The 115,343-nt window shown below is 63.1% G+C and carries 91 protein-coding genes and 2 pseudogenes (2 of these 93 cut by a window edge); 32 read left to right on the top strand and 61 right to left on the bottom strand.

Translation table 11 applies throughout. The annotated features are described in order from the left end of the window. From arfB to NA29_RS12475, 5 genes are all read left to right on the top strand, one after another. On the top strand, positions 1-289 hold the 3' portion of the coding sequence (gene arfB / locus NA29_RS12455; RefSeq protein ID WP_039398518.1) for an alternative ribosome rescue aminoacyl-tRNA hydrolase ArfB. The gene continues 128 nt to the left of window position 1, outside the view; the window shows 289 of its 417 coding nt (coding positions 129-417); its start codon lies beyond the left edge, outside the window; the stop codon is at positions 287-289. Positions 290-412: 123 nt separating this feature from the next. After that, positions 413-700, top strand: coding sequence for a helix-turn-helix transcriptional regulator (locus NA29_RS12460; RefSeq protein WP_224786784.1), 288 nt, complete (start codon positions 413-415; stop codon positions 698-700). Positions 701-769: 69 nt separating this feature from the next. Next, positions 770-2,065 (top strand): type II toxin-antitoxin system HipA family toxin, encoded by a 1,296-nt coding sequence (locus NA29_RS12465; protein WP_039398522.1) that lies wholly within the window; start codon positions 770-772, stop codon positions 2,063-2,065. 113 nt (positions 2,066-2,178) lie between these two features. Then, a complete protein-coding gene (locus NA29_RS12470) occupies positions 2,179-2,799 on the top strand; it encodes a DUF2239 family protein (RefSeq protein ID WP_039398524.1) in 621 nt (206 codons plus the stop codon). A gap of 223 nt (positions 2,800-3,022) precedes the next feature. Beyond that, positions 3,023-4,453, top strand: a complete 1,431-nt coding sequence (locus tag NA29_RS12475; RefSeq protein WP_197701877.1) for an MATE family efflux transporter — start codon at positions 3,023-3,025, stop codon at positions 4,451-4,453. On the opposite strand, the gene NA29_RS12480 is transcribed toward NA29_RS12475, so the two are convergent. From NA29_RS12480 to NA29_RS12520, 9 genes are all read right to left on the bottom strand, one after another. Then, entirely contained in the window at positions 4,351-5,565 is a 1,215-nt protein-coding gene (locus tag NA29_RS12480) for an MFS transporter (RefSeq protein ID WP_039398526.1), read from the bottom strand. The genes NA29_RS12475 and NA29_RS12480 overlap by 103 nt on opposite strands. A gap of 372 nt (positions 5,566-5,937) precedes the next feature. Beyond that, positions 5,938-6,174, bottom strand: a complete 237-nt coding sequence (locus NA29_RS12485) for a ChaB family protein (RefSeq protein WP_039398528.1) — start codon at positions 6,172-6,174, stop codon at positions 5,938-5,940. A 29-nt stretch (positions 6,175-6,203) separates the two neighbouring features. Then, positions 6,204-6,359 (bottom strand): DUF3309 family protein, encoded by a 156-nt coding sequence (locus NA29_RS12490; protein WP_072633275.1) that lies wholly within the window; start codon positions 6,357-6,359, stop codon positions 6,204-6,206. 345 nt (positions 6,360-6,704) lie between these two features. Next, on the bottom strand, positions 6,705-7,145 hold the full coding sequence (locus NA29_RS12495) for a PRC-barrel domain-containing protein (protein WP_039398530.1): 441 nt from the start codon (positions 7,143-7,145) through the stop codon (positions 6,705-6,707). 159 nt (positions 7,146-7,304) lie between these two features. Continuing rightward, positions 7,305-7,667 (bottom strand): BON domain-containing protein, encoded by a 363-nt coding sequence (locus NA29_RS12500; RefSeq protein ID WP_039398532.1) that lies wholly within the window; start codon positions 7,665-7,667, stop codon positions 7,305-7,307. A gap of 224 nt (positions 7,668-7,891) precedes the next feature. Next, positions 7,892-8,842, bottom strand: coding sequence for a BON domain-containing protein (locus NA29_RS12505; RefSeq protein ID WP_084103698.1), 951 nt, complete (start codon positions 8,840-8,842; stop codon positions 7,892-7,894). Between the two features lie 332 nt (positions 8,843-9,174). Continuing rightward, positions 9,175-10,725, bottom strand: coding sequence for a sensor domain-containing diguanylate cyclase (locus NA29_RS12510; protein ID WP_052252887.1), 1,551 nt, complete (start codon positions 10,723-10,725; stop codon positions 9,175-9,177). A 19-nt stretch (positions 10,726-10,744) separates the two neighbouring features. Further along, on the bottom strand, positions 10,745-12,049 hold the full coding sequence (locus NA29_RS12515; RefSeq protein ID WP_371328966.1) for a DUF2252 domain-containing protein: 1,305 nt from the start codon (positions 12,047-12,049) through the stop codon (positions 10,745-10,747). 217 nt (positions 12,050-12,266) lie between these two features. Beyond that, complete coding sequence (locus NA29_RS12520; protein ID WP_072633276.1) at positions 12,267-13,982, bottom strand: mechanosensitive ion channel family protein; 1,716 nt, start codon at positions 13,980-13,982, stop codon at positions 12,267-12,269. Between the two features lie 295 nt (positions 13,983-14,277). Between NA29_RS12520 and NA29_RS12525 the strand changes: the two genes are divergently transcribed. Further along, positions 14,278-16,398: a putative bifunctional diguanylate cyclase/phosphodiesterase gene (locus NA29_RS12525; RefSeq protein WP_039398538.1), complete on the top strand. Its 2,121-nt coding sequence runs from the start codon at positions 14,278-14,280 to the stop codon at positions 16,396-16,398. Between the two features lie 25 nt (positions 16,399-16,423). Here NA29_RS12525 and NA29_RS12530 read toward each other — a convergent pair whose 3' ends face one another. From NA29_RS12530 to NA29_RS12540, 3 genes are all read right to left on the bottom strand, one after another. After that, positions 16,424-16,990: a winged helix-turn-helix transcriptional regulator gene (locus NA29_RS12530; RefSeq protein WP_039398540.1), complete on the bottom strand. Its 567-nt coding sequence runs from the start codon at positions 16,988-16,990 to the stop codon at positions 16,424-16,426. A gap of 221 nt (positions 16,991-17,211) precedes the next feature. Then, positions 17,212-18,756 (bottom strand): DHA2 family efflux MFS transporter permease subunit, encoded by a 1,545-nt coding sequence (locus tag NA29_RS12535; RefSeq protein ID WP_052253259.1) that lies wholly within the window; start codon positions 18,754-18,756, stop codon positions 17,212-17,214. 140 nt (positions 18,757-18,896) lie between these two features. Continuing rightward, positions 18,897-20,042, bottom strand: coding sequence for an HlyD family secretion protein (locus NA29_RS12540; RefSeq protein WP_052252888.1), 1,146 nt, complete (start codon positions 20,040-20,042; stop codon positions 18,897-18,899). 142 nt (positions 20,043-20,184) lie between these two features. Here NA29_RS12540 and NA29_RS12545 point away from each other — a divergent pair, with 142 nt between their 5' ends. Next, a complete protein-coding gene (locus NA29_RS12545) occupies positions 20,185-21,726 on the top strand; it encodes an efflux transporter outer membrane subunit (RefSeq protein WP_052252889.1) in 1,542 nt (513 codons plus the stop codon). Between the two features lie 22 nt (positions 21,727-21,748). Here NA29_RS12545 and NA29_RS12550 read toward each other — a convergent pair whose 3' ends face one another. Beyond that, positions 21,749-22,795 (bottom strand): DNA-binding protein, encoded by a 1,047-nt coding sequence (locus NA29_RS12550; RefSeq protein ID WP_052252890.1) that lies wholly within the window; start codon positions 22,793-22,795, stop codon positions 21,749-21,751. A 149-nt stretch (positions 22,796-22,944) separates the two neighbouring features. Between NA29_RS12550 and NA29_RS12555 the strand changes: the two genes are divergently transcribed. From NA29_RS12555 to NA29_RS12575, 5 genes are all read left to right on the top strand, one after another. Beyond that, positions 22,945-24,057, top strand: a complete 1,113-nt coding sequence (locus NA29_RS12555; protein WP_052252891.1) for a site-specific integrase — start codon at positions 22,945-22,947, stop codon at positions 24,055-24,057. A gap of 196 nt (positions 24,058-24,253) precedes the next feature. Beyond that, complete coding sequence (locus NA29_RS12560) at positions 24,254-25,387, top strand: NAD(P)H-dependent flavin oxidoreductase (RefSeq protein WP_039398542.1); 1,134 nt, start codon at positions 24,254-24,256, stop codon at positions 25,385-25,387. Positions 25,388-25,401: 14 nt separating this feature from the next. After that, positions 25,402-26,514 carry an NAD(P)H-dependent flavin oxidoreductase gene (locus NA29_RS12565; protein ID WP_039398544.1) on the top strand — a complete coding sequence of 371 codons (1,113 nt, stop codon included), beginning with the start codon at positions 25,402-25,404 and terminating at the stop codon, positions 26,512-26,514. Positions 26,515-26,607: 93 nt separating this feature from the next. After that, complete coding sequence (gene acuI, locus NA29_RS12570) at positions 26,608-27,594, top strand: acrylyl-CoA reductase (NADPH) (RefSeq protein WP_039398546.1); 987 nt, start codon at positions 26,608-26,610, stop codon at positions 27,592-27,594. A gap of 321 nt (positions 27,595-27,915) precedes the next feature. After that, a complete protein-coding gene (locus NA29_RS12575; protein ID WP_039403316.1) occupies positions 27,916-29,268 on the top strand; it encodes an epoxide hydrolase family protein in 1,353 nt (450 codons plus the stop codon). A gap of 124 nt (positions 29,269-29,392) precedes the next feature. Here the strand turns inward: NA29_RS12575 and NA29_RS12580 are convergent, their stop codons facing one another. From NA29_RS12580 to NA29_RS12620, 9 genes are all read right to left on the bottom strand, one after another. Next, positions 29,393-29,920: a winged helix-turn-helix transcriptional regulator gene (locus tag NA29_RS12580; protein WP_039403319.1), complete on the bottom strand. Its 528-nt coding sequence runs from the start codon at positions 29,918-29,920 to the stop codon at positions 29,393-29,395. 306 nt (positions 29,921-30,226) lie between these two features. Continuing rightward, positions 30,227-30,949 (bottom strand): ABC transporter ATP-binding protein, encoded by a 723-nt coding sequence (locus NA29_RS12585; RefSeq protein ID WP_039398548.1) that lies wholly within the window; start codon positions 30,947-30,949, stop codon positions 30,227-30,229. Positions 30,950-30,977: 28 nt separating this feature from the next. After that, a complete protein-coding gene (locus tag NA29_RS12590) occupies positions 30,978-32,966 on the bottom strand; it encodes a branched-chain amino acid ABC transporter ATP-binding protein/permease (protein WP_224786785.1) in 1,989 nt (662 codons plus the stop codon). Positions 32,967-32,968: 2 nt separating this feature from the next. Then, a complete protein-coding gene (locus tag NA29_RS12595; RefSeq protein ID WP_039398550.1) occupies positions 32,969-33,847 on the bottom strand; it encodes a branched-chain amino acid ABC transporter permease in 879 nt (292 codons plus the stop codon). 230 nt (positions 33,848-34,077) lie between these two features. Further along, on the bottom strand, positions 34,078-35,304 hold the full coding sequence (locus NA29_RS12600) for an ABC transporter substrate-binding protein (RefSeq protein WP_039398552.1): 1,227 nt from the start codon (positions 35,302-35,304) through the stop codon (positions 34,078-34,080). Positions 35,305-35,753: 449 nt separating this feature from the next. Beyond that, on the bottom strand, positions 35,754-39,548 hold the full coding sequence (locus NA29_RS26165) for a DNA translocase FtsK (protein ID WP_039398554.1): 3,795 nt from the start codon (positions 39,546-39,548) through the stop codon (positions 35,754-35,756). A 140-nt stretch (positions 39,549-39,688) separates the two neighbouring features. Then, entirely contained in the window at positions 39,689-40,711 is a 1,023-nt protein-coding gene (locus NA29_RS12610; protein ID WP_052252892.1) for a WaaZ-like lipopolysaccharide core biosynthesis protein, read from the bottom strand. A gap of 508 nt (positions 40,712-41,219) precedes the next feature. Then, complete coding sequence (locus NA29_RS12615) at positions 41,220-44,234, bottom strand: putative bifunctional diguanylate cyclase/phosphodiesterase (RefSeq protein ID WP_052252893.1); 3,015 nt, start codon at positions 44,232-44,234, stop codon at positions 41,220-41,222. Positions 44,235-44,451: 217 nt separating this feature from the next. Next, a complete protein-coding gene (locus tag NA29_RS12620) occupies positions 44,452-45,324 on the bottom strand; it encodes an N-acyl amino acid synthase FeeM domain-containing protein (protein ID WP_052252894.1) in 873 nt (290 codons plus the stop codon). Between the two features lie 390 nt (positions 45,325-45,714). On the opposite strand from NA29_RS12620, the gene NA29_RS12625 reads away from it, so the two are divergent. Further along, positions 45,715-46,203 carry a MarR family winged helix-turn-helix transcriptional regulator gene (locus NA29_RS12625; protein ID WP_072633277.1) on the top strand — a complete coding sequence of 163 codons (489 nt, stop codon included), beginning with the start codon at positions 45,715-45,717 and terminating at the stop codon, positions 46,201-46,203. A gap of 210 nt (positions 46,204-46,413) precedes the next feature. After that, positions 46,414-47,889: an MDR family MFS transporter gene (locus NA29_RS12630; RefSeq protein WP_231965180.1), complete on the top strand. Its 1,476-nt coding sequence runs from the start codon at positions 46,414-46,416 to the stop codon at positions 47,887-47,889. 45 nt (positions 47,890-47,934) lie between these two features. Here NA29_RS12630 and NA29_RS12635 read toward each other — a convergent pair whose 3' ends face one another. Beyond that, complete coding sequence (locus NA29_RS12635) at positions 47,935-48,324, bottom strand: hypothetical protein (RefSeq protein WP_072633278.1); 390 nt, start codon at positions 48,322-48,324, stop codon at positions 47,935-47,937. Between the two features lie 168 nt (positions 48,325-48,492). Here NA29_RS12635 and NA29_RS12640 point away from each other — a divergent pair, with 168 nt between their 5' ends. Beyond that, positions 48,493-51,198, top strand: a complete 2,706-nt coding sequence (locus NA29_RS12640) for an autotransporter family protein (protein ID WP_084103706.1) — start codon at positions 48,493-48,495, stop codon at positions 51,196-51,198. Between the two features lie 75 nt (positions 51,199-51,273). On the opposite strand, the gene NA29_RS12645 is transcribed toward NA29_RS12640, so the two are convergent. From NA29_RS12645 to NA29_RS12695, 11 genes are all read right to left on the bottom strand, one after another. Further along, complete coding sequence (locus tag NA29_RS12645; RefSeq protein ID WP_039398558.1) at positions 51,274-52,557, bottom strand: GGDEF domain-containing protein; 1,284 nt, start codon at positions 52,555-52,557, stop codon at positions 51,274-51,276. A gap of 409 nt (positions 52,558-52,966) precedes the next feature. Beyond that, positions 52,967-53,698 (bottom strand): IclR family transcriptional regulator, encoded by a 732-nt coding sequence (locus NA29_RS12650; RefSeq protein ID WP_095178540.1) that lies wholly within the window; start codon positions 53,696-53,698, stop codon positions 52,967-52,969. A gap of 237 nt (positions 53,699-53,935) precedes the next feature. After that, entirely contained in the window at positions 53,936-55,525 is a 1,590-nt protein-coding gene (locus tag NA29_RS12655; RefSeq protein ID WP_039398562.1) for an AMP-binding protein, read from the bottom strand. Positions 55,526-55,623: 98 nt separating this feature from the next. Further along, positions 55,624-57,375: an ABC transporter permease subunit gene (locus NA29_RS12660; protein WP_039398564.1), complete on the bottom strand. Its 1,752-nt coding sequence runs from the start codon at positions 57,373-57,375 to the stop codon at positions 55,624-55,626. Between the two features lie 41 nt (positions 57,376-57,416). Then, positions 57,417-58,505: an ABC transporter ATP-binding protein gene (locus NA29_RS12665; RefSeq protein ID WP_039403337.1), complete on the bottom strand. Its 1,089-nt coding sequence runs from the start codon at positions 58,503-58,505 to the stop codon at positions 57,417-57,419. 46 nt (positions 58,506-58,551) lie between these two features. Then, a complete protein-coding gene (locus tag NA29_RS12670; RefSeq protein ID WP_039403340.1) occupies positions 58,552-59,634 on the bottom strand; it encodes an ABC transporter substrate-binding protein in 1,083 nt (360 codons plus the stop codon). 154 nt (positions 59,635-59,788) lie between these two features. Further along, positions 59,789-60,589 (bottom strand): enoyl-CoA hydratase/isomerase family protein, encoded by an 801-nt coding sequence (locus NA29_RS12675; protein ID WP_039398566.1) that lies wholly within the window; start codon positions 60,587-60,589, stop codon positions 59,789-59,791. A 404-nt stretch (positions 60,590-60,993) separates the two neighbouring features. Then, the gene (locus NA29_RS12680) at positions 60,994-61,428 is read right to left on the bottom strand and encodes a F0F1 ATP synthase subunit epsilon (RefSeq protein WP_039403343.1); all 435 of its coding nucleotides are present in this window, start codon (positions 61,426-61,428) and stop codon (positions 60,994-60,996) included. 132 nt (positions 61,429-61,560) lie between these two features. Further along, complete coding sequence (locus NA29_RS12685) at positions 61,561-62,613, bottom strand: Ldh family oxidoreductase (protein WP_039398568.1); 1,053 nt, start codon at positions 62,611-62,613, stop codon at positions 61,561-61,563. A gap of 36 nt (positions 62,614-62,649) precedes the next feature. Further along, positions 62,650-64,140 carry a DASS family sodium-coupled anion symporter gene (locus NA29_RS12690; protein ID WP_039398570.1) on the bottom strand — a complete coding sequence of 497 codons (1,491 nt, stop codon included), beginning with the start codon at positions 64,138-64,140 and terminating at the stop codon, positions 62,650-62,652. A gap of 400 nt (positions 64,141-64,540) precedes the next feature. Further along, the gene (locus NA29_RS12695; RefSeq protein WP_039398572.1) at positions 64,541-65,065 is read right to left on the bottom strand and encodes a hypothetical protein; all 525 of its coding nucleotides are present in this window, start codon (positions 65,063-65,065) and stop codon (positions 64,541-64,543) included. A gap of 534 nt (positions 65,066-65,599) precedes the next feature. Here NA29_RS12695 and gor point away from each other — a divergent pair. Further along, entirely contained in the window at positions 65,600-66,961 is a 1,362-nt protein-coding gene (gene gor / locus NA29_RS12700; RefSeq protein ID WP_039398575.1) for a glutathione-disulfide reductase, read from the top strand. Positions 66,962-67,051: 90 nt separating this feature from the next. Here the strand turns inward: gor and NA29_RS12705 are convergent, their stop codons facing one another. The 11 genes and pseudogenes from NA29_RS12705 to NA29_RS12750 all read right to left on the bottom strand — a co-directional run bounded on the left by NA29_RS12705 (position 67,052) and on the right by NA29_RS12750 (position 78,097). Continuing rightward, positions 67,052-68,440: a sodium-dependent transporter gene (locus NA29_RS12705; RefSeq protein WP_084103710.1), complete on the bottom strand. Its 1,389-nt coding sequence runs from the start codon at positions 68,438-68,440 to the stop codon at positions 67,052-67,054. A 231-nt stretch (positions 68,441-68,671) separates the two neighbouring features. Further along, entirely contained in the window at positions 68,672-69,433 is a 762-nt protein-coding gene (locus NA29_RS12710) for a phytanoyl-CoA dioxygenase family protein (RefSeq protein WP_039403349.1), read from the bottom strand. A gap of 150 nt (positions 69,434-69,583) precedes the next feature. Next, a complete protein-coding gene (locus NA29_RS12715) occupies positions 69,584-69,952 on the bottom strand; it encodes a hypothetical protein (protein ID WP_039398577.1) in 369 nt (122 codons plus the stop codon). A gap of 183 nt (positions 69,953-70,135) precedes the next feature. After that, positions 70,136-70,387, bottom strand: coding sequence for a hypothetical protein (locus tag NA29_RS12720; RefSeq protein WP_039398579.1), 252 nt, complete (start codon positions 70,385-70,387; stop codon positions 70,136-70,138). A gap of 82 nt (positions 70,388-70,469) precedes the next feature. Beyond that, positions 70,470-70,703: a formate dehydrogenase subunit delta gene (locus NA29_RS12725; RefSeq protein ID WP_039398581.1), complete on the bottom strand. Its 234-nt coding sequence runs from the start codon at positions 70,701-70,703 to the stop codon at positions 70,470-70,472. A gap of 33 nt (positions 70,704-70,736) precedes the next feature. After that, the gene (gene fdhD, locus NA29_RS12730) at positions 70,737-71,669 is read right to left on the bottom strand and encodes a formate dehydrogenase accessory sulfurtransferase FdhD (protein ID WP_224786786.1); all 933 of its coding nucleotides are present in this window, start codon (positions 71,667-71,669) and stop codon (positions 70,737-70,739) included. A 40-nt stretch (positions 71,670-71,709) separates the two neighbouring features. Beyond that, entirely contained in the window at positions 71,710-74,595 is a 2,886-nt protein-coding gene (fdhF, locus tag NA29_RS12735) for a formate dehydrogenase subunit alpha (protein ID WP_039398585.1), read from the bottom strand. Positions 74,596-74,655: 60 nt separating this feature from the next. After that, positions 74,656-75,960: pseudogene (locus tag NA29_RS12740) on the bottom strand (complex I 51 kDa subunit family protein); the annotation flags it as partial. Positions 75,961-76,029: 69 nt separating this feature from the next. Beyond that, a pseudogene (locus NA29_RS26565) lies at positions 76,030-76,290 on the bottom strand (formate dehydrogenase); the annotation flags it as partial. Beyond that, positions 76,283-76,765, bottom strand: a complete 483-nt coding sequence (locus NA29_RS12745) for an NAD(P)H-dependent oxidoreductase subunit E (protein WP_039398589.1) — start codon at positions 76,763-76,765, stop codon at positions 76,283-76,285. The gene NA29_RS12745 and the pseudogene NA29_RS26565, both read right to left, overlap by 8 nt. Before the next feature lie 258 nt (positions 76,766-77,023). Beyond that, entirely contained in the window at positions 77,024-78,097 is a 1,074-nt protein-coding gene (locus NA29_RS12750) for a substrate-binding domain-containing protein (RefSeq protein ID WP_039398591.1), read from the bottom strand. Between the two features lie 241 nt (positions 78,098-78,338). Here NA29_RS12750 and NA29_RS12755 point away from each other — a divergent pair, with 241 nt between their 5' ends. From NA29_RS12755 to NA29_RS12785, 7 genes are all read left to right on the top strand, one after another. Continuing rightward, positions 78,339-80,651 carry an FdhF/YdeP family oxidoreductase gene (locus NA29_RS12755; protein ID WP_039398593.1) on the top strand — a complete coding sequence of 771 codons (2,313 nt, stop codon included), beginning with the start codon at positions 78,339-78,341 and terminating at the stop codon, positions 80,649-80,651. Further along, complete coding sequence (locus NA29_RS25765; protein ID WP_039398595.1) at positions 80,644-80,931, top strand: helix-turn-helix domain-containing protein; 288 nt, start codon at positions 80,644-80,646, stop codon at positions 80,929-80,931. The genes NA29_RS12755 and NA29_RS25765 overlap by 8 nt, the downstream gene beginning before the upstream one ends. A 230-nt stretch (positions 80,932-81,161) precedes the next feature. Beyond that, positions 81,162-82,214, top strand: coding sequence for a fatty acid desaturase (locus NA29_RS12765; protein ID WP_052252899.1), 1,053 nt, complete (start codon positions 81,162-81,164; stop codon positions 82,212-82,214). A 284-nt stretch (positions 82,215-82,498) separates the two neighbouring features. Beyond that, positions 82,499-82,828, top strand: coding sequence for a hypothetical protein (locus NA29_RS12770; RefSeq protein WP_157127394.1), 330 nt, complete (start codon positions 82,499-82,501; stop codon positions 82,826-82,828). Continuing rightward, the gene (locus tag NA29_RS12775) at positions 82,818-83,072 is read left to right on the top strand and encodes a hypothetical protein (RefSeq protein WP_039398599.1); all 255 of its coding nucleotides are present in this window, start codon (positions 82,818-82,820) and stop codon (positions 83,070-83,072) included. The genes NA29_RS12770 and NA29_RS12775 overlap by 11 nt, the downstream gene beginning before the upstream one ends. A 10-nt stretch (positions 83,073-83,082) precedes the next feature. Further along, positions 83,083-84,663, top strand: a complete 1,581-nt coding sequence (locus tag NA29_RS12780; protein ID WP_039398601.1) for a PepSY-associated TM helix domain-containing protein — start codon at positions 83,083-83,085, stop codon at positions 84,661-84,663. Positions 84,664-84,723: 60 nt separating this feature from the next. Further along, on the top strand, positions 84,724-86,967 hold the full coding sequence (locus tag NA29_RS12785; RefSeq protein ID WP_095178450.1) for a TonB-dependent siderophore receptor: 2,244 nt from the start codon (positions 84,724-84,726) through the stop codon (positions 86,965-86,967). A gap of 128 nt (positions 86,968-87,095) precedes the next feature. Here the strand turns inward: NA29_RS12785 and NA29_RS12790 are convergent, their stop codons facing one another. From NA29_RS12790 to NA29_RS12820, 7 genes are all read right to left on the bottom strand, one after another. Continuing rightward, entirely contained in the window at positions 87,096-87,866 is a 771-nt protein-coding gene (locus tag NA29_RS12790; RefSeq protein WP_039398602.1) for a ferredoxin--NADP reductase, read from the bottom strand. 276 nt (positions 87,867-88,142) lie between these two features. Beyond that, positions 88,143-89,165 carry a UDP-glucose 4-epimerase GalE gene (gene galE / locus NA29_RS12795; RefSeq protein WP_039398605.1) on the bottom strand — a complete coding sequence of 341 codons (1,023 nt, stop codon included), beginning with the start codon at positions 89,163-89,165 and terminating at the stop codon, positions 88,143-88,145. Positions 89,166-89,304: 139 nt separating this feature from the next. Next, a complete protein-coding gene (gene pelG, locus NA29_RS12800; protein ID WP_039398607.1) occupies positions 89,305-90,681 on the bottom strand; it encodes an exopolysaccharide Pel transporter PelG in 1,377 nt (458 codons plus the stop codon). After that, positions 90,681-92,411: a GT4 family glycosyltransferase PelF gene (gene pelF / locus NA29_RS12805; RefSeq protein WP_174555906.1), complete on the bottom strand. Its 1,731-nt coding sequence runs from the start codon at positions 92,409-92,411 to the stop codon at positions 90,681-90,683. Before pelF ends, pelG begins: the two co-directional genes overlap by 1 nt. 5 nt (positions 92,412-92,416) lie before the next feature. Further along, the gene (locus NA29_RS12810) at positions 92,417-93,493 is read right to left on the bottom strand and encodes a tetratricopeptide repeat protein (RefSeq protein ID WP_052252901.1); all 1,077 of its coding nucleotides are present in this window, start codon (positions 93,491-93,493) and stop codon (positions 92,417-92,419) included. A 67-nt stretch (positions 93,494-93,560) separates the two neighbouring features. After that, the gene (locus tag NA29_RS12815; protein ID WP_231965068.1) at positions 93,561-94,859 is read right to left on the bottom strand and encodes a PelD GGDEF domain-containing protein; all 1,299 of its coding nucleotides are present in this window, start codon (positions 94,857-94,859) and stop codon (positions 93,561-93,563) included. Positions 94,860-95,292: 433 nt separating this feature from the next. Further along, the gene (locus tag NA29_RS12820; RefSeq protein WP_039398611.1) at positions 95,293-96,117 is read right to left on the bottom strand and encodes a phosphodiesterase; all 825 of its coding nucleotides are present in this window, start codon (positions 96,115-96,117) and stop codon (positions 95,293-95,295) included. A gap of 473 nt (positions 96,118-96,590) precedes the next feature. On the opposite strand from NA29_RS12820, the gene NA29_RS12825 reads away from it, so the two are divergent. Both NA29_RS12825 and NA29_RS12830 read left to right on the top strand, forming a co-directional pair. After that, on the top strand, positions 96,591-96,869 hold the full coding sequence (locus tag NA29_RS12825) for an HU family DNA-binding protein (protein ID WP_039398613.1): 279 nt from the start codon (positions 96,591-96,593) through the stop codon (positions 96,867-96,869). Between the two features lie 398 nt (positions 96,870-97,267). After that, a complete protein-coding gene (locus NA29_RS12830) occupies positions 97,268-98,182 on the top strand; it encodes a CHAD domain-containing protein (protein ID WP_039398615.1) in 915 nt (304 codons plus the stop codon). A 44-nt stretch (positions 98,183-98,226) separates the two neighbouring features. On the opposite strand, the gene NA29_RS12835 is transcribed toward NA29_RS12830, so the two are convergent. Both NA29_RS12835 and NA29_RS26335 read right to left on the bottom strand, forming a co-directional pair. Continuing rightward, positions 98,227-100,341, bottom strand: a complete 2,115-nt coding sequence (locus tag NA29_RS12835; RefSeq protein ID WP_052252902.1) for a heavy metal translocating P-type ATPase — start codon at positions 100,339-100,341, stop codon at positions 98,227-98,229. 113 nt (positions 100,342-100,454) lie between these two features. Further along, entirely contained in the window at positions 100,455-100,610 is a 156-nt protein-coding gene (locus tag NA29_RS26335; protein WP_263596826.1) for a hypothetical protein, read from the bottom strand. A gap of 144 nt (positions 100,611-100,754) precedes the next feature. On the opposite strand from NA29_RS26335, the gene NA29_RS12840 reads away from it, so the two are divergent. From NA29_RS12840 to NA29_RS12860, 6 genes are all read left to right on the top strand, one after another. Beyond that, positions 100,755-101,237: a Cd(II)/Pb(II)-responsive transcriptional regulator gene (locus NA29_RS12840; protein WP_039398617.1), complete on the top strand. Its 483-nt coding sequence runs from the start codon at positions 100,755-100,757 to the stop codon at positions 101,235-101,237. A gap of 420 nt (positions 101,238-101,657) precedes the next feature. Next, positions 101,658-102,893 carry an NAD(P)/FAD-dependent oxidoreductase gene (locus NA29_RS12845; RefSeq protein WP_039398619.1) on the top strand — a complete coding sequence of 412 codons (1,236 nt, stop codon included), beginning with the start codon at positions 101,658-101,660 and terminating at the stop codon, positions 102,891-102,893. A 199-nt stretch (positions 102,894-103,092) separates the two neighbouring features. Beyond that, complete coding sequence (locus NA29_RS25770) at positions 103,093-103,236, top strand: hypothetical protein (protein WP_157127396.1); 144 nt, start codon at positions 103,093-103,095, stop codon at positions 103,234-103,236. Beyond that, positions 103,233-104,567 carry a putative bifunctional diguanylate cyclase/phosphodiesterase gene (locus NA29_RS12850; RefSeq protein WP_052252903.1) on the top strand — a complete coding sequence of 445 codons (1,335 nt, stop codon included), beginning with the start codon at positions 103,233-103,235 and terminating at the stop codon, positions 104,565-104,567. The genes NA29_RS25770 and NA29_RS12850 overlap by 4 nt, the downstream gene beginning before the upstream one ends. 24 nt (positions 104,568-104,591) lie before the next feature. Beyond that, positions 104,592-106,268, top strand: coding sequence for a sensor domain-containing diguanylate cyclase (locus tag NA29_RS12855; protein ID WP_072633280.1), 1,677 nt, complete (start codon positions 104,592-104,594; stop codon positions 106,266-106,268). 47 nt (positions 106,269-106,315) lie between these two features. After that, a complete protein-coding gene (locus NA29_RS12860; protein ID WP_039398623.1) occupies positions 106,316-107,614 on the top strand; it encodes a phospholipase A in 1,299 nt (432 codons plus the stop codon). 4 nt (positions 107,615-107,618) lie between these two features. Here NA29_RS12860 and NA29_RS12865 read toward each other — a convergent pair whose 3' ends face one another. Further along, the gene (locus NA29_RS12865; RefSeq protein WP_197701893.1) at positions 107,619-108,041 is read right to left on the bottom strand and encodes an EamA family transporter; all 423 of its coding nucleotides are present in this window, start codon (positions 108,039-108,041) and stop codon (positions 107,619-107,621) included. A gap of 160 nt (positions 108,042-108,201) precedes the next feature. On the opposite strand from NA29_RS12865, the gene NA29_RS12870 reads away from it, so the two are divergent. After that, on the top strand, positions 108,202-108,417 hold the full coding sequence (locus NA29_RS12870) for a DUF1289 domain-containing protein (protein ID WP_039398628.1): 216 nt from the start codon (positions 108,202-108,204) through the stop codon (positions 108,415-108,417). Here the strand turns inward: NA29_RS12870 and NA29_RS12875 are convergent. The 6 genes from NA29_RS12875 to NA29_RS12900 form a co-directional block, all read right to left on the bottom strand. Then, positions 108,398-109,831 (bottom strand): aldehyde dehydrogenase family protein, encoded by a 1,434-nt coding sequence (locus NA29_RS12875; RefSeq protein ID WP_039398630.1) that lies wholly within the window; start codon positions 109,829-109,831, stop codon positions 108,398-108,400. The genes NA29_RS12870 and NA29_RS12875 overlap by 20 nt on opposite strands. A gap of 144 nt (positions 109,832-109,975) precedes the next feature. Then, entirely contained in the window at positions 109,976-111,571 is a 1,596-nt protein-coding gene (locus NA29_RS12880; protein WP_039398632.1) for an ABC-F family ATPase, read from the bottom strand. A 259-nt stretch (positions 111,572-111,830) separates the two neighbouring features. Beyond that, positions 111,831-112,979, bottom strand: a complete 1,149-nt coding sequence (locus NA29_RS12885) for a BMP family ABC transporter substrate-binding protein (RefSeq protein WP_039398634.1) — start codon at positions 112,977-112,979, stop codon at positions 111,831-111,833. Positions 112,980-113,068: 89 nt separating this feature from the next. Further along, on the bottom strand, positions 113,069-113,998 hold the full coding sequence (locus NA29_RS12890) for an ABC transporter permease (RefSeq protein ID WP_039398637.1): 930 nt from the start codon (positions 113,996-113,998) through the stop codon (positions 113,069-113,071). A gap of 10 nt (positions 113,999-114,008) precedes the next feature. After that, positions 114,009-115,115 carry an ABC transporter permease gene (locus tag NA29_RS12895; protein WP_039398640.1) on the bottom strand — a complete coding sequence of 369 codons (1,107 nt, stop codon included), beginning with the start codon at positions 115,113-115,115 and terminating at the stop codon, positions 114,009-114,011. Positions 115,116-115,238: 123 nt separating this feature from the next. Further along, positions 115,239-115,343 carry the final stretch of an ABC transporter ATP-binding protein gene (locus NA29_RS12900; protein ID WP_084103722.1) on the bottom strand. It continues 1,443 nt past the right edge of the window, so 105 of the gene's 1,548 nt are visible here — the last part of the coding sequence; its start codon lies off the right edge, out of view; its stop codon occupies positions 115,239-115,241.

Genomic DNA, 115,343 nt, shown 5'->3' on the forward strand with positions numbered 1-115,343 from the left:
GTCGCTGCCCGACGAAGTGAAAGCGCGCCTGCTCGCCCGGCTCGATCACCGCATTACGCAAGACGGTGTCATCATCATCAAGGCACAACAACATCGCTCGCAGGAACTCAACCGCGCCGACGCGCTGGCGCGTCTTCAGGCGCTGGTTGACGCGGCCGCCATCGCACCCCGCCGCCGCGTGCCCACGCGCCCCACGCTCGCGAGTCAGGTACGCCGCCGCGATGCCAAACAGGGGCGCTCTCGCGTCAAAGCATCGAGAGGCAAGGTACATTCCGGACACGAAGGTTAATGCTAACTTTCATTAGCATTAACAATGAAAAGCCAATCTAAATTAGCTTATTTTCACAAACCACCCAGAAAAATGCTAAGATAAATCATCATTTATCCTGAAAAGCACATGATGATGAGCTTCATGGAACCGCTAATTTCTGCCCGCAAGGACGCCGGACTGACCCAGGCCGAGCTAGCGGATCAGGCTGGGCTCTCGCGCATGACCGTGCAAAAAATGGAGTCGGGCGCACTCGATCCACGTATGTCGACCTTGCTGGAGACGGCGCGCGCGCTCGGTCTGGAACCGATGTTCGTGCCCGCCGCACTGCGTCAGGAAGTCGAAGCGTTTCTGCGCTCCGGCGGCAAATATCTCGCGCAGCCGAGCGGCGTGTCGGCCCCGCCGTCCATCGTGGAAACGCTTCGGGGCTAACCGACCCGACAAGCGCCCGCAGCATCAGCGGCACCATCGACGCATGACTGCCCGAACGAGACTCTCGCCATGAATATCAAGTACTTGCGCGCCTATCTGCACCAGCCGGACGGTAGCCGTCGCGCCATCGGCTATCTTTCGCAGTACGGGGACATCCTGCGCATGTCGTTCGACGAGGACTACATTGCGGACGCACGGCGCCCCGTCCTCTCGCTTGCCTATCGCGGGGCCAACGAGACAGCGACCCGCGAAATTCTCGCTTCGCCGCAGGACGTCCGCCTCGTGCGCACCGATGGTCGCTGGCCTGTGTATTTCGAAAATCTGCTCCCCGAAGGCCACAACCGCGAACGCCTCGCCGCCGAGCGTCATTGCAGCCCCGACGACGAGTTCGAACTGCTCGCCGCCGCCGGTCATGACCTGATGGGCGCATTGGAAGTCGAGCCGGTACCACCGCGCGAAGGCGTGCCGGACGTCGTGCACCGCTGGCACACCGCACTCGGACTCGAAATGATCGAGCCCGGCTTCGTCGACACGCCCGTGGAAGATGCAGCGTCGCTGCCCGGCGTCGTGACGAAGTTCTCCGCCATTCGCGACGGGCGCCGCTACATCGTGAAGCGTCAGGGGCGCGCGGGATCGGTCATTCTCAAGCTGCCGACCACGCGCCACCCCGATCTCGTCGAAAACGAATTCACTGGCTATCGGCTGTGCGAAGCCCTCGATCTCGACTGCGCAAAGGCAGAAATCATCTCGCGACACGATGCCGATCTGCCTGAGCAAGTGCCCTTCGAGCACATCCTCGCGGTGCCGCGCTTCGACCGGCTGCCCGATGGTCGGCGCGTCCATATGGAAGAGTTCGCACAGGTGCTGCAATACCCGCCGCGCAGCAAATACGGTCGCGGCCTCGACGTCGACTACACCACGATGCTGCGCGTGCTCGATCAGCTCTCCGGCCAGCCCGTGCGGGACGTGCGCGAGTTCATGCGACGTCTGATCGCGTTCATCCTGCTCGGCAACACGGACGCGCATCTCAAGAACTGGGCGTTGATCTATCCCGACGCGCAAACACCTCAACTCGCCCCCGTCTACGATCCGGTGTGCGTCGCAGCCTTCTTCCACAATGTACCGCTCTCGCACTACGGCGTGAACCGGGCCATCGACAAAACGCTACGCGCCTTCGACTGGCCCGCCCTCGAAGCGCTACTCAAAGGCGCCGGACTGCTGCGCGTGGGACGGCTGATGACGATTGCCCGCGAGACAGTTCATGAAGCGCAGGCCGTCTGGCCCACCTTGCTCGACGATGCACCGGGTGCCGTGAAGGCCACCGTGCTGGAGCGACTAAACGGTGGCGTGGCGCTGACCGCCTGAAACCACGCCTCTGCCGCTGCGCCAATAATATTACCCGGGTGATATTGCAATCCAAATAACATCCGGGTAATATTCGCCACATCGACCATCCGTCATCGTTATCGGAGTCCGTTGTGGCTACTCAATCTCTTGGCTATACCGTCTTTCGCGACAAGCGTCGCATCGCCTCCGGCTCACTTGCCGACGCCGCCATCGCCTATCAGCAGGCGATGCTCGCCGACCCGCACGCGTCGGTCCTCATCTTCGACAACCTGACGGGCGACACGCGCGACGTCGACACACGGGGGAGCGCCGCCGACATCCGTGCGCGCTACCCCGATGCCGCGACCGAGAGCCCCGCCAGTGCCAGCAGCGCATCCGAACCGGACGACGCCCCCAAAGGCCGTGGCCGCCCGAAGCTCGGTGTCGTGGCGCGCGAAGTCACGCTGCTGCCCCGTCATTGGGACTGGCTCTCCGAGCAGCGCGGCGGCGCGTCCGTCGCGCTGCGCAAGCTGATCGACGAAGCTCGCCGCGCGAATGCCGAGCACGATATGCAACGTCGCGCGCAGGAACGTTCGTATAGCTTCATGTCGACGATGGCAGGCGACCTGGCGCACTTCGAAGAGGCGTCCCGCGCGCTCTTCGCCAACGATCTCGACGCACTGGCCCAGCGCATCGTCGAATGGCCCGAAGACGTGCGCACGCATCTGATGCGCCTCACATCCACCGACGATCTGGTCGACGCGTTGGCCTGATCACGCCGTAGTCCTTCGGCGCGAGGGGACCGTCGCACCCCGATACCCCTCGCAGCCCCTCACAGATTTCGCTGATTTCACTGCTCACCGGGCGGACCGCCGTCCCGGATAGGCCTCGCTTTGCCTGTCGCTTTTGCGACATCCCGTTCGACGTCCGCTTTAACGACGTCCTTGTCTGACGTGTCCCGTCCGACGTTTGCGCTCTCATCAAGGAAAACGAACCATGACGCAACAACCCTCCAGACCACCGCAGCCGCCCAGGCCGCTCTGGAAAACCTGGCTCCTCATCGCCGTGCCGATGATGCTGACCAACGCGCTCCAGTCCGTGTCGGGCACCGCCGACGGCATCTATCTCGGGCACCTGATCGGCACCGATGCGATTGCGGCCGTCTCCGCCTTCTTTCCCGTCTTCTTCTTTTTGCTGGCCATCGTGATCGGTCTGTCTGCCGGCGCAACCGTCATGATCGGCCGGGCGTGGGGCGCGCAGGATCGTGCGCTCGTGCGCAACATTGCGGGCACGGCGCTCGTAATGATGTTCGGTGCGGGCCTCGTGATCAGCGTGCTGGGTGGCCTGTTTGCGACGCCGCTGATGCGCGTGTTCGGCACCCCCGCGCCCGTGTTCGATGCCGCGACGCTATACGCCCGCTGGATGCTCATCGGCATGCCCGTCATCTTTATGCTGTGGCTGACAACGTCGATGAGTCGGGGCACTGGCGACGCCGTCTCGCCCCTCATCGCGCTACTGATCGCGACGCTGCTGTCGCTGGGGCTGACACCGGCGTTCATCGACGGCTGGGGACCCTTCCCGGCATTGGGCGTGGCAAGTGCCGTGGCATCGACGATGCTCGCGTTCACCGTCGCCCTGCTCTGGATGGCCGTCCACTGGCGACGCAAGGGACATCCGCTGGCACCGAACGCAGATCTTTGGCGCGCGATTCGATGGAACCCGGCATTGGCGCGGGGCATCCTTCACATCGGCGTGCCGGCAGCGATTCAGATGCTGACGATGGCGATTGCCGAAATGGTGCTGCTGAGCATGGTCAATCGACACGGTGCGAATGCTACCGCCGCTTACGGCGCGGTCACACAGGTGATGAGCTGGTTGCAGATGCCGGTGATGACGCTGGGCATTACGGCGTCGATCCTGTGCGCCCATGCCATCGGCGCAGGACGCAGTGAGCGCATCGGCGCAATCGTGCGTACCGGTCTGTTGTGCAATCTCGGGCTGACCGGCAGCCTGATCATGGTGATCTATCTGATCGCGCCGACGATCCTTCGCGGCTTCCTGACCGATCCCGACGTGCTGTCGCTCGCGACGCACCTGCTCTACATCGTCGCCTGGAGCGTGCTGGTGATGGGAACCACCGCGGTGATGACCGGCGCCATGCGCGCGAGTGGCAAGGTGTGGGTGCCGACGCTACTCGGCATGATCGGGCTGCTGGGCATCGAAGTGCCTGCCGCGTGGATGTTCGAGCGGATCGCCGGACTCACCGGCATCTGGTGGGCGTATCCGCTCGCGTTCATCGCCATGCTGACGATGCAGGGCTTGTGTTACCGGGCTTTCCGGCGGGCATCGTGCCGCGCCCAGAAGAACATCACCATGCCGGCGCAGGAAAGCAAAGCGCCGACCCATCCGGTCGACGTCCAGCCGTAACCCGCAGTGATCGCAACGCCGCCGAGCCATGCGCCGGCGGCGTTGGCCATATTGAAGGCCGAATGATTCAGCGCCGCCGCGAGCGTTTGCGCCTCGCCTGCCACATCCATCAGACGAATCTGCAATGCGGGGCCGATGATGATGATCGTGCCGATCGCCAGCACGTTCACCCCAGCCAGCCAGGGGCTCGACGATGTGAACGTGAAGGCCACGAGCAACAACGCCGACCAGATCAGCGTGCCGCCGATGGCGCGCATCAACGTGGCCGCCGCCACCAGACGCGGGCCGATGATCGTGCCACCGACCATCCCTACGCCGAACAGCGCGAGATAGAACGGCACCCACGACTCAGGCACACCGGCGACTTGCATGAGCGTCGGCTTGATATAGCTGAAGACAGCAAACATGCCGCCGAAGCCAATGGCCCCGATTCCGAGCGTCAGCCAGACCTGCGAGTTGCGCAGCGCACTCAGTTCACGCAGCGGACTTGCACCATGCGGTGCGGGCGCGTCCGGCACCCAACGCCACACGAGCAAGGCCGTCAGTGCGCCGATCACCCCCACCATCACGAACGCCGCACGCCAGCCCAACCATTGGCCGAGGCCTGCGGCAATCGGCACACCGAAGAGTGTCGCGAGGGTGAGTCCGAGCATGACTTGTCCGACGGCATGCACGCGGCGATGCGGCGGCACAAGCGATGCACCGACCAGCGCCGCCACACCGAAATAGGTGCCATGCGGCAGACCACTCAGGAAACGCAACACGATCAGCGAGAGATAGCCCGGAGCGAGCGCACTTGCGAAATTGCCAATAGCGAACATCGCCATCAGGGCGATGAGAAACGCACGACGCGGCAGTCGCACGCCAAGCACCGCAAGCAATGGCGCGCCAATCACGACACCCAGCGCATAGGTGCTGATTGCGTGACCCGCCTGAGGAATGGTGATGTCCAGACCTTGGGCGACGTCGGGCAACAGGCCCATGATCACGAACTCGCCGGTCCCGATACCGAAGCCTCCCATGGCGAGCGCCACGAACGAAAGCCAGACGGGAATGGACGACGGAGGCAACGTTTCAGTCGCCTCGACGGGGAGAATTTGGGGGGAACTCATTGGGATTCGGAGATGACAGCAAGCGTGGATTTTACGCGAAGCTGCCGAAGTCTGCAGACTCACTGCGGCGTTGCAACATCATCAAAACGTCATAAATACGGCCAGATAACCTCTTTTTTGCATGCATCTACCGCATTGCAATATGACGAGCGACAACCATTACTCCAGAGCATCTCGCCACGCTTGCACACGCGTGCAAGGCACAAAAAAAAAGCCGGCCCAGTGGGTGGGCCGGCAAGCTACGAATGCGCTCCGATTGCGGGAATCGGATGCAATCGTATTGGGGGTCAACGGTGAGTGACACGTTGTGCGCGCCGCATGGATTTCGCTGCGCAGCGCTTCAGCTCACTCCCCGGAACAACTGGTCAGTGGTCAGTGATGCTTCGAATGCCACTTCCCGGACTTGTCATCCTTTTCATAAGTCTGTTTCACGGCGCTCCATGCCACTTTGTGCGCCGTCTCTTCACGCGATTCATGACCGCGCCGCTCGCCAGGATCCTTGTACTCATCCCAGGCCGAATTGAACGCCTTGAGATAGATCTCCTGAGCATGTGTCGGCAAGTTGTCTTTCACGCTCGCCGGTAAATCGTGAGTCTGTCGATACGGCATGACGAGTCCTCCTTGAATCGGGCCAATCGTCAGATATGCCCCATCACCACGAGCAACACCACGATCAGAACAATCAGTCCAAGACCGCCGGACGGGTAGTAACCCCATCCCCGGCTATGTGGCCACGCGGGTAATGCACCGACCAACAACAAAATCAGAACAATCAACAAAATAGTGCCAAGCATGACTTTCCTCCCTTGCCGATCTGACGACGACCGTCACCTACCGGTCATCCGGACGATCAGCACGCCGCCCTGTTCACTCCGCGCGATCGCTCGACATACTTGCCGGGCGGGCGCAGCGGGGGTTCTTCTACCGGCGGATCGAGCGGCCGGTCGGGCGGAGGCATCGGCGTCGGCTCGTCCTCGTCAGGGGGCGACTTCGGCGGCGGTGTCCCCGGCGGCGTCCTCGGCGGTTTACCCGGCGGGTTGCCCGGGTCGTACGGCTCAGGCAAATGCCCGTCCAGTCGGGGGGCCTGCGTCAGCCAGCGAATATGATTTAGGCTCGGCATGAGCAAGGACGCGTACGGCTCAATGCCAGTACGGGTCGACGGTGTAATAGGTATGCACCTGCTCGGCCCAATGCATGTCGGCCATACTCGGCCAGTGATCCTTGTCGAACCCCGGTGCCTTCTTGAGGGCCTCTTTGTCGATGTTCAGGATGAAACGCTTGTTCTCCACGTCGAGCTGCAAGGCATGCCACGGAATGGCGAACAGCTTGTCGCCCATGCCGAGGAAGCCGCCAAAGGACAACACGGCGTAAGCGACGGTGCCGCGCTGGACGTCGAGCATAATGTGCTTGACCTTCCCCAGGCTCTCGCCTGCGGTGTTCACGACGTCTTCGGCGTCGAGCGTGTCGGCCGCCATTACGGACGGGCCGGGCCCGTCGGGCAGCTTGTGCGATGCGCCCACGATGCGAGCGCCTGTTTGACTGGTTTGGGGCGTTTGACCCCGGCCGGATTGCATAGTCATGATTCCTCCTTCGCTAATGAAGTCGAGGCGCGCATTTCAGAACAACGGCGAACAAATCAACAGCGTCATCCCCAAAAAGCGTCCTCGACAGGGCGAGAGTGCGGTCTCTTGTACGTTGCGGCAACGCGTGTCGCCGCAACGTCCTGTAATGACTGACGCTTACTTGGCGGATACCTTGATGTCGTTCTTGACATCGACCACGCCGTCTACGCCCTTGACCGTATCCTCGACGAGGGTCTTCTGTGCCGACTCAGGCACCGAACCCGTCAGATGCACCACGCCGTGGCGCGTCGTGACGTGGACCTTGGTCGACGGCACATCCTTCTTGGCGAGCAACTCGGCCTTGACCTTGGCGGTCAGCGCCGAATCGTCGATCTTGCGGCCGGTATCGCTCATCACGCCGCTGGCGCTCGCGTTATCGGCAATCTTGATGATCCCGCCCTGATCGAGCGCGTGGGCTGCGATGCCCGTGGTAGCAAGTGCACCCGCCATGACGAGTTTGAGCAGATTGGCTTGTTTCATTGTGTTGACCTCCCGAAATTGGCCGTCGCAACCTTGGCATTGCTTTGCCTTTGGGCGTCACCTCCTGCACGTCACGCGTGCGGCGCCCATACGACGACCGAGTCTTAGGTGATACATCCCCTCGCCCGGAGATGCCCGGTCTTGCCTCTTGACCGGCGTCTTCGGTGCTTTGCCTGTATCGCTGCACCTCGGATGCCGGTTTGTCCTTTGTTCGTTTGTCTGCGCTAAATCTTGTGGCCTTCCTGGCTCTCGCCCGGGCGGCTCATCGATTTCATACGTCGCTCGTGCAACCGGTTGTCGACGCCCTTTACGCCGTCGACCTTCTCCACTTCCGTCTGCACGACGTGTTGCATCCAGCGTTCGGGCACATACCCAGTCAGCAGTACAAGGCCCGACGTCACGGTCACTTCGACGTGGGAGACGTCGAGGTCGACGGCACCGGACAGCGACTTTCGAATCGCGTCGTGTACCGCGCTATCGGCCCCCACGTCTGCCCTTTCATCACCACGCCCACCGCTACGGCCCCGACTCCCTGCTGCCTGTCCGGCTTCGCCCTCGATATCCTCGACGTTGCTGGCCTTCGCATTACGCTTGAATGCATCCGCGGCATCCATCGGATCGACGCCGACCGTGCCTTCCGGCCAGTCGACCCGTTGCGACTGCGACGGACTTCTTACCTGGGGCACCGATCCGGAGGCATCCCGTCCGGTCCCGGCATAGTCGTCGTGCGGGCCATAGGCGCTTTGCCGTCCGAATCGCGGATGCGCACCCGGCGCTGCATCCGCCGGGCCGTAACCGCTCTCCTCGCCGTGAGCGATCTCCGGGGCATACCCGTGACCGCCCGCCCCACTCGTCGATGTCTGCGCTTCACCTTTGGACGTCGTACGCTTCGGCGACGACGCGCCCAGCCATTCCGGCTCGCTTTGCTTGCCCGCTTGCGCCGTTTGTTCGTCACGCGCTGCGGACTGCCGGGCTTCATGCGGCTGCGGCGTATCCGCGTCGTCCAACGCCTCCATCGGCGCGCCATGCGTCTCGGCATCACCGTCTTCATGCGTCAGGGCGTGTTGCTCGTGCTCCGACGGGTACTTCGTGCCGTCCTGCGTTCCTTCGTTCGCCAACCCACGCTTGTCAGTCTTGCTGGGCGGTGTTGGTGATGGGGGGTTACGCTTCGCCATGACTGGCTCCTTGACTGCCGTCCGTGCTATTGAAGCTCGCACCGGACTTGTTGAAATCGATTGTAGAGAGCGAGTGTCATTCAGCGAATCGGCGGAATCTGAAAGACGTGTAGGCGGGCGCTGGCAAAACGGTTATGGAGGGCGCATCAATACTTCTGGACGTAAATAGTCGCCAAAAGATCAATGGCTTACAGCCGTCTTCTGATCCTCTTGAAGAACGAGAGATTCGGGAGAAAATTTGGACTGTGAAGCGCCGATCCGCACCCGTTTCGGGCGCGGAATCAGACAATTCCTACGAGGAGACGGGGGGACCCTGTCCGAAATCGATAGACCTACGATTCCGATGCCGCCATCGCATCGTCTTCCGACGCGACGATGACGCGATTGCGGCCGGTGGCTTTGGCACGATAAAGCGCCCGGTCGGCCGCCTTGACGAGCATATCGACCGACTCCCCGGCCTGCGGCTGTCGGCAAGCCACACCGATGCTCACTGTCACGTGACCGAAGTCGCTCGACGCGTGGTCGAGATTGAGCCGGTCGACCGCCAGCCGGATACCCTCCGCTACCCGTTGAGCGCCCAGCGCATCGGTGTCCGGCAGAACGGCAATGAATTCCTCCCCGCCGTAACGCCCGGCTGCATCCGACGGGCGTTGCAGCGCCGCACCGATGGCGCTGGCGACCGCCGCAAGTGCAGCGTCACCTGCCTGATGCCCGTGCGTATCGTTGTAGCGCTTGAACCAGTCGATATCGATGAAGGCGACGGCCAGCGAATGTCCGGCGCGACGCATGCGCCGCCACTCCTGGGCAAGGATCTTGTCGAGCGAGCGGCGGTTCGAGAGGCCGGTCAGCCCGTCCGTGCGGGCCAGAAGTCGCAATTCCCGCTCTGCCTTCAGACGTCGCCGCAATTGGGCTGCGAGGAGAAACGACGTCAGCACGAACCCTGCGTTGAGCAGCAGAAACAGTCCACCGAACTCGATGACACGCTTGTGCCACGGGGCCAGCGTTTCGTCGCTGGACGTCACGACGATCAGCGTCAGGGGGGCATTGCTCAGAAACCGTCGCGACATCAGGCTGTCACGCCCCATGAAGCGGATTGGAAAAATGCGGTATTCGTCACGCCCCGGGGGCATCGATTCGTAGCGACCGGTCTGCGCCATCGTCAACCCGATGACGTTTTCGTCGTACGGTTTGCGCATGAGAATTACGCCGTCCTTGCCGAGCAGGAGGATCACCCCCTGACGTCCGACTTCGATGTGATCGAACAAGTGACGGAAATATTCGATGTCCACCGCGAGCGATACGACGCCGCCGAATGAGCCGTCGGCGCGGGCGATGCGTCGGCTCATGACCATGGTCGGCACGTTGTTGCGAAGGCGCGAATGGATAAAGCCGCTCACGTACAGTCCGGCGTCCGGGTTAGCGCGATGAACGCTGAAATAGTCCCGGTCGGCGAAGTTGAACGGTCGCGGCACATCGCTCTCCGCGTCGATGGCGATGTTTCCCTCGGGGTCGAGCACGACGAGCGACCCGATGTAGCGCGATGCACCCGCCCGCTCGAAGATCAGCTCACGGCGAAGTGCGGGCGCCATGGCCTCGACGTCGGGACGCGCCAGCAACTTCACGACCGCATCGAGCGACGCCTCGTACAGTTGGAAGTTGAGCTCGAGATCCCGCTCCATGACTTCCGCGATGTTGCGCTGGTTGTCGGCCGCGCGCGCGAGCACGAGCAACCGCCCCTCGTAGAGCAACGCCACGGCCACCGCCATGACCAGGATGGATATCCCCACACCGCTCCAGACGATGAGCGTTGGCGTGCGCGCGACCCAGCGCACCGCCGTTTCCAACGCGACGACAATGCGTGCCTGTAACCGATGCAGCGGCATACTTCAATGCGCTCCTTGTTCAGGCCATAAAGTCGGCGGCCATATCCGCGTCGGTGCGGGCTTCGAGCCGCCCGTCCCGACACGCCTTGCGGAACACTTCGTAGTCCCGCTCGACCTGATCGGCGTAGTCCGTCGCGTAATGAATCATCGCCTCGCCCAGACGAATCCCCTTGCCGACGTAGCCCACGAGTTCGGGCGCGCATCCTCCCGCTTTGGCATGCGCACGGGCCAGCACCCAGCCGCACAGGCCAGCGTACTCGCGGAAGCCGTCGGCACGGAACAACTCGAATTGCGCGGAGATCTTCATGTCGCGCAACTGGCGGCCGTAGATGGAACGGCCGAACGGCCCTGCCCCCCAGCCGAGGAAGGCGTCAGAGGCCGCCTGCATGAGGCGCTGCCCTTCGACCACACGACGCCCGTCATGCTTGGGCGTGACATTGCGGAAAAAGCGCGAGACGACCGAGCGCGACGCCTCCTTGAACTGAAGAAAAAGGGGCTGGTCGTGGGTATCCATCATCAGCAACACCAAGCAACGCGTACCGACGCTGCCGACGCCCACCACTTTGAAGGCCATGTCCTGCTGCGTATAGCTATCGAGCATTCGGGCACGATCGGGCGGGAGCGAATTGGCGTAACTCTTATAGACGGGGGCAAACAAGGTGCGCCAGTCGCCCAGACCCAGCCAGTCGTCTTCCGGACCGAAGAGCGTGGTCGCACCGTGGACGTGGAACACCGTGGGCGGCGTGTCGCGAATCTGCCAGTGATCGCCGACCTGCTGCGCGAACTTCGGCAGGACGTTCTCATGGGTGCGGCCGGACGCCCGTGCGATGCCACGCTTGACACCCTCGCGCACCCGATCGGTTCTGGCCAGATTGAGCATGCGCTCGAAGGTGATCTGTTCGTGCCAGAGTTCGATGGTCGGCATGTGGGCATACTCGTCCAGCCGCCGGGCGTAGCTGTCCACGGCGGCGCGCACCATCTCGACACCCAGCGTGTCGCCGAAGCCGAACTGCCTTGCGGCGAGCACCAGACTCGCACACAGTCGCTTCAGATCCCACTCCCACGGGCCGGGCGCGGTTTCGTCGAAATCGTTCAGATCGAAGATCAACGTCCGTTCCGGGGTGGCGAAACCGCCAAAGTTCGCCAAATGGCAGTCCCCGCAGATCTGAAGGGTGAGCCCGGTGTTCGGCGTACCGGCCAGATCGTGCGCCTGGACAATCGCACTGCCTCGATAGAACGCGAACGGCGACGCCAGCATCCGTCCGTAACGCAGCGGCACGAGCGCCGCCACCCGCCCCTCGCTGCTCGTTCGCAACAGTTCCACGATATCGCGGTCCGTGTTACCGAGATGCGAATGGCTGCTGCGAGGCGTCTTTTCGCGAAGCTGCCGCCCCGCTGCGACGCGAGCCTCGAATGGCACGCCAGGCACCGTCGGCTGTGAGGTTGATGTAGGCGCGACAGGCGCTGCGGTCGGAGCGGCTGGGGTCGCTTTCGCGGCACTTACCTTTTTCGTCAATGATTTAACGGCCATGACCAGCTCCTTATTCTTTTGATGTCGGCGACGGTGCGGATGTCGACGGCACGCCGCCCGCATCCACAGGCGCGCGCGCCGGGATCGGATACCAGTGTTCCGGCCGGATCGTCAGCGGCGAATGAGGTTGCTCTTCGAAATGCGGCGACATGATTTGCACGCCATAACGGTTGAAGACGTCCTGAATGTTTTCGTGAAGCGCAGAAATCGCAGCGAAACGCGTGGATGGGTCGCGCAAGGTGCCGAAGACTTCATACTCGACGTAGAAGTCCGACAGCGCCCGCTGCAACACGTACGGCGCGGGCTCAGCGGCGATTTGCGGCGTCTGCGTCGCCGCTTCGATCAGCATCGCGTGCACCTGACGCCAGGGCGTGTCGTAGCCGATGGTCAGCGTCGTGCTAATTGCAACGCCACGCCCGCGCCCCTGCGCCGTGAAGTTGCGCACCGTAGAAGCCACGACGACGGCGTTCGGGATGGTCAGTTCTTCCTGCGCGAGATTGCGCAGCTTGACCGAAAGCGCATCGACGCCGACGACCACACCGGTAGCGTCGCCGATCGACACGAGATCGCCCTTCTTTAGCGAGCGGCTGTAGATCACGACCATCCCGCTCATCAACTGATTCACAATGCCGCTCGAGCCCAGCGTGACCATGAGGCCGAGCAGGACAGACAGACCTTTGAAGACGTCGCTCTGCGCCCCCGGCATGTAGGGGTAAGCGAATGTCAGCGCAAGCCCCCAGACCACGACCGCCGCCACGCGCCGCGTCGCGCCGGCGGTCTCGGGGTGCATGCCAGGAATCGACAGACGGCCGCTTTGCACCGCGTCGAAGACATTGTTGACGAGGCTCTGCAGCGCGCGCGTGAGAAGAAAGATGACGATGACGGTGAGGATGCCCGGGATGGCCGCAGCCACCCCGATGCCGAAACGGTCAACAAGCGTCCAGAGGAAGTCCGACAGGCGACCGGCCAGCGGCTGACTGGCCGGGAACTGCATCAGCACGAAGATGAGGTAGAGGTAAGCGAAGGCCAGCGCGAGACACACAGCCCCGATCTGCACGATCTGGTGCACAAGGTGGACAGCCGACCCCGTCCAGTCGAAGGTGCGGGCCGTGCGTTGCAGGACACGCTTTTCGAAGGCAGCCTGAAGACGCGCCTCAAGCCGGGTCCGCATGCGCCCGATGCCGATCACGAACATGGCCAGCACCACGGCACCGAGCGCACTGAGCGCGATGCCGCGCAGAATCGTTGGCCAGTGAAGCTGCTCGCGGCGGGCAGCGAAGGCCGTCTGAAGATTCGCTTGCACCTCGGCCACCACGGCGTCGAGCGGACGCGGGTCGCCCGGCGCGAGGTCGTCGGACGTGAGCGCGAAGAGGATTCGGTCGCGCACGCGGAAGGCCACGCCGGATACGCCGCCGAGCGACGCGTGCAGTACGTCGACGGGCAAATCGAAGGTGCTGCCGGGCAGACTGTCGAGTACCGCCTGCGCCCGCGCCGCCCGAACTTCAGGGGTTGCGCCACCCAGCGTGCCACGGAACGTCGCGACCGGCCGGTCCATGAAGCGAAGCTCGGCCCCGTCGCTCGGGGCGTTGGCGGATGTGTCCGCCGCACCCGAGGATGCCTCCGGCACAGCGGCGACCGCAGATGTTGCCGATACCGCAGCCGTGAGCGGCGCGACGGCTATTCCAACCACCACCAGCACTTGCAACAGCCCCATGCGAATGCGCATATCACGGCTCCTGCGGGCACATTGGCCTCCAAGATTGCACTCAGTGAGAGGAATTCCCAACGAAATCAGGCAAAATCTAGGGCTGCTGTATTTCGCCCCGCGCGGGCGGGTATGGACGGATTATTCACTATGGCATCGGCACTGTCGAGCATCGACGCAGCAGACGGAAATACCCGCGCGCGGGGTGTCGGCAGGCGCAGGTCCCCAGATTCTCGGAAATATTCCACCGCAATCCTCAACTATTGGCGCTGCATGCCGATAACCAGTTAAGCGGGACTTTTCGGTCGGTTTTCATATGTCCAGTTCGTACAGTGGTTGGCTTGTTGCGCTATCGCTCGCAGTGGCAGTACTGGCGTCGTTCACGGCGCTCGACCTTTCCGGTCGCATCTATCTTCTGACCCACCGTGGCATGCGCCACGCGTGGCTTGCCGTGGGCGCGACCGCCATGGGCATCGGCATCTGGTCGATGCACTTCATCGGCATGCTCGCCCTGTCGCTGTCGCCTTCGTGGTCGCCGCTCGACTCGAAAGCCACACTTGCGCTCGGTTACGACCCGGCCATCACGGCGGCCTCGCTCGGTATTGCAATCGCGATTTCGTGGGCGGCGCTCTGGCTCGTCGCCAGCGAACGCTTCACCCGGTGGCGTCTCGGATGCGCGGGCGTCACGCTAGGCATCGGCATCGCCGCCATGCATTACTCAGGCATGGCCGCCATGAAGATGGACCCGGCCATTAGCTACGATCCGATGCTTTTCGCTGCATCGATCGCCATTGCGATTGCGGCCGCCACGGCGGCGCTGTGGATTGCCCGGACGCTGCGCGACGGCAGTCTGCGGTATGTAATGGCCAAGCGCGTGGGCGCCGCTGTCGTCATGGGGCTCGCCATCACGGCGATGCACTACACGGGCATGTCGGCCGCCACGTTCGCCGCGGGTGCCGTCTGCGGCGCTGCCAACGGCGTGAGTTCGCCGTGGCTGGTGACGACCGTGAGCCTGTTCACCTTCCTGATTCTGGTCACCACTCTGCTCGTCTCCCGTCTGGATGCACGCACGAGCTTCCTGGCCAACTCTGTCCTGCAATTGAACACCCAGATCGCCCGCATGGCGACGTACGACGCGCTGACGGATCTGCCCAACCGCCGCGCCCTGCATGACGCGGCCGCACGAATGCTGATCAACTCGCGTCGCGACCAGCGCCGGTTCGCGGTGCTGTTCATGGATCTGGACGGCTTCAAGACCATTAACGATTCGCTGGGTCATAACGTGGGCGACGACGTGCTGCGCGCCTTCGCCAAGCGACTGCGCAAGAACGTGAACGGCGACGACGTGGTGGCCCGGCTGGGCGGCGACGAGTTCGTTGTGCTGCTCGGTTCGCTGTCGTCACCCGAAGTCGCGGGACGCGTGGCGCAGCGACTGCTCGACGACATGCGTGACGGCCTGAAGGTGGGCTCCCAGTCGCTGCACGTCATGCCCAGCATTGGCGTGGCGCTCTTCCCGGACGACGGCGATAGCATCGACCTGCTGCTCAAGCACGCCGACACCGCAATGTACGAAGCCAAGCGCGCGGGCCGGGGCATCTTCCGGTACTTCGAGCCGCGCATGAACGCTGCGGCCCAGCGCACCTGGGAGATCCAGCAAGCACTGCACGACGCCGAGAGCGCGCAGTACTTCTCGCTGCACTTTCAGCCGAAGTATCGAGGCGACACCGAGGCGCTGGCGGGTGCCGAGGCACTGCTGCGCCTCACGCACCCGACCTTCGGCGAGTTGCAGCCGGCCGACTTCATCCCGGTCGCCGAGCGCACCGGTCAGATCGTACAGATCGGTTACTGGGTGGTACGTGCCACCTGCCAGCACATCAAGGAGTGGGATGCGGCCGGGTTGCCGCCGGTGAAGGTTGCGATCAACTTGTCGCCGCGCCAGATGGCGCAGTCGCAATTGGTCGAGAACATCGTGGAAATCGTGAAGGACGCCGGCATCGCCTGCACGCGCCTGATGTTCGAGATCACGGAGACGGTGGCGATGTTCGATGCACAGCACACGATCGACGTGATCCGCGCCTTCCAGGATCACGGCTTCGAGGTGGCGATCGACGACTTTGGGACGGGCTATTCGAGTCTGGCGTACTTGCAGCGCTTTCGCGTCAAGCAGTTGAAGATGGACCGCTTCTTCACCAACGGACTGGATACGTGCGGACGCGAAGGCAGCGCCGTGGTGTCGGCGATCATCGCGCTGGCGCACTCACTCGATATGGACGTGGTTGCCGAAGGCGTCGAGACGGCTTCACAACGCGAGGCGCTCAAGACCCTCGATTGCGACGAGCTGCAAGGCTTCCTGCTGGGCAAACCGCTGACCGGTGACGCCTTTGCGCGCCTGCTTGCATCGCTGCCGGGCATCCCCGGCGCTGCTGTGATGGCCTGAGCGGCCGTCACAATCTCAAACAAAATCAACGATCAGCCGCCGCTTCCTCAGAACCGACTTCCGCTTTTGCTGTTGCTTCTGCGTCCGCCACAGGCTGTCCCGTCGCAAACGCCGCGGCTCGCGCCAGGCGCGCACGCATGCCCTCGTTTGCCACCGGCCCTGCGCTCGGCACGTGCCGCTTCGGGTCCAGACGCAACCCCGTCACTGCATCGACCACGACCGGCTCGACCACTTGCCCCGTCTCCCGGTCCACCAACTGAGCTGCAATGCCTTCCGGCGCAAAGTGCCGATTGCCCCACGCGAGCAATGCCCACAGCACCGGGCGGAAATCCCGGCCGGCGTCGGTCAGCACATATTCGAAGCGCGGCGGGCGGTCGCAGTACTGACGACGCGCCAGCAAGCCTTCCTCCACCAACGCGTTCAGACGTCGGGTCAGCATGTTGGGCGCGATATCCAGGCGACGCTGAAAATCGTCGAAGCGCGTGGTGCCGTAGCCAGCCTCGCGCAAGATCAGGATGCTCCACCATTCGCCTACGCGCTCAAGGCTGCGGGCAATGGGGCACTGCATGTCGCGGAATGTCTTTCGTTGCATAAGGATTCCTCCTGTTCAGCGCCGTCGATGACGACAGCGCTGCCTATTACCATGCAAGTGAGCATAAGCGCGTCGACACCGGCGGGCAAGCCGCCCGTGTCTCGAGAACTTCATATTTCACTTCAACATCGAGGCGCCACCCTGCTGCGCCATTGAAAATCAATCACTTACGAATCATTTGCAATGCAAATAGTTTGAAGTGAATTCTCCGACCGGTATCCTCAATGCGCATCTGCGCTCGGCGCTTTGGGCGGTGCAACCCGTCGCATGAGCGGCACCATCAGCGTCACGCCCAGGAAGATCAGCCCCAACCCGCCGAAGATGTCGCCGAAGGTAATCGTCTGCGCCTCGCGCAATGTCAGCAGCCACAGTTGCCGAAGCGCCGCCGTCTGCGCGTCAACCACATCCAGACCCGTCGCGCCCAGTCGCCCCGCCACGCTCGCCAGCCACTGACCGACCGCCGGATTGCCCTCACCCATGCGCTCGGCGAGCCGGAAGAAGTGCAGATTCGTCCGATCGTTAAGGACCGTCGTACAGACGGCAATCCCAATAGCACCGCCGAGGTTGCGCATCAGATTGAAAAGCCCCGACGCCAGGCGCAATCGCGCAGGCGGAAGGCTGCCCAGCGTCAGCGTGACAATCGGCGCCACCGCGAACTGTTGCGACGCACCGCGCAGCGCCTGCGGCAGCATCAGTTGCAACGATCCCCAATCATGCGTGATGGGCGCGAACTGCCACATCGACAAGGCAAAACCGCCAATCCCAAGCATCATCAAGATGCGCAAATCGATCCGGTTGGCCAGCATTGCGTAGATAGGAATCGACAACAACTGGAAGACCCCCGTCGAGAACACGGCCATCCCGATCTCGAACGCCGAAAATCCGCGCACGCGCCCAAGGAACAGCGGCGTGAGGTAAATCGTCGCGAAGATGCCGATGCCCGTTGCAAACGAGAAGAAGCACCCGAGCGCGAAGTTCCGCTGCTTGAGCGCCCGCAAATCCACGATCGGCTGCGAATACGCCAGACTGCGCCAGATGAACGCCACGCCGCATAGCCCCGCGAGCCACGCCGTCGCACGGATGGTGTCGTCACCGAACCAGTCCCAGCGCGGCCCCTCTTCCAACGTGTATTCAAGACATCCAAGGCTGACCGCCATCAGGACCATGCCGAGATAGTCGGCACCGCGCAGCAGCGAGAAGTCGGGACGGTCGATGCGCACCAACAGCGGCACCATCACCGTCACGAAGATGCCCGGCACGATGTTGATGAAAAACAGCCAGTGCCACGAGTAGTTGTCCGTGATCCACCCACCGATGGTCGGCCCGAGTGTCGGCGCCAATGACGAAAGACCACCGATCACAGCCGCCGCCACCACGCGCTGCGGCCCGCTGAAGAAGGCGAACGCCGTGGTAAAGACCAGGGGAATCATCGAGCCGCCGAGAAACCCTTGCAGCGCTCGGAACGCGATCATGCTCTGGATGTTCCACGCCGCGCCGCACAGCAGGCTCGCCACGGTAAAGCCCGCCGCCGACGCGGCAAAGATCCAGCGCGTCGACATCACGCGAGACAGCCAGCCCGAGAGCGGGATCACGATGATCTCGGCAATCAGGTAACTGGTCTGCACCCAGGCCGTTTCGTCTGCCCCCGCCGAGAGCCCACCGCCGATATCGCGCAACGACGCCGACACGATCTGAATGTCGAGCAGCGCGATAAACATGCCGACGACCATCGTGCCAAAGGCGATGATCTTGGCGGGCGTCGACATGGCGTCGACCGAGAAGCCGCCACCCGCCGGTGCGGGCGCCGCCGCCAGTCGCGGTCGCTCGTCGTTCGCGGAATGCCCCGGCGATCCACCGGCGTCACCACTGGCAGGCAGCGGTTGCGCTGCCCCCGAGTTCGCGGCGCTCATCGCGCGGCCACCTTGGCGGGCGCCGGGGCCGACGACTTGTCGCCGCCACCATCACCACGCGCATCCACCTCGGCCGTCACCGAGAGACCGGGGCGCAGCGTCCCCAGACGTGCGTCCGCATCGTCAAGCTGCACGCGCACCGGCACGCGCTGCACGATCTTGGTGAAGTTACCCGTCGCGTTTTCTGGCGGCAACACGCTGAATTGTGCGCCCGTCGCAGGGGCAAGACTCGCCACACGGCCGTGGAAGACGCGACCGGGCAACACGTCTGCCTCGATCTTCACCGGCATGCCGGGACGCAAATGCGCCACCTGCCCCTCCTTAAAGTTCGCATCGACCCAAAGACCGTGTGCTGGCACGACGGCCAGCAGTTGTGTGCCCGCCTGCGCGTACGCACCCGGACGTGCCCGACGGTTCCCGATCGTGCCGTCGACCGGCGCACGAAGGACCGTGTATTCGACGTTGAGTTTGGCGATGTCGCGCTCGGCGACAGCCTGAGCCAGTGCCGCCTGCGCCTGCTGCTTCTGCGTGGCGATCACGTCCAGTTGACGCTCGGCCGCCACGGCTCCTGCCTCCGCCCGATCACGATTCGCGGCGAGCTGCTTGTAATCGGCGTCCGCCTTCTGTGCGCTCTGCACCGACACCGCCGCCTTAGCGACGAGATCCTGATAGCGCACCTGATCGTCATGTGCGCGCCGCGCGTCGGCAGTGACGGCCACCACGCTGGCGCGCGCCTGTGCAATGACCGCCGCCTGCAATTTCGCCGTCGCATCGAGATTCGCAATCAGCGCCTGCTGCGCGGCAACAGCCCCTTCGGCCTTTGCCAAGGCGGCCCGGTAATCGCGATCGTCCAGCCGTACCAGCACGTCGCCCGCATGCACCGTCTGGTTATCCGTCACCAGCACTTCTGCGATGTAACCCGGCACCTTGGGGCCGAGCACGGTGACGTCGCCACCCACATAGGCGTCGTCAGTCGATTCCAGATAGCGCGCCGTCGTCCACCAGTAAGTCCCGTAGCCAAGCACCGCGATCGCCGCGACGACAATCGCGCCACGCATGGCGAGGCGGCGCGGGAGCTTGCGCTTCTCAGAGGGACCACCCGGTTGGCTGGCTTGTTGGGTGGGAGTGCTCGGGGATGTCATGGGTCGATCCTTCTTCGTGCTTGAGGCAGTGATTAGGCAGTGATGAAACGGAAAACGAGAAATCGCAATCCGGGGGTTGCTTTCATAATGGAAGTGAGTATAGAGTTGCAACTATCATCTTGCAAGTAACTAGTTAAATTCCATGAATGCAACCCTGCTTACGGTGTCCGGCGTTACCCCGTCGATTCTGCGCAATGCCTTACTGGCGCTATCTGTCAGCGCGATGGCCGGCTGCGCGGTCGGCCCCGATTACGTCGCACCGAAGGCCGATTTGCCGACGCACTTCCAGGGCAGCGCAGCCCTTGCGCAACGCGATGCGAGCCGTGGGCTGACGGGGGCACCGCCAGAAAGCGGCGTGGCATTGGATCGATGGTGGACGGAATTTCATGACCCAGTGCTCACGGAGATCGTCGAGCAGGCACTCGCGGAGAACCTCGACTTGCAGGCCGCCATGGCACGTGTCGAGCAAGCCCGGGCGCAAGCGCGCGCGGCCGGGGCACAACGGCTGCCCTCGCTGACACTGGATGGCAGCGTCACGCGCGAGCACCAGTCGCTCGAAAGCCCCCTTGGCGTAGTGGCGCGTAACCTCCCCGGCTACAACCGCAACATGACGATCTACGACATCGGCGCGGGCGCGAGTTGGGAGCTGGATCTGTTTGGTGGACTGCAGCGCTCAGCGCAGGCCGCAGGTGCGTTGGCACAAGCGGCGCAGGCACAGCGAGACGGCGTGCGTGTGAGCATCGTGGCCGAAGCCGCCGATGCCTATTTCCGCGTCAGAGCCGCCCAGCGACGGCTGGCGATTGCTCAGGACCAGATCGACACCGACGCCCGGTTGATGGAAATCGTCCGATTGCGGCTGAAAGATGGCTTGGCGACGGCGCGCGAACTGGCCCAATCGGAAGCGTTGCTGGCACAAGCACGCACGACGCTGCCGCCGCTGCGTATCGAGCGCGAGACACAACTCAATCGGCTCGATGTGTTGATGGGCGCCGCGCCGGGTACGTATGCACGACGCATGAGCGTGGTAACGCAGGATGACGACCTGAAAGCGCGTCCGCTGACGATTCCCGCCATCGGTGACGCCAGCGCCCCCACCGATTTGCTGCGCCGCCGACCGGACGTCATCGCCGCTGAACGCAAACTGGCCGCGTCGAACGAAAGGATTGGCGCATCGCTCGCGGAGTACTACCCGAAGCTGTCACTCTCCGGCGTGCTGGGATTCGACACACTCGCCGGCGGACGAGTGCCGAGCGTCGCGACGTTCCAGCCGCTTGCCGCGCTGGGCCTGCGCTGGCGTCTGTTCGATTTCGGACGCATCGACGCCGAGGTCGCTCAGGCGCGCGGCGCAAACGCACAAGCCTTAGCGGAGTACCGGCTGTCAATGCTGCACGCCACGGAAGATGTCGAAAACGCCATCGTCACACTAGTGGAACTCGAGCAGCAACGTAAGGATCTGGCGAGCGCTGTCGACGCACAGACACGCGCTCGCGACAGCGCGCAGGAGGCTTACACGGGCGGGACCGTCAGTCTTTACGAAGTGCTCGACGCCGACCGCCAGTTATTGACGGTGCGCGACGCCGATGCCCGGGCACAGGCAGACAACGCGCGGGCGGCCGTCGCGACGTTCCGTGCGCTTGGGGGTGGATGGGAGGCAGATGCGCCGACACTGGCGCAGGCGAAGTGAAGGTCGGCGCCACTGCCACCAGTCAAGGACGTCGCGCCCGACGCAACACTGAAGCCGTCGGCGCGACGGCGCTGCTAAGCCGCCGTTTGACGCCCGGCGTTACGCCAGACGTCACACCCCGCCCGGCCGCCGAGACTGGTGGCGCCGCCAACATCGACTGATAGGTCGAGGCCAATGCTTCTTGCGTGCTGACTTGCTCGCGTAGTCGCGCGATCACGGCATCCTGCAACGCTTTGGCCGAACGCATTTCGTGCTGCGCTTCGGTCATCGCAGCGAGACTCGCCTCGGTGTCCTGCAATTGACGTTGCGCGTGCTTGCGCTCCTGCTGCAACGACTTGATGGATTCGCGCGCCGCGTCCAACTCCAGCATCAATCGGCGCTCGTTGGCATCGGCACGCTCGGCCAACTTCGTACGTTCGGCATCCCAGTCGGCACGATGCGAGGCATGCGCGTCCTGCATCGCTTGCGCCGCGTCGCGCGCCGAGGCAAGCGACTGACGCGACGCAACGGCATCCGCCTGCGCATCGATAAGCAACGCCTCGGCGCGACGTGCCTGCGCCTGCGCCTCATCGCGCGCCTGACGCGCATCCGCCGCCGCAGTCTCCGCCGAAGCAATCCGCTCGTGGAGCACGGCGCGGGCTTGCTCCAACGCTTCACGATCCGCCGCCAATTCGGCCTCCCGCGCATCGAGCGCTGCTCGCCGCACGGCGGCCTCCTCGGCCAGCGCCGTACGAGCTTCGCGAACCGCCAACGTCCACATATCCAATGCGGCTCGGGCCACCGGCTCCGGCATGGACATACCTTCCGGCAAACCCGCCAGACCGCCATTGACACCGCCCCCACCGTTCAGACGCGCCCCCAATCCCGCAAACCATGCGTCCAGATACGGACTCACGGTGTTCGGCGATCCGCGCCCCAGTTGCTGGCGAATCCGCTCAATCGTCGGACGCTGCCCTGACATCAATAGCGCATCGGCGGCCGTCCACACATCGTGCTCGGAAATACCGCGACCGCCCTGTCGAGGCGACGGCGCGAGCGTGGCGGATTTGGGGGTTTGGGACGCAGTCATCGCGAACACTCCTTGAAATCGACGGCATTGCCAAATAAGTCACGATAATGGAAGATTATCGATACTTATTTATTACATACGTTATATTTACTACATATTACATATGAATTCATATGTTCAGTAGAAAAATTACGTTTCAAGGCGACTCAATGCGCAAAAGCAACGCTGGCGATCTCGTGAAAATCGTGGACGCAGCTCACCTCCCCGTGCCACTGGACCCGACAACGTTGGATGCCGACGCGCGAGATGCTGCACAGGCGCTCGTTCGTGAAGGCGACTCGGCAAATACGCGTCAGAGTTATCAGTCGGCGATGCGTTACTGGATGGGCTGGTATCGGTTGCGCTACGGTGCGCCGCTGATCCCCCCGCTATCGCCCGCAGCGATCGTGCAGTTCGTCGTCGATCACGCGCAGCGTCAGGCCAGGCATGGGCTGACGACAGAGATGCCCGAAGCACTCGATGCGGCGCTGGTCGCACAAGGTCTCAAAGCGCGCACCGGTCCGCCCGCGCTCGCGACGCTGCTCCACCGGATGAGCGTCATTGCCAAGCTACATACGACGCGCGATCTACCCAATCCCTGCGCCGAACCGGCGGTAAGGGAGTTGCTCGCCAAGACGCGACGTGCCTATGCGAAGCGAGGCGTGCGGACCGCCAAGAAAGATGCCCTCACCCGCGAACCGTTGCGGGCGCTTCTGGCGACCTGCGACGACTCGCTGCGCGGCAAGCGCGATCGGGCGTTACTGCTTTTCGCATGGGCGAGCGGCGGACGCCGACGCTCCGAAGTCGTTCGCGCAACGTGTGAGAACGTGCGGCGCAGCGGACCGGAACATTACGTCTACGCGCTCGGCTGGTCGAAGACGAACCAGCAAGGGGCCGACCGCCCAGAGAATGACAAGCCGGTGACGGGTGCAGCCGCCGCCGCGCTCACGGACTGGCTGGCGGCGTCCGGCATCGAAGACGGTCCGATCTTCAGGCGCGTGCGGCGCGGCGGCCATGTTGGGGAAGCGCTTTCGGAGGCTGCGGTGCGCGATATCGTGCGCGAGCGCTGCGCACTGGCAGGCCTCGACGGCGATTTCTCTGCGCACTCGTTGCGCGCAGGCTTCGTGACGGAAGCGGCACTTCAGCAAGTGCCACTGGCGGAGACGATGTCGATGACCGGACACACCAGCGTGGCCACCGTCGTCGGGTACTTCCGTCGGGCAGACATGCAACGCTCGCGTGCCGCCGATCTGATGGGTACCGACGACGGCGCGCAAGAATAGGCATTACGTGAGCGATGCTCAGTTATTGCCCGTCGAACGCAAGCCGCTGTGAGATGCCCCGACAGCGTCAAGGGTGGTTGGCATAAAGATGCATTTAAGTGGTATCTTTTGTCGCGATGGGCGTATGCCATAGTGAACATACCGCCTGCTTTGACTGCTGCTGTTCCCCATTGAACACTCTTAGGTGCAGATCGTCATGCCTAGCTCCCTTGCATCCCAATCCCGCAATCGTGCGCTCATCGAGCGACTCGGCCTGCTCACGCCAATCATTCAGGCGCCGATGGCGGGCACATCCACACCGGCGCTTGCTGCGGCCGTCTCAAACGCAGGCGGACTCGGCTCCATCGGCGTGGCGGCGGGAAATGCGCAAACGGCTCGCAAAGCCATTCACGACACGCGCGCCCTCACGCGCAAGCCGTTCAACGTCAACGTGTTCTGTCACGCACCGGCCAAACTCGACGCCTCGCGCGATGCCGCCTGGCTGGCCTATCTGGCGCCGGAATTTGCACAATTCGACGCCGCGCCGCCCGTCACGCTCAGCGAGATCTACAAGAGCTTCGTCGCCGACGACGCGATGTACGCGATGCTGCTCGAAGAGCGTCCGGCCGTCGTTAGCTTCCATTTCGGTTTGCCGTCGCAAGAGAAAATCGACGCGCTGCACGCCGCTGGCATCATGCTGTTCGCCACGGCGACAAACCTCTCCGAAGCCCGCGCCATCGAAGCGGCTGGCGTGGACGCCATCGTCGCGCAGGGGTATGAGGCAGGCGGCCATCGCGGACGCTTCGAAGATCTCGGCGACCGCGTGCCGACCGACGACGAACAGCTCGGCACCCTCGCCCTCGTACGGTTGATCGTGACGCACACGTCCGTTCCCGTGATCGCCGCTGGCGGCATCATGGACGGCGCAGGCATCGCTGCGGTGCTCGCGCTCGGCGCGCAGGCTGCACAACTCGGCACGGCCTTCGTCGCATGCCCGGAATCGTCGGCCGACGCTGCCTACCGCGAACGACTCACCGGCCCGAATCCGCCTCGCACCGCCCTCATTCGCGCTATCTCCGGACGCCCCGCTCGTGGCTTCGTCAATCGGCTCTATGCGCTTGAACAGACGGCCGAGCGCCCCGACTTGCCTGCCTATCCTGTGACGTATGACGCAGGAAAGGCCATCAACGCCGCCGCCAAGGCCAAGGGCAACAGCGACTACGCCGCACAATGGGCCGGTCAGGCCGCACCGCTCGCCCGCGCGATGCCAGCCGCTGAGCTTGTTGGCGTGCTGCGCGCGGAAGTGCATGAGACGTTGGACGCGCTGCGCGATCTCGCGGCCGGTTTCTGAGACAGGGCGAGACCATGACGACGAAAGTACCCTCGTCTACCCGCATCACCCGGCGTCTCGGTATGTCGACGCCGATCATTCAGGCACCGATGGCCGTTGCGTCGACACCGGCGCTGGTCGCGGCCGTCTCCAACGCGGGCGGGCTCGGCTCGCTCGCCGTCGGCAATATGGATGCCAACGCCGCGCGCGACGTGATTCGTCAAACCCGCGCGCTCACCTCCCGAGCCTTCAACGTCAACGTTTTCACGCACGTGCCCGCGAAAGCCGACGCGGCGCGCGAAGCCGCATGGCTCGCCTATCTCGCACCGGAATTCGCGCGCTTTGACGCAAAGCCGCCGCAAGCGCTGCGCGAGATCTATCTGAGCTTTGTCGAAGACGTCGCGATGTATGAGATGTTTCTTGAGGAGCGCCCGGCAGTCGTGAGCTTTCATTTCGGCCTTCCGTCACAGGACCGGATCGACGCATTGAAGGCCGCAGGCATCGTGCTGTTCGCTTCGGCTACGAATGAAGCGGAGGCCGATGCCATTGAGGCTGCAGGTATCGACGCCATCGTGGCGCAGGGCTGGGAAGCTGGCGGTCATCGCGGACGCTTCAACGACGAAGGCGACCGCCAGCCGAGCGAAGACGAGCAACTCGGCACGTTCGCACTGGTGCGGCGGCTGGTGGCACGCACGTCGCTGCCAGTGATTGCAGCAGGCGGCATCATGGATGGCGCTGGCATCGCTGCGGTACTCGCCCTTGGCGCACAAGCGGCCCAAATGGGAACGGCCTTCGTCACCTGCCCGGAGTCCGGTGCCGACGCAGCTTATCGCGACGCGCTGCTCAGTGGTCAGCCACCGCGCACGGCGCTCATTCGCGCCATTTCGGGACGCCCGGCACGCGGACTCGCCAATCGTTTCTGGGCATTGGAGCAAGCGGCCGACCGCCCCGCGATTCCCGACTATCCCATCACCTACGACGCGGGTAAAACGCTCAACGCCGCCGCAAAGGCACACAAGGAAAGCGGCTATGCGGCACAATGGGCCGGTCAGGCGGCGCCGCTTGCGCGTGCACTTCCCGCAGCGGAACTGATCGGCGTTCTCTCGCGGGAAACACGCGACGCTATCGCAGCAGCCATCTCCGGCTGAAGCAATCTCTTGGCGACGGTCGTCTCGCATCCGGTGAGGACCGTCGCTGCCGTCTGCCTCCCTACAGATCACCCGCTTCGGAGATTTCAAGGCATGTTCAATGCAATCCTGTTGACACAGTCGGACGGTGGCACCCACGCCCAGGTGACCGAACTGCAAGACGATGCACTGCCTGCCGATGGCGACGTACTCGTCGCCGTCGATTACTCGACCATCAATTACAAGGACGGCCTCGCCATCACAGGCAAAGCGCCCGTCGTACGCTCGTGGCCGATGGTCGCTGGCATCGACGGGGCGGGCACCGTGCTCGAATCGTCGCACCCCGCGTGGCGTAAGGGGGATCGCGTGGTGCTCAATGGCTACGGTGTGGGCGAAACGCACTGGGGATGCCTCGCGCAGAAGGCCCGGCTGCGCGGCGACTGGCTCGTGCGGTTGCCCGAACGCTTCACACCGCGAGACGCCATGATCATCGGCACGGCGGGCTACACGGCCATGCTCTCGGTGATGGCGCTGGAGCACGGCGGAGTGCTGCCGCATCACGGCGATGTACTCGTAACAGGCGCTTCAGGCGGTGTCGGCTCGGTAGCCATCGCGCTCCTCAGCTCGCTCGGTTATCGCGTCGTGGCGTCCACCGGCAAGTTGCATGAGACGGAGTATTTGCAGGCGCTCGGCGCGTCGGAGGTCATCGACCGTCGTCTGTTGTCGGACCCGGGCAAGCCGATGCAGAAGGAGCGTTGGGCGGCGGTGGTCGATTCGGTCGGCTCGCACACGCTGGTCAATGCCATCGCCCAATTGCGTTATGGCGGTGTCGCGACGGCATGTGGTCTCGCGCAAGGCATGGACTTTCCGGCCAACATGGCGCCGTTCATTCTGCGCGGTGTGACGTTGCACGGTATCGACAGCGTGATGGCGCCGCGCGAGTTGCGTGAGCAAGCGTGGCAACGGCTTGCGCGCGATCTCGAACCGCAAAAGCTCGGCGGCATTTCCCATGACGTGGGCCTTGCGGATGCCATCGGCATCGGTCAGCGCATCGTCAAAGGCGAGATCCACGGCCGTGTGGTCGTGAACGTGAATCGGTGACTTCCTGAGTGCACTGACGTTCGCAGTGAAGGCAGCCGCCGGTTTTCCGGCTGCGCTTCCACCCTTTTGGCACGCGTACTGCTCGCCCAACAGGCGCAGATGCGCCAATGTCCGACGATTTTGTACGCGGCGGTATCTGCGACGGCCTCCGCTACATTGAGATACATTTCCGGCGTCATCACTATGATTATCATATTTATACTCAGCCACACCTGATGCGAGGCGGTGGCGTGACAAGCGACGTGTGCTGCGCATCGGGCAGCAGTGAAGTCATTCGTAACGTTGACGAATATCACACGGCACATGCCGTCCGGAGCCTTCATGTCATCCAAATCTCAAGTTCCTTCGACATCACGCCGACAGTTCGTCGGCATGACTGCCGCCACACTCGCGCTAAGCTCGTTGACCCCGTTGTCTTACGCTGACGAGAATGCCAATTCGATTGCGTCCGCCGCCCCCGGCGACAGTACCGCTATTCGTGCGTTTCGTGTTCATGTGCCGGAGGCACCACTGATCGAACTGCGTCGACGACTACGCGCCACGCGCTGGCCCGAGCGCGAAACCGTGCCGGACGACTCGCAAGGTGTGCCGCTCGACCTGATTCAGAACCTGACGCGCCACTGGGCGACAGACTACGACTGGCGAAAGTGTGAAGCGAAGCTCAATGCGTTGCCGAACTTCGTCACCGAGATCGACGGGCTGGATATTCACTTCATCCACGTGCGCTCGAAGCATGCCGACGCCATGCCGCTCATCGTGACGCACGGCTGGCCCGGGTCGATTCTCGAACAGCTCAAACTCATCGATCCGCTGACCAATCCGACGGCCCACGGCGCAAGCGCTTCGGACGCGTTTCATCTGGTCATTCCGTCGCTGCCGGGGTACGGCTTCTCGGCGCGAACCACGACGACAGGCTGGGGCCCCGAGCGCACCGCGAGGGCCTGGGTCACGCTGATGAAGCGTCTGGGATACGAGAAGTTCGCGTCTCAGGGTGGCGATCTCGGAGGCATCGTGACGAACGTGATGGCCACGCAAGCGCCGCCGGAACTACTGGGCATCCATGTGAACTTTCCGGCTGCGGTGCCGCCAGCCATTCAGACGAACATCGCGTTGGGCGGTCCCGTGCCCGTCGACCTCTCGCAAGACGAACGGCAGGCTTACGACCAGTTGGCCGTCGCGTTCAAGAAGCGCCGCGCTTACGTGCAGATGATGGGAACACGTCCGCAGACGCTATACGGACTGGCCGATTCGCCCGTCGGGCTGGCCACGTGGTTGCTCGATCACGGTGACGGCTTCGGCCAACCGGCGGTCACGGTGACGTCAGCAGCAGCCGGTCGCACGACCAATGGCTACTCTGCCGAAGACCTGACGATGACGGACCTGCTCGACAACATCACCCTTTACTGGTTGACGAACACAGGCGTGTCCGCTGCGCGCTTCTACTGGGAACTGGCGCACCTGAACTACCTCGCCACCGCAGACATTTCGGTGCCAGCGGCGGTCAGTGCCTTCCCCGGCGAAGTCTATACCGCGCCCAGGAGCTGGGTCAGCCGCGCCTATCACAACCTGATTTTCTACAACCGTCCGCCGCGTGGCGGGCACTTTGCCGCGTGGGAAGTCCCGAAGCTGCTCGCCGACGATATCCGCAACGGATTGCGGCCGCTTCGCACCTAAACCGGCTAACGGTCGATGAATGACGAACGGCGCATCGGTCGGCCGTCACTCCGAAATGCAAAAACGAACCGGCATCCAATCCCCCTCGTGGATGCCGGTTCGCTAATGTGCGACGTCTGGGGCGTCAGCCTCTCCTTGCGCTTGCGGCGGCGCGTCGTGCCGTGGTGAACGCTTCGGCGCGTGCAGCACGTTCCGTCAACAGCCGTTTGCTGACGACGTTATCCAGATCCTTGCGCTCGACCGGCACGCCACAGTGCTTGCAGAAATTGCCAAGCTCGACGTCGTGACCGCATGCCTTGTGCACAAAGCGCACCGCTAACCCTTCACTCTTCGTCTTGCACCACGTCTCGCCCCAGGCGCGAAGCGCATACATCGCGGGATAAAACGCCTGCCCCTTCTTCGTCAGCACGTATTCGTAGCGTAATGGACGCTCGCTATACGGCTTACGCTCGATCATCTCGTTGGCTTCGAGCGCCTTGAGACGTCCCGCCAGCAACTGCGGATTCGCCTCCGTCTGAATCTGAATCTCTTCGAATCGTGTGTTGCCCATATAGAGCTCGCGCAGGATGAGGATCGTCCACTTGTCGCCCACGATGTCCACCGCGCGTGCCACCGGACATGCGCTGAGCGCGTCGTCTTGTACCTTCGTCATCGTCATTGCTCCCCAGCAACGATGCAATTCATCGAAAAACGCCCTTGAACACGTCGAGATGCCAAGCCGTCACTCGATACTATGATTTTCGTAGTTCTGATGCAATGCGGCATTCGTATTGCGCCGGGAAGCGATTCGATGCTGCCGCTGACGTCACAAGGCGCCCCGCACGCAGTCGGCTCGATGCGGCGTTTATGGTCTCGAGCATTCTGGGAGGTGCCGCAGGTGCCGCGTTGGGCGGGTTGGGTACGCGCAATGGCCGAAGCGCCGCGTGTACTGCGGTGCGCTTCGGCCAGGAGGCAGGGCTTAGTGACTTCCCCCAAGGTAAGCCGCGCGCACCTTGTCGTCGTTGCGCAGGCTTTCCGCCGGGCCATGCACGGAAATGTTGCCGTTCTCCAGCACATAGCCATAGTCGGCCACGGCCAGTGCGGCGGCGGCGAACTGCTCCACGAGCAGCATCGTCACGCCTTCGGCTTTCAGATTGCTGATGATGCGGAAGACCTCGTCGACCAGAATCGGCGCCAGGCCCATCGACGGCTCGTCGAGCAGCACGATGTCCGGGCGTAGCATGACCGCGCGCGCCATCGCCAGCATTTGCTGCTCACCGCCCGAGAGCGTACCTGCCAATTGGTTGCGACGCTCCTTCAGGCGCGGGAACAAGTCCATTGCGCGGTCCAGATCCGCCGCGACATCCCCCCGCGGGCGGCTACCCGTCAGACGCGGAAAAGCGCCCAACCGCAGATTGTCCGTCACCGACATCGTGGCGAACACACGACGTCCCTCCGGCGAATGCGCCAGACCGAGCTTCGCGATACGGTGAGAGTCGAGTCCGTCGATACGCTTCTCGCCGAGCGTGATTTCGCCCGACGACGGTTTGATCATGCCGGACACGGCACGCATGGTGGTCGTCTTGCCCGCGCCGTTCGAGCCGATGAGCGTGACGACCTGACCGCCCGGCACGTCGATGTCGATGCCGTGCAGCACCTGCACCTTGCCGTATCCCGCTTGCAGATTACGAATGGAAAGCATAGTGGTTCCGTTTGTTCGTCTATCCCGGTCAGTGCGCGGTCGATGCGCCGCCCAGATACGCCTCGATCACCTTCTCGTCAGCCTGAATCTGCGCTGGCAGCCCTTCGGCAATCTTCTGCCCGAAGTCCAGTACCGACACCGTCTGACAGGTGCTCATCACGACGTCCATGTGGTGCTCGATCAGAATCACCGTAATGCCGTGATCGCGAATCTTGCGGATGATGGCGAGCAACTCGCGAATATCGGGTGCCGTCAGACCGGCCGCCGGTTCGTCGAGCAACAGCAGACGCGGATCGAGTGCGAGCGCACGGGCGATTTCGAGCAGACGCTGTTTGCCGTACGGCAGGTTGCGGGCCTCTTCGTCGGCTAGCGACGCCAGCCCCACAAACTCCAGCAGACGCATGGCACGCGCACGTGCACCGTCTTCTTCGCGCTTGTATCGCGGCAGACGCAGCGAGACGTCGACCAGCGTCGAGTGGAACGTGTGGTGCAGACCGACCAGCACGTTTTCGAGCGCCGTCATTTCACCGAAAAGCTGCACGTTCTGGAACGTTCGCGCCACGCCCGACAAAGCAATGTCGGAAGACGTGCGTCCGGCCAGCGACTCCCCGGCGAACTCGATACTCCCGGCCGTAGGCACATAGATGCCCGTCAGCACGTTCATCATCGTGCTCTTGCCCGAGCCGTTCGGACCGATCAGGCCGTGAATCGTGCCGCGCTTGACCGTCAGGTCCACCTGGTTGAGCGCCTTCAGGCCATCGAACTGCATCAGCAACTGACGCACCTTCAGCAACTCTTCCGGACCGCTGGCAGCCGCCATGAGCACCGGTTCGTTGCTGTCGGCAGCCGTTTCGTCCACCTGCGTGGCCGACACCGTGAGCGTGCGGCGGCGATGCAAAATGCGCGAGCGCAGGAAACCGATAATGCCGTCCGGCAGGTAGTACACGACGAACAGGATCATCAGACCGAAGATCGTCAGACGCCAGTCGGTGATGCTGTCGCGCCACCAGGTCACACCGGCCAGTGCGATGGTGCCGATCACCGGCACGGCGGCCTTGGCGAGCGTGGTGCGACCTCGTGCGACCGCAGCGACCGCCGCCACCGTCGTGATGGCAGCGATGGCCGACGCGACAATTCGGAAAATGTTGATGTCGTCGAGCAACTGCGGCAGCAACACGATGATCGCCGCGCCCAGCAGCGAACCGCTGCGCGTCTTGCGTCCGCCCATGATGACGGCCAGCAGGAAGAGAATCGTCAGCTCGAAGTTGTACGTGTTCGGCGAGATGTACTGCTCGGAATAGGCATACAGGCTACCGGCCAGACCGGCAAACCCGGCGCTGATCACGAACGCATACACCTTGTAGCGATACACCGACACACCCATACAATCCGACGCCACCGGCGAATCGCGCAATGCTTCGAAAGCGCGACCGAGGTGCGACTTCAAAATGCGGTGTGCGACGAGCATGCTCAACAGCAGTAGTACGGCGACGATCCAGTAGTACTCCGTCTCGTCGATCGGATGACCGCCGATGACCGGCTTCGTGAGCTTGATGCCCATCGGTCCGGACGTCAGGAAGTCCATCTCGTTGATCAGGATCTGGATGATCGTGCCGAAGGCCAGCGTCACCATCGCCAGATACGGCCCGATCACGCGCAACGCTGGCAGTGCGAGGATCGCACCGAAGGCAGCGGTGACCAGAATGGCGGCAGGCAGTGCAAGCCAGAGCGAGAGTCCCAGTTTGGCGAAAAAAACACCCGCAACGTAGGCACCAATGCCGAACAGGCCCGCGTGGCCCAGTGACACCTGCCCCGTATAACCCACGACGATATCCAGCCCGAAGAGCAGGATCGCGTAGATCATGATCGTCTCGATCATGTGAATGTAATACGGGTTGCCGACGGCCAGAGGAAAGCCGAATAGCGCGACGATGCCGAGCACGGCAGCGATCTTGGTCAACGCGCGCGTGCCGCCGAGATCGCCGGCCCCGCGTGCAGTGGAGGTCTGTGCGGTCATGGTTACACCTTCTTGATGGCCGTCTTGCCGAACAAACCTGCAGGCTTCACAGCCAGCACGAGCAGCAGCAGTACGAGACCCGGCACGTCTTTATAGCCGGTCGAAATGTAGAACGCGGTCGTGGTTTCGGCCACGCCGAGGATCACGCCGCCCACGAGCACGCCCATACCGCTCGACAGACCACCGATGATCGCCACGGCGAATGCCTTGAGACCCAGCACAGCCCCCATCGTGGCACCGGTCAGCGTAAGCGGTGCGACCAGCACGCCGGCAAACGCAGCGGCCATCGACGACAGCGCGTACGAGAACGTGATCACCAGACTTGTGTTGATGCCCATGAGCCCTGCGGCGTCGCGATCGTTCGCGGTGGCCACCACGGCCTTGCCGTAGATCGAGCGACGGTTGAAGAACTCGACGGCAGCCATCATGAGCAGCGCGCCCACGACCACGAGCAGTTCCATCGGCAGCACGTTCGCCCCAAGCAGATTGATAGGGGCTTCGGGCAGCGGCGACGGGAATTTGAGGTCGTCGCGGCCCCAGAGGTTTTCCGCAACGTTCTTGAAGATGATGCCCAGCGCAATGGTGGACATGATCCAGCCGAACTCCGACTTGATCCGCAATGCGGGTTTCACGCCGATGCGTTCGACGAACGCGCCTTGCACGAGACCGAACAGGCAGACGATCGGAATCATCAGCCAGTAGTTCAGCCCGAGGGTGTCGACGAGCGTCAGGCCGACGAGTGCGCCGAGCATCAGCGCTTCGCCCTGGCCGAAGTTCAGGGTGCCGGACGTCGCAAACGTCAGTTGGTAACCGAAGGCGATCACGGCGTAGATCATCCCCAGCGCGATACCGCTGTAGATGAGTTGAATCAGGATGGTCATGCGGTCCTCTCTCGCGAGTGCGAGCCTACGAGCGATGCTCGGGAGGCATTCGGTACTTGTGCCGCACACCGGTCCCGAGTGCCGGTGGCAGGCGACAGTTGCGTGAAGACGGCACGCGCGCCTCGCCCGGATGCCCCGAAGCCGTTGGCTCGGGGCAGAGGTGCAAGGGGCGACGCGCGCCGTCGTTCACCCTTCATGGCTGCAACGGCAGCCTTGGGAGGAGGTGCGGCTTACTTGGAGACCGTCGCGCCTGCCTTCTCGCGGACCTTGCTGCCAGCCTTCAGGTCGCTGTCGTAGGCATACACGACACGACCACCCTTCACTTCGCCGAACACCGGAATGTTGGCCGTGATGGCGTCGTGATCGTCATGCGTGAACGGATGATCGTACGTCGTGACCACGCCTTCGACCGGCGTCTTCAGGTCTTCCAGTGCTGCGCGCACCTTCGGGCCGTCCGTGCTGCCGGCTTGCTTGATCGCGGCGGCCAGCAGGTAGATCGAGTCATAGCCTTGCGCAGCTGATACCGCCGAGTCGATGCGGTTGTTCTTCGGCTTGAACATGGCCACGTAGGCGTCGATGAAGGCCTTGCGCTTGGGCGTGTTGGGTTCCTGAATGAACGTCTGCGGCATACGTGCGCCTTCGCCGTTCGCGCCCGAGTTGTCGATGTAGTTCGCCATCGCGAGCGTCCAGCTGCCCACGATCGGCAGCTTCCAGCCGAGCTTGCCCATGCCATTGGCGATCTGCGCCAGTTCCGGGCCGATACCGTACGTGAGGATCACGTCGGCGCCAGCCTGCTTGGCCTTGAGCAACTGGGCCGTCATGTCGACGTCCTTGATGTTGAATTTCTCGACGGCGACCGGCGTGATGCCCTTGGCCTTGAGCGCTTTTTCGAGGTCTTCACGACCGAGCTGACCGTAGTTGGTCGAGTCCGCGAGAATGGCCGGTTTCTTGAAGCCACGGCGCGTAATCGCTTCTTCCACGATCATCGGCGCCTGAATGCTGTCCTTGGCGGCGTTGCGGAAGACGTAGTTGTCCGGATACTGAGGCGGCTTGAACTGGTCGGTAATGACCGTGCCCGTGGCCACGTTGTTGAACACCGGAATTTTGGCATCCTGATAGAAGCGCTGCGACGCGAGCGCCACACCGGTGTTGATGTAACCGACGGTGGCAACCACCTTTTCCTTGTTGATCAGTTCCTGCGCGACTTGCACGCCGCGTTCGTTCTTGGCTTCTTCGTCGCGCTCGACGAGTTGGATCTGACGGCCGAGCACGCCGCCCGACTTGTTGATCTCCGCAGCGGCGAGACGCACGCCGTCGCGCATCGAAACGCCCATCGACGACGAACCGCCGGTGAACGGGCCGGACACGCCGATCTTGATCGGTTCGGCCGCAATGGCCATCGAGGCGGACAGGGCGAACGCGACGGCGCCAGCCATGAGCTTGAATCGGAATTGCATAAGGGTCTCCTTCGGTGCGATGCGTTTCGATATGACGCTTTTTTGCTGCGATTTCCTTGGTGTCGCAGGCCCTGCCGTGGATGCGCGAATCCCGGGATGTCTCCCCCCCGTCGCACCGCCCCGGTCCTTGTAATTCGTGTCAGGGCGATACCGTCAAGCACGCGTCGAACGACCAACCTAGCGCGCCGATTATGTGATCGCTGAGTTTCGCCCGCAAAGGCGGGAATACCCCTACGGGGACGCGGGTTTGCGCCCCGTTATCGCCATTTGGCGCGGGTTTCCAAGGGGTTTTGTGTCACGCGCCCATGTACGGCGCGTGTCAGGAGAACGGCACGGAGTGCCAAAGAGTTCGACTCGTATGACGGGTCGTAAGGGAGTTGTAAGCGAAGGCGATTATTCAGCGTCGGGGGCGACCATGAACGGCGCCCTGACGACATACTGACGACGCGTTATTCGCCCGGCGCGACCACTTCGCGGGTACCGTTGCGTCCCATTGGTGTGACGAGTCCGGCCGCTTCCATCTGCTCGATCAGACGCGCCGCCCGGTTGTATCCGATGCGCAATTGCCGCTGCACGGCGGAAATCGACGCACGCCGCGAATTCAGCACAAAGGCTGCGGCTTCGTCGTACAACGGGTCGGCTTCGGCGTCGCCCGCCGCGTCGCCGAACAGATCGGCGGACGCCGCGTCGGCCGGATCGCCCGCGAGGATGGCCTCGTCGTAATCCGGCTCGCCGTACTGCTGCCAGTGTTGCACGACACGGTGCACCTCGTCATCGGCAACGAACGCGCCGTGCACGCGTTGCGGATACCCCGTGCCCGGCGGCAGGAACAGCATGTCGCCCTGCCCCAGCAACGACTCTGCCCCCATTTGATCGAGGATCGTGCGCGAGTCGATTTTCGACGACACCTGGAAGGCAACCCGCGTTGGAATGTTCGCCTTGATGAGTCCTGTGATGACGTCGACCGACGGGCGCTGCGTCGCCAGAATCAGGTGGATACCGGCAGCCCGCGCCTTCTGGGCAAGACGCGCGATCAGCTCCTCGATCTTCTTGCCCGCCACCATCATGAGATCGGCCAGTTCGTCGATGACCACGACGATAAACGGCAAACGGTCCAGCGGCTCGGGCGCGTCCGGCGTCAGCGAGAACGGGTTGCTGACCTTCTCGCCCGCAGCGTGCGCGGCATCGATTTTTTCGTTGTACCCCGCCAGATTGCGCACGCCAAGCGCCGACATCAACCGGTAGCGTTTCTCCATTTCGCCGACGCACCAATTCAGCGCGTGCGCGGCTTGCTTCATGTCGGTGACGACCGGTGCAAGCAGATGCGGAATGCCGCCGTAGACGGACAGTTCCAGCATCTTCGGATCGATCATGATGAGGCGAACGTCATCCGGTGTCGCCTTGTAGAGCAGCGACAGGATCATGGCATTCACCGCCACCGATTTGCCCGAGCCCGTCGTACCCGCCACGAGCAAGTGCGGCGCACGTGCCAGATCGGCCACGATCGGCTCGCCCGTGATGTCCTTGCCCATCGCCAGTGCGAGACGCGAGCGATGCGTGTCGAAGACCGGCGCGTTCAGAATTTCCGAAAGACGGATCATCTGACGCTGTGCATTCGGCAATTCAAGCCCCATGCACGTCTTGCCGGGAATCGTCTCGACCACGCGGATGGACGTAACGCCCAGCGCGCGCGCCAGATCCTTCATGAGACCCACGACCTGCGCGCCGCGCACACCGACGGCCGGTTCCACCTCGAAGCGCGTGATGACCGGTCCGGCGGATGCACCGACGACCGTCACCGGCACCTTGAATTCGGCAAGGCGCTGCTCGATCAGTTGGCTCACTGCGGCGAGCGCTTCGTCCGAGACAACGTTGGCATGGTCGCTGGCCGTGGCCGGCGCCAGCAGGTCCAGCGCAGGCAGGTCGTAGTCGATGGCGACACGCGGTGGCGGTAGCTCGTAAGGCGTGTCTGCGGTGAAGTTTGCGGTTTGCGATGCCGGGGATGCCGCAGCGAACGACGGGATCACGGGGATCACCGGCGTAGCAGGCGGCAGGTGTTCGGGTGTCGGCTGTGCAAGCGACGTCGTATCGTCCGACGTCAGCGGCAACCCATCCGCCCTCGCCCACGTGCCATCGGCACGCAGAACGTAATGCGGTTTCGCGGAAGGCTCAGGGGCTTCGTCGATGTCCACCGGAACGACGCGCTCAGCGACGTCGAAAGGCGGAAGTGCATCGTCTTCAGCCGACGCCTCAGCAGCATTCTCCACCGACGTGACGGCGTTTTGCACGGTGACGGTTTGCGTTGCAGGTGCCGTGACGGTAGCGTCATACGCTTCGACACTTGCCAGCACGTCGGCGAAGACGAACGGACGCGGCGGCACAGATGAGGGCATCGCTGCCCCGGATGCCGGAGCAACCGGCGGCCGAAGTTGCATCAGCGGCGGTAAATTAAGAACTTCCGCAGGCGTGAGCGGCGCCACGGGCGGCGGCATTTGCGGCTCAGCCTCTGCGACCTCGGGTGACGCCGCTAGCGAAGGAATCTCGGGGATAGCGATGTCGACATCGCTATCGAGCGACTTCGGCATCGCGTCGTACGTCTCAACGGCGACCGCGTCAGACGGTTGCGGCGATGTCGGCGCATCGCTGGCGTCTGACGACACCGGTGACGCCCAATCTCGCAAGTCGCGCAGCAATGCCTCCGCTTCCTGACGCAGCGCAATCATCGCGTCGATCCTTGCCTGCTCGGCCGCGCGCGCGGCTTCTCGCGCAGCTTCCTGTTCAGCCAGCATTTCCGGGCTCGGGCCTTCGGGCACCGGCTCGGTGGACGGTTCAACGACGTCGTTGACCGACCAGTCGATAGGCGAAAACTCTGCCACGTCGGACGCCAGCGGGACAGCAGCATCGGCCGCCGACCATGAGGCGGCACCACGCATGACCGGCGCTGCTTGCGATGCTTGCGTCGCTTGCAATGCTGGCGACGCAGGTGCAGAAAGTGCCGACGCGGCGGCATTCGTCGCACTCTGCGTTGAGGCCTCATCGCCCGCCACAGACGGTGTCTGCGACGTCAGCCCTTGCGGACGCGGCGGTGCGCCGCGCGGCGGAATATCTTCGAGACCCAACTGCGGCTTGCGGAACGGACTGTGCACGACCGTGCCGCGCAGGTGCGCCGGGGCCATACCGACAGGGCGACGATAACCGGTCGCGCCTGGCAGCGAGGTGGCATCCAGCGGTTCGGCGTGCGAAGCGGTATTCGTTGCGGGGGTTGCGTTCGTCGATACCGACGCGGGGCGCTGTACGACGGGCGCCTGCGACGACGCGGCCGGTCGCGGTCCGCGAGGCGTCAGGCCCGGCTCAGCGCGCACGAATTCCGTCGTTCGCAGCGCTTCGCCACGACTCAGTTTTGCGGCATACGCACCACGCGGGAGGACAGCACGCGTCGCCGCAGCCGTTGCTGCTGCAGCGCTACCGGATGACCCGATAGCACCCGCGGCCCCCACCGCTGCCGCGACTACTGGCGTTGTACGTCCGACCGAAGTCCCCTTCCCTGCCGAACGCGTCGCCGCACTCGCGCCAAACGTCGGCTCGGCGCGCGGCGCGCCGCGCACGGTCAGGGGCGGGGGTTGCATGGCATCAAGACGCGCACGTTCTTCGTCCGACAGCTTCCAGCGCGGTTGCGCCGCCAGACCACGACGACGCGGCACCGGCTCTTCGATCAGACTGCCGACGTTGTGGTGACCTTGTCCGACCGTCGGCGTGTAGCTGCGCTCGCCACGCTCACTCGTGTCGAACGACATCTGGGACAAACCACGGACCGGCTCACGCGCGGCGGTGTCGAAACGGGATTCGCGCGATTCCCGTGCATCGCGCGGGTCGAACGCAGGCGCGTCGTCCTCGTCGTCGGCCGATGGGCGACGCGAGACCATGCCCCACCAGGTGGTGCCGAAGACAAGCGGGAGAGAAAAGAGGAGGACGAAGCCGGAGAGACCCATGGCCAGCGTGCCGCCGAGCGCGACGCTCAAACCGTGGGAGAGCGACTGGCCGATGCTGCCACCGGCAGTGTTGCCGTCGCCGCCCGTCAGCGCAGCGAGCGTGGCGCTGGACACCATGGCCAGCGGAACGCCAAGCAGCATACGGAGCGTGCCGGGGCCGAAGATTCGTATCTCACCGCCAAGCAGACCCCGTACGCCAGGCCAGCACAGTGCCAGCAACCAAAACGTCGACAGTCCGAACCAGCCAAACCCCATAATCGCTCATTGCTTCAGGAAAACCCGGAGAGCGATTGTAGCAGGTAGGCCACCGCCCGGCGGCCCTGCGCACGGACTTTTGCGCATCATGTGTGCACAGGGCGTCTGCCGCGTCGCGCGCAGGATGTGCCGGACGGACGTCAGGCGTGACCGTGCGTTCCCGTCGGACGCAGGGACGGCGCTCCATCGGCAGCCACGCTGTCGAGCGTTGCGACCGGCAGCGCCTCGTCGGGTACGACCAGACTCAGATTCCGGCGACGCAGCGAACGCCAGTCGACCTTGGCGAAAATGTCCTCGCCCAGTGCGCTCGTACTCGAGAGGTTCTCGACGCGCACACCACGTGTGCGCAATACATTGGCGGCCAGACGGAACGATGGCTCGATCAGCGTCGAGAATTCGGCGTCCAGACGCGTCGGCGCACGCGTTTGCATCGTCTCGTAAAAGCGCGGAGTCGCTGCGGCGTCGCGCAGGTCCAGCCCGTGCATATACATCTCGGTGAAACCCAGCCACGTCGCGACTTGCAGCGCAAAGTACGCGACCGTGCCGCCGTGGAAAAAGCCGTTGTCGATATCGAAGCTGAAACCCAGTCGGCTCTCGTCCCCGAAGAACGCCGCACTGGCCGAGACCTGCGCGTCTGCGCGCAGCGTCTGCGTCGTACGGGCCGCTTCAAGGCCACGTTTGAAAATGTCGTCGACGAGATAGACGCGGCAGCCGAAGGCGGACATCGGGAACATATCCAGCAAGCGAGCCAGCACCACCGGCGTGACGAACAGCACCAGATCGCGCGCCACGATACGGCGCGCCAGATCGGGACGCTGGCGCACGAAGCCCGCGTCGAGAATGCAGTAGTAGTTGAATTTGACCGGAGCGCGCTCGGTCAGCGCGATGGCCCCGTTCACGCCCATCACGTGATGCATCGGCAGCGCATCGTAGTCGATGTCGGCGACGGAAGGACCGCTGGCGATGATGTGGCAAGGCAGTCGACGCAGACGTTGCAGCTCGGCGCGGCGTGCGAGCGGCACATTGCGTCCGCGCCAGGTGAATCGTTCGATCGCCCCCATCGAATCTCGCGCAATCTGCGCGTGCGGCCACAGGCGTTCGTTGTGCCGCCACTTCGCCGAATGGGTGAAGCGGTAGGCGAGTTTGAGGAATGTCGAAAGCATTGTCGTTGTTCTGGTTAGGTGTTCTGGTTGCGCCGCGCCCACCTCGCAGTGGTACGGTCCTAACCCCGTTCATGTCGCGTGTCGGTCGATTGCCGAGCACCTGTGAGCCGACTGCAACCCCGCGACTCCCCTGTCTCGCGGCATAGCTCACGATGGCATGGAGACCTGACTCCATCACGTCGATGCGCAAATTCTGCCATTCCAGCTTAATGGCGGACAAGATTTATTCCAGTTGGAAATCTTACGTCGGGTTACCTTTGCGCGTCGTTTTCGAACGACAGACTTGACAGCGAAATCCCCTATTTATGAGGGTTTGCGCTGGATGACGTGTGACAAAACAGGGAAGGAAAGGAAATTTGCAGAGAAATAGAGCATTGCGAAAAATGCAGACAATACGCAATGCCGTTCGACGATTAATGCGTCGTCCGTAAGCGTCGTTGCGGGGAATGTCGGAGGCATTGGCGGGCCACTCGCGCGCTCGCGAATGGCCCGGCATTCACCGAACCGATCAGTGCAGCGCCGAGCGGTTAGCCGGGGAGCGATAGAAAGACTGCTCCAGTTCACCAAGCAAAGTCGCCAGTTGCGGATCGCGAATGAAGCTTGCGGCGGAGTCGGCGGCGAGGATCGCTTCGGGCGTTTGCGGCCGGGCGATGAGAAAGCCCTGCACGTAGTCGACGCCAAGCTCGGAGAGCGCTTCCAGCGTTGCGGCGTCTTCGACCCACTCCGCCACGCTGCGAATGCCGAGGTTCTTGGCAAGCGCCACGATGGCCTCGACGATGGCCAGATTGGCCGGGTGCGCTGCCATGCTCTTGACGAACGCGCCGTCGATCTTGATCGCGTCGACCGCGAGGTCCTTGAGATAGGAAAACGAACTGAAGCCCGCGCCGAAGTCGTCGAGCGCGATGCGTCCGCCCAACTGGTGGATGCGATCGACGAAGCGTCGCGTGTTGTCCAGATCGTGCAACGCGACCGTCTCGGTGATTTCGATGCACAGCAGCCCCACCGAACGCTCATGCGCGGCCAGCGTCGCAAAGATATCCCGCACGAAATGCTCGTCGTTGAGCGATGCCCCTGAGAGGTTGACGCAAACGAAGCGCGTCTTGGACAACTGGTTCCGATGCGTATCGATCCACGCCAACGTATTCGTGAGCACCCATTTGTCGATCATGCCGATGGTGCCGTTCTCTTCCGCAGCGCTGATGATGCGCGATGCCGGCACGATATTGCCGTCCGAATCGCGCATGCGCAGCAGCACCTCGAAGTTCAGCGAGTCGCCCGGCGACGCCATCTCCATGATCGGCTGCATTTCCAGGAACAACGTGTTGGGCGTGAGACCGGCGTCGAGCGCGTCGATCAGACGCAACTCCGCCAGACGCTCCCGGAATGCCGCCGCCCCGCGTTCGTAGACAACCAGTTCGCGACGGCTCTTCTTCGCCTCGCGGCAAGCCCGGTCGGCGGACGAAATCGCGTCGGGCACACGCATGTCTGTCGTCAGCTCGATGACACCGGCCGACGCGCGTACCTGAAACGCCCGCTCGCCGATCTGATACGGTTCCCCGGCGATAGCGTCCACCAGACGTCGCGCCACCGCCGCCGCTTCCTTGATAGTGGCGTCGCGAAAGACCACGATGAACTCGTCGCCGCCGGTGCGTCCTACGCTCTGTTCCGTCGACAACCGCGCACGCATCCGGTCGCAGGCCTGACGCAACACCTCGTCGCCCGCCGCATGCCCGAATAAGTCGTTGACGAGTTTGAAGCGGTCCAGATCGAGGTAAGCCAGCGCCGCCGGACGCGCATCAGAGAGCGTGCGGATGGCTTCGCCCAACGATTTTTCGATACCGCGCCGGTTCGAAACGCCCGTGAGCGGGTCGTTCTCCGCCAGATACCGCAGTTGCTCCATCGTGCGGGCGCGTTCCGTAATGTCCTGCAACGAACCCTCGATACGCCCGTCGGAGAAAATCGCCTTCACGAGGTAACGGCTGATACGCCCGTCGTCGCGAGGCAGCGAGAGAATTTCAAGCTCGGACTCGTCGCTGTGCTGGGCGACGTCGAGCAGCATGCGCCACGTGCTCTGACCGAAATACTGGTCCCAGCGGAACGTGCGCCCCTCGGTGTTGGGAATGCCAAGCATGGTGTGCAGCGCTGCATTGCCCCGGACGAACACCCCCTGATCGTTCAATGTGAAGAGGCCGACCGGCGTCACGTCGTAGGCGTTGCGCAATTCGGTCTGGGCTTCAAGCTTGCCTTTGTGTTCCAGTCGCATCTGCTCGGCAATCGCCAGTGCGGCCATCAGGCTCGAGAACAGCGCCGCCGTCACGCTATTAAGCGCCGACGACAACGCGCGCGCATTGAAGGCGGCGGCGATGACCTCGGAGAACGTCGCGAACAGCACGATGGCCAGCGATGCGCTATACCAGACCGCCACGCGAGAGCGCGTGAGCACCAGAATGCGCACGAGCAGCACCAGCACGATCACGATGCCTAAGGCCGCCACGGCCCACAGCACAGGAATGAAATGCGCATACGGCAACGCGATGGCAGCGCAGCACAGCACCACGCCCGCCCATTGCAACACCATCACCATCCAGCGCAGGCCGATCAGACGCAGTTCCTTCTTGAAGAGCTGCGTGAACAGCGAATAGGTCAGCACGTAATAGATGGCGAACGTCGCCTTGCGTACCAGTGCGTCCCACTCCATCGGAATGGCGCGCTCCAGCCACTGTGTATCCGCGCCGAGCGAGTTGGCGGCAAGTCGCAGGTTGCCGATCAGCCAGGCGGCGAACAGTACATACAACCATTCCTTGTTGATGATGGCGGTGACGAGCACGAACGCCGAGAGGGTCAGCAGACCGCCTTCGAGTAGTCCGTTGCTACGATGAAATTCCCTCTCGGATATGCGCAACTCGGGCCCAGGCCAGGCGACGAGCGACAGATGCGCCGGGCCGGAGAACGTGCCCTGACACAACAACGTGACCGGCTCGACCAGATGACCGAGGTCGATCGAGAAGCCCGCCTTCGACGTGCGGATCGCACCGCTGACATCGCCCCGGTCGGCGCGGCCAATGGCGGGCGTGTCGGGGCTTCGCCAGCAGGCAAGCGTCTGCGCGTGTCGCGAGGGAAACTCGATAACGGTTCGCTCCTGCCCGCCCACCGGCGGCACCGAGAAGCGGAACCACACGGGCGCTTCGGACAGATGTGTGCTGAATTGCTGGACCAGCGGCGCACGCTCCAGTGCCCTCTGTGCCATTGGCGGATTGAACGTCGCAGGAAAATCGCCCTGCGCCTGAAAGCTCACCGGGGTGGCACCGCGCACCGCGTACTGACTTTCCTGGAACATGAGCACGATGCCCGAGAGCAGCATGATCGCTGCGGGCACCGCGTAAAGGGAAATGCTGCGAAAGAGTTCGTCGAGCCGGGCCGTGATGCGCCAACGGCGCCGCGTGCCGGTGAGTTCGCTCAACTCATCGGAGAAATCGTTCGTGTTACGGTCGTCGTCGCGCTCGTTGCCGAGTTCCCCCGCCATATGACTTTTGTGCCCTTATCTCGTTGGTCGCCCCCGTGTCGATCTCCGGACGAGGCGAGCATCGAAGCTCGCCTCCCCGGCCGGGCCGGCCCTGTCCCGTGCGGCCCTCCTCCGGCCGACACGGGCAGGTGTCTCTCGCCCGTCCTACGCGTTACCGCCGTCGTGCAAACCACTGACTGTTGCGAACGACGGGATAACGTTATTTCGAATAACGGCATTACACCGCCAGGCTGTAGCCTGCTGCTACGCATCGTACCTCGTCGGCACCAAAAGATAAATCCCGCAAATGCGCGCCAACACTGGCTTCAACCGGCACTGGCCCATCGTCGTGCCGAGCCTGCCCGGCCTCCCCTTCGCCCGGCATGCCGAGACGCAAGTCGGGGTGATGGGTGAGGCACATGTAGGCAAACAAGGGGTGACCTGCCGACTGCCAGCGCGTGCGTGCCTGCGCCACATCCAGCGCCAGCACCCGATGCCCGATGCCGCCGACATGCGCCATCGGGATCAGGCCCTGCGACGGGAAGACGTCCGCGAACATCAGCGCTTCGTATTGGCGATGCAACGGCGGGCGGGCCGTAATCACCATCCAGTCGATACCTGAGACCAGGCAGTACTGATAGAACGCCTTGAAAAGCGCCGTCTTAACGACGCGTCCCACCGGCCCCGCCACCACGCCGAGACGCGTGGCTTCCGCAAGTGCCGCGCTGTCGAGCCATTCGGGCAACGGTGCGGAATCCTCAAGATGCAATGCCTGATAGCGATTGGTCTGGATCCGCATCGTGCCGAGCACTGCGCCGTCGAGCCGGGCGCGCGCCACAAGGACGACGGCGCCCGGTTCCCGGTCGCTGATCTCCGGCTCGCTCAGCGTTGCTGCGAGCTCGGGCAAATGGCGGCCGTAGGCCGCCTGGCGCATCGCAACGGCGTCGCGCAACGACGACTCGTCGCTCGCGATGGTGACGACAAACGGCAGACGTTCTTCGCGCAGCGCGCCAATCCCGGACGTGGCTGACGACGCAGGACGGGGGGCTCCGGTCGCCCGGTCTGCATGGGTCATCGAGAGGACATCCGAAGCTTGTGCAAGGTCAAACATGATTGACACTCCTTAAGGTCAATAAAAGGGCTGGTGCCGTGCACGGGCGCTGACGCCGGTGCATCGCACAATTCCTTTCTTGACCCGCCGAGGCGAAGTGTCAAGTGCTTATTTTCGTTAGGTTTTTCACAGTTTGACGGCACGGCTTCTCCCGCCCGTCGGTTCGTCGTGCCAACCGCCCGGGAACCCCCGTCGCGCCGTATGAAACGCCCCCGAACCCGATATCCCCGCCCTTTTCTTCCCGTCCCTTTGTCACCGATTTGCGACAGTTGCCGTCCAAAGAAAGACTCTGGCAAAATGCTAAACCTGTTTACTAATTTGCCGAACCGACGTGGCACGCAACTGTTCCGTTCGACGTCGGCACGGTCATCGAATACGACATTCCAGGACATGCCGAAAATCGACTGGTCTTCCCGGTTTGGCACGCTGGTGCACGACACGGCACGGGTTTACTCGCGCCTGTTCGACCGCCGCGCCCGGGGCAATTTCGATCTGACACGCGCTCAATGCCGCGTGCTGGTGATGTTGCACCGCTACGGCGTGCAAACGCAGGCCGAACTCGCCGAGCGCATGGAACTCACGCCGATGGCGCTCGTGCGCCTGCTGGACCGTCTACGGGAAAAGGGGCTGGTGCGTCGCGAACGTGATCCCAAGGATAAACGCGCCCATCTGCTCTATCTGACGGACGCCTCCGAAGCCAAGATCGACACCATCGTCGCCTTCGCCAACGTCACGGAACGTGAGGCGCTGGCCGATCTCACACCGGCCGAGCGCGCCGAACTGTCCAGGCTGCTCGGCAAAGTCCTGACCAATCTGACGCGCGCCGAGGCGGAATGCCCGGCATCGGTGCGCCGACGTGAGGAGGCAGATCCGGAGTAACCGTCGGAGAACACGGCAACAAGAGGAGACAAGCGCGATCCGGGGCGGACCCCGGCGGGAGTCATGACGGGAACGCCCCTTCCAGCGCGCAGCGACACATAACAACGTCGGGCACGACCAGAACGACGATCTACCAGAGGAATTACCGTGGCATCCCCCAAATTGGCTGACGATCCGGGCAAACACCGGGCGCTCGTCAGCGTGTCCGTCATGCTGGCAACGGTGTTGCAGACGCTCGACAGCACCATCGCCAACGTTGCGTTGCCCCACATGCAAGGCAGTCTGGCGGCATCGCAGGACTCGATCACCTGGGTTCTGACGTCCTATATCGTGGCCGCCGCCATCGCAACGCCGCTCACGGGCACCCTGTGCGCGCGCTTTGGACGCCGACGCGTCTTCCTGTGGTCGGTTGCAGGCTTCACCATCGCCTCCGCGCTGTGCGGCATGGCCCACTCACTTACCGAGATCGTGGCGGCGCGTCTGTTCCAGGGAATCTGCGGCGCAGCGCTGGTGCCGCTCTCGCAGGCGACCATGCTCGACATCAACCCGCCGAGCAAGCACGGCTCGGCGATGGCCGTCTTCGGCATGGGGGTGATGGTGGGACCGATTCTCGGACCATCGCTCGGCGGCTGGCTCACCGACAGCTATAACTGGCGCTGGGTGTTCTACATCAACCTGCCCATCGGGCTGATTGCCTTCCTCGGCATCGCCGCCTATCTGAAAGAGCCGCAGGAACAGAAAGCGGGCAAGTTCGATGCGCTGGGCTTCGTCACACTGGGTCTTGCCATCGGTCTGCTGCAACTCCTGCTCGACCGGGGCGAACAGCAGGACTGGCTGAATTCGACGGAGATCTGGCTGGAGATGCTGGGCGCAATCATCTGCTTCGCGTACTTCATCGTCCACACATGGACTGCGGGCGAACATTCGTTCTTCAACCGTGCCCTGCTGCGCGACCGGAATTTCAATACGGGCGTCGTCTATATCTTCGTGGTCGGCATCATTCTCTATGCCACACGGGCCTTACTCCCGCCAATGCTGCAAAGCCTGTTCGGCTACCCCGCAATCCTGACCGGGCTCGTCACGGCACCTTCCGGTGCAGGCACGATGGCCGCCATGCTGATCGTCGGGCGACTGGTCGGCAAGGTCGACGTTCGCTATCTGCTGGGTTTCGGCTTCGCGCTGACCGCCTATTCGCTTCACATGATGGCCGGTTACTCGCTGACGCTGAGTCCGTCGGACATTGTCTGGCCGGGCGTGATTCAGGGTTTTGGGCTGGGTTTCGTGTTCGTGCCGCTCACAACCGTCACGTTCGCCACGCTACCCGGCCAGTTCCGTGCGGACGGTGCAGCGATCTACAGTCTCTCGCGCAACATCGGCAGCAGTATCGGCATCTCTGTCGTGCAGACACTCCTCACGCAGAATACGCAGGTCAACCACGCCGTACTTTCCGAGCGCATCACGCCGTTCACACAAGGCGTCGAGACTTACGCGCAGACGTACGGGGCGGCCGCGATGGCTGCGCTCAACGCGGAGGTGACGCGTCAGGCAGCGATGATCGCTTACCTCGACGACTTCCGTCTCATGCTGTTTCTGACGATTATCGTCATGCCGCTATTGCTGTTCATCCGCATGAAGAAAAAGGCACCCGGCGAAACCGAAGAGATGGTTCACGTCGCTGCCGACTAAAGCGACATTGGCAATACCGAAGCGCGCGGTTCATTAATAAATCACTTATAAAATCGACGCGCGCTTCTTTACCGATTGACGTGGTTTTCTAGGCTTTGGCTCAATGCCAATACGTGAATCTCCGGCAAGTATCAATTTCGTTACGCGCTCGACAACCGCCTCGAATTCAATTTCCGATTGCGGGATATAAAGCCATTTCCCGAGAACAGGATGCGGGCGCAACGCAGGCATCTCCTCGATGAGTGACGCATGGTGTTCTTGCGACGTGCACACCAGCAGCCCATCCCACGGTGGATCCCGGTCGATCACGGCAACGCATTGCCGCCCGTTCAGATACGCCGCTTGCGCACCGAACATCCGCTTCTGCATGAAGGTGTCGTCACGTTCGAACGCATCGAAAATCCATAGAAGAGAATTACTAATAGAGGATGGCATACGCTGATTTCCTCAATAACCTTTAGAAAATCGAGATAACGGTAACAACTTATTACAACTCACCAAAATACAACGCCGACATTTGTAATTGTCGAGCGGAACATCTAATTTGAACTCACTCGAATTGCGCACGATGAAATAAAGACTCGCCACCCTCAGGAGTGCGATATGACAATCTCACCACGTGCAGTTGAGTTCGTCCGGCATTCGCCGCACCAGTCGCCGCCCCTGCCCCTCAAACCCCTGATTATCGCCCTGACGCTATGCATCACCGCTCAGGCACGTGCCGCATGCGATAACGTCGCCCCCGCCAGTGGCACAACCGTGACCTGCACAGGTACTGATGGCGTGGTTGCCGCGCAAGCGGGCAGCACAGGCGTCAACGTGAACGTGCAGCAAGGGGCCAATATCAGTTCGGTCCGGACCACAGCCGACGTCGCCACCATCACGGTCGATACATCGAGCACGATCACCAACAGCGGTACCGTCAGCATCACCGGGACCAACGCTCCCCAGCTCGGGCGCGGTGCCGCCATGCTCGGCGCGCACGACAACAATGTGCTGGTCAACACGTCCACCGGCAACATTTCAACGTCGGGCTACGAAAACGACGGCATGGCCATCAACGGCAACCGTGGTTCGCTGACCAACAACGGGACGATTACCGTCAACGGCCCGAACGCCTTCGGCATGACTGCGGCCTGGGGGCAATCGTCCGGCCTCGGCCTGTTCAGCACCTTCGTCAACACGGGCACGATCACCGCCAATGGCGGCGGGAGCCGTGCGATCAGCGTCGTGGGCGGGCAAAGCACCGTGACGAACAGCGGCACGCTTATCACTACGGGCGGCACCGCGTCGAACCGGTCATTCACCGTCTTCATGCAAGGCAACAACAATAACTTCACGAACAGCGGCTACATCGAAGCGCGTGGCGTCAACAGCGACGCCGTCGTGTCGAACACTGCATCGGGCTTCACGTCGTCCATCGTGAACCAGTCGGGCGGTCAGATCATCAGTCGGCAAGGCTTCGGTGTTCGCACGGTCAACGGCACGATCACGATCACCAACGCAGGCCTTATCGAGAGCGATGTCGGCACCGCCATCGCCATGAACGCGGCGGCGAAATCCAATACCCTCACGCTGCAAACCGGTTCGCAGATTATCGGCACGGCAGATGGCGGCAACAGTGCGGTCAGTCGCGTCAACTTACAGGGCACGGGTGCGGCGAGCAACGCCTTCGTGAACTTCGGCACGCTCAACATGCAGGGCGACAACTGGACATGGACCGGAAGCGGCAACTTCACGACCGCGCAGTTTCAAAGCGGTGTGTTCAACCTGAGCAGCACGCTGGGCGGCGCGACGTCTCAAGTCGCCGCAGGGGCCACACTCGCAGGTACCGGGACGCTCTCGGGCGACCTGACCAACGCCGGGACCATACACCCGGGCGACGGCAGCGGCAACGGCACGCTGACCGTTGCTGGCAACTACACCGGCAGCGGCGGCAAGCTCGCCATCGATACCGTGCTGGGCGACGACTCGTCCAAAGTCGCCCCGCTGACCGTGAGCGGCGGCACCATCGGCGGCAGCACGACGATTGCCGTCAACAATATGGGTGGCGCGGGCGGACTCACGACCGGCAACGGCATTCCGATGGTCAACGCAGTGGGCGGCGCGACGTCGAGCGCCAGCGCGTTCGCCCTCGGCGGCACGGTTAGCCAAGGGGCGTACACCTACTACCTGTATCGCGGGGGTACGACCCCCGGTTCGGAAAACAGCTGGTTCCTGCGCTCGACGGTGCCGGTGGCCACTGCCGTGACCTACGTCGACCCGGTGACCGGCCAGACAGTCACCACCGTGCTTTCGCCTGTCGGCGCAGCGGGTAGTCCGCCAACGGCGGCCGTTGGATCTACGCCCATGCCCATCTATCGCGTGGAAGTCCCCGTCTATTCGGCCATGCCGGAAATCGCACGCGTCGCGGGCTTTGCGCAGATGGGCACGTTTCACGAGCGTCAGGGGCAACAGGGCTTGCTGACGGAGAACGGTGCGCTCCCGGCCGGCTGGGCGCGCGTGTGGGGCCAAACAGAACAGTTCCGCGCCAAGGGCGATGTGTCGCCGCAGTTCGACGGCAACATCGGCGGCGTGCAGGTCGGCCACGTTCTCTTCTCGCGCAGCACGGACAGCGGACATCACGACCACATAGGCATCATTGCGGGATGGACGCGCGCCTATGGCGACACGCAGGGCAGCGCACTGGGATCGATGGACACACATACAGGATCGCTGGGACTCGACATGTACAGCGCGGGTCTGTACTGGACCCATGTGATGCCCAACCTCGCCTACGTCGACGCGGTCGTACTCGGCTCAGCGCTCCAATATGAATCGAAGCCTGTCAGCGGTATGAATACGAGCACGCATGGCAAGGCGGTGGCTGCGTCGCTCGAAACCGGCTGGCCGATTCGGCTGACGCCCGGCCTCATGCTCGAACCGCAGGCGCAGATCGTCTACCAGCATCAGTCACTCAACGATTTGACGGATGCGGTCTCGTCTGTGGCATTCGCCAACACCAATAGCTGGCTTGCACGCATCGGCGCGCGTCTGGAAGGCAATTACGACGGCGCACGCGGATTGCTGCGTCCTTACCTGCTGTTCAACCTGATACATACGTTCGGCAACGACGGCCGCGCCATCTTCGGTGGCACCACGCCGATCGTCAGCAGCGCAAACACCACGGCGGCACAGTTTGGCATCGGCGTCGCCGGGCGCTTCAACAAGCACGCGAGCGTGTACGCCACGCTCGCTTACCTTACGCAAATCGACGATACCCGCCAGCAGAGTGTGTCTGCCACGCTCGGATTGCGATGGCGCTGGTGACCGATTGACATCGGTTTGAGAGGCGAGATCGCCATGGCCTGCACTGTGCGTTCAGGCACTGAGCTGAGACTCTCCTCAACTTCCCGCAGCCGCTTGCAACGACGGTGTCGCTACCTCGGCAGGTTCAACACGATCACCACGATCGGCCCGGTGAGCGGACGGATCGACGACGGGCATCGCCGTCTCCGGTGTGTAGCGCACACAGCGATTACGTCCGGCAGCCTTGGCCTGATACAGGGCGCGATCCGCCCGCTGTACGAGCGATGACAGCTCACCGCGTGAGCGTTCGTCGCACGCGATGCCGATGCTCACGGTCGCGGCAACCGCCTCTCCCTGCACCGTCCGTGCCGAGCGCTCAAACGCTTCGCGTACGCGCTCTGCGATGGTCTGCGCTTCGTTGGCGCCCACGCCTGGCAGGAACAACGCAAACTCCTCGCCGCCGTAACGTCCGAAGATATCGTCTGCCCGAAGCTGCTGCGATGCGGTGCGTGCGAACAGCAGCAGCACCGTGTCGCCGAACGGATGGCCGTAAGTGTCGTTGATGCGCTTGAAGTGATCCAGATCGAGGAGCAACAATGCGACGGGGGCACGGGCAGCGCCATGACGTCGCAACTGCTCGCGGGCGAGTCGTGTGAACTCAGGGCGGTTGAACGCCTGCGTCAACCCATCGCGGGTCGCCGCGCGGTGCAGCGCAATTTCCGAGCGCTCCTTACCCAGTGACACCATCAGGAAACTGGCGACGACGATCAGCACGAGCATCTCCGTCGTGGAGACCTGCGGCCCGAACCAAGCGAGAAATTGCGAATCGGTCGGACCGAGCCACACGAGCGCGACGGCCCGCGCCGTATAAAACGACCCATGCAGCACCGCGACGACCGCCAGCACGATGCTGCTCGGCAGCCGTAGCCCCGAGGCCTGCCAGAACTCCCGGGCCGCCATCAGGCTGTAGAGCGCCAGCAGCGAGAAGAACAGCACGCCGCCGCTCCAGGCGTCAAGCGGGCGCGCGAACAACCACGTCCCCCAAAGCAGCACTGCCGGACCGCCAAAGACCGCAACCCACTGGACGCTTTGACCGTAAAAGCGCCGCGCACCGCTCCACACCATGGCGAACGCCAGCGTGGCGACGGCGTTGCCCAGCGGATAGAGCACCGCGAGCTGCGCGCTTCGTGAGGCCAACAAATAGAGCACCGGAGAGAACGTCGCGAGCAGGAAGGCCAGACTCCACCATCGTGGCGATTCGGCCTCATCGCGGCGTAAGGCGTCGAGCATGAACAGGATGCCTGTCGCAATGCTCAACAAGAAGGTCACAAACTGTAGCGTCGGCAGGTCTAGCGCCGGCAGCGACAAACCAAGAGCCATGGCTCCGTCCCCCGTACGCACGGCTGACGGGCGGTCATTACCGCCCCGGGCGCATGCGCAGTTTGAAATACGGGGGATAAAACCTGACTGAATGATCAGCGGTTCGATATTTTGGAGATGGCAAGACGCGGCAGCCGCTTGCGCGCCATATGCGGCGCACCGTCTGGCCGCCCCGGTCCGGCCATCGGTTTCTCTAAGGAGTGTCCGTCGTCGCTGGCGTGTCTCGCGCTTCCCTGAAGCCCACTCGGTTGTGGGCCCGCTGTGTCTTTCGACGCGCGACGCCGGAATTCCCTGAATTCAGCACTGCTCCATATCCATGCGGCGGGATTCTAGCACGCCAAATTGAGACAGCAAGGGGCGCTCAGCCCCGTCAGGCAACGACGTCTCAACCTTCCTTACACTGCCTTTCTTACATTTCCTGACGCCGCCGCGCCGACAATGCGCCTGCCGTCTGAATCACGAGATCGGCAAACCGGCGCTCGTCACGCTCCGCATTCCAGCGCACACGCGGCACGGCAATGTTGATCGCCCCGATGGCCCGGCCATCTTGATTGACGACGGCCGCTGCCGTAGAGATGTCGCCCATGAAGAACTCGTCTTCGGTGTGGGCGTACCCCTGCTTGCGAATGCGGGCGAGCCGCTCCTTGATCTTGCGCGGCTGCGACACCGTGGACGGCGTGAACTGGACGAGGTTGGTGCGCGCCAGAATATCGTCGATCTCGGCGTCGTCGAGCGTGGCGAGCATTGCCAGCCCAGGCGCCGTGCAGTATGCGGGCAGACGTGAGCCGACGATGACGTTGGCATTGAACACACTCCGGCTGACGATACGCAACACGAAAACGATGTCCGTGTCGAGACGCACGGTCAGATTGGTTGCCTCTTCCGTCTCCGCCGCCAACTGCTGCAAATAGGGTGCCGCGCGACTGACCAGTTCATTCGAGACGAGATAGTGATACGTGAAATCCAGCAGCTTCGGCGAGAGTTCGTACTTCTTGCTCTGCGGATCCTTCAGCAGATAACCCAGCGCCGAGAGCGTGAACGTGAAACGCTGTGCGGCGCTGATGTCGAGGCCGGTCGCCACCGCAATTTCGGACAGCGACAGATGACGCTTCGAGCCGTCGAACGCGGTGAGCACCTTCATCGCCTTTTCGACGGAATTGACATACAGCGTAGACTCGGTCGACGACGCTGCCGACGGCGTCTCGGCCGAGGTGGAAGTGACGGCGGTCTTGTCTTTCGCGCGGCTGCGCGGGGTTTTGGTGGTGGCCACAGTCAGATGGGTGTTTTGACGGATTTGGCGGGATTATCGCATAAAAATAGCCTTCTATCTTTATGCGATAACTCTAAATCCACGTTCAGCCCTTACGCACTTGCTGCCTCATTTCGTTGCGACCCACTCCCACGCGCCATGCGTGTCTCGCGACAACAAGTGTTTACGGATTCGCTCCGATGGCGTCGTCTCGAACTGCGCGGTCTCACGATAGTAGCGCGGTCGCTGATAGCTGGCGAGACGCTCCGCCGCCCATGTGGACAACGTCGTCCAGTCGACCGCCGATTCGCGGAACTGTACGTACAGCATGACGTCCTGCTCGCCGATCTCACTCGCCACGCCAATCGCCGCACACGCCGCCACCGCCGGATGCCGTGCAAACACCCGCTCGATTTCCCACGCAGAGACGTTCTCGCCCCGTACACGCATGCTGTCGGTGCGACGTCCGATGAAAACCAGACTGCCGTCGGCACTGCGGCGCGCGCTGTCGCCCGTGTACAGCTTGCCGTCACGCAACGCTTTCGCCGTGGCGTCGGGATTATCGAGATATCCCGGCAGGAACACGCCTTCGACATCGCTCGACAGCACGATCTCCCCCGGCTCCCCATCCGCCACTGGCTCGCCCGCGTCATCGAGCAGTTCCAGCGTCAGCCAGGGCAACGCATGACCGATGGAACCGGGTTGATCGGCGTCGTTGAGCGTGGCGAAGCTTGAGCACTCGGTCATGCCGTAGCACTCGCGCAGCACACAACCCAGACGGTCGCGCGTTGCCTGCCAGGCGCTCGCCGAGACACCCGCGCCCCATGCCACACGCAGGGAATTCGTCGCCGGTTGCGCGTCGCGCGGCAACTGCATGAGGATGTCCAGAATGCCGCCAAGGTAGTGAAGATGCGTGGCCTGAGACTGCTCGCACTGCTGCCAGAAGCGGCTCGCCGAGAAGCGCTCGACCACGTGCATCTCGACATCCACGAGAAACGGGATCAACAACATTTGCGCGCCGCCAATGTGGCACAACGGCTCCCACAGGAACAAGCGGTCGCCCTCACCCGCATCGGCCACGCGCAACGCCGCCTCGCTGGCAATGCGCATCATGCGGTGCGTGAACAGCACCCCCTTGGGCGCCCCCGTCGTCCCCGAGGTGTAGATGATGCAAAGCACCGATGCCGGGGTGACGGCCGCCGCAACCGGCGCCTTTCCCGCATGCGCAGCGGCCTGCGCCATGACGTCCGACAGCCAGTAGCGCACCACCTGTGTGCCGTGATGTCCTGGCTGCCCGGCGGCCAGCGCGACGCCCGCGTCGAGTGCGTCGGCGAACGACGGTTCGGCAATGAGCAGCTTCGGTTTGGCGTGCCCCAGCAGATACTCGATGCCGTCGCCTTTCAGACGCGTATTGACCGGCACCCACACGAGGCCCGAGAGCATGAGCGCATAGATCAGGGCGACTTGCGCGGCGCTGTTGCCCAGCATGACCGCCACGCGATCGCCCGGCACGAGTCCCTGCGCGGCAAACCAGGCCTGCATCGCGCCGACTCGCGCCGCCATCTGTGCACGGTCGATCGCCTCGCCCTCGAACACGACGACCGGCTTCGGTGAAGCCCCCTCACGTTGATTAAGTCCCGCCATGAGCAGCGGCACGACATCGAGCGAGTCGCCTTCGGCCCGCTGCGGGAAGTACTGAAGATAAGAATGAGACGACATGGGTGATGCGTGTGACGATTCCGACGCCGAAGACGTCTGCGCACTCACCGGCGCAACTCGGGCAACGTTAGACATGGACATACGAGAATCCGCAGGTATCAGTAGCTCTTGCGTTTGAAGATGGAAGACAACCAGACGACGAACACCATCAGGAAGACCAGCGACGTGGCGACAGCGGCCAATGTCGGTGTGACAGCCAGTTGGATGTCGTCCCACATCTGCTTGGGCAGCGTGGTGTTGATCCCGCCGGAGACGAAGATGGCAATCGTCAGGTCGTCGAACGACACGATGAAAGCGAACAGGAACGCCGAGCCGAGACTTGCCGCGAGCAACGGCAGCAGCACGGTGCGCACGCGGGTGAAGGCCGACGCGCCGAGCATCTTGGCCGCGTCGTCGAGCCGCCAGTCGAAGCGCTTGAAGCTCGCCGACAAGGTGACGACCACGTACGGAATCGCCAGCACGGTGTGACCGATGACGAGGCCCGCATTGGTGCCCGCCAGTTCCCACCGCGCAAACAGATACAGCAGACCGACGGCGACGACGATGCGCGGCACGATCAGCGGCGCGATGAACACGGCGAACAGCGGCTTGCGCCAGCGCGACGGCAACCGGACAAGCGCCAGACTCGCCCCAAAGCCAAGCACGAGCGCGAGCGCGGCCGTCGCGAAGCCCACACCCAGCGAGCGCCACAACGCCGCCTGCCAGACGCTGGATTCGAGAAATGCCACGAACCACTTGATGGTGAACAGCTCTGGCGGGAACGACACGAACGACTGCTTCGTGAACGCCAGCGGCACGACGAATGCAATCGGCAGCACCAGCGCGAGCACAACCGCCCACGTATAGGCCTTCAGACCCAGACCGCCGCCCGCCCGCTCGCTGCCTCGCGAGAACGACAGCTCGCCCGCGAGACGTCCGACGCTCATCAGCACAGGCAGCATGCGCCCACCCGCCCCTGCGCGTCGTTCCGGCGCCTCTCCGGCCAACGACGACAGACCGACCACCCGGTCGTACACGAAGAACACGACGATGGAACACAGCAGCAGGACCGTCGACAGTGCGCCCGCAAACCGCAGGTCGAACAATTCAAGCACAGACGAAATGACCAGTTGCGCCACCATCGACTCACGCGGCGAGCCCAGCAGTGCGGGCACGATAAAGAAGCCAAGACTGGTAATGAAGACGAGCAACCCGGCCGCCGCAGCACCCGGTCCGGACAACGGCAGAAACACTGTGAAGAAGCCCGTCGAGCGATCCGCGCCGAGCGTTTGCGCTGCCTGCACGAGTTGCATGTTGATGCCGCGCATGATCGGCAGCATCGTCATGACGGCGAGCGGCAGCATCGCGTGCACCATGCCGATCAGCACGCCCGTCATCGACGGCGCGAGCGTGCCCGCGCTATCGAGCAGACCGAGGTGCGTGGCGAGCGTGGTGAGCAGGCCCGTCTTCGAGAGCAGCAACATCCAGGCGTAAGTCTTGACGAGATAGCTCGTCCAGAACGGCAACACGATCCACAACAGCCAGCGCTCACGCGAGCGCGCCGACAGACGCGCCAGCAAATACGCCACCGGATAGCCCAGCAGCACCGACAATGCGGCCGTCAGGAAAGCAATCCAGAAGGTCGAGCCAAGCACCTTGATATAGACGGCCGAGTGCGTCATGCGCGCGAATTGCGCGACGGACAGCACGCCGTCGGCATCGTAAAGGCCGCCCTGCAATATCTCGACGACCGGCACGATGAAGAACACAGCGAGGAACAGCAACGCGGGCAGCGCGGGCAACCACCGGGCCACGTGTTTCGGCCAGGCAATACGGGACCCCGCCTGGGGCAGGCGTTGAACAAGCCACATGGCAAATACTCCTGAAGCGGATGACTTGGGCGAAAGAAGACTCAGCGTGTGAGCAGCGTGGCGCGGCCGTGATCCCACGCGAGCCCGACGCGCTCGCCCACGCGCGGGGTCAGCTCACGCGGACAACGCACGGTGAAATGCGCGTGCTCGGCGTCGGCAGCGGTGGCGGATTCACCGCCCTGCCCCAGCGACACGATGGCGCGCGTGTCCGAGCCGAGAAAGACCACTTCGCGAATCGTCCCGGCAAGCGCGCCGTCTTCCGGCGTCGTCAGCCGGGCCGCCTCCGGGCGCACGAGCAGACTCGCCGCGCCGGCCGCCGGCAAGTCCGGGCTCGGGCCGATGGGCACCAGACGCTCACCCACGCGCAGCGCGACGCGCCCGTCCGCCAGTCGCTCCACCACACCATCGAGTAAATTCGAATGCCCAAGGAAGTCGGCGGCAAAACGCGTGGCCGGACGGTCGTACAACTGCGCCGGTGTGCCGATCTGTTCGATGCGCGCCTGATTCATCAGACAGATGCGGTCGGATAGCGTCAGCGCCTCATCCTGATCGTGCGTCACATAGATGAACGTTGCGCCCAGTTCCTGATGCAGACGCCGGATTTCCAGTTGCATGTGCTCGCGCAACTTCTTGTCGAGCGCACCGAGCGGCTCGTCGAGCAGGATGATCGACGGACGAAACGCGAAGCAGCGTGCCAGTGCGATACGCTGCTGCTGACCGCCCGACAACTCCGAAGGCAGACGTTGCGCAAACGCCTGCATCTTGACCATGGCGAGCGCTGCGTCGACGGCCGGTCCCAACTCGGCGCGCGGCAGCTTGCGCATGCGCAAGCCATACGCCACGTTCTCCCAGACGGTCATGTGCGGAAAGAGCGCATAGCTCTGGAACACCATCCCGATGCCACGTTTGCCCGGTGCATCGTGCGTGGCGTCGCGCCCGTCGATCAGCAACTGGCCCGCACTGGGCTCGACCAGCCCCGAGATCATTTGCAGCAGCGTGGTCTTGCCCGAGCCCGAAGGCCCGAGCAACGTGAGAAATTCCCCTGCCGCGACGCGCAGATCCGTCGGCAGAAGCGCGGGCGTCTCGCGGTACGTCTTGGCAAGACCGATGGTTTCCAGTTTGGTGCTCATATTCGTGCTCATCCTGCTCCGGTATTCACAACACTTGCATCGATGCTTACGACAGCAGCCACGCGTTGAAACGCTCGGTGGCCTTCGTACGGTTCTCGGCCCACCACTGCGGGCTCGGCAGACGCATACCCTTGAGGTTGGCAGGCGCAGTCGGTAGCAGCGGCGCGCGCTCCTTGGGAATACCGTCGAATGCCTTGAGGTTGGTCGGACCGTAAGCGAGGTCTTGCGTGATGAGCGCCTGCCGGGCCGGATCGCCGCAGAAGCGCACGAACTGCTTCGCGAACTCGGCGCGCGGCGTGCCCTTCGGAATCCCCCACCCTTCGATGGAATACAGCCCCTGGTTCCAGACGATCTTCACCGGCGCCTTGTTGTCGATGGCCGCCTGCGCACGCCCGTTCCACGTCGACATCATGTCGACGTCGCCGCTCTGGATCGCCTGCATGGCCTGCGCCCCCGACGTCCACCAGAGGTTGATGTGCGGCTTGATCTTGTCGAGCGACTTGAAGGCACGGTCGAGATCGAGCGGATACAGCTTGTCGATGGGCACGCCGTCAGCCATGAGCGCCTGTTCCAGCGTGTCGAGCGGGCTGCGGCGCAGCGAACGGCGGCCCGGGAAACGCTTCACGTCCCAGAAGTCGGCCCACGTCTGCGGCGCGTCCTTCTGGAACTTGTCGGTGCGATAAGCCAGCACGGTCGAGTAGACGTCGACCCCCAGCCAGTCGGCCGTCACGGCCTCGGGCATGATGCCGGGGAAGTCGGCAGCCTTCATGCCGACCGGCTCGAGAAAGCCCTTCGATTCGAGGTAAGGAATATCGGCCGACAGCGTGAGCGTAGTGACGTCCCACACGAAGTTCTTCGTCTGCACCATCGCCGCGAACTGCGCCACCGGTTGCGAGTCGCGTGCCACGCTCACGACCTTGATGCCGGTCGCCTTCTCGAACGGGTCGTAGAACGCCCGGCGATAAGCGACGGTGTACGGGCCACCCGGATCGGAGACGATCAACTGCTTGGCCTGAGCGAACGCCGTGTGCGACGCCAGCATCGGCACCGAGCCAGCCAGTGCAGTGACACCGGCCATTTGAAGCAGACGGCGGCGGGACGGATTTTGCGGGTCGTGCGAGTGAGACATAAGGAACTCCGCTTGTGCGATGGACAGACGCAACATGCCTGCCCTGTGTGGGTTGCCGCCCGTCGCGCCGTTGTGACTGGGTGCGCGCAGGCAACGACGGGGGGAACGCTTCAATCGATGGCGACCTCTTACGGATCGGCCGGTAGTGGCAGCGTCAGGCCTTTGCCGTTTCGGCCTTTGCGGCACGCTTGGCAAAAAACGCGGCCATCATGCGCGCCGGTTCACCCGACTCGTACGACTCGCGCTGAATGCGCATGCCTGCTTCGATAGCGTCCTGGAACGTGCCTTCGGTCATTTCGCGGAAGCGCTGCTTGTCCAGACGCATCGCCACCGGCGGCTTCTCGGCGAGTTCCGTCGCGATTTCCAGCGCCTTGTCGAATACCTTGTCTTCCGGCACGAGGTGATGGATCAGGCCAAGACGATGGCTCTCGTCCGCATCCATCAGACGGCCGGTGAGCGTCAACTCGATCGTGCGCGACAGCCCCAGCATGTGATTCATGATCCACGGACCGGTTGTGCTCGCGATACCGGCGTTGATCTCCGGCTGCCCCATGCGCACGCCCGGATGGCCGACGCGAATGTCGCCCAGCAGCGACACCTGGAAGGCCGAGCCTGCGGCCGTGCCGTTCAGCGCCATGACCAGCGGCTTCTTCAGACTACGGATCACGTCGTAGTAGTGCTCCCAGCCCTTGATCCACTCGATGGCCGTGTCGCCGTCGAAATGCTTCGCTTCGGCCAGATCCTGTCCGGCCGAGAACGCGCGACCGGCACCGGTCATGATCACGGCCGCCACGTTGTCGTCGGCATTGAAACGCTGGAGCGCGTCGATGATCAGTTCGCGCATGGCAATCGTCCAGGCATTGAGCGCCTGCGGACGATTCAAGGTGATTACCGCCACCTTGCCAACCTGCGTGAAGAGAACTTCCTGCTCCGTTTGCTTTGCTGTCTCGCTCATTTGAACTCCAAGGGCACCGACGCGTGGACATCACGCGTGCATTGAGATGGCGACAATGCGATCATCGCATTTCCCGCTAAACAGTTATCTCACTGCAATAACTATTATCTGAAAGCAATATAGTTATTCCAAAAAAATGGCGCAAGCGGAATCGTTTCAGGGTTTACCTCAAGCGGTTGCACCTTGGGGAGCGACGGCGGAACTCGATATGGAATCGCCGAGTGGCGACTGGAGGTGGCGCACGCCTGCGCTGCGCCATCTGTCGATGGTGCTCAGGCGATGTCCATTGAGGGATCAGCGAGACAAAAGCCAGCGATCGGCCCGATGAGGACCGACTGGCTTTAAGAGGCTGGAGGTCAGCCGGTATGAAGGTCGCCCACGGGCGACCTGAAGACTAACGACGATTAATCGCCTTGCGCGCGCGACTTTTGTTTGCGCAGACGGCGAATGGCTTGCAGTTGCGCCACGGCTTCGGCCAGCTCGGCCTGCGCCTTGGCGTAATCGATGTCGCCGGTCTGTTGTTCCAACAATGCAGCAGCCGCTTCACGGGCACGCTCGGCGCGCGCCTGATCGAGACTGTCGGCACGCATGGCCGTGTCGGCGAGCACCGTCACCCGATCGGGCTGGATCTCGACGAAGCCGCCAGCGATGTACAGGAATGTCTCGGTACCGTCGACACCCTCGATGCGCACCGTCCCGGGACGCACGCCCGAGAGCAGCGGCGTGTGCCCCGGCAACACCCCCAACTCACCTGCCGAGCCGGGGATTTCCACGAAGCGCGCCTCGCCCGAGAAAATCGCGCGTTCGGTACTGACCACATCTACCTTGAGTAATGCCATGTATTTCACTTCTCCCTGCGACACGACTTCCGCCGCCTGAGCCTGCTGCAGCGCTGTCATCGCGCCGTGTCCTTCATAAGTTCCGGCGAACCCGGACGCGAACCCTGTCGCGCCACGAGTCGGCCAAGAACATCACAACGTTTGTGGCGTCGCCACACCGAGTTCCGTCGACATCTTCAATAGCGACTCCCAAATCGGTGTCGTGAGGTCGATGTGGTCATGGTGCTTCTTGCGGTTGTCTGCCTCATATTCGCCGGGATACTGGACGCGGTCGAAGCCAGGCTGCGGCGGGCATGACGTCAGATAGTCGATGAACGCCTCCACCTCGTGCGAGCGCCACGTCGCGGCGAAGTCGACTTGTGGGTTGAGCACGATGGCGAACATGTTGTTCGTCGCCACACCCGCACGCGGGTGCTCCGGCTGTATCGTGCCACCGCCCGAGAGCACACCCGCCAGCAACTCCGTTACGATGCCCAGCGCGTAGCCCTTGTGTCCACCGAACGGCAGTAACGCACCGAACGGCTCGGTGAAGAGCGCATTCGGATCGGTCGACGGATTACCGTAACCGTCGATCAGCGAGCCGGGCGGCGCTTGTTTGCCTTCGGCCGCCAGCACACGTGCCTTGTTGATGGCGATGGCGCTCGTCGCCATGTCCACCACCAGCGGCGGACGGTTGTTCGGTAACGGCCCCGCAAAGCACAATGGATTGGTCGTCAGGCGCGGCTCGCTGCCGCCGTACGGTGCGACCATCGGCTGACGGTTCGTCACATTCGTGAACGCCATGAACACCAGCCCTTGATGCGCCGCCATCTCACCATACTGGCCCATGCGGCCCAGATGGTGGCTGTTGCGCAGCGTCAGAATCGCCACGCCCTTGTCGAAGGCACGCGCAATCGCATGCTCCACCACGAACTTGCCGACGTGTTGCCCGAAACCGCGATTGCCCTCGAACAACAACAGATTGCCGTGATCGGTGAGCACGCTCGGACGTCCGCTCGGATTGACCTGTCCGTCCTCAAGCACTTTGCGATAGGTCGGCAGAATCGACAGGCCGTGACTCGCATAGCCGACACGGTCCGCTTCTACGAGATGCTCAGCGACGTCGAGCGCGATGTCATCCGGCACGCCCTGCGCGAGCAGCAGTTGTTTGCCGAAGTCGACGGCGTCTTTCAGGGGGATTCGCATAGTGACTCCTTATTCATCGAGCGCTGCAGGCGCGCATTACAACCAGCCCAGCCAGCGCCAGTACGTCGCGGCGAACACCAGCAGCAAAGCGTAACCCACGACCGTGACGATGATCCCCACCTTGGCGAATTGTTTGGCGGTGAACGTGTCGGTGCCCAGACACACCATGTTCTGCGGTGCGTTGATCGGCAGGATGAAACCGAAGCTGACCGTGAAGCCGAGCAACATGGTCATGCCCAGCCGGTTAAAGTCGCCCGGCAAGGTTTGCAGCACCGCAATCAGAATCGGCAGCATGGCCGAGGTCAGCGCCGTGGCGCTCGCGAAACCCAGGTGAATGAGAATGAGGAATGCCGCCAGTATCGCGAAGATCGACAACGTCGGCAGCGAATCGAGGCCCGTTGCAGCGACCACGTGATTACCCAGCCACTGTCCCGCCTGCGTCGTGAGCAATGCGGTGCCAAGACTGATACCGACCCCGAACACGATCACGGTACCCCAGGGAATGCGCGACTGCACGTCCTTCCAGGTCATCACGCCAAAGCGCGGCAGCATCAGCACCACCAGACCCACGTAGGTGACCGAGGTCGTATCGAAGCGGTGAAGCTTGCCCTCCGTTGCCCAGAAAAGCAGCAGTCCGATCGACACGGCGAGCAAACGCTTTTGCGCACTCGTCATCGGCCCCATGTCACGCAGTTGCGCCTCGACGGCTTCTTTGCCGCCAGCAATGGCGTCGGCCTCGGGCGGCATCAGCTTGAGTACGAGCACCACAAGCACCACCGACATGATGATCGCCCACGGTGCGCCCGCGACAAGCCACTCAGCCCACGTAATGCGGTCACCCAGCATCTTGTCCATGAAGCCCACGGTCAGCAGGTTCTGTGCAGCCGCCGTCTGAATACCGACGTTCCAGATACTGGTCGCCTGCGCCACGATGATCATGATGCCTGCGGCGATGTTCGAGCGTTTGTCGACGCCGAACGCGGCAATCACGCCCATCATGATCGGCACCACACAGGCGCTACGGGCGGTGGCGCTGGGAACGACAAGCGAAAGCAGGATAGTGACGGCAACGGCGCCGATCATCACGCGGCGCGTGCTGGTTCCGATCCTGGAGAGGGTCACGAGGGCGATGCGACGGTCGAGCCCGGTGAGGGTCATCGCCGCAGCGATGAAGAGCGCACCGGCCACCAGCGCGAGGGCCGAGTTGGAGAACCCGGCAAGCGCCATGCTGATAGCGCGCGACGTGCCGTACTCGACGCTCGGATCCTGCACCGTGGGCGCAGTGCCCACGAGAAACGCCATCAGAGAGGTGATGATGATGGCGCTGGCCTCGTACGAGACGGCCTCGGTAATCCACACCACCACGGCGAAGGCGAGAATGGCCAGCATGCGATGGCCTGCGACCGGCAGATCGTCAGGCATCGGAATAAAGAGCACGGCAATCATCACGATCACACCGGCAATGAGTCCGATGGGTATCGCTTTCTTCTGGGGAGGGCTTTGCACAGAAACGTCAGGCGTGCTCATAAGGGGGCTCCGGAACGGAATGGCATGCCGGCAGTCGGCATGTCTTGAGGAAATGCCACGCTTGAACTGCGGATCAATCCTACCCGCATTGAACTTGGCGAGGCAAGCACAGGACATAGGCGAGCACCATTGGCCGCACGCCATGACGCAGCGTGAGGCAATACGGGCACGGCACAGGCAAGCGTGGCGGGGAATGAACGAAGTACGGCAGTCCCACGTGCTTTCAGACGCACAGGACTGCGATCAACGCGGCGGTGAGTTCGGCACGCAACGCGTTCGGGATGTACCGGCCCATCAAAGGCCCGGGAGGTCCGGACGTCCCGACTGCCCGAAACGCATCGCAAATGAAACGGCGACGCGATCCGCGAAGGCGATATGACTCGCCGCGAAGCGCGAATGCCTAGAAATGCAGTCCGAAGTATTCCGGTGCACCGGCGAACAACTGGGTATTGAGGACGGGATTGGTCAACGCGCGATGCCAGAGCGTCTGATACAGCCCCGTGAGTCCGGCGCGCGGTCCGTTCACCATGCCATCCGCGCCCGACGTCAGCCCGGCATTGCCGAGCGTCCCGCTTAGCGTGCGACCGCTGACGATGACCGGGTCTGCCGCCCACGCACCCGCGTCCGCGAATACGTCGTGCCACGGCGCGGGGGCCGCACCTACAAGCGCTGGCGGCGGCGACCCCGGCGCCGTATGGGGCGACACCCGGGCCGACGCCCGGGCCGCACGCTTCGAACGTGCGGCCCGTGTCGGCCGGACGCCAGACTTGGCCTGCGCCGTTGCGGTCTTCGTCGCCGTCGGCACACCGGTGGGATTCACGGTATGCGACGGATTGGCGGCATGTGCCGATGCCACCATCCAGAAGCAACACAACAACGCCAGCGCCGAGCTGGCGCCCATCAGGCGGGTAAGCGACTTCGTCATGACATCCTCGTGTATCGGCGGTGATTCCCGCCTGTCTTGAGTTAGTCAGAGCAAATTTCGGACCACGAGAGACAACTGTTTGATTCTTATACACTTCTTATTCCACCATTCGCAGATGTCCGAAGAATTCCCGAGATTTGTTTCACTTCAGAAACATCCGGCAACCGCGATTGATCATCGACGATACGTTTTCATCGCCTTGTGGGCCGGTGTCCGCGCTCGCCGGTGAAGCATTGATCTACTTTCGACGCTTCGATTGTCGTCCCACGTTTCGTCTGACGCATTGATGTGGATCAACGAAAGCGCACGACCGTGCGAAAACCCGAATTGACGGACGATGCGTGTTATGGCGAGGCATCTCCACGTTTTAATCACGGTCAATGAGGCGTTGACCGACCCGGGACTCGGATGCCTCCGAAAATGTCGGCGCCCCCCCGATGTAGGGAGCATGTCTCTGGCACAATCGCTCAACGCTAGCAGCACGGGGCCATCGACCGACTGTCCGGTGTGCCCAATGACATAAAGGAGTCAGCAATGTCCCAGTTCGATGTGGATCTGTTCGTGATCGGTGCCGGTTCGGGTGGCGTAAGGGCCGCACGCGTCGCCGCGCAATACGGCGCTCGCGTGAAGGTCGCAGAAGAGTTTCGCGTGGGTGGCACGTGCGTCATTCGCGGTTGCGTGCCGAAGAAGCTGTTGGTCTATGCCAGCCGGTTTGCCGACGAATTCGAAGACGCCGCGGGTTTCGGCTGGGAAGTCCCCTCCCCCAAGTTCGACTGGAAAACGCTGATCGCCCGCAAGGACGCCGAGATTGCGCGACTCGAAGGCATCTATACGACTAACCTCGAACGCGCGGGGGCCGAACTCATCGCCGCGCGCGCCGTGGTCGAAGGCCCGCACACGGTCGTACTGCCCGCCACCGGTGAGCGCGTGACCGCGCGCAACATCCTGATCGCAACGGGCGGACGTCCGGCAGATCAGCCGCACTTCGTCGGACGCGAGCACGCCATTTCGTCAAACGAAGTGTTTCATCTCGAATCGCTCCCCGAGCGGATTACGATCATCGGCGGCGGTTACATTGCACTGGAATTCGCAGGCGTTTTCGCCGGGCTGGGCTCGAAGGTGAGCGTCGTGCATCGTGGGCCGCATTTGCTGCGTGGTTTCGACGAGGAAGTTCGGACGTCGCTTGAAGCCGCGTATCGCGAGCGAGGTATTGAGATCCTGCTTGAGCGTACGATCGAGCGTGCAGAGAAGATTCAGGACGGCTTGCGCATTACGCTGTCGGACGGCAGCGCGCACGAAGCGGACGTGCTGCTGAGCGCTGCGGGGCGTGTGCCGTACACGCAAGGACTCGGGCTGGCGGCAAGCGGCGTGGCACTTAACGACAAGGGGGCGGTGATCGTCGACGAGTTCTCGCGCACGAATGTGCCGTCTATCTTTGCCGTTGGCGACGTCACCGATCGCGTGAACCTCACGCCGATGGCGATTCGCGAAGGTCAGGCGTTCGCGGATACGGTGTTCGGGGAGCGCACCACGCGCGTCGACCACAAACTGATCCCGACAGCCGTTTTCAGCACGCCCGAAATCGGTGTTGTCGGACTGACCGAGAGTGAGGCCCGCGCACAGTACGCACAGCTCAAAGTGTACAAAGCCACCTTCCGCCCGCTCAAGGCAACGCTGTCAGGCCGTCAGGAAAAGATTCTGATGAAGCTGCTCGTCGATGGCGTGACCGACAAGATCGTCGGCGCGCATATGGTCGGGGATCACGCAGGAGAACAGGTGCAGTTGCTGGGCGTCGCGCTGTCGATGGGTGCGACGAAGGCCGACTTCGATCGCACGTTGGCAGTGCACCCGACGGCCGCCGAAGAGTGGGTGACGATGCGCACGCCGGTGCCCTAAAGCGGCGCCAACCGACGCGGGTGCTGACGCCACTTTCTTTTGGTCAGTGCCCGCGTCCGGCGATCCGCGTCGAAGCCTTGGAACGTTTCCTTAGAACGTCTGATACCAGACGCCGAAGATAGCAATCGGCGTGAGCACCAGCAGCAGCGCGCGCCAAATCGGTACAAACCACTTCGCGCGCGAACCTTCCAGCACAGTACGCGCCTTGGGCCAGATGCACGCTCCGACGAAGATCGCGATGCAAAGCCCACCCACCGGCATCAGCAGATTGACGGTGACGTAGTCCATCAGATCGAAGATCGTACGGTCGAACAGTCGCACCTCCGACCAGATGCCGAACGACAGAGCCGCCGGTGCACCGAACAGGAATGTCGCGACGAACACGGCGAGGACTGCCCGACCACGCCGCCATTGATATTCGTCGATCAGAAAGGCCGTGACCGGCTCGAACAGCGAGACGGCCGAGGTCAGCGCAGCGAACAGCAACAGCAAAAAGAACGCGATGGCAATGGCGTGGCCGAACGGCATCTGCGCAAAGATGGCCGGCATGGTGATGAATGTGAGGCCGGGACCGGCGTCGGGCGGTACGCCGAACGCGAACACGGCGGGGAGAATCATCAGACCGGCAAGGCAGCACGCGAGCGTCGCGAGCGTTGCGACCCAGACGGCCGAACCAGCGAGCCGTGCATCGCGCGGCAGATAGGATCCGTAGACCACGATCATGCCCGCCCCCAGCGACAACGAGAAGAACGCCAGTCCCAGTGCTTCGAGCAACGTCTTGCCAGAGATCATCGAAAAGTCGGGCGTAAGGAACCAGGCCACACCCGCCATCGCGCCGGGCAACGTGAGCGCCCGGGCAATGACCAGCAACATCAGCAGGAACAGCGCAGGCATGAGCCACTTGCCTGCCCGCTCGATTCCTTTCTGCACACCGGCCGCTACGATCAACGCCGTCATCCCGAGAAACACCCCCATGCTCGCAAGTGATGCCACCGGATTTGCGGTGAACGCCGAGAACTCCGCGACCAGCCGCTGCGTATCGTTCGCGAGGACCGAACCGGTGAATGCGCGCATCAGGTACGTCACCGTCCAGCCACCGACCACGACGTAGAACGAGAGAATCGCGAATGCATTGAACGTGGCGATGCGGCCGACCCACGCCCAGGCACGACCGCCGAGCGTGCGCAATGCGGTCGTAATGGACTGCCCCGTCAGGCGGCCAACCGTCATCTCTGCCAGCAACAGGGCGACGCCGAGCGTCAGCACACAGGCCAGATAGACGGCGAGGAACGCACCGCCGCCGTGCTGCCCGACGACGTACGGAAATTTCCAGACCGCACCCAGGCCAACGGCAGAGCCGGCGGCGGCGAGCACAAAACCCAGCCGCGATCCCCAGGTGGCACGGCTCGCTTCGCCCGAAGCATCGATAGCAGAGGGCGATGCCGCTGGGGCAGCAGGTGAGATGGGTAAATGGGACACGTGTCTCCTCCGGAAACGGACGTGCAGCCACTCGTTCCACGCGGCTTTGCACCGCGCGGGAGCGACACGTCACTGGTTCATGGAATGGCGTCACGCAGATTACTGGCGCGGCACGGCATCGATATCGGAACGATGCGGCTCACGTGCGTCAGCGCGCGACACCATAAGGGTGGCCGGAGAGTCTACGCGGGAAAAGGTGCCTACCGGTTTAGGAAAGCACCCAAATTGGCATCAGTGGCCGAGTTCGACCTCGCCTGCCGAGGCAGAACGCGTCCCCGGTTTCGGCGGATTGCTCTCGCCCCGGTATGCGAACACGACCGAGAATTTGGTGGTATCGCCCTCATTGCGGCCAGCCGCGTGAAATAGTCCGCTGTGGAACAGCACGACGTCGCCTTGTGCAAGCTCAACCTGCTTGCCGCGCGCCACGAGCGGCCCATTGTCCGGCTCGTCGGGACGCAGGAAGTCCAGCGAATCGAGCTGATGCGGCTGGAGTTGCTCGCGGTGCGAACCGGGAATGAAGCGAAGCGCGCCGTTGTCGCGCGTCTCCGGCCCCAGCGCCAGCCAGACCGAAACCAGTGAGTTCTCGGGGAATGACCAATAGCGAATATCGCGATGCCAGCCGGTCGCCGTACCGAAGTGCGGATGTTTCGTCATGACGCAATTGTGATGCGCGAGCGTCAGCACCACGTCTTCGCCGAAGATCTGGGCAAGCGATTCGATCAGATCCGGGCGCGTGGCCCAGTTGCGAAGTGCATCGCCGCGATCGTAAGCCTTGAGCAGACGGCGAACTGTCTGGCCACCCTCGGCCTCGCGCGATTGCGGCGCCCCCTCATAGCCCACATCGGCTTCGAATTCGAGCGGTAGCGTGGCCGCCGCCAACTGCGCTCGCACATCGGCCAGAATCGCCTCGCAGTCGGCCTGCGCGACGTAGCGCGGAAGGATCAGATAACCGTCGTTACGAAAGGTTTCGAGTTGCGATGCGGTAAGCGCCATGATGGTCGGCGAAGCGGGCAATAAGCTGGCTGTTAATGGGAAATGACGAGGACTTGGGTTTCGCTGTAACCGGATGAATCGGGAGGACTTGCAGGGTCATGGCCGTTGACGTCGTTGCTGCATCACATAGCGTCGTGACGGCAATGGCGCTCAGGCGGCGCGTTTACGTCGTCGGGGCGGCAGATCGCCGGCCGTCTTGCGTTCGAGCTTGGGTTCGGGCTGCGGCACGTCGGTGCCGGGCAACGACGCCTGCGGATTACCGGCGGGACGCGGCGTATCGACCACGCTGCGCAGACGGTCGAGCTCACGCGTGAGCTTTGCCAATTGGTATTCGAGCTGGCAGTTACGGCGATACAGCGTGCGCATTTTCTGGCTGAGCGCCTGCGTCTGTGTCCAGTATTCCGGATACATGACGAAACGCCCATCCGGGCGTTCGACGACGCCAAGCCCGCTCTGTCCCATCACGTCGATGGTTTCCAGCGCGTAGCGTCGAACTTTTTTTACCGTACCTGCCGCCATTTATTTCCTACAGTCCCAGCCTGAGAGAGTCAGGCGCGGCATTTTGCCACGAATTCGCCCCGCCCGGGCGGCAAACCCGCGTCGGACCGGACATTTATTTTTCTGCCGCGGCCCCGCAGGACGGGGCTGCGAGCAAGTTCCCGAAGCATCGGGACGCAATCTCCCGGCATTGCACAGCAATTATTACGGCTTCGGCGTCTTACCGGTGTCGATGGAAACCGGATCGCTTGCCGGGAAGGTTTCCTCCAGCCCCTTGTCGAGACGCTTCGTCTCGCTGGGTCGCGACGCGGGAACCCGCTTCGGTTTGTCGACTTCGATGGACACGGGATCGCTCGCCGGAAACGTCTCCTCAAGCGCTTCGTCGAGGTCGCGTTCCACGGCGTCCTCCTTGTGGGGATGCTGTGGGCCGGGCTTGCGCGTGGGGGTATCGCTCATCAAGTCCTCCGCTGATAGGGCCGCGCCGGTGCGCGACCGTCACGCCTACTATACCGCGAGCAGCGTAGGCTCGCGCGTCGTGTCAGACCGCTGGCATCAGACGCACACGGTGGCGCGTCAACGCTTCGCGCACGAGTGGGTGCATTTCCTCACCGTCCGGGGTCTCGACGAGGGCCAGAATCTGCGAACGCATGCGTGGATCCCAGAATTTATGCAGATGCGTCGCGACCTGATCCAGCGCTTCCTCGCGATCGGGCAACGAGTCGAAGAAGTCTGCAATGCGATTGGCCATACGCACGAGGTTGTTGCCGTCCATCGAAAGTCTCCCGCTCCGTCAGGGTCAAGGCGGTCAGACGCGCTCGTCGAGCGCCGCCCCGCCGGTGTAAATCACGCACTGCTCGCCACGTACGAAGCCCACGAGCGCCACACCAGCCGCCTGCGCCGTCCGCACCGCCAGCGCCGTTGCCGCCGATACGGCCGCCACCATCGGAATGCCGACTTGCGCCGCTTTCTGCACGATCTCGACGCTGGCGCGACTGGTCATCAGCACAAAGCCACTGTCGAACGCACGCCCCTCGCGCGCGAGCGCCCCGATGAGTTTGTCGAGCGCGTTATGACGGCCGACGTCTTCCCGCAGACAAACGATCTCGCCCTGCGGCGAGCACCAGGCCGCGCCGTGCACCGCTCCGGTCACCCCGTTGAGTGCCTGATGCGCGGCGAGCCCCGCATGCGCCGCCGCCAGTGCCGCATGGGTCACGCGCAACGGCTCGCCAGCGGACGGCAACGGCCGCAACACCTGATCCAGACTCTCCGTGCCGCAAAGCCCGCACCCGGTGCGGCCCGTCAGGTTGCGACGCCGCTCCTTGAGCCCGGCAAACGCGCGCGAAGACACTTCGAGGTGCGCGGTAATCCCGAGCGAGGTCGCCGAGACGTCCACCCCGTAACACTCGCGCCGGTCGTTCAGAATGCCTTCCGACAGCGCGAACCCCAGCGCGAAATCTTCGATATCGGCGGGTGTCGCCAGCATCACCACGTGCGAAATGCCGTTGAACTCCAGCGCGACGGGCACTTCTTCGGCGAGTTCGTCGCTCGCCGCCTGCCACGCGCCATGACGGAAACGCCGCACGGCGAACGTCGCGTGCGGCGAGAGGCTTTCGGGGTCGATAGCGGTCGGCGCCACATCGCACACGGGCGCGGCGATGCCATCGATCGCATTGCTGGCATCGCCGGACAATTCACCGGCTTCGCGGCCTTCAGCCACTTCACGTAACGGGTTGGACATCGTCAAACACTGACTCCAGGTCATTCCAGGGTTCGCGCCCCTACTTCGCCGACACCGGTTCGACGGGGTTGCGGGCCGCATCAAGTAATTCGAGCTGCGTGCGGTTGAAGGATGAATACTTGGCCTGCCACGCCGACGGCTGCACCACCGGCAGCACCTGCACAGCCGTCACCTTGTATTCCGGGCAATTCGTTGCCCAGTCCGAGTTATCCGTCGTGATGACGTTCGCGCCCGATTCCGGGAAATGGAACGTCGTATAAACCACGCCCGGTTGCATACGTTCGCTGAGCACCGCGCGCAGCACCGTCTCGCCCGCCCGGCTCCGAATGCCAACCCAGTCGTCATCCTTGATGCCCCGCTCCTGCGCGTCGTGCGGGTGGATTTCGAGCCGATCTTCGTCGTGCCAGTGAACGTTGTGCGTGCGGCGTGTCTGCGCCCCGACATTGTATTGCGAGAGGATGCGCCCCGTGGTGAGCAGCAGCGGGTAGCGCGGCGTGACCTTCTCGTCCGTCGGCACGTAACGCGTGATGATGAAGCGTCCCTTACCGCGCACAAAGGCGTCGACGTGCATGATCGGCGTGCCGTCGGGTGCCTCGTCGTTGCACGGCCATTGCAGACTGCCCGCTTCGTCCAGACGCGCATAACTCACGCCATGGAACGTCGGGGTGAGCCGTGCGATCTCGTCCATGATCTCGGACGGATGCGCGTACGGCATGTCGTAGCCCAGCCGCCTGGCCAGCGCGATGGTGACTTCCCAGTCGGCCATGCCCGGCAAAGGCGCCATCACCCGGCGCACGCGAGAAATGCGTCGCTCGGCGTTCGTGAACGTGCCGTCCTTTTCAAGGAACGTCGTACCCGGCAGCAGCACGTGCGCATACTTGGCGGTCTCGTTCAGGAAGATGTCCTGCACGACGATGCACTCCATTGCCTCCATCGCCGCTGCCACGTGCTGCGTGTTGGGGTCGGACTGCACGATGTCTTCGCCCTGACAGTAAAGTCCCTTGAAGCTGCCGTGGATGGCCGCGTCGAACATGTTCGGGATACGCAGTCCCGGCTCTGACTGCAACGTCACGCCCCACGCGGCTTCGAATTCCTCGCGCACCAGCGTGTCGGACACATGCCGGTAGCCCGGCAACTCGTGCGGGAACGAGCCCATGTCGCATGAGCCCTGCACGTTGTTCTGTCCGCGCAAGGGGTTCACGCCAACCCCTTCGCGCCCGACGTTGCCCGTCGCCATCGCAAGGTTCGCGATGCCCATGACCGTAGTCGAGCCCTGCGCGTGCTCCGTGACGCCCAGCCCGTAGTAGATCGCCGCGTTGCCGCCTGTCGCGTACAGGCGCGCAGCACCGCGAATCTCCTCGGCAGGCACGCCCGTCACCACGGACACCGCCTCGGGCGAATTCTCCGGTAGCGCCACGAAATCGCGCCACTGTGCAAACGCTCTGTCTTCGCAACGCTGGGCTATGAACGCGTCGGCCAGCAGTCCCTCGGTGACGATCACGTGCGCCAGCGCATTGACCATCGCCACGTTGGTGCCGGGACGCAGCGGCAAATGGAACGCCGCCTTCACGTGCGGTCCGTCGACGATATCGATGCGACGTGGATCGATCACGATGAGCTTCGCCCCCTCGCGCACACGACGCTTGAGCCGTGAGGCGAAGACGGGATGCCCGTCCGTCGGGTTCGCGCCCATCACGAGAATCACGTCGGCGTGTTCGATCGACTTGAAGGTCTGCGTACCGGCCGACTCGCCCAGCGTCTGCTTCAGTCCGTAACCCGTCGGCGAATGACAGACGCGCGCGCAAGTATCCACGTTGTTATTGCCGAACGCAGCGCGCACGAGCTTCTGGACGAGATACGTCTCTTCGTTCGTGCAGCGCGACGACGTAATGCCACCAATGGCATCGACACCGTACTTCGCCTGCAAGCGACGGAACTCCGATGCCGCGTAGTCGAGCGCCTCGTCCCACGACACCTCGCGCCACGGATCGGTGATCTTGCTGCGGATCATCGGCTTGGTGATGCGCTCCTTGTGCGTGGCGTAGCCCCAGGCGAAGCGTCCCTTGACGCAGGCATGGCCTTCGTTCGCGAGACCGTCCTTGTACGGGGTCATGCGCACGACCTCGCCGCCCTTCATCTCCGCCTTGAACGCACAGCCGACGCCGCAATACGCGCACGTCGTCACGACCGCGTGCTCGGGCTGTCCCATCTCGACGATGCTCTTTTCCTGCAACGTGGCCGTCGGGCATGCCGCCACGCAAGCGCCACACGATACGCACTCCGAGTCCATGAACGGCTGATCCTGGCCAGCCGAGACGCGCGCCTCGAAGCCACGCCCGGAGATCGTCAGCGCGAAGGTGCCCTGCGTCTCCTCGCAAGCCCGTACGCAACGGTTACACACGATGCATTTCGAAGGGTCGTACGTGAAGTACGGATTGGACTCGTCCTTGGTGCTGTGAATGTGGTTATCGCCGTCGAAGCCGTAGCGAACTTCGCGCAATCCGGTCACACCGGCCATGTCCTGCAACTCGCAATCGCCGTTGGCCGCGCAGGTCAGGCAGTCCAGCGGGTGATCGGAGATGTAAAGCTCCATCACGTTGCGCCGCAGGTCCTGCAACTTAGGTGATTGCGTGCGCACCTTCATGCCCGGCTCGACGGGCGTGGTGCACGAGGCGGGGAATCCGCGCCGCCCCTCGATTTCGACCAGACACAGGCGACACGACCCGAACGGTTCGAGGGAATCCGTCGCACAGAGTTTGGGGATGTTGACGTCGTTGCCCGCTGCCGCGCGCATGATCGAGGTGCCCGCCGGAACCGTTACGCTCAGACCGTCGATCTCCAGCGTGACCTCGACCTCGCTCTCACGCCGCGGCGTGCCCATGTCGGGGCCGTGGCCCGGCGAGACTTGTGCATTCGGATGGATCATGTGTCGTTCTCCCATTCAGACGTGCAGTCTTTGGACGTTGACGTCTTAGATGTGAATACATCAAGCGGCTTCGGCGCATCCGGCGCCGTCGGGCAGACCGAAGTCCGCCGGGAAATGTTCGAGTGCAGAGCGCACGGGGAACGGCGTCATGCCGCCCATCGCGCAGAGCGAGCCGGACACCATCGTGTCGCAAAGGTCATGCAGCAACTGCACCTGGCGCGTGGACGTGTCCCCGCGCCGGATCCGCTCGATCACCTCGACCCCACGCGTCGACCCGATCCGGCACGGCGTGCACTTGCCGCACGATTCGAGCGCGCAGAATTCCATCGCATAGCTCGCCAGTCCGGCCATGTCGGCCGTGTCGTCGTGGACCACAACACCGCCATGCCCCACCACAGCACCCAACGCCGCGTAGGCCTCGTAGTCCATCGGCACGTCCCATTGCGCGTCGGGCAGATAAGCGCCAAGCGGCCCGCCGACCTGGATGGCCTTCGCGGGACGCCCGCTCGCCGTGCCACCACCGAAGTCGTCGAGAAGCGAGCGCAACGTCACGCCGAATGCCAGTTCCACCAGCCCGCCGCGACGGACGTTGCCCGCCAGTTGCACGGGCAGCGTGCCTTGCGACCGGCCCATGCCGTACTCGCGATAGGCCTGTGCCCCATGCGCGAAGATGTACGGCACGCTCGCCAGCGTGATCACGTTGTTGATGAGCGTGGGCTTGCCGAAAAGACCGGACAGCGCGGGGATCGGCGGCTTGGCACGCACCACACCGCGCTTGCCTTCAAGGCTTTCGAGCAGCGCCGTTTCCTCTCCGCAGATATAAGCGCCAGCGGCCTTCGCCACGCGCAATTCGCAGGCCCGCCCGGAACCGAGGACATCCGACCCGAGCCAACCCTCACGACGCGCCACGGCAATCGCCGCCTCCAGTGCCGCGATTGCGTGGGGATATTCGCTGCGCACGTAGACGATGCCTTCGCTCGCGCCAACGCTCAGTGCCGCGATCACCATCCCTTCGATGAGCACGAACGGATCGCTTTCCATGATGAGGCGGTCGGCAAACGTGCCGGAGTCGCCTTCGTCCGCATTGCAGACGACGTACTTCTGCGCGGACTGCGCGCGACTTACCGTGCGCCACTTGATGCCTGCCGGGAATGCCGCACCTCCGCGTCCACGCAGCCCCGAGTCGAGCACCGTCTGACAGGCGGCCTCCGCGTCGAGCGCGAGGCAGGCGCGAAGGCCAGCGAGGCCGCCGTGCGCGAGATAGTCAACCGGGTCCAGCGGGTCGGTCACGCCCACGCGGGCGAACGTCAATCGTTGCTGACGCGCCAGATACGGAATCGTTTCTACACGCCCCACACAGGCGGGCATGTCGGCGTCCCAGCTTCCGTCGGGATCCTCTGACGAGACATCGCGCTCAGCGTCCTTCGCTGCGCACTCGGGCCAACCGCTGTCGAACAGCGCTGCGACCTGCGACGGCTGCACGTTGCTGTATCCCACGCGCCCCGCAGGCGTCGCTACCTCGACGAGAGGCTCCAGCCAGAACAGGCCCCGCGAGCCATTACGAACGATATCGATGGCAACGCCACGCCGGGTCGCTTCGGCGGCCACCGCCGCCGCAACCCTGTCCGCGCCCAGCGCAAGCGCGGCGGAGTCACGCGGAATGTAGATGCGCAAAGACTTCGACGTCTCAGTCATGACGACCCTCCTCGCTGGCGACGGCATCGGCGAGCAACGCGTCGAAGCGTGCAGGACTGACGCGTGCATGCAATTCGCCGTTGATCGTCACCGCGGGCGACAACGCGCATTGACCAAGGCAGTAGACCGATTCGACGCCCACGCCATTGCATGCGTCGCCATCGATGTGCGCACCGGTACAGGCTTCAATATGGGCGACGAGCGCTTCGCCGTCGCGACTGCGGCATGCCTCTGCACGGCAGACCTGTACGACGGTCGACGGCGGCGGTGCGCTGCGAAAGTGGTGGTAGAAGGTAATGACGCCGTAAACTTCGGCGCGAGAGAGATTCAGCGCAGCAGCGATGGCCGGCACATGGGCGGGATCGACGTAGCCGTCGGCGTCCTGCAAAGCATGCAGCAGCGGCAACAACTCGTGTGCGCGGCCGGCGTGGCGAGCCAGCAGCGGCGCGAGCGTCGCGTGAGGTGTGGGCACCATCTCGAATTGTCTCCTGGGGCAAGACCGCGTTTCATATGTTCTTGATTGCATATGATGACAGCAGGTCTTTTGGGGGCTCAGTCCTTAAGACAGTAGACCAAACTCCCCGCCCCAACAAGCCTCGTGCAAATACCGATACCATCACCCGACCATCCGCGCCGCAATGCAGCATGATGCAGACATCCAGCCCATGCGTGCCGGGCGTCGATCATGGAAAAACATCCCGCACCTCATATGCATGCAAATACATATGAAAAATCATCCCAGTGACGGGAATGCCTCGGACAACGGCGTCACTCGCCCCGTCGCCCCTTCGCTGTAGCCCGGGATGGCGTGAACGGCCTGCCGGTATTCGCCACTCTGGAGAATCTCAAGCAAAGCCTGAAGATGCGGGGACTCGCTGCCGCTCTCCGGGAACATCAGGCAATAACGCTCCGTGAGGATGGGAATGAAATCGAGGCCGAACTGACTCGCGGCGGCTTCGATGGCGAGACCGGCATCGGCGCGTCCGCTGGCGATATACGCAGCAACGGCGGCGTGCGTGAATTCAATGTTCTCCGCACCGGCCACCGTCGTGGGATCGATGCCGTCCTGCGCGAGCAGCAGGTCGTAAATGATGCGCGTGCCGGACCCGCGCTCGCGGTTCGCGAAGCGCGCGCCCGTGCGCGGCAGGTCGGCCAGCGTCCGGATGCCGAGCGGGTTACCGCGCGCCACGAGCAGACCGAGACGCCGCGACGCCACGTCCGCCACGCGATACGACTTCCCCTTGAGCAGCGGCATGTACTGATCGAGCACCGGCTCGGCGAGCGCGCCAATTGGCACATGAAAGCTCGCGACTTCGCATTCGTGCTTGGCAAGCGCGGCAATCGCCTCGATGCTGCCGCGATAGCTGACGTCGATAGGCAAACCGGCGCGTCCCGCGAAATCGACCAACGCCGCCACCGCCAGGCCGTGACTCGCAAAGAGCCGCAACTGATCGGTTTCCTGAAGCAGCAAATCGTCGAGTTCGGTCTGCAATTCGGACGCCATCGTCTCCAGCAACGGCCCGAGCCGCGCCTGCAGGCGCTTCTGCCCCCAGAGCAATCGCTGAGCGAGCGGCGTAAGGACAGCGCCGCGCCCACGCGCCATCGTGAGCAACGGCGCCCCCATCAGCGACTCCACTTCCTTCACATGTCCCCATGCGCCACGGTACGACTGTCCCAGCACCTGACTGGCGGCCTGCAAGTTGCCGTGCGTCTGCACTTCCGTAAGCAACGACAACACCTTGTCGAGTGGCAAGTCGCTGCCGTCGTGGCGAAATCGAAGTTGCGGGGCAATGGAGATACGCTTCATGGGACTCACCTTATATGCTATTCATTGCATAAATCAATTTATGCAAAATCCTGATAACATGCCTACAAACGTCGAATTAACAGGCACCTGAAGCTCCACATTCGCTTGAAGTTAGGAGCGAAATGTTTCGCAATTATGCATCAACTTGCCTATTTGACGTCAATCGTTTCCGTTTCCTCTGGACATTGCGCTCCCCCGAAGTTGGCGCAATGCGACAGTCACTCTAGCCAGAACACGCGTCATGTCTGCCCCGAAAATTGCCCCGTACGACCGTCCCGCCGGCGGTTGGGGCGCGCTCAAGAACGTCGCCATCCAACTCGTCACGCAAGGCATCCCGCTTAAAGGCGCGCGAACGCTGCTCAGCGCGAACCAGCCCAGCGGTTTCGATTGCCCTGGCTGCGCCTGGCCGGACCGCGAACACGCGTCGACCTTCGAATTTTGTGAGAACGGCGCGAAGGCTGTCGCGGCCGAGGCGACCAAGCGCCGGGTGACGCCTGAGTTCTTCGCTGAGCGCACCGTGACCGAGCTGCTCGAACTCGACGACTACACGCTCGAAGGTTACGGCCGCCTCACGCACCCGATGCGCTACGATGCCGCCACGGATCGCTATCTGCCCATCGCCTGGGATGCCGCGTTCGCCATGATCGGCGCGCATCTGCGTGCGTTGCCCGACCCCGATCAGGCGGCGTTCTACACCTCGGGACGCACAAGCAACGAAGCCGCCTTCCTCTATCAGCTGTTTGTCCGTCAGTACGGCACGAACAACTTCCCCGATTGCTCGAATATGTGTCACGAGCCGACCAGCGTGGGGTTGCCGCCGGTCGTCGGTCTGGGCAAAGGCACAGTCACGCTCGAAGACTTCGAACAGGCCGACACATTGCTGCTGTTCGGGCAGAACCCAGGCACCAACCATCCCCGAATGCTCGGCGAGTTGCGCGAAGCGGCCAAACGCGGCGCGACCATCGTATCGATCAACCTGCTGCATGAGCGGGGTCTCGAGCGCTTCGCCGACCCGCAGAGTCCGGGCGAAATGCTGAGCATGGGCGGCACGGCCATCAGCGGTCACTATGTCACGCCAGCGAGCGGCGGCGATTTCGCTTTCGTGAAGGGCGTCATCAAACATGTGCTGGAGCGCGACGCCGAGGCCCGCGCCAACGGCGAACCCGCCCTGCTCGACGACGCGTTCATCGCCGAACATACGCACGGATTCGACGACTTCGCCGCCGACGTGCGCGCCGAGCGCTGGGACGATCTGGAGCGCGCGTCCGGCGTGTCGCAGGCCCAGATGTGCCAGATTGCCGACGTCTATCTGCGCGGCGAACGGGTCATCGCAACCTGGGGCATGGGCATCACGCAGCACAAGCAGGCGGTGGCAACGATCCAGATGATCGTCAACCTCATGCTCCTGCGCGGCAACATCGGCCGTCCGGGCGCGGGTTTGTGCCCTGTGCGTGGCCACAGCAACGTGCAGGGCGACCGCACGGTCGGCATCAACGAGAAGCCGACGGCTGCATTCCTCGACCGGATCGGTCAGGTCTTCGACTTCACGCCGCCGCGCCGCGAAGGTCTTGGCGTCGTCGACACGATCTCGGCGATGCTCGCCGGACAGATCCGGGTCTTCATCGGCATGGGCGGTAATTTCGCGATGGCCACGCCCGACACGCCACGCACGTGGGAAGGTCTGCGTCAGTGCGATCTGACCGTGCATGTGGCGACGAAACTCAACCGCAGCCATCTGGTGCACGGCCGCGACGCGCTGATCCTGCCTTGCCTCGGCCGCACGGAAATCGATATGCAGAACGGTGCTGTACAAGGCGTGACCGTCGAAGATTCGATGAGCATGGTGCACCTGTCGTATGGCATCAACGCGCCGGCGTCGGAGCATCTGCGCTCGGAACCCGCCATTGTCGCGGGTATGGCGCAAGCGACAATGGGCCGCGCCGTCGGCGGGCATGACGACTGGCACTGGTACACCGAAGACTACGACCGCATTCGCGACGCCATTGCCGCCACGTTCGACGACTTTGCCGAATTCAACCGCCGCGTGCGCCACCCCGGCGGCTTCCGCCTGCCGGTGCCGCCGTCGGCGCGCCAATGGCTTACCGCCAACGGCCGCGCGAACTTCACCACGCACCCGCTGCCCGCCGAATTGCCCATCGACATCGCCCGCAAACAGGCGGGAGATCGCGGCGCGGACGTATTGCAACTCGCCACGATCCGCTCGCATGATCAGTACAACACCACGATCTACGGGCTGAACGACCGGTATCGCGGCGTGTTCGGTCAGCGGCGCGTCGTCTTCGCAAACATAGAAGATCTGGACGCGCTCGGTCTGCGCGCAGGCGAGCGAATCGACCTCGTCGGTGTGTGGAACGACGGCATCGCCCGTCGCGCGGACGACTTCCTACTGGTCGCCTACGACATTCCGCGCGGCAGCATCGCCGCGTACTATCCGGAGACGAACGGCCTCGTACCGCTCGACGCCATTGCCGACGGCGCAGGCACACCGACATCCAAGTCTGTTCCTGTGTTGCTGGAGCGCCGCCTTGGCTGACCTATCTCCCCCTGCCGACAGCGAACTGGCACAGGCGGAGCAAGAACTCGCCCGCCTGCTGCGAACACTTGGCGACGGGCGTCGTGAAGGCCGCGAGTCGATGTCGCTCGCGCGCCTGGCCAAGCGCAGCGCGTTGCCCATGAGCACGTTGCTGCGATACCTCAGTGTGCTCACCGAGGCTGGATGGGTCTCGCTGGAAGACGGCGAACGCGGCCTGCAACTTGCCCGGCTGACGTCGACGGGGGCCGAACAGCTGGATAGCCTTGGCAGTCCTCAGTAACCGCGCGTCCATTGAAAAACGACGGCGTATGACGGAAATGCGACGAAAGTAAGGCGCTGCAATACGACTGACATATTTCCATCCCGGCGCCCGACATACACTCTCGTCGCTACGGGGCGGAACACCGCCCCGGGCGCTTACGTTGCCCGACGCGACCCGCGTGATCCATGCGAGCGACTCGACATCGGCAACGTCAGGCCACGTCATGTCCGCCATGCCCCGGAGACTTCATGGAGAACGTCGTTGCGCGCCCGGTCGAGATCGACGCCGCCACGCCCTGCGTCAGCGCCACCGTCGAGAGCGTTGCGACGCCTTCGCCAGCACTATGGCGTCACGCCAGACCGTCGCACTGGAACCCCGCGCTGATCGGCCTCACGGCGCTCGCCGGACTTTGGCAATGGCTGGGGCTGGGATGGGCGCTGCGTCACTGGGGTGAGACAGCGTTGCTGACGATGCTGCCCGTGCTGCTGCTCACGCCGATGCATTGGGGGCTGATCCACGAGTCCATCCACGGCCAGTTGCGCCTCAAGCCCCGCGCCAACGAACGCACCGGCCGCTCCCTCTCCTTACTGCTCGGACTGCCCTTCGAGATCATGCGATTCGGGCATCTGATGCATCACCGGTTCACGCGTCAGCCTTACGACCGTCCCGACATCTCAACCTTGCCTGCCGATGCACCGTTCGCCGCGCGCGCCAAACGGTGGCTCGGCTATCAGTCGCGCCTGCTGGGCGGCATGTGGTTCACGGAACTGTTCGCGCCGGTGATCGCCTGGTTGCCGGTCAAGCGCCTGCCCTCGCTGGCCGTGAGCGCACTGGGCGCCGATCCGCAGGACGACGATGTGCGTCGTCGCGTGGTAATGTTCGCCTCCGATCCGGTGCGACGCCGCCGGATTCAGCGCGATTTCCTCCTGATGCTTCTCGCACTCGCTGCCGCAGTGTGGGCGTATGGCCCTTGGTGGCCCGTGTTTGCGATGACGTTCGTCGCGCGCGGCATCTGGCTGTCCATCGCCGACAACCTGCCGCACTACGGCGTGGCGATGGACGAACCCGCACGCGCGCGCAACTTCCGGTCGCCTGCGTGGGGGCGGCTGCTCGTGCTCAATCACCATCTGCACCGCGTTCACCATCAGTACCCCACCGCGCCCTGGCACCTGCTGCCCGAAATCAACGCTGCGCAACCGTCATCCGGCCCGGTCATTCCCTACTGGCAGGCCATCGTCCGCCAGTTCCGCGGACCATTGCCCGCCAGCAGCCTGACAGCCAACGCCCCGGTCGCGCACTAGCGCGTACGCACCTCAACGACAACGACGCCCCGCGCGTCGTTGTCTGCGCGCCACGCAAGACACTCCGCGCACTGTGGATTTCGGACCAATTCTTTCAGGATTTGTCCGAATCGTGATATAAATGCGAATCGTTTTCGTTAACGTTTACATCATCATTCCACTGAATGCCTGATCGTAACGAGCGACCGACACCGTCTGTGGATTTGCGCTGCCAGCCACGTCGCCTCAGGGCGGCGTTTTCGTTTCCGTCGGCGCAGCGCCACAGCAGGCGCAAGGCGCTCGGCTTGACGTCCGTATCCCTGCTTTTTGCGCTCACTTATCAGTCACTCGCGAGCATGTTGATTGCATTGGCCATTGCACTGGCATGGTTAGCAGGCGCTGCCTGCTACCTCACTTCGGAACACCAGCGATTGCGCGCGCAACGTCTGGCGGCACAGCCCGCGCGCGCGATAGCGCTGGTCGCGGCGATTGCGAGCCTCGTTTGCTGGTGGCTCGCCGCCGGCCCGTCGGCAGGTATCGCGTCCACGTTCATGTCGCTGTGCTTTGGCCTGCTGTTCTGGCCGTATGCGGCGGGCGGCTGGCACTGGCTGCGCGGAGACGCTCATGTGGAGTAGAACCTTCGCGGGCCTTGTGCTCGGCTTCTTCGCGGCCATCGCCTTGTGCGGTGCCGTCGCCTTTATGACACCGGCTGGCTGGCAAACTGCCGCGATCCCCGTCATCGCCCTCTTCCCGCTCGTGTGGCTGGGTCTGTTCGCCGTCGTCTATGCGAGCCGCACGGCGGCGCGTGCATGGATCGGCATTGGCGCGACCACTGTCGTCGCGTGGGCCGCGCTGCTGCTGGCGCGCACCGTCTGGTAAGGATCACTCGATGCGCGCCCAAACGCTTCGTCAATACCTCAGTGTCCATACGTGGGCTGGCATCGTGGCCGGTTTCGCGTTGTTCGTCGCCATGCTCGGTGGCGCGTTGACCGTCTTTCATCACGAAATCGAACGCTGGGAGCAACCGGCGACGCGTCACGCGCCACTCTCGCTCGCGCAGACGGAGCAGCTCGCCGAGATGGTTCGTGCGCAGTACCCTGCCGCTCGCGAGCAAATGGGTGTGGTACTGCCCAGCCACTCGCCTATGCCCTTCGCCTACTGGCAACAGCCCGATGGCGAATGGATGCAGGCGCGATTGCGTCTGAATGCTGACGGCACTGCATCGTCGCTCATCACGGGCGATGCGCGCCCCGGTCTGTCGAACACCGTCAATTCGCTGCATTACTCGCTCTCGATTCCAACCTACGGCCTGTATCTGATGGGCGTGGTGTCGCTGTTCTACGGCATGGCGCTGATTTCCGGCGTGATCGTGCACCTGCCGCGCGTGACGCGCGACATCTTCGCGTTGCGACCGGGACGCAATCTGAAACGCTTCTGGCAAGACGCGCACAACGCCATCGGCGTACTGAGCTTGCCGTTTCATATCGTGTTTGCGCTGACGGGTGCGCTACTGTGCCTGAGCCTGCCGCTGATGATGGCGTTCAACGTGCTGACGTTCGAGAACAAGCTCGCCCCGCAGTTCTTGCAGATGACGGGCGCTGTGCCCGCCAAGATCGCACCGGTCGACGGCAAGCCGCTCGATCTTCAGGCGGTGCTGGCGCGCGCCGAACACGCAGCCCCCGATCTGGAGACAACGGCCGTTGCCTGGTCGCGCTACGGAAAATCTGACGCAGTGGCCGAAGTCTATGGCGAGGCGAACGACTCGCTGGGCGTCTTCGGTGCGGTGGCGGTCCGTCTGAACGACGGCGAGATCGTTGGCCAGCACAGCCCCGGCGTGCGCGACACGAATCATGCAGTGCTTAGCATGATCTACGGCGCGCACTTCGGGAATTTCGCGGGCGACGTCATGCGCTGGGTGTATTTCATCCTCGGCCTGATGGGTGCCGTGCTGGTGTATAGCGGCAATCTGCTCTGGCTCGAATCGCGCCGCAAGCGTAATGCCGCCATTCAGCCTGCCAACCTGCGATGGATGGCGAAGGCAACGGCGGGGGTATTCCTTGGCACGTGCCTCGGCATCGCTGTGGCGTTCGTCGCTGCCGTGGTCGCGCCGAGTGCGACGTCGCTGTCGATCTTTGTCGTCACCATCGTGCTATCGATGCTCTTCGCCGCGCTGAGTGCGCCTGCGGTAGCCGCGACCGGCTTGCTCGTAGCGACCGCGTTTGCCTGCCTCGCGATTCCCGCCGTCGATGCCATGTTCACGCCCGACAATCTCGTGCGGACGCTGGCCAATGGCGACTGGGTGCTCGCTGGCGTCGATCTGGTCGCCCTCGCCGGTGCCGCGATCTTCGCGCTGTTCGCACGCGCGACGTGGCGCCGTGCACGACTCGGCGATCCGAATAGCGTCTGGGCACGCCCGGCTGCGACGGACCCAACCACGCCACAAGTCATGCCGCAAACACCCCACAAATAAAAGATCGATTCACGACGCACGCGCTGGCACACGGCGCGTCATCTACAGGGAGATGTACCGATGTTGCAACACCGCCCGCTCGCAGGGCGCGGATTCGCTCGTCCACGCGCCGCGCACGACCTGACGCCTCAACACGTTCCTGCCCCCTCGCCTATCGCACGCGCCGTCGCGGGCGCGTTCGCGATCTGCGCCGCATCGCTGACCTTCGCGTCCGGCACGGCTTACGCACAACAAACGCCGCAGGCTTCGCAAGCGACGGATGCGCAACCCGCCGCGAAAGACACTGCGGCGCTGCCCACGACGACCGTATCGAGCAATCGCGATGAAGACGTTAAAGTCGAACGCGTGACGAGCGGCGCACTCGGCACGCGGCGTGCCGTGAACACGCCGTTCTCCGTCGTCGGCGTGAATAGCGAGCAAATTAAGAATCAGATGGCGCAGACGGCGACGGATGCCTTCAAGTGGGACCCGGCCGTCACTACGCTTTCGGAAAACAAGCGCAACGAAAACTCGTACTTTGCGGTGCGCGGTATGCGTGTCGACATGCTCGACGGCACCAAGATCGACGGTCAGAACTTCGTCTCGTGGCAGGCCGACATTCCGCTCGAACCGTTCGAACAGGTCGAGCTGCTCAAGGGTCTGTCCGGCTTCATGTACGGCTTCGGCGCGCCAGGCGGCATCGTCAACTACGTGTTGAAACGCCCGACGGACGAGCCGCTGCGTCAGTTCTCGGTCGGCTACGAAGCCAACAACGTGTGGAGCCAGAAACTCGATCTGGGCGGACGCTTCGGCCCCGATAACCGCTTCGGCTATCGCCTGAACCTTGTCAACGAGGAAGGCAACACCGCCGAGCCGAACAACCACGTGCGCCGCAAGACGATCTCGTTTGCGACCGACTTCCGTATCACCCCCGATCTGACGTGGTCGGCCGACATCGCTTACTGGAAGCGTCAGACGACGGGCACGTTGTTCGGCATGAGCTTCGGCGGCGCGACGTCGGTCCCCGACGCCAACAAGGTCGCACGCAATCTGGCGCAGCCGTTCACCTACTACGAAACCGATGCGCTGACGGCAGGCACCGCCCTCGACTACCGCATCAACGATCAGTGGAAGGCGAGCTTCAAGTACCGCTTCGCTCGTCAGAATCGTCTGAACGGCGACAGCTTCCTCTACGTGATGAACTCCGCCGGCGACTACAGCGACACGCAGTACAAGTGGAAGACGGCGTACTACTACCAGGCATGGGACGCGATGGTCGAAGGCAAGTTTGCGACCGGTCCGTTCAAGCACAACGTGGTGTTCGGCGTCGCCTACCAAAGCCAGGTAAAGCTCAACGACAATGGACTGGGCGGGAATGGCATTTCGCTGGGCACGGGCAACATCTACAACCCGTCTTTGCTGCCGAATCAGGACATCGGCATGGACTACCAGCCGTATCGCAGCGAGAAGATCTCGCAGCGTGCCATCTACGCGAGCGACACGGTAGACATCACGTCGCGCATCTCCGCGCTGGTCGGCTTGCGTTACACGCAGTTCAACGACGATCTGTATGACATCAATGCACAGACGACGGCCTCGTACAAAGCCAAGCCCGTCACGCCGACGCTGGCGTTGATGTACAAGACGGACAACGATTCGACCGCTTACGCGAGCTACGTCGAGTCGCTGGAACCGGGCGGCTCGGCCGCCATCACCGACAGCAACTATCCGACGACCTACGGGCCGCTCAAGAGCAAGCAATACGAAGTGGGCTGGAAGGCGGACAAGCAGTCGTGGGGCGCGAATCTGGCGCTGTTCCGTGTAGAGCGCGGCTACGCGTACACGAACGCGTCGAACTTCTTCGTGCAGGACGGCACGCAGCGCTTCCAGGGGCTTGACGCCAGCGGCTGGGTCCGGCTTGCACGTGACTGGCGTGTGATGGGCGGCGTGCTGCTGCTCAACACGAAGGCCGTGAACGTCGACGATCCGAACGTGGCGGGCAAGCGCATCTTCGCGGCACCCCGCTATGTCGTGACCGGTCGAGTCGAGTACGACACCCCGTTCGTGCGCGGTCTGACCGTGGCAGCGGGCGTGAAGGTGACGGGACAGCAGGAAGTCGACGCCGCCAACACGTTGTCGATCCCGGCTTACACGACGATCGATGTCTCGGCCAAGTACGCCACGCGCATCGCGGGCAAGTCCGTTGTGTTCCGTGCCGCCATCAACAACCTGACGGACAAGCACTACTGGACGACCACGTACAACGGGTTCGTACTGCCCGGCTCGACCCGCACGTTCCTCGCCAGCGCCACGATGGACTTCTGATTCACAGTGCAGAGGCTCTTCGAATGAAGAAAGGCCGCTCGATGAGCGGCCTTTCTTTTAGCGGTGGGGTGGCTGGCGATGGCTTACGCTACACTCGGCCCATCCCGATTGCCTGCTGCAATCTTCGATTAACCGACGAAGGCGCGCTCGACCAGATAATGACCCGGCGCGTGATTGTGACCTTCCACGAAGCCGCGCTTTTCGAGCAGCTCGCGGGTGTCCTTGAGCATGGCCGGACTGCCGCACAGCATGACGCGGTCGTGTTCCGGCGAAAACTCCGGCAAACCGATGTCCGAGAAGATCTTGCCCGATTCGACCAGCTCCGTAATTCGGCCCTGGTTTTCGAACTCTTCACGCGTGACCGTCGGGTAGTAGATCAGCTTGTCGCGGACATACTCGCCCAGATACTCGTGCTCCGGCAGATGCTGCGTAATCAGATCGCGGTAGGCCAGTTCGCTCGTGAAGCGGCAGCCGTGCACCAGAATGATGTGCTCGTAACGATCGTAGACTTCCGGGTCACGGATGATGCTCATGAACGGCGCGAGACCCGTGCCCGTCGAGAGCAGATACAGGTTCTTGCCCGGCAGGAGGTTGTCGTCGATGAGGGTGCCTGTCGGCTTGCGGCCAACGATCACCTTGTCGCCCGGCTTGATATTTTGCAGACGCGAGGTCAGCGGACCGTCCTGCACCTTGATGCTCAGGAACTCCAGCTCTTCCTCGTAATTGGCGCTCGCCATGCTATAGGCGCGCAGCAGCGGCTTGCCGTCGACTTCCAGGCCGATCATCGTGAACTGGCCATTGACGTAACGGAACGAAGCGTCGCGAGTGGTCTTGAAGCTGAACAACGTGTCGGTCCAGTGGTGGACTTCCAGCACGGTCTGTTGATTCTGAATGCTCATATTGACTTGACGTTTAACGGAGGCGGCGGCACAGCGCTTCGGCACGACTGAACGGGTGATTGCCCCGTACAGCCAGACTTGCCTGAATGACGCTTTCGCAGGCCATCCTTGACGGCCCCGATGCCCGAACTCCAGGCGCATCAGGTGTACGCACTATCGGTTATGGACGGGAAAACCCCACTATTTTACCCCAATTGGGAATAGCTTTCATTTGTCCCCAACGTCATTAAAGACATATCGATATGCCTGAGAGGCATATTGGACGGGGCTGCCCGATCAGCGATAGCCGTTCGGGTTTTGATGCTGCCAGCGCCAGTGGTCGGCGCACATGCGCGCCAGATCGTGCTCGGCACGCCAGCCTAGCAGCGCCTGCGCACGCGCCGGATTGGCGTAGGACATGCCGATATCGCCCGAGCGGCGCCCGACGATCTGGAACGGCACCTCACGGCCGCTGGCGGCCTCGAAGGCGCGCACGACTTCCAGCACGCTGCGCCCTTCCCCCGTGCCCAGATTGACGGTGAACCCGGTATCGAGCTTGCCCAGCCCCGCCAGCGCCGCCAGATGGCCGCGCGCCAGATCCACTACATGGATGTAATCGCGAATACCGGTGCCGTCCGGCGTGGGCCAATCTCCGCCGTAGACCTTGAGGACCGGTTGCTTGCCGACGGCGACTTGCGCCACGAACGGCATCAGGTTATTGGGTGTGCCGCCCGGATCTTCGCCGATCAGTCCGCTTTCGTGCGCGCCAACCGGATTGAAGTACCGCAGCACGCCGATACGCCAGCGCGGATCCGAATGGGCCGTGTCGGTCAGCATCTGTTCGGCCATCAGCTTGGTGTGGCCGTACGGATTGGCCGTGGATAGCGCCGCCGTCTCCTCGACCGGGACGGACACCTGATTGCCGTACACCGCCGCCGACGAGCTGAACACCAGATGTCGCACGTCGTGACGGTCCATCGCCTCGATGAGCGTCAGCAGGCTGCCAAGGTTGTTCTTGTAGTACAGGAATGGCTTCTGAAGCGACTCGCCGATGGACTTGAGCGCCGCGAAGTGAATCACGCCATCGATGCGGTGACGGGTGAATACGTCTTCCATGACGCTCGCCGAGCAGGCGTCGCCCTCGACAAACACGGGCGCACGCCCGGCAATGCGTTCGATGCGCGCCACGGCGTCGCGATGGCTGTTGCACAGGTTATCGAGAATGACGACGTCGTAGCCCGCCGCCAGAAGCTCGACACACGTATGCGAGCCGATGTAACCGGCGCCGCCGGTAACGAGAATGGTGCCCAGATGGTTCATGAAGATGCCTTGGCAACGCCCGTGTGGCGTGGCCGATTCGCACAAATGTGCACGACGATTGCAATCGCGAGACCCGGCATCTTACTCCAGCCGTCCACGCCATGCCACTGGCGGGCGCTGCGCCGGACCCCATAGACGCTCAGACGTTCCGCCCCATGTAAGTATCGTATTCGAGCGCCGCGAGTCGCCGCGTCAGCCGGTGTGCCCCGAGCGCCAGCACGCACAGCAGTGCAAGCGCAAACCCATACCCGTACAGGGCAGGCCCGTAGACCAGACTGATCCCGGTGAACAAGGCGTTCAGACACACCAGCAAAGCCGTCAGCGTCAGCACATCGCGACGCCGGTCGAGGTAGAACAACACGTTGAGAACGCCGAGCAGGAGGACCTGCAATCCGGCCGAGACGACGTCGATGCGCAACAGCGTCTGCCACCCGCTGGGCACACCCACGAGCCGCAGCATATCTTCGCCGAACGCGAAGACGAGCAACGTCACAACGGCCTGCACCTTCAGAATCTCGTACAGACCGGTACGCACTGCACGTACCATCAGCACTCGCGAAGCCGAAATCTGGCGCAGCGTGCCGCCGTGACGCACCGCGTCGAAAAAAGCGGTGTAAGCCTCGGCAAAGTCGGTTTCGATGCGTAGCAGAAACACCGCCATCCCCGGGATCACGCAAAGATAGGACAGGAAGACCGGCAGATCGTAAAGGGGCGCGGCCCGCAACGGGCCGATCACCGTCATGCCGGTTGCGGGCCACGCCCAGAACATCAGCTTGTCGATCCACACGCCCAGCCCGAAACAAACGCCGACGCCAACGAGCGAGAGCCGCAGATTACGCGGCACGAACACCGCCCATGAAAGCCAAGTGGACGTGCGGTAATTGCGCGCGACGATGACAGTGAACCCGAGCAGCAGCGCCGTATGACCGATGACGAAGCCGCCCAGCAGGCCAGTCAGGCCAAACCGTCCCAGCAGCACCGCGCAGACGACCGTCAGACTGTAGCCTGCGCAGAACACGCCGAGAATCGCCCGGTACTGCTTCACGCTCGTCAGAAACAGCACCACGATCCAGAGGTTGCCCAGCAACACGAAACCGATCCACATCAGCCAGCGATAGGTCAGCGGCTGGTCGGCGAAGAGCGTTTGCGACAGGAAAAGGCCGATGCCGCCGAGCACGACTGTCGTCACCAGCGAGACTGCATTGAAAGACGGCATTACCGCCTGCGGTTCTCCCGCGAAGAGCCGGTCGCTCAGATAACGCGTGAACGCGAGCTGGACCAGCCCGGTCGCGATCACGCTCGACGCGATCAGGTAGGTCACCGACACTTGAAAATGCGTGAGGACGACCTGCGGATGCACTTGCGCGAGACTCATCAACCCGACAAGCACCACACCGACCATCGACAGCACCAGCGGCCCCGCACTGATGATCCCGGCGTAGCTATAGGCCGCAAGCGTGCCCGACAGCGTATCGCTGCGCAGCAGACGCCGAAGTTCGAACCCGATCCCGGCCATCAGCGCTCGCCTCCCTGCACGCCCGGCATGTCCGGCATGTCCGGTGTATGGTCTTCGTTCATCCAGCGCCAGTACAGCGTGCGATAGGCATCGCGAACGGTGTCGAGGCGATAGTGCCGTTCCACGCGAGCGATACCGGCAGCGCTTGCGGCCTGCCATGCCGACGGCTCCATCACGTCGACGATGGCGGCGGCCAGCGCTTCGGGGTCGGCCATCGGCACAATGCGCCCCGACCGCCCCAGCGCGCGGTCTTCCGGATCACCGCCCTCGATCAGTTGACGGCATGCGCCGACGTCCGTCGCCACCACCGGCACCCCGGCGGCCGCCGCTTCGAGCATGACAAGGGGTAACGCCTCGGACACCGACGACAGCGCCAGCACGCCGATCTTCGGCAGCACCGACTCGACGGCGCGATAGCCCATAAACCTCACCTGATACTCCATCCCCAGACTCGCCGCGAGGTCGCGGCACTCTTGCGCATACGCCCGGTCTTCGGTGTCCGGGCCGACGATCCAGCCCTGCACGTCGGGCCGCGCACGATAAGCGATGAAGAGCGCGCGCAGGAAGGTCTTGATGTCCTTGACCGGTACCACGCGCCCGATCAGCGCAACGACGGGGGGAATGTCGTCCCCCGCCACGCCACCGACTCCTTTGACACGTTTCTCCCGAAGCGCCGCAAAGCGCGCAATGTCGACGCCGTTGGCGATGCAGCGGGTCTTGTGCGCAGGCGCGCCGTCGCCGATCTGTCTCAGCCGGTTGCCCTCGTATAGCGACACGATCTCGTTCGCCGTGTCGTAGCAGACCCGCCCGATGGCTTCGAAGAACCGCATCCAGAGATTCTGGAAGTACCCCACACGCGAGATGTCGCGCTCGAATGGCCCCCGGTTGTCCCGCAACCACTCGCTTTGCAGCAGGTCGAGCTTGCGCTCCTTCGTATAGCTGCCGTGTTCGGTCACCAGCAATGCGCGCCCGTTCGTCATGCGCAGCATTGCGCCGAGCAACCCCGCGTAGCCCGTCGACACCGTGTGATACATGCGGGCGGGCGGCAATGCGCTGGCGATGCGTGCGAGTTGCCAGATCGGTCGATGCATCGCGCGAACCGTCCAGAAGTAGTCCGTGAACGACGGGTCATGGCAAAACCTTTCGTATCGCTCGGTGATGAATTCCCAGGACCGTTCGCTGTGCAGGAACGCCGAGGGAGACAGCGGCTGGCCGTCGCGCAGCAGCGGCAGAAGGTGCCCGAGCATGCTGCGCAGGCCATCGACTTTCATGTATCCCGCAGCGTCCGGCATCGCTCCGCCACCCGCCGCCCCCGACCGGCTCTCGTAGCGCTGACGAAACAGATCGTGCATCCGGGCGACGCGGGCAAAGGCTTCGGCGTCGCCCGCACGCTTCCGGGATGGAGTGCGCGCATCCTCGACGTCTGTCGGCGTCGCGCACGACGCGTCCGTCTCGTACAGGTAATGCGCTTCGAAATGCGTGACGTTCGCGGGCAACAGGTAGACCGGCGCACCGTAATCTTCACGGCGGCTGCCAATGAACACGACGGAGAACGTCAGGTCGGGAAACGCCCTGATCAGTTGGTCGACCCAGGACGACACGCCGCCACGCACGTAGGGGAAGGTGCCTTCGAGCAAGAGCGCCACATCTGCCATCGCGGGCGTCGTTGCGATGTCAGCCCCAGTGCGGGACGACGGTTCGGGCGACGCTGGGGACGTGGACGAAGCCATGGGATTCAGCGCGTCCAGAAGCGCACGGCGGGTTGAACGACCGGCGAGGCGGTGACATTGGACACGCTCTTCGCCCCGGTCACACCGGCACCCAGCCCACCCAGCAACAGCGAAACGCGGTCGTAGCGGCGCCGCTGGAACGCGGCTTCCGCCAGCCACGGCAACAGGCGTTCGGTCGGAAAGCTGTGGAACTGCGCCTGACGCAAATGCATTTCGGCCACGTCGGGGTTCTCGCGCATCAGCGCACAGCGGCCCAACAGATACCACATGGACGCATCGTCTTCGTGCTGCTCAAGTGCATCGCGCGCGAACTTTTCGACGCGCTCCAGCGTGAAGCGCAGGACCTCACCGCGCACGAGGTTCTGGTAAATCAGTTCCCAGTAGAGTTGCGCGAGACAGACGCAGGCGTGTGCGCGTTCATCGTCGTCCTCGGCCGCCTCGTGCCGGTCGCGCATCACGAAGATCTGCTGCATGATCCGCTTCTCCATTCCGTCGAGAATGCCGTACGCGAGCAGGCGCACCTCCTCCACCGGGTCCGCCAGCAGGTCGCGCGCAATCTCGCTCGAGACCCGCGAGGGCAGCGCCTGCACGGAGATCAGCGCGGCAACGCGATCGTCGCGCTCGCCCTGCACGTTACGCAGCCGGGCGCGCAGACGCATGCCCGCGCCGTGACGCACGCGCGCCACGAGGTGCGAGACGAAACCCGGTGTCTCCACGCGGCCCGCTGGCAGCGACTCGCGCGGTGGCGGGAACAGATACCCCATCAGCAGCACGCCCATCACGACGACCATGCCCGCCACCGGCAGGAAAAATGTCACCAGCGCGATATGCCCGAACACGCCACGACGGTCTCGATAGCTCGCAGGCAGCGCGCACGTCACGAACCCACCGGCAAGCAGTGCAGCGATTGCCTGCCATGCCAGCACGGCGGGCATGGCATCGTGAACAAGGCTTGTGGCGGCCGGTGTGATGAACGGTGTGTCCCACGTTGCCGCTTGCAAAACGAGTCGCAGCACGTGCCACTGCGCCGCGACGGCGAGCACCGCCAAGGCCAGTGTCAGCGCCCAACGGATGACTCGCACACCACGCGCCGCGCCCCGTTGCCGGAGTCGCCAGACGGCGCTTGCGGATCCGCTTGTCGAATGGCGTTCAGGCATGATCGACGCAGCGCTCCATCAGTTTGAGCAGACCGTCGCCCGGGGCGTCGGCATCGACGTGTGCGGTGTGCACGGCAATATGGCCGCTCTGGAAATCGACGTCGTATTGCTGACGCAGCAACGTCTCCACACGCATCAGATAACCGTCGATGCCGTGCTCGTCCGTGATGGGCATAAGCGCGATGGCGATTTGCCGCCGCGGCGTACCGATCGTCCACATGGCGTCGAGTGCCCGGCGTTGGCGCACCGTCTGTTCGAACAACGAGTCGCCTCGCGCACCACGCGGAAACGCCAGCGCGACCAGCGACGACTCGATGCCGCTCGCGCGCTTGAGGCGCGCAAGCCGTCCGAGTTCCAGCGCGAAGTCATACGGGGCTTGTGGCACCAAGGCTCTGACGCTTGCGACGAGCGGCTGATGCGCGACGCCGTCGGCGTAGTACGCGAGCAGCACCAACAACAGTTGCAAGTTGTCGTGATTGAGCGCGAGGAACGGCATGCGCCGCACGATCAGCACACTATTGAGCGCCCCTTCGGCGTCAAGCAATGGCACACAGGCAAGATAGGGACTGCCGTCGCTGGCGGCATCGTCGGCCTTCACGTGAGCCAGCGTGCCTTCGCGCAGACAGTGCCGCACCAATGGGTCGTCGACGTCCGGCTCGAACCCTTCCCCGACCCGCGCAATGGGTGTCGTCGTCAGCCGGTCGCCACGCACCGGAAACAAGGCGGCAACTTCGATCTGGCATGTCAGCGCAGCGAATTCGAGCATCGGTTGTGCGTTGGGCAGGCCGCCGGGTGCGCCATGAACATCGCCCGAACGCCGCACAGTAAGGTCGCGCAGACGCGTCAATGCATCGCGCAACGTGACGGGACGCGCCAGCAGATCACGCTCCAGTCGCTCATGCGACACGCGCAGCAAATAGTGATTGTGGGTAATCGCGACGAGGCGGTCGCTGTAGTAAGCGTTGATGCCTTGCGATCTGAGCGCGCGATGGGACCAGATGTCGCAGAAGTGACCCGCGATGAGCGCCATCGTCATACCCCCCGCAAAGTGCGCCATCGGAAACGGCGCGCCGGAAGGGCCGCACAGAACATGCCACGCTGCCATGAGCATGGCGCCGCTCGCGGCTCCGGCCAGCGAGCCGTAGCGCAGGGCGCCAATGAGCGAAACGAGCCAGAGCCACGGAAATTGCGTGGTGAGCAGCAAAGGATCGTCGGGACGCAGCCGCCAGGCCACGAGCACCGCGATCAGCGTGGTGATCAAAACCTCCAGCAGCGCAAAGGGCCGCGACATGGCCGGTGCAACCCGCCGCCCCCAGCGCCCTAGATTTCCGAGCGGTTGCGATCGGCGTACGCGCGTCGTCGATGACGATGACGACGGTGATGACGTCGATGCGCCGGAAGCCGAAGGAGATGACGAAGCACCGGCGCGATGGGCGCTCGCCGGTTCGGCGTCGGTATGCATGATTCCCCGTTATCAGAAAGCGCCCTGCCCGGCCTTTTCATTCATGCCTGGGTCATGGGCCACGGATCGACAGTTCCTGTGAAAGACCCGTCGCTCCCGTCCCGCGAATCTTGCGCACCGGGACGGCCTTTGACTGCTGATCCGAACTGATCTCGTATGTTTGATGGAGAAGCACTTTACACACGCGCAGTCCTACTTTCGTCCCCTTTTTTTCCCGCTGCCAACCCGCATGAATGCTCAGGATACCGACGCAAGCGCCCCCTTACAGGGGTTCGCCGTCGAACGAAAACGGCCCCTCGTGCGGACCGACGTAAGCGAGATGTGTACGCAAGCCCGCGCCCGGTTGCCACAGGTGCATGGCGAAACCCGGCGGCTCCAGCGTGACCGATCCCGGCGCACCCGTGGCCAGCCCGAGCGTAATCTGATGCGCGGTCGACACACACGTACTCGCCATGATCCCCGGCGCCCCCTCCACACTCGCATGAATGCTCCGATGCAGATGCCCGCAGATCACCCGCTCGATGTGACGATGCTGCGATACCACCTGCGCAAACCCTGCACGCCCCTGCGCAGAAAGGCCGTAGCCGTCCATAAACTCGATGCCCGTATCGAACGGCGGATGGTGCATGGCAATGATCGTCGGGCGTCCCTCGCAGGCGTGGAGCTGCTCGTCGAGCCACGCAAGTCGCGCGTCGCACAAATGGCCGCCCGCGCTCGGCGGGTCTTGCGTATCGAGTGTCAAAACAGTGAGCGGTCCGAGATCGACGCGGTACTGCACGAACGGATCGTTCGAATGCAGATAGGCATGTTCCGGAAAAGCATCGCGCAGCCCTTCGCGATGATCGTGATTGCCGACCACCAGGTAGAGCGGTATTTCGAGGTCCGCCAGGCACTCACGAAGTACTTCGTATTCCGATAGATGCGGCGTGTCGATCAGGTCGCCCGTTGCGATGACCGCGTCAGGCCGTGGCGTCCACCGATTGATGGTGGCGATCGTATTGCGCAAGGCGCGCGCGGTGTCGACGCGTGCGCAGGCGAGCATGCCCGGACGCGTAATGTGGAGGTCGGTGATCTGACAGAGCAGCATGAAGCGGTTCCTCAATGTCGATGGGCGGCGTCACGCTAGCCATCGTAAATGACACCCGAATGACCAACCAAAAGACGCCCGTCGGCGCAAGCCCTAAAACGCTAGGGAAACCCCCAAAGCCCGCCCAGCAAGGGATTGCGCGGAGGCATGACCGGAGATGCCCGCAGATACCGGGGTTTTGCCATCAAGAACAAGAAAGTACGCGGCATTGCACAACAAAATCGCCGCAAACCGTTGTCAGGACTGGCCCACAGCCCACCGAAGGCTCTATAATGCGGCTGCCCGGCCAGTGCCGGCGCCCTCACGATGCGTTACGAAACCAGTCTTCGGATCAGGTTCGCGTGACGTGCCGCGAAGGCGACATTCTGGCGTGCGCCGCGTGCCTTATGGCGCGGATACAACACCGACACTCGTCAAATGGCGAAAGTGTTAGAGTTGTCGCCGGTATTCACCACCTCTCAAGGGAAACACACATGAACAAACAGGAACTAATCGACGCCGTCGCTGGTGTTACGGGTGCAAGCAAGGCTCAAACTGGCGAAACCATCGACGCTCTGCTCGAGACCGTCAAGAAGGCAGTCGCCAAGGGTGACTCGGTTCAGTTGATCGGCTTCGGCTCGTTCGGTTCGGGCAAGCGCGCTGCGCGTACCGGCCGCAACCCGAAGACTGGCGAAGCGATCAAGATCCCGGCAGCCAAGACCGTGAAGTTCACGGCTGGCAAGGCGTTCAAGGACGCTGTGAACAAGAAGTAAAACCAGTTGCGCGCAGGCCGGCCTCCGTGCCGGCCTATCTTTTTTGCTCGCATTCGGCCGTCGATTTCGACAGGATTCCTGCTGGATTCCGCGCTTGAATTCGGATTCGCCATGCGCAGCAATGAGAAAGTGTCACGTCATCCTCTCGCGAGGTCCACGACTGATGTGACGCTGCGTGCCTCGCGGGTGGTCTGCGCCCCGCTCTGCGGCAAAGCAGGCGCCCGCGACAAAGTGCCGCACCCGCTTTGCCGCGTCATGTGCTCAGGCAATATGCTATGTTGCGTAACATGACACGCGCGCCGTTAGCGGCTTCCGCCGCCTCTTCCGACACTATCTCCACTGCCGGCTCTCGTCAGGCAGAGGAAGGCGCATTACCGTCACTCGCTCAAATGCGGCGTATGTCGGCGTCCCGTCTGCTGGTCATGCACGTGGCGTCTGCGTTGACGCAGTGGCCAGCGCTGCCCGATGCAGCCGAAGGTGCGGCCAACGCCGACACCATTCCCCCTGAAGCCGTTCATCAGTTGCGCATTACGATACGCCGTCTTCGTGCGCTGATCGACGTCTATTCACCGTGGCTCAAACCGCGCTGGCACCGTCAACTCGTCGCCGAGCTGCAGTGGCTAGGGCATTCGATGGGCCCCGTGCGCGACGCAGATGTTTTGACCACCGAGACACTCCCGGCCTTACGCCTCGAATATCCGGATGTCGACTGGATTGCGGTCGATGCGCATCTGTCGAAGGTTCGCAGTGACGCTCGGGCGCAAGCCGCCGCAGCGTTGACCAGTGAACGCCAGCGCGCGTTGCATGGGCTGCTGCGCGATGCCTTTGGCGTTCACGACAACGGTCGCGCCGATGCACGCGCAGCCAAAGCCCTGCGACGTCCGTCGCGTACCCCCGGCAAGCGGCCACGCGCACTGGCGAAACACGCGCATAACGTGCTTCGCGAACGATACATTGGGTTATTTCCTGATTGTCGCCAGTTGGCGATGCTCGATACCGAGCAGTTGCACGCGTTGCGCGTACAGATCAAGAAGGCGCGTTACAGCGCCGAGGCGCTCACGCCATGGCTGCGCAAATCGGTTCGCTCGCCGTATCACGAAACGTTGCGCACCGCGCAAACGTTGCTCGGGCATATCAACGATGCTGCCGTCGCGCAGCGGGCGCTGGAAGACATGCCTATCTCGACGGAACATCGCGAGACACTGACGACACGCCTCGACGCGATCATCGTCAACGCCACCAGCCGCGCCGCACACGCGCTATGTCAATTGCCCGATGCCCATCGCCTTGAGCGCGGCATGCGCAAGGCGTAGACATCAGGCAACTCAGCGTCACGCGACTCAGACGACTACACAACTCAGACGATCTTGGTACGAAGCAGACGCATGCCGTTGGCGATCACCAGCAGACTCGCGCCCACGTCCGCAAACACTGCCATCCACAGCGACGCCAGGCCCATCACTGCGAGCGCGAAAAACACGGCCTTGATCCCAAGGGCGACAGCGATGTTTTGCTTGAGCACCGTCGCCGAGCGCTGCGAAAGCGCCAGAAACGCTGGCAATTTGCGCAAATCGTCGTCCATCAGCGTGACATCGGCGGTCTCGAGCGCGCTGTCCGTGCCTGTCACACCCATTGCGAATCCGACATCGGCTGACGCCAGCGCGGGCGCATCGTTGATGCCATCGCCCACCATCCCTACGTGACCGTACTTTTCACGCAGTGACGACACCGCTTGCCATTTGTCTTCCGGCAGCATTTCGGCACGGACGTCGCTCACCCCCGATTGCTCCCCGATAACCTGAGCGGTGGCCCGGTTGTCGCCCGTCAGCATGACAGTGCGCACGCCCATTTTCGTCAATTGAGCAATGGCCTCACGACTTTCCTCCCGCAGCGTATCGGCCACGGCCAGCACAGCCAGCGCCTGTGTTTCGCTTGCCAGCACGATAGCGGTACGCGCCTGCGCTTCGAGACGCGTCAGTTCAGCCTCCACCTCGGCATTGCACACCCCCAGCGATTCGATGAGACGATGATTGCCGAGGTAGTAAAGCGTTTCACCGACACGCCCCTTCACCCCCATGCCCACCAGCGCCTCGAAATCGGTCACGGACGGCAATGTCCCAAGCCCCGCCTGCGCATGACCTTCGACGACGGCGCGTGCGATCGGGTGAGTGGTCTGCGCGTCCAGCGCGGCGGCGAGCGTCAGTGCTTCGTCGCGAGATGTGCCGCGCAACGGCACGACATCGGTCAGGCGCGGTTCGCCACGCGTGAGCGTGCCCGTCTTGTCGAGGGCGACTGCACGGATCAGGCGTCCACTCTCCAGAAACGCCCCGCCTTTGATCAGAATCCCGGCGCGCGCTGCGGCGGTCAGCCCGCTCACGACCGTGACCGGCGTGGAAATCACCAACGCACAGGGGCATGCGATGACCAGCATCACCAGCGCCTTGTAGATCCACGGCGACCAGGCCAATCCAAACGCCAGCGGCGGCACGATGGCAACGAGCAGCGCACAAAGCACCACAGCGGGCGTGTAAATGCGCGAGAACTTATCGACGAAGCGTTGCGTCGGCGAGCGCTGCTGCTGGGCCGTCTCGACAATGCGCACGATGCGTGCGAGCGTCGTATCGCCAGGGGCGACTGTCGTGCGATACACGATCAGGCCGCTTTCGTTAATGCTGCCTGCGTAGACGTCGTCCCCAACCGTCTTGTCGACGGGCACGCTCTCGCCGGTAATCGACGCTTGATTCAGTGCCGACGCACCCTTCTCGATCACGCCGTCGATGGCAATACGCTCACCCGGACGCGCCCGCACCCGTGCTCCCACAGCAAGCGTCGCAGCAGGGACATCCGCCCAGGTGCCATCGGTCTGCTGCACCGACGCCTGATCCGGCGCGAGACGCATCAACGCCTCGACGGCGCGACGCGCTCGGGTCAACGACGCCGCCTCAAGCTTTTCGGACAACGCGAACAGCACGATCACCATCGCCGCTTCGGGCCACTGACCGATGAACATCGCGCCGATCACGGCAAGCGACATCAGGAAGTGGATGTTGAGTGTGAAGTGCCGCAATGCGATCCAGCCTTTCTTGAGGGTTGGCAAGCCGCACGCGAGGATGGCGGCGACAACCATCGCGCCCACCCACGGGCTGTGCTCCGGCACGCCTGACCAGACCGCGACCTCGCTCGCCGCAGCCAGCACACCACCGGCGACGAGCCGGACAGCGTCGCTTGTCCGATTGACGGGCGGCGGTGCGGCTGCACCAGCGTTCTCGTCGGAAAGCGGCACTGGCGTCATCCCCAGTTTGCGCAGCGTGTCCGCCACGCCGTCGCGCTCACGATCGACATCGAACGCAGACGCGCGCTGGTCGAAAACGACCGTCAGTTCACGCTTGAGCAGGTTGAAATACAACGTCTCGACGCCGGGACGACGCTCGAGCTGGTCGCGAATCAGACGCTCCTCCGTCGGACAGTCCATCTGATCGATGCGGAAGCGCGCCTGCGGCGCATCCGTTGCGGGTGCCGGGGCCGATGGTGCAAAACCCGCGCTGCCCGAACAGCAAGACGCTTCGTCATGCGTATGAGCGGCGGTTACGCCATGACTGCCGTGGTCGTGGTCGTGAGCATGACCGTCGTGACGGTGGTCATGACCGTGGGCATGACGATGCGCCCGCGAAGGCGGCGTGTGCTCATGCGAATGCCCATGACAGGCCTCGTGTTCATGCCCGTGCGCTGGATCATTTCCATGGCCGGACATCTCCCGATCCGCCGTCGCCGCAGTCGTCAGACGCGCCAAACGAGCCGATTCCGAAGGGTTGGACATGTGAACTCCTGGTTACATGATTCGTGTTACCCTTCATTCAAAACCCTGTAGTGACTACGGAGTCAAGCATGAAAATCGGAGAATTGGCCCGGGCGGCGGGCACCGATGTCGAAACCGTCCGCTATTACGAGCGCGCAGGCCTACTGCCGCCACCGCCGCGAACCGACGCGGGTTATCGCACCTACGGCGACGAACATCTGGACGCCCTGCGCTTCATCCGTCATTGCCGCTCGCTCGATATGCCACTCGCCGACGCCAAACGACTCGGCGAACTGGCGCACGACACCAACGTGACGTGTGAAGACGCCAATCAACTTCTCGAGGCCCATCTGGCGCGCGTGCACACACGCATCCACGAATTGCAAGCGTTGGAGCAGCAGCTTCTGCATCTGCAAGCGCAATGCCGCAGCCGCCATGACACGAGTGACTGCGGCATCTTGCGCGCGCTCATGCAAGGTGCACAGGGCGAAGCCTGCGCCTGTCACAACGAAACGGACCCCATCGAAGTCGCTTGCGAGCACGACCACCAGCACGGACACGCGCACGCGTAAATCGCACGCGTTCCCGTTTGTTTTCGCGTCGCATGATCGGCGACGCAAATCGACACAGCACATAACGCATATATTCCCGGGCATCCCATACGCGATGCCCGCGTCAACATCCGCCGTTCGTTCCGGCGCTCGCCGCACCCAACCTCGCGCAAGACAAAACACGTCGCACGGTGCTCGTCACAATCTGTGGATGAGCAAACGCAGCGTCTTCACGCAAATGGCGCACACTGAGCGCTCTGCAATTGATCAAAACGTAAAAATTGTGAGAAATCAGCCTGTTTCCCGCGAAATTACGGGCAAGTGAACGTAGAATGTTCCGCACGCTTCGTAACTGCCTCACTCAGCGCGTTACGTGACGCTCGGGATACACATCGATATGTCGTAATCCGTTTCAATTTTTGATCACTTGTCGGAGACCTTATGTCCAGCGATGTATCCGCGACGCAGAGCAACGCCGACATCGTCATCATGGGTGCGGGGGCGGCCGGCATTTCGGTCGCCGCAAGCCTGCGCCGCCGCCGTCCGACGCTCTCGATTACGATCGTAGATCCGGCCGACACGCATTACTATCAGCCCGCCTGGACGCTCGTCGGCGCGGGCGAATTCGACGTCGCCCGCACGGCGCGCCCGATGTCGAGCGTGATCCCGGAAGGCGTGAACTGGATCCAGGCTGCGGTCACAGCTTTCGCGCCGGAGCGCCAGCAAGTGCTGCTCTCGGACGGACGTCGCCTCGACTACCGTTTCCTCATCGTGGCTCCCGGGCTGCAATTGAATTGGGAGGCCATCGACGGCTTGAGTGAGACGCTCGGCCGCAATGGCGTGACCTCCAACTACCGCTTCGACCTCGCCCCTTACACATGGTCGCTGGCTCGCGAATTTAAGGGCGGCAATGCCCTGTTCACGCAGCCGCCGATGCCGATCAAGTGCGCGGGCGCCCCGCAAAAGGCCATGTATCTCTCAGCCGATACGTGGCGTCAACGCGGTCTGCTGGACAAGACGAAGATCGAGTTTCATCTCGTGGCACCCGCCCTGTTCGGCGTCAAAGACTACATCCCGGCGTTGATGGAGTACATCCAGCGATATCGCATCTCGCTCAATCACCTCTCGCATCTGCGTGCGGTGGATGGCGAGCGTCGTGTAGCGCGTTTCGAGATTTTCGACGCCGACGGGCAATCGCAGTTCGTCGACAAGCCGTTCGATTTCCTGCACGTGGTGCCGCCGCAAAGTGCGCCTGACGTCTTGCGAGCGAGTCCGCTGGCCGACGCCGCCGGTTGGTGTGAGGTCGACCCGGCGACGCTGCGCCACGCGCGTTATGCCAACGTCTTCGGTCTCGGCGACGCGATTTCCGCGCCCAACGCCAAAACCGCAGCTGCCGCGCGCAAACAGGCCGTTGTCGTCGCCGAAAACCTGCTCGCGTCAATGGATGGCCGTCCCCTTTCACTGCATTACGACGGGTACGGGGCTTGTCCGCTTACCGTGGAGCACGGCAAGATCGTGCTTGCGGAATTCGGCTATGGAGGGAAACTTCTCCCTACATTCCCCATCGACGGTACGCACGCGAACCGCGTTGCATGGGTCCTGAAAAAATACGTGCTGCCAAAAGTTTATTGGGACTTCATGCTTCGGGGCCGCGAATGGATGGCGCGCCCACGCTGAGCTGACCGTAGGTGAAACCCGCACTCAATTTTCAATTTTGGGTGCCGTTAAAGGTCAAAGGACCCGGTCTCGTGACCGGGAACGAGCTTCTAGTCGGGCCACGCCTTGCGCGCGGTCTGCCGGAACGCGAAGGAAACGCCGCACCGGTCGGTGCGCACGATTCACCCCTCGCACGACGGCCGACACATTTACGCGTCTTATGCAGAACATGATTCAAGGGTTTTCTGGCGGCACGACCTGTTCGACGCGTGGGCTTTTCCTGCTGGATGACCTCGCCAGCATTGAACGCGCCGATGACAATCGCTCAACCGTTCAGGCGATGTTTGCCTGCCTGCCGAGATGAACGATACGAACGCGCTGCGACGGCAAGTCGTCCTCGCCGATTTGCTGCTGGATCGCCAGCGGCTTTTGCGCGCCCTCAGTCTCGAGCTGAGGACCCCGAGTCCGCCCAATAGTCACAGCGCGCTCGTCGTGCTGCACGTAGGTCGGGGCCAGCGTAAGGCGTCCAGTCAACAGGCCATCTCCGACGCGGATCTGCTCGCGACGGTGGCATTTCGCATCGGCTCGCGCATTCGACGCCGCGACCTCATCGGGCGTGTTTCAGATCAGCAGGTGGCGATTCTGCTACGTGATCTGAGCAGCCGCGAGGCCGCCGTTCAGATCACACGCCGTTTCATTCGGGCTGGCGAATCGCCAGTGCCCTGCGGTAATGGACTGCTCTATCCGATTGTCTCGGCGGGCATCACGCATCTGCCGCAGGTTCCCGTATGGCCGGCCACCCTGCTTGAACATACGTCCGACGTCGCCGATCAGGCCATTCGCGAGAGCGCGTCGCGCTTTCTCGTCACCGAAGCCCCTGCCGCGCCGACCGAGGGTATTGCCCCGCCGGACGACGCAGGCAACGAGCATTACTGGCGCAGCGCCATCGGACGCGCACTCTCGGACTCGGAATTCCGCCTGCACTATCAGCCGCAGATCGACATGCGCACGCATCGGTTGACGGGCCTCGAAGCCCTGATCCGCTGGCAACGGGACGACGAACTCATCATGCCGGGCGAGTTCATCCCGGCCGCCGAGCGTTGCGACGTCATCGGTCCCATTGGCGACTGGACACTGCACGAAGCTTGCCGTCAGCTCGACAAGTGGCATACGGACGGCGAAGAGTACCCTCGTGTGGCCGTGAACCTTTCCGCACAGCAAATGCGTGTGCAGACGCTGGAGACAGTGCGCTACGCCCTCAAACACCACCGCGTGCCGCCGGATAAGCTGGAGATCGAGATCACCGAGTCGTCGCTGATCTCGCATCTCGACGAAGCTGCCACGCTGATGAACGAACTCGTCGCCATGGGCGTGCGCTTGTCGCTCGACGATTTCGGCACTGGCTATTCGAGCTTCGTGCGGCTCAAACGCTGGCCGTTCGGCACCGTCAAGATCGACTACCAGTTCGTGGCCGGGGTGTTGCTCGGCGGCTACGACACCGAACTGATCCGCGCGATCATCGCCATCGCCCGCAAGCTCGAAATCGAAACGGTGGCCGAAGGCGTAGAGACCAGTGCGCAACGCGATGCGCTTGCATCGCTGGGCTGTCACGCGTGGCAGGGGTATCATTGCACGCGTCCCTTACCGCCCGGGCACATCGAAACGTTCATTCGAGACTGGCACGGGCGCCTGTAAACGCGTCAGCAACCGCCTTTGCCGTTGGTCAACGCTCCTCTTTCCCGTCGACATGCCGCCTCCGCCTTTCTGTGCGGCGTCGTCGTCCTGCTGTGTGTCCTTGTCGCCTGGGGTCTGGCGCGCTTCGCTGCCGACCAACTCGTGGCGAACCGCGCCGCGCGCCTGCTTTACGAGGAGCGCAGCATCGCCACGCGGCTGGCGCATGGCACCGTTCATACGGTCAATCAGGATCTGATGCTCATTCGCGGCATCCCTCAGGTCCTCGCGCAGATCGAGCAGATTCAGTCCGCAGCGAACACGATTGCCACCCATCCTCTGACAGAGGTTGCGCAGGACAAGGCGCGTCAGATGTTGCTGGCGAATCCCGTCCTGAAGCCCGTGAATGAACTGCTACGCGCCGCGCAACTGTACTTCGGTGCGGATCTCGTCTGGTTAGGAACGCCCGACGGCATCACCATTGCATCCAGCGATTTCAATTCCACGAATCCGCTGATCGCGGACCGCTACGGCGACCGCGACTACTTCAACACGGCGGTCCTCGGCGGTGCGGGGCAACAATACGTCACCGGACGCAAGACCGGAATGCCCGGGATGTACTTCACCGCGCCGGTCTATCAGGAGGGCATTCTGGTCGGCGTCGTTGTCGTCAAGCTTGGCATTCGCCGGCTATCGCACTGGGTCGACAGCGGCGCTTCGTTTATCACGGACAAGAACGGCGTGATCGTGCTCGCCAACGATCCGACCTTCACCGGACTGGCGGTGCCGGGTGCAGCGGTGTTCAATCTCTCACGCCCGGAGCGCCGTCACCTGTATATGCAGGAAGACTTCACTGTCGTCCCCATCGAAAACTACGATCTGACACCCGGCACCCCCAACTTCCTGCAAGTGGGGCCAGACGACGAAGACAACAAACACAGTGCGCGACTGGTGCGCGTGCGCCCTGACAATCAGCCGTATTTGTTGGATGTAGAACCGTCGTCGGACGGCGACATGGTGATCTACACCATGAGCGAAGCACCGACGCTTGGCAGTCTTCTGATCGAACGACGACGCTATGCCTTACTGGTGTTCGCGTTGTTGCTCAGCTCGGCTGGCGCGCTCTACCTGCTCGTGCGCTACCTGCGCCGCGAAAAGCTCCAGTTGACGGACACGCTGGCGAAAAATGCAGCCCTCGAACATGAGGTGAAGTACGACGCACTGACCGGCGCGCTCTCACGCGGACACTTTCTCAAACGCTTGCGTGCCGAAGTCATGCAAGCGGATTCGGCGAACGTGCCGACCAGTGTCATCCTTGTCGACCTGGACCATTTCAAGCAGATCAACGACACCTGGGGACATGCGCTGGGCGACACGGTATTGGCCAGCTTTGTCCGGCTTTGTCACGAATCGTTACGCGAAGATGACATCTGCGGTCGTTTGGGGGGCGAAGAATTCGCTATTATCCTGAGTGGCGCCACCGAGGCACGGGCGTTCGACGCCGCTGAACGCCTGCGTGAAGCCGTTCGCGAATCAAGTATCAACGTCGACGGTCGAACGCTTCAGTTCACTATAAGTGCCGGCGTGGCCCAATGGCACACAGGTGACGACGACAATGCCTGGTTACAACGTGCCGACGCAGCGCTGTACCTTGCCAAATCTCGCGGACGCGATGGCTGCGCCCGCGAATCCGACCTTCGGGTGCTGACCCGAGGCGGTTCTTAACCGACTTCAGGCATTCCGGCCTGAAGTCGCCAACTCAGACCGGACCGATGCTCAAGACGAATTTCGCCACATTCGCCCCATCGCCGCTTCGCGCCATTCAGGTCGGCGCAGCCGCCCTCTGCCTGGCCCTGAGTAGCGCCGCACATGCGGATCTCTCGCTACTGCAACCGCCGCGCGCCCTCACGGGCGGCGCGCCATTGCAGCTTATGCTGTTGGCCACACAGGACTCGCCGGGCCGCAAGACCATCCAGTTACCGGAGGAAATCGTCGTTCGCATCTCTAACGACGACTTCAAACCGACACTACTGCACCTGAAGCGGGCCGCCATCGCCCCCGCTCAGCTCACGCTGTCCAACGGGCAGTTCCGTCGTATCTCTTATTCAGCAGTCCTGCCGAAAGAGTTACGCGGCTCCGTACGCATTGAGCCAGTCGACTGGGACGCCTCGATCACGACCGTCTTGCTGGATCGCGCCGCACCTGCCGAACCGATGGTCGCCGCAGCGCCGATCCCGGTGGAAGGCAGTGCGAACTCAGGCCCTGGTAATGGCACGGCAGCGCCTGCGGCTGGTGCAGTCGCTGCGGCCCCAGCTGCCACATCGTCCGAGGCGATTGCCCCGACAGCCGACGCCGAATTCGCCCGTATTTCGTCGAATGAGCCGATGTACATTGGCTTCGGCAAGAACGGCGACGCCAACGCGCGCTTTCAACTCAGCTTCAAGTTCCACATCCTGAAGCCCGACAACCCCTCGTCGAAATCCTTCCTCGACAATCTGTACTTCGGCTACACCCAGTTGTCGATTTGGGATCTGGAAGCCGAATCCGCGCCGTTCCGAGACTCGAATTACCGTCCGAGCTTCTTCTATTACGTCCCCGACACGGGTGTGCGTGCTGGCTGGTTCTCGTCGCTGGGTGTCGCCGCCGGTATCGAACACGAGTCCAACGGCAAAGCAGGCGACGACTCGCGCAGCATCAACACCGTCTTCGTTAAACCAATCCTCACGTTCGGCAATCCGTCCGAGTATCACTGGACGATCGCACCGAAGCTCTATGCCTATCTGGAAAAGAAGGACAACCCGGATATTCAGAACTATCGCGGGTACATGGACTTGCTCGTGTTGTGGGGCAAGCCCAATGGCTGGCAGATCGGCGCAACGCTTCGCAAGGGCATGAAGCGCAACTACGGCAGTGTGGATGTACAGGTGACCTATCCGCTCGGCAAGCTGATTCCAGGCACCGGCGGCTATATCTGGCTCGGCTACTTCACCGGCTACGGCGAAGACATGCTCGACTACAACCGCCACTCACCGTCGCAGGTGCGCATTGGTTACAGCGTATTCCGCTGGTAAGGCATCACAACACCAGCACAAGGGCACCGGCGACGATCAACGCGCCGCCGAGTGCCTCCTTAAGCGAAAACGGCTCACCAAGCGCCACCCATCCGATCAGCATCGCCATCGCCACGCTGAGCTTGTCGAGCGGCGCGACACCCGACACCGGCCCCAGTTGCAGCGCCCGGAAGTAACAGAGCCAGGATAGCCCCGTGGCCACCCCCGAAAGGACGAGGAAGACCCACGTGTTGGCGCTCAGGCTTGTCGGCCTTTGCCACTCCCCACGCATGCCGACGATGGCCAGCGTCACTCCGAAAATGATGACGGTACGAATCAATGTCGCCATGTTCGAGTTGACCTGCGCCACCCCGAGTTTGCCGAATATTGCCGTCAGCGCAGCGAAGAACGCCGAACCGAGGGCAAAGAGTTGCCAGCTACGCAGCATAACCATCGTCACCTATCAATGAATACACTCGTCAACCTGAAACGGACGCAAATGTCCACCGTCCGCCCCCACCCGTAGGGGAATCGAAACCGGCCCGGCCATCGATGCGATAATGGCAACACCTTGTGTCCCCCCGCCAGATCTGGCCGAATTCTCCCCTATGTCCGAATTGCACGACCGCCCCGACAGCCCTTGCATTGGCGTTTGCTCGACACTTTTCGACGACGTCTGCAAGGGTTGCGGCCGCACCGCCTACGAAGTCTCCAACTGGGTGTTTTTCACCGAGGAAGAGAAGGTAGCGGTGTGGGAGCGCATCACCCGCGAAGGCACGGCGATGCGCTTTTGCGACAGCAGTTCTACGACTTCGCAGACTTGAACTGAAGCGACTTGTATTCGAGGAACTCCTCGAAGCCGTATACACCGTTCTCCCGCCCGTGCCCCGATTGCTTGAACCCGCCGAACGGGGCCTGCACGTTGAACTCCCCTCCGTTGATATCAACCTGTCCGGTGCGAATCTGCCGCGCCACACGCACCGCGCGCGCCTCGTCGCCTGACCACACGCCACCGCCCAACCCGTAGATCGAATCGTTGGCGATGCGCACTGCGTCGGCTTCGTCCTGATACGTGATGATCGACAACACGGGGCCGAAGATCTCTTCCTGCGCCACCGTGGCGTCGGGCGTCACACGTCCCAGCACCGTCGGCTGCACGAAAAAGCCTGTCTCGAAGCCCTCGGGTACCGTGTCCCCGCCCGCAATCAACTCCGCACCTTCCGACAACCCCTTGCGGATGTACGTCTGCACGCGCTCGCGTTGCGCAGACGATGCAAGCGGCCCGAGACGCGTCGTTTCCTCACGCGGATCGCCCAGCGTAAAACGTGCCACCGCCTCCTTCGCCAATGCCTTGACCTCGTCGTAGCGCGACGCTGGCACAAGCATGCGGGTGTGCGCAGAACATGTCTGCCCCGAATTCAGATAACAGGCGTTGAGTGTTCCTTTAACGGCCGCGGCAAGGTCCGCATCGTCGAGCACCACCGAAGCCGACTTCCCACCCAATTCCAGAGCGACACGCTTGACGGTTTGCGACGCCACCTCCGACACGCGTTTGCCCGCGCGCGTCGATCCGGTGAACGACACCATATCCACATCCGGATGCCTTGCGAGCACCTCGCCGACGACCGGCCCGAGGCCTGTCACCAGATTGAACACGCCCGGCGGCAGTCCAGCCTCTTCGATCACTTCGGCCAGAATGAAAGCGTTGAACGGCGCCACTTCCGATGGCTTCAACACCACCGTGCAACCGGCAGCCAGCGCGGGGGCGACCTTGAGCGTGATCTGATTCAGCGGGTAATTCCACGGCGTGATCGCCCCCACAACACCGACCGGCTCGCGCACCACCAGCGAATTGCCGACGCGCGCCTCGAACTCGAACGATTCGGCCAGCTCGGCGTACTTGTTCCAGTGATACACGGGACCGCCGACCTGAATGGCGCGCACGAGTTTGATCGGCATGCCCGTCTCGCCCGTCATGACTTGCGCCAGCTCATCGGTGCGCGCTTTCAGGCCTGCCGCAATCTTGCGCAGATAACCGGCACGCTCGGCAGCCGGTGTGGCCGCCCATGCGTCACGCGCCTCGCGCGCAGCGGCAATCGCAGCTTCCGTGTCTTCCGACGCCCCTTCCGGAATGCGGCCCATGAGCTTCGCGTCGGCGGAATGGAAAACGTCCAGCGTGCCGCGCCCGAGCGGCGTCACCCACTGTCCGTCGATGAAAAACTTGTCGTACGTCTTCATGCATTGCCTCCTGCTGGCGTTGAGCAACGAATGGCCATTGTAGTCCGCCCGCCGTAAACGCAAACAGGGCGCCTGCGATGCAAGCGCCCTGCTCCCGATACGACTGAATGACTGAACGACTGACTTACCTGACGTCGTCGAGCGTCAGACTTCGACGCCCTGGCTGGCCAGATACTCTTCGTAAGTTCCGGCGTAATCGACCAGCGTGCCGTCGTTCTTCACTTCGATGATGCGCGTGGCCAGACCCGACACGAATTCGCGGTCATGCGACACGAAAATCAGCGTGCCCGGATATTTATCGAGCGCGATCTGAAGCGATTCGATCGATTCCATGTCCATGTGGTTGGTCGGCTCGTCCATCATCATGACGTTGTGACGACCCAGCATCAGCTTGCCCCAGATCATGCGGCCCTTTTCACCACCAGACAGCACGCGCACCGACTTGCCCACATCGTCGCCACCGAACAGCAGACGGCCGAGCGAGCCACGGATCACCTGATCGTCGTCGCCTTCCTTGCCCCACTGCGTCATCCAGTCGGTGAGCGTCTGGTCTTCCGGGAATGCTTCGGACGTATCCTGCGGGAAATAGCCGATATTCGCGTTTTCCGCCCACTTCACGTGGCCGCCGTCGACAGGCAGATCGGCCATCAGGCTGCGCAGCAGCGTGGTCTTACCGGCGCCGTTCTCGCCGATGATCGCAACACGTTCGCCCGCGCGCACTGCGCCGGTGAAGTTCTTGAAAATCTGACGGTCGTAGGCTTTCGAAATGCCCTCGAATTCAAACGCGAGGTTGTGCAGCTTCTTCTCGAACTCGAAACGAATGAACGGGTTCTGACGCGACGACGGCTTGATGTCTTCCACCTTGATCTTGTCGATCTGCTTGAGACGGCTCGTTGCCTGACGTGCCTTCGACTTGTTCGCCGAGAAGCGGCGCACGAAGTCTTGCAGGTCGGTGATGCGTTCCTTCGCCTTGGTGTTCGCCGCCATCTGACGCTCACGGGCCTGTGCCGACGCCAGCATATAGTCGTCGTAGTTGCCCGGGTAAATCTTGAGCGTGCCGTAGTCCATGTCGGCCATGTGCGTGCACACGGCGTTCAGGAAGTGGCGATCGTGCGAAATGATGATCATGGTGGAGTTGCGCTCGTTGAGCACGTCTTCCAGCCAGCGGATCGTGTTGATGTCCAGGTTGTTGGTCGGTTCGTCGAGCAGCAGCACGTCCGGATTCGAGAACAGCGCCTGCGCCAGCAGCACACGCAGCTTCCAGCCCGGCGCGACGTTGCTCATCGGGCCCTGATGCTGATCCGTCGGAATGCCCACGCCCAGCAGCAGTTCGCCTGCACGCGCTTCGGCGGTGTAACCGTCGTACTCGGCGAACTTCGCTTCGAGTTCGGCGGCGTGCATGTAGTCGTCGTCGGTCGCTTCCGGATTCGCGTAGATCGCGTCGCGCTCGCTCATGGCCGCCCACATTTCGGTGTGGCCCATCATCACGACGTCGAGCACGCGCATGTCTTCATACGCGAACTGATCCTGCTTGAGCTTACCCAGACGCACATTCGGTTCGAGCATGACGTTGCCGGCGCTCGGCTCCAGGTCGCTGCCGAGGATCTTCATGAACGTCGATTTGCCGCAACCGTTGGCCCCGATCAGGCCATAGCGGTTGCCCCCGCCAAACTTGACGGAGATGTTCTCGAAGAGCGGCTTGGCGCCGAATTGCATCGTGATATTGGCAGTAGACAGCACAGGCGGTATCCGGGGAGATAAGTTGCGGCGGCACGAAATTGCGCCACGAAACCTGACATTTTAACACCGATGCGTGTCACGCGCCCTGTGTAAGGCGTCTCACCTTGTGAAGCCTCCTGAGCAGGGGGGGCCGGGCGACGACCGGCCCGAAGCGCTCCTGCGACAGAAAATCGCATAAATTCCGACCATCCATAAAAAAACCGCCAGCATCGGCTGGCGGCTTCCTTATTGGCCTTGCCACACGCAGCGGCTCAAACCGTTACTGCTTCGGCAGAGAGCCCTCGACGCCTTCCACGAACCAGTTGATCTGATGCTTTTCGTCGTCGTTGAGGGTCTTGCCCGCCGGGACGACTTCCTTGCCGTCCTGCCCCTTGAGCGGGCCGGTGAACGGGTCGTACTTGCCGTCGCGGATCGCATCGTGGCGCGCGGTCACCGCCTTGCGGGCAGCTTCCGGCACGGCCTTGTCGTTGATGGCGACGAGGTTGATTTCGTCTTCCTTGATGCCACCCCAGACCGGCGTGTTCTTCCACGTACCCTGCATGACTTCGTCGACCGTGCGGATGTAGTACTTGCTCCAGTCAATGGCGGCCGATGCCAGATGTGCGTTCGGGCCGAACTTGCTCATGTCCGAATCCCAGCCAAAGGCGTGGATCTTCTTCTCTTCGGCCACTTGCATGACCACGGCCGAGTCGACGTTCTGCATCAGCACGTCGGCGCCCTGACCCACCAGCGATTCCGCAGCCTGACGCTCCTTGCCCGGATCGAACCAGCTGTTGATCCAGACGACCTTCACCTTGACCTTCGGATTGACTTCGCGTGCGGCAATAGTGAACGCGTCGATATTGCGGATCACCTCGGGAATCGGCACCGATGCCACATAGCCGATCACGTTGGACTTCGTGGCGTAACCGCCGACGACGCCTGCCAGATGCGCGCCTTCATACGTGCGCACGTCGTACGTGCCCAGGTTCGGTGCCGACTTGAAGCCCGTGGCGTGCTCGAACGTCACGTCAGGGAAGTCGGCGGCCGTCTTGACCATCGAATCCATGTAACCGAACGACGTGCCGAAGATCAGCTTGTTGCCCTTGCTCGCCAAATCGCGGAACACGCGCTCCGAGTCCGCGCCTTCCGGCACGTTCTCCACGCGGGTCACGGTGACCTTGTCGCCGTACTTGGCTTCGACTGCCTTCGCGCCCTGCTCATGCGCAAAGGTCCAGCCTGCGTCGCCCGGGTTGCCGATGTAGACGAACGCCACACCCATCGGGCCCTTGCCCGCCGGTGCTGCCGATGCCTGCGCATCGGACGCTGCCGCCGGCGCGTTGGCGGTCGTGTTCTCCTGCTTGCCGCAGGCAGAGACCAGCATGGCGGCCGCCAGGCTTGCCATTGTGATCAGGACTTTACGTCGCATCGATTTTCTCCTCGTCATCGATTGTTTCAGTGAATTGCTTGTATCGCTTACTGCGTGCACGCTGTCGTCAACCCGGCATCACGCCGGCATCAGGACCCGGCAAAGAACGGTTTGCCCAGCGACGCCGGTGCGTTCAGCCGAATCGTCTGACGATTGCGGGAAATGATCACCAGCACGACGATGGTCGCCAGATACGGCAGGCTTGCGAGCGCTTGCGAAGGGATACGAATGCCCATCGCCTGAGCCTGAAATTGCAGCGCCATGACCACCCCGAACAGCAGCGCGCCCAGCGCTGTGCGCCCGGGCCGCCATGTGGCGAAGACCACCAGCGCGAGCGCGATCCAGCCGCGTCCGGCCGTCAGATTCTCTTGCCACAGACGCAGATAGCCGACTGAGTAATAGGCACCGGCGAGTCCCGACATGGCGCCGCCGAACAGCGTCGCGAAATAGCGAATCCGCACCACCGGATAGCCGATGGCATGGGCGACCGAAGGCGCTTCACCAATCGAGCGCAACACCAGACCGGCGCGGGTACGGTAAAGGAACCATGCAATCGCCGCGAGCAGTGCGACCGACAAATACCCCAGCGGATTGAGCGAGAAGATCGACGCGCCCAGCACGGGAATCGACGACAGCCCGGGAATCGGCATATCGCGCAGCATCGGAATCGTTGCGTCGGTGTACGGACGACCGACATATGCCGACAGGCCGATGCCGAAGATCGTCAGCGCCAGACCTGTCGCGACCTGATTGGCCATGAGCGAGAGCGTGAGCCACGCGAATACGGCCGACATGACGACGCCCGAGGCAATACCGGCGATGGCGCCCAGCCAGAGGCTACCTGTCTGCACGGTAACCGCGAACGCGCCGATGGCGCCCATGAGCATCGTGCCTTCCACACCGAGATTGAGCACGCCCGATTTCTCGGTGACCAGTTCGCCCAGCGCAGCGAGCATCAGGGGGATGGCGGCGATCACCGCACTTGCGGCCAGCGGCGTCAGCAGATTGATCCAGTCCATGCTGCGCTCCTCACGCGTCGCGCGTCAGCGCACGAGCGCGCCGACGCAGTCGGTAGTTCACAAACACGTCGCAGCCCAGCAAGCTGAACAGCAGCAGCCCCTGGAACACGCCGCTGATGGCTTTGGGCAATTGGAGCGACGTCTGCACCGCTTCGCCGCCGAGATACAGCAGCGCCATGAGCAGACTCGCCAGCACAATGCCTACCGGATGCAACCGGCCGACAAACGCGACGATGATGGCCGTGAAGCCATACCCCGGCGCCCACGTCGCCTGCAGTTGCCCCACCGGCCCCGCCACCTCGCCCGTCCCGGCAAGCCCGGCCGCCGCGCCACCGATCAGCAACGCGAGCCAGACGGCGCGCGGTTCCGAATAACCGGCATAACGTGCAGCGAGCGGTGCGAGCCCTCCGACTTCCATGCGGTATCCCGCGAAGCTCTTTCGCATGAAGAACCACGCAAGCAGCACCGCCGCCACGGCCATGAAGATCGAGGCATTCAGACGTGTACCTCGCCATGTCGCCCAGTGCCAGTCACCGAAAAAACGCGGGAAAAGCGCTTCGCGGCTGAAGTTGATGGACTGTGGGAAGTTCATCCCATGCGGGTCTTGCCACGGTCCGCTGACCAGATAGATCAGCAGTTGCGTAGCGACGTAGGTGAGCATCAGGCTCACAAGAATCTCATTGGCGTTGAAGCGCACGCGCAGCAGCGCCGGGATCGCGGCCCACAGCATGCCGCCGAGCGCACCGGCCAGCATCATCAGCGGCAGCAGCCACGCGCCGCCATGACCGTCGAAATGAATCGCCACGCCGGACGCGAAGATCCCGCCGAGCAACAGTTGCCCTTCTGCGCCGATGTTCCAGACGTTCGCGCGATAGCCGATGGCAAGCCCCAACGCGATCAGGCACAGCGGCGACGCCTTGAGCAGCAACTCCGACCAGCCGTTCAGACTGCTGATCGGCGCGAGGAAGAATGCGGCCATCGCCTGCGCCGGATTCTTGCCGAGAAAGCTGAAGATAAGCACGCCGCCAGCCAACGTGATGAGCGTGGCCACCAGCGGCATCGCGAGTCGCATGGTGCGGGAGGGACTTGGCCGTGGCTCAAGCGTGAAATCGAACATGGTGTCTGATGAATCGATGAAGACATTACGGTGTTTCAGTTAGCGAGCAGTCGTACGTCACGCACCGAAACACGTCGAAAAAGGAAAATGCTGCGTTCGCCCGTGATTGCCCGTGCTTGCCCGTCAGGCTGTCGCTGCAGTGCGTTCTCCCGGGCCACCGGGGAACATCCCCGCCATCCACAGACCGATCTCACGCGCGTCGGTCTGCTCAGGCTTACGCACCGGCGA

It is taken from the genome of Pandoraea sputorum (assembly GCF_000814845.2).
Classification (GTDB): Bacteria; Pseudomonadota; Gammaproteobacteria; order Burkholderiales; family Burkholderiaceae; genus Pandoraea; species Pandoraea sputorum.

What these genes read in the sequence shown, in the direction of transcription:
- NA29_RS26335 (WP_263596826.1), bottom strand. Translation starts at nt 100,610, where the DNA reads ATGGAAATGATCCAGCGCACGGGCATGAACACGAGGCCTGTCATGGGC.
- NA29_RS12495 (WP_039398530.1), bottom strand. Translation starts at nt 7,145, where the DNA reads ATGACTATGCAATCCGGCCGGGGTCAAACGCCCCAAACCAGTCAAACA.
- NA29_RS12895 (WP_039398640.1), bottom strand. Translation starts at nt 115,115, where the DNA reads ATGTTCGATTTCACGCTTGAGCCACGGCCAAGTCCCTCCCGCACCATG.
- NA29_RS12690 (WP_039398570.1), bottom strand. Translation starts at nt 64,140, where the DNA reads ATGAGCACGCCTGACGTTTCTGTGCAAAGCCCTCCCCAGAAGAAAGCG.
- galE (WP_039398605.1), bottom strand. Translation starts at nt 89,165, where the DNA reads ATGAACCATCTGGGCACCATTCTCGTTACCGGCGGCGCCGGTTACATC.
- NA29_RS12650 (WP_095178540.1), bottom strand. Translation starts at nt 53,698, where the DNA reads ATGAAGGTGCTCACCGCGTTCGACGGCTCGAAGCGTCATCTGTCGCTG.
- NA29_RS12545 (WP_052252889.1), top strand. Translation starts at nt 20,185, where the DNA reads ATGAATGCAACCCTGCTTACGGTGTCCGGCGTTACCCCGTCGATTCTG.
- NA29_RS12680 (WP_039403343.1), bottom strand. Translation starts at nt 61,428, where the DNA reads ATGGCATTACTCAAGGTAGATGTGGTCAGTACCGAACGCGCGATTTTC.
- NA29_RS12745 (WP_039398589.1), bottom strand. Translation starts at nt 76,765, where the DNA reads ATGGTGCCCACACCTCACGCGACGCTCGCGCCGCTGCTGGCTCGCCAC.
- fdhD (WP_224786786.1), bottom strand. Translation starts at nt 71,669, where the DNA reads ATGTCCAACCCGTTACGTGAAGTGGCTGAAGGCCGCGAAGCCGGTGAA.
- NA29_RS12830 (WP_039398615.1), top strand. Translation starts at nt 97,268, where the DNA reads ATGTCGGCGTCCCGTCTGCTGGTCATGCACGTGGCGTCTGCGTTGACG.
- NA29_RS12590 (WP_224786785.1), bottom strand. Translation starts at nt 32,966, where the DNA reads ATGACCGCACAGACCTCCACTGCACGCGGGGCCGGCGATCTCGGCGGC.
- pelG (WP_039398607.1), bottom strand. Translation starts at nt 90,681, where the DNA reads ATGGCCGGGATCGGGTTCGAACTTCGGCGTCTGCTGCGCAGCGATACG.
- NA29_RS12530 (WP_039398540.1), bottom strand. Translation starts at nt 16,990, where the DNA reads ATGCAACGAAAGACATTCCGCGACATGCAGTGCCCCATTGCCCGCAGC.
- NA29_RS12625 (WP_072633277.1), top strand. Translation starts at nt 45,715, where the DNA reads ATGCCGAAAATCGACTGGTCTTCCCGGTTTGGCACGCTGGTGCACGAC.
- NA29_RS12490 (WP_072633275.1), bottom strand. Translation starts at nt 6,359, where the DNA reads ATGCTTGGCACTATTTTGTTGATTGTTCTGATTTTGTTGTTGGTCGGT.
- NA29_RS12655 (WP_039398562.1), bottom strand. Translation starts at nt 55,525, where the DNA reads ATGTCGTCTCATTCTTATCTTCAGTACTTCCCGCAGCGGGCCGAAGGC.
- NA29_RS12580 (WP_039403319.1), bottom strand. Translation starts at nt 29,920, where the DNA reads ATGACGAAGGTACAAGACGACGCGCTCAGCGCATGTCCGGTGGCACGC.
- NA29_RS12575 (WP_039403316.1), top strand. Translation starts at nt 27,916, where the DNA reads ATGTCATCCAAATCTCAAGTTCCTTCGACATCACGCCGACAGTTCGTC.
- NA29_RS12845 (WP_039398619.1), top strand. Translation starts at nt 101,658, where the DNA reads ATGTCCAGCGATGTATCCGCGACGCAGAGCAACGCCGACATCGTCATC.
- NA29_RS12620 (WP_052252894.1), bottom strand. Translation starts at nt 45,324, where the DNA reads ATGTTTGACCTTGCACAAGCTTCGGATGTCCTCTCGATGACCCATGCA.
- NA29_RS12645 (WP_039398558.1), bottom strand. Translation starts at nt 52,557, where the DNA reads ATGGCTCTTGGTTTGTCGCTGCCGGCGCTAGACCTGCCGACGCTACAG.
- NA29_RS12555 (WP_052252891.1), top strand. Translation starts at nt 22,945, where the DNA reads ATGCGCAAAAGCAACGCTGGCGATCTCGTGAAAATCGTGGACGCAGCT.
- gor (WP_039398575.1), top strand. Translation starts at nt 65,600, where the DNA reads ATGTCCCAGTTCGATGTGGATCTGTTCGTGATCGGTGCCGGTTCGGGT.
- NA29_RS12685 (WP_039398568.1), bottom strand. Translation starts at nt 62,613, where the DNA reads ATGCGAATCCCCCTGAAAGACGCCGTCGACTTCGGCAAACAACTGCTG.
- NA29_RS12860 (WP_039398623.1), top strand. Translation starts at nt 106,316, where the DNA reads ATGCTCAAGACGAATTTCGCCACATTCGCCCCATCGCCGCTTCGCGCC.
- NA29_RS12560 (WP_039398542.1), top strand. Translation starts at nt 24,254, where the DNA reads ATGCCTAGCTCCCTTGCATCCCAATCCCGCAATCGTGCGCTCATCGAG.
- NA29_RS12815 (WP_231965068.1), bottom strand. Translation starts at nt 94,859, where the DNA reads ATGTCGCGGCCCTTTGCGCTGCTGGAGGTTTTGATCACCACGCTGATC.
- NA29_RS12460 (WP_224786784.1), top strand. Translation starts at nt 413, where the DNA reads ATGGAACCGCTAATTTCTGCCCGCAAGGACGCCGGACTGACCCAGGCC.
- NA29_RS12525 (WP_039398538.1), top strand. Translation starts at nt 14,278, where the DNA reads ATGTCCAGTTCGTACAGTGGTTGGCTTGTTGCGCTATCGCTCGCAGTG.
- NA29_RS12775 (WP_039398599.1), top strand. Translation starts at nt 82,818, where the DNA reads ATGTGGAGTAGAACCTTCGCGGGCCTTGTGCTCGGCTTCTTCGCGGCC.
- NA29_RS12640 (WP_084103706.1), top strand. Translation starts at nt 48,493, where the DNA reads ATGACAATCTCACCACGTGCAGTTGAGTTCGTCCGGCATTCGCCGCAC.
- NA29_RS12750 (WP_039398591.1), bottom strand. Translation starts at nt 78,097, where the DNA reads ATGAAGCGTATCTCCATTGCCCCGCAACTTCGATTTCGCCACGACGGC.
- NA29_RS12890 (WP_039398637.1), bottom strand. Translation starts at nt 113,998, where the DNA reads ATGGACTGGATCAATCTGCTGACGCCGCTGGCCGCAAGTGCGGTGATC.
- pelF (WP_174555906.1), bottom strand. Translation starts at nt 92,411, where the DNA reads ATGGCTTCGTCCACGTCCCCAGCGTCGCCCGAACCGTCGTCCCGCACT.
- NA29_RS12725 (WP_039398581.1), bottom strand. Translation starts at nt 70,703, where the DNA reads ATGGACGGCAACAACCTCGTGCGTATGGCCAATCGCATTGCAGACTTC.
- NA29_RS12820 (WP_039398611.1), bottom strand. Translation starts at nt 96,117, where the DNA reads ATGCTGCTCTGTCAGATCACCGACCTCCACATTACGCGTCCGGGCATG.
- NA29_RS12695 (WP_039398572.1), bottom strand. Translation starts at nt 65,065, where the DNA reads ATGACGAAGTCGCTTACCCGCCTGATGGGCGCCAGCTCGGCGCTGGCG.
- NA29_RS12755 (WP_039398593.1), top strand. Translation starts at nt 78,339, where the DNA reads ATGTCTGCCCCGAAAATTGCCCCGTACGACCGTCCCGCCGGCGGTTGG.
- fdhF (WP_039398585.1), bottom strand. Translation starts at nt 74,595, where the DNA reads ATGATCCATCCGAATGCACAAGTCTCGCCGGGCCACGGCCCCGACATG.
- NA29_RS12850 (WP_052252903.1), top strand. Translation starts at nt 103,233, where the DNA reads ATGAACGATACGAACGCGCTGCGACGGCAAGTCGTCCTCGCCGATTTG.
- NA29_RS12825 (WP_039398613.1), top strand. Translation starts at nt 96,591, where the DNA reads ATGAACAAACAGGAACTAATCGACGCCGTCGCTGGTGTTACGGGTGCA.
- NA29_RS12670 (WP_039403340.1), bottom strand. Translation starts at nt 59,634, where the DNA reads ATGTCTCACTCGCACGACCCGCAAAATCCGTCCCGCCGCCGTCTGCTT.
- NA29_RS12875 (WP_039398630.1), bottom strand. Translation starts at nt 109,831, where the DNA reads ATGAAGACGTACGACAAGTTTTTCATCGACGGACAGTGGGTGACGCCG.
- acuI (WP_039398546.1), top strand. Translation starts at nt 26,608, where the DNA reads ATGTTCAATGCAATCCTGTTGACACAGTCGGACGGTGGCACCCACGCC.
- NA29_RS12505 (WP_084103698.1), bottom strand. Translation starts at nt 8,842, where the DNA reads ATGGCGAAGCGTAACCCCCCATCACCAACACCGCCCAGCAAGACTGAC.
- NA29_RS12675 (WP_039398566.1), bottom strand. Translation starts at nt 60,589, where the DNA reads ATGAGCGAGACAGCAAAGCAAACGGAGCAGGAAGTTCTCTTCACGCAG.
- NA29_RS12780 (WP_039398601.1), top strand. Translation starts at nt 83,083, where the DNA reads ATGCGCGCCCAAACGCTTCGTCAATACCTCAGTGTCCATACGTGGGCT.
- NA29_RS25770 (WP_157127396.1), top strand. Translation starts at nt 103,093, where the DNA reads ATGCAGAACATGATTCAAGGGTTTTCTGGCGGCACGACCTGTTCGACG.
- NA29_RS12500 (WP_039398532.1), bottom strand. Translation starts at nt 7,667, where the DNA reads ATGAAACAAGCCAATCTGCTCAAACTCGTCATGGCGGGTGCACTTGCT.
- NA29_RS12630 (WP_231965180.1), top strand. Translation starts at nt 46,414, where the DNA reads ATGCTGGCAACGGTGTTGCAGACGCTCGACAGCACCATCGCCAACGTT.
- NA29_RS12585 (WP_039398548.1), bottom strand. Translation starts at nt 30,949, where the DNA reads ATGCTTTCCATTCGTAATCTGCAAGCGGGATACGGCAAGGTGCAGGTG.
- NA29_RS12595 (WP_039398550.1), bottom strand. Translation starts at nt 33,847, where the DNA reads ATGACCATCCTGATTCAACTCATCTACAGCGGTATCGCGCTGGGGATG.
- NA29_RS12665 (WP_039403337.1), bottom strand. Translation starts at nt 58,505, where the DNA reads ATGAGCACCAAACTGGAAACCATCGGTCTTGCCAAGACGTACCGCGAG.
- NA29_RS12865 (WP_197701893.1), bottom strand. Translation starts at nt 108,041, where the DNA reads ATGCTGCGTAGCTGGCAACTCTTTGCCCTCGGTTCGGCGTTCTTCGCT.
- NA29_RS12840 (WP_039398617.1), top strand. Translation starts at nt 100,755, where the DNA reads ATGAAAATCGGAGAATTGGCCCGGGCGGCGGGCACCGATGTCGAAACC.
- NA29_RS12465 (WP_039398522.1), top strand. Translation starts at nt 770, where the DNA reads ATGAATATCAAGTACTTGCGCGCCTATCTGCACCAGCCGGACGGTAGC.
- NA29_RS12785 (WP_095178450.1), top strand. Translation starts at nt 84,724, where the DNA reads ATGTTGCAACACCGCCCGCTCGCAGGGCGCGGATTCGCTCGTCCACGC.
- NA29_RS12550 (WP_052252890.1), bottom strand. Translation starts at nt 22,795, where the DNA reads ATGACTGCGTCCCAAACCCCCAAATCCGCCACGCTCGCGCCGTCGCCT.
- NA29_RS12485 (WP_039398528.1), bottom strand. Translation starts at nt 6,174, where the DNA reads ATGCCGTATCGACAGACTCACGATTTACCGGCGAGCGTGAAAGACAAC.
- NA29_RS12615 (WP_052252893.1), bottom strand. Translation starts at nt 44,234, where the DNA reads ATGGCGGGGGAACTCGGCAACGAGCGCGACGACGACCGTAACACGAAC.
- NA29_RS12475 (WP_197701877.1), top strand. Translation starts at nt 3,023, where the DNA reads ATGACGCAACAACCCTCCAGACCACCGCAGCCGCCCAGGCCGCTCTGG.
- NA29_RS12520 (WP_072633276.1), bottom strand. Translation starts at nt 13,982, where the DNA reads ATGCGCATTCGCATGGGGCTGTTGCAAGTGCTGGTGGTGGTTGGAATA.
- NA29_RS12720 (WP_039398579.1), bottom strand. Translation starts at nt 70,387, where the DNA reads ATGAGCGATACCCCCACGCGCAAGCCCGGCCCACAGCATCCCCACAAG.
- NA29_RS12765 (WP_052252899.1), top strand. Translation starts at nt 81,162, where the DNA reads ATGGAGAACGTCGTTGCGCGCCCGGTCGAGATCGACGCCGCCACGCCC.
- NA29_RS12535 (WP_052253259.1), bottom strand. Translation starts at nt 18,756, where the DNA reads ATGTCGACGCCCGCCAAGATCATCGCCTTTGGCACGATGGTCGTCGGC.
- NA29_RS12870 (WP_039398628.1), top strand. Translation starts at nt 108,202, where the DNA reads ATGTCCGAATTGCACGACCGCCCCGACAGCCCTTGCATTGGCGTTTGC.
- NA29_RS12600 (WP_039398552.1), bottom strand. Translation starts at nt 35,304, where the DNA reads ATGCAATTCCGATTCAAGCTCATGGCTGGCGCCGTCGCGTTCGCCCTG.
- NA29_RS12715 (WP_039398577.1), bottom strand. Translation starts at nt 69,952, where the DNA reads ATGGCGGCAGGTACGGTAAAAAAAGTTCGACGCTACGCGCTGGAAACC.
- NA29_RS12710 (WP_039403349.1), bottom strand. Translation starts at nt 69,433, where the DNA reads ATGGCGCTTACCGCATCGCAACTCGAAACCTTTCGTAACGACGGTTAT.
- NA29_RS12510 (WP_052252887.1), bottom strand. Translation starts at nt 10,725, where the DNA reads ATGCCGCTGCATCGGTTACAGGCACGCATTGTCGTCGCGTTGGAAACG.
- NA29_RS12565 (WP_039398544.1), top strand. Translation starts at nt 25,402, where the DNA reads ATGACGACGAAAGTACCCTCGTCTACCCGCATCACCCGGCGTCTCGGT.
- NA29_RS12885 (WP_039398634.1), bottom strand. Translation starts at nt 112,979, where the DNA reads ATGCGACGTAAAGTCCTGATCACAATGGCAAGCCTGGCGGCCGCCATG.
- NA29_RS12660 (WP_039398564.1), bottom strand. Translation starts at nt 57,375, where the DNA reads ATGTGGCTTGTTCAACGCCTGCCCCAGGCGGGGTCCCGTATTGCCTGG.
- NA29_RS12610 (WP_052252892.1), bottom strand. Translation starts at nt 40,711, where the DNA reads ATGCTTTCGACATTCCTCAAACTCGCCTACCGCTTCACCCATTCGGCG.
- NA29_RS12635 (WP_072633278.1), bottom strand. Translation starts at nt 48,324, where the DNA reads ATGCCATCCTCTATTAGTAATTCTCTTCTATGGATTTTCGATGCGTTC.
- NA29_RS12790 (WP_039398602.1), bottom strand. Translation starts at nt 87,866, where the DNA reads ATGAGCATTCAGAATCAACAGACCGTGCTGGAAGTCCACCACTGGACC.
- NA29_RS12540 (WP_052252888.1), bottom strand. Translation starts at nt 20,042, where the DNA reads ATGACATCCCCGAGCACTCCCACCCAACAAGCCAGCCAACCGGGTGGT.
- NA29_RS26165 (WP_039398554.1), bottom strand. Translation starts at nt 39,548, where the DNA reads ATGGGGTTTGGCTGGTTCGGACTGTCGACGTTTTGGTTGCTGGCACTG.
- NA29_RS12835 (WP_052252902.1), bottom strand. Translation starts at nt 100,341, where the DNA reads ATGGACTGTCCGACGGAGGAGCGTCTGATTCGCGACCAGCTCGAGCGT.
- NA29_RS12480 (WP_039398526.1), bottom strand. Translation starts at nt 5,565, where the DNA reads ATGAGTTCCCCCCAAATTCTCCCCGTCGAGGCGACTGAAACGTTGCCT.